Source organism: Streptomyces sp. NBC_00510 (assembly GCA_036013505.1).
Lineage (GTDB): Bacteria > Actinomycetota > Actinomycetes > Streptomycetales > Streptomycetaceae > Actinacidiphila.
This window is the reverse complement of sequence record CP107851.1, coordinates 4,800,001-4,912,414: the sequence shown is the minus strand read 5'-3', so window position 1 is coordinate 4,912,414 and position 112,414 is coordinate 4,800,001. Positions and strand designations below refer to the sequence as shown.

The following is a 112,414-nucleotide window of genomic DNA, read 5'->3' as shown; positions in this document are numbered from 1 at the left end:
TTCGCCTGCGCCATGGCTGGAGTGTATCCACCGGATGGCCCAATCAGACCGGGTGACGGAAGGCCTCCTTGCGGGTGATCCACGGGCCCGCCCCCGCCCCGTCCGTGACGCTCGCCACCGAGGTCGGCGCGGGGGCGGGAACGACGAAGCGCCCGGTCCGAAAGGACCGGGCGCTTCGCTTTTGTCACTCGCAGCGGTAGCGGTGGGATTTGAACCCACGGAGGAGTTGCCCCCTCACACGCTTTCGAGGCGTGCTCCTTAGGCCGCTCGGACACGCTACCGAGAGAGAGCTTAGCGGACGTCCGGGTGTGCTCCGAAATCCTTTGACCGGAAGAAGCGGGTGAGGAGCTCACCGCACTCCTCGGCGAGCACGCCGTGGATCACCTCCGGACGGTGGTTGAGCCGGCGGTCGCGGACGAGGTCCCACAGGGAGCCCGCCGCCCCGGCCTTCTCGTCCGGCGCGCCGTAGACCACGCGTTCGAGGCGGGAGGCGACGACGGCCCCCGCGCACATCGTGCACGGCTCCAGGGTCACGACCAGCGTGCAGCCGGTCAGCCGCCACTCCCCGAGCGCCTTCGCGGCCTCGCGGACGGCGAGCACCTCCGCGTGGGCGGTCGGGTCGCCGACCGCCTCGCGTTCGTTGCGGCCACGGCCGATGACCGTGCCCTGCGGGGACAGCACCACCGCGCCCACCGGCACGTCGCCGGTGCGCGGGGCGAGGCGGGCCTCCTCCAGGGCGAGCCGCATCGGGGGGACCCAGCGGTCGCGCAGCGGGTCGGGCCCGGTCAGCGGACCGCCTCCAGCACGTCGGCGCAGCCCAGCGAGTCGGCGATCTCCCCGAGCGCCTCCCCGGTCAGCGCGCCGTCGCCGCTGAGGGCCAGCAGCTCCTTGTCGCTCATGCCGAAGTCCGCGAGGAGCTCGGCGTCCCCGAGCGGGCCCACGGGGACGTGGACCTCCGTCGGGCCGGGCACCACGTCGTCGTCGAGGTCGTCGGCGTCACCTTCCTCGGTGCCGTCGAGGTCGACGATCTCGTCCAGGTCCTCCGGGTCGCGGCCCAGCAGTTCGTCGGTGAGCAGGATCTCCCCGTACGAGCTGCGCGCCGCGGCGGCGGCGTCGGACACGTAGATCCGCGGGTCCTCCTCCCCGTCGACGCGGACGACGCCGAACCAGGCGTCCTCCTGTTCGATGAAGACCAGGACCGTATCCTCCCCGGCTGAAGCCGCCCGGGCCAAGTCGGTCAGGTCGCCGAGGGTTTCCACATCGTCGAGATCGGTCTCGCGCGCTTCCCAACCGTCCTCGGTGCGCGCGAGCAGTGCGGCGAAGTACACCGTGACTCTCCCACAGGTCTCAGGCCGTCCGGACTTTCGGGCGGGAGTCGAATGATCTGGCGCAGGTCCCCGCCCACACTCGGCATCGTGGCAGAAACCTCGGCTTTGCGAAGGGTCTTCCGCGCTGCGTCGTGAGAGGCCTTCCGGCTTTTTTCCGCGTGGCGGCCTGCGGGGACCCCCTCGGCGCCCGCCAGGTGGGGGCATTGTGCCTACCTGGGGACTACCAGCGGAACGTCCGCATCCGCATCTGCTGGCGCGCGCGTGCCGCGCGCGCCCGGCGTGGCTGGACGCGGTCGCGCAGTTCCTTGGCCTCGTTCAGCTCGCGCAGGAACATGGCGCGCCGCCGTCTGCGTTCGGCGTCGCGATCCTGCTGCGTACGGGCGTCGCCCGTGTCGTCCGCGCCGGCGCCGTCGCTGCCGCGCTCCGCCATGGGGCACCACCCCTAGAGATCCACGTGCCCGGCCGGGACAGCCCGGGCGTAAGGGCACGCATTCCCCCTCCTGGGTGGTTCGAAGCGTGACCGGTCGCACGGACCGGGCGGGCCGGGGGACAGGCCGAACGTTAGAGTCGTGGACATGCGGATCCACGTCGTCGACCACCCCCTGGTGGCGCACAAACTCACCACCCTGCGCGACGAGCGCACCGACTCGCCGACCTTCCGTCGGCTGGCCGACGAGCTGGTCACCCTGCTCGCCTACGAGGCGACCCGTGACGTGCGCACCGAGCAGGCGGACATCAGCACGCCCGTCGCGGACACCACGGGCGTGCGCCTGTCCCACCCGCGTCCGCTGGTCGTGCCGATCCTGCGGGCCGGCCTCGGGATGCTGGAGGGCCTGGTGCGCCTCCTGCCGACCGCGGAGGTCGGCTTCCTCGGCATGATCCGCGACGAGGAGACCCTGGAGGCCAAGACCTACGCCACCCGCATGCCGGAGGACCTGTCCGGGCGGCAGGTGTACGTCCTCGACCCGATGCTGGCCACCGGTGGCACGCTGATCGCCGCGATCGACCTGCTGATCGAGCGGGGCGCCGACGACGTGACGGCCGTGGTGCTGCTCGCCTCCCCGGAGGGCGTCGAGGCGATGGAGCGCGCGCTGGCCGGCAAGCCGGTCACCGTGGTCACCGCGGCGGTCGACGACCACCTCAACGAGCACGGCTACATCGTCCCGGGCCTCGGTGACGCGGGCGACCGCCTCTACGGCACGGCCGGCTGACACCGGTCGTCCCACGACACGCGGAACCGGCCGCCGGGGCCCACGCCCCGGCGGCCGGCCCCGTCGTACGACGGAACCGGAACCGTGCGCCTAACAGGCGCCGGCGCTCGGCGCCGCGCTCGGTCGGGCCAGGGCGGCGAGGGCCTTCTCGACGGCCTTGTCGCCGGAGAGCTTGGTGAAGCCCTTGCCGAGCATGACGTCCACCGTGCCGGTGGGGCGCTTGGAGCCGGCGGCCGCGGGCTTCAGCGTGACCGTGCCCTTGATCTGGGCGCCGACCAGCTTCATCGCGGCCTCGGCCTTGGGGCCGTGGCCGCCGATCAGCAGCGCGGCCACCTGCACCTTGCGGTCGTACTCGGGGTCGGCGTTGCCGAAGGTGCCCACCTTGAAGCCGCGTGCGGCGAACTCGTCGGCGGTGTCCTTGGCCAGGCCGCCCTTGGCGGTGGCGTTGTAGACGTTGACCGTGAGCTCCCCGGGTTCCGGGAAGGCGGTGGGCACCGTCGAGGCCGAGCCCGGTGCGGCCGCCGCCTTGCAGGTGCGTTCCTTGGCGGCGTTCTCCGCCTTGGCCGCGGCGTTCTTCGCGGGTGTGGACTTGCCGCCGAAGACGTCGACCAGTTGGAGCGTGCCCCAGCCGGCCAGGCCGACCACGGCGACGGTCGTCACGACGACCGCCACGATGCGCACCCTGCTCCGGGGGCGGCGCATCCGCGGGTACTGGTTCCCGGTGACCCGGTACTTCCCGCCCATGCCAGGGGGCGTCAGCATGCTCATGTGCGCAGCGTAGTGCGATCGGGCGTCCGGGCCTACTAAACGATCAACCAATCGGGGCCAATGAGGGGCACTTGAACCCGAAAGGGCGAAGGAGTCCCCGGCGGAGGCGGGCCCGCGGAGCGGTCCGGGGATCAGTCCATCTCCAGCACGCGGGCGTGCAGCACCTGGCGCTGCTGCAGCGCCGCGCGCACGGCCCGGTGGAGCCCGTCCTCCAGGTAGAGGTCGCCCTGCCATTTCACGACGTGCGCGAACAGGTCCCCGTAGAAGGTCGAGTCCTCGGCGAGGAGGGTCTCCAGGTCGAGGTTGCCCTTGGTGGTGACCAACTGGTCGAGGCGTACCGGACGTGGGGCGACGTCCGCCCATTCACGGGTGCTTTTCCGGCCGTGGTCGGGGTACGGCCGCCCGCTTCCGATGCGCTTGAAGATCACACGGAAAGCCTACCGGGCAAGGGCGTACGGGCGCAGCAACGGCGCAGGAGTGCGATGGTGGGCAAATACGGTGATAGCGGGAGCAGTGGAGCAGCCCATGACCACGCCGAGCCCGCCCGGCGCCGCCCGGGCCATCGCCGAGGGGTACGCCTTCACGGGGCCGGCCCTCGAACTCGGCGCCCTGCTGTGGGAGGACCGGGTGCTGCCGGAGGCGCCCGTGCGCGTCCCGCTGGCGGTGCTCAACCGGCACGGGCTCGTCGCGGGGGCCACCGGCACCGGCAAGACCAAGACGCTGCAGCTCGTCGCGGAACAACTCTCCGCCCAGGGCGTGCCGGTCTTCCTCGCCGACGTCAAGGGCGACGTCTCCGGCATCTCCTCCCCGGGGGTGCCCGGCGACCGCGTCGCCCGGCGGGCCGCCGAGGTGGGCCAGGAATGGAGCCCGGCCGGCTGCCCCGCCGAGTTCTACGCCCTCGGCGGCATGGGCCGGGGCATCCCGTTGCGGGCCACGGTGACGAGCTTCGGTCCCGTGCTGCTGTCCAAGGTGCTCGGGCTCAACACCACGCAGGAGCAGTCGCTCGGCCTGATCTTCCACTACGCCGACACCAAGGGCCTGGAACTGCTGGACCTGAAGGACCTGCGGGCCGTGGTCACCTTCCTCACCTGCGACGAGGGCAAACCGGAGCTGAAGGGGATCGGCGGGGTCTCGCCGGCGACGGCCGGGGTGATCCTGCGGTCTCTGACGGCCTTCGAGGCACAGGGGGCGGGGGCCTTCTTCGGCGAACCCGAGTTCGACACCGCCGAGCTGCTGCGGACGGACGGCGACGGGCGGGGCGTCGTCTCCGTGCTGGAACTGCCCGCCGTGCAGGACCGGCCGCAGCTGTTCTCCACCTTCCTCATGTGGCTGCTGGCCGACCTCTTCGAGGACCTGCCGGAGGTCGGCGACCTGGACCGGCCCAAGCTGGTCTTCTTCTTCGACGAGGCCCACCTGCTGTTCACCGGGGCCAGCAAGGCGTTCCTGGAGGCCATCACGCAGACCGTGCGGCTGATCCGCTCCAAGGGCGTCGGCATCTTCCTGGTGACCCAGACCCCCAAGGACGTGCCCTCCGAGGTGCTCGGCCAGCTCGGCAACCGGGTGCAGCACGCGCTGCGCGCCTTCACCCCGGAGGACGCCAAGGCGCTCAAGGCGACGGTGCGCACCTTCCCCACCTCCCCGTACGACCTGGAGGAACTGCTCACCGCGCTCGGCACCGGCGAGGCCGTGGTCACCGTCCTCGACGAGGACGGCGCCCCCACCCCGGTCGCCGCGGTGCGGCTGCGGGCGCCGCGGTCGCTGATGGGTCCCGCCGACCCCGCGGCGATGGACGCGGCGATCGGGAACTCGGCGCTGTACGGGCGCTACGCGCAGGCGGTGGACCGGGAGTCGGCGTACGAGCGGCTGGCCGGACGGCGGGCGGCGGCGCCCGTGCGGCCGTCCGCACCGGGTCCTGCCGGGCGCGGGCGCCGGGAGCGGCCGGAGGAGGAGACGGGTGTGGTGGAGCAGGTGATGGGCAGCGGTGTCTTCCAGTCGCTGGCCCGCTCCATCGGCACCCAGATCGGGCGGGAGATCACCCGGTCCCTCTTCGGCACGTCCAAGCGCCGTCGTCGTTAGGGTCAGGACTCCTTCGCGGCCTTCGCCTCCTTGGCGGCCCGCTTCTGCTCCTGCTTGAAGGCCCTCACCTTGTCCAGCGACTCCGGGCCGGTGATGTCGGCGACCGACCGGTGGGAGCCCCGCTCCCCGTAGGCGCCCGCCGCCTCGCGCCACCCCTTCGGCGTCACGCCGAGCTGCTTGCCCAGCAGCGCCAGGAAGATCTGCGCCTTCTGCTTCCCGAAGCCGGGCAGCTCGTTGAGCCTGGTCAGCAGCTCGCGGCCGTCGGACACCTCGCGCCAGATCGCCCCGGCATCGCCGTCGTAGTGCTCCACGAGGTACTGGCACAGCTGCTGGACCCGCTTGGCCATCGACCCCGGGTAGCGGTGGACGGCGGGCTTCTGCGAGAGCAGCTCGGAGAAGGCCTCGGGGTCGTAGGCCGCGATCTCCCCGCAGTCGAGGTCGTCGCGGCCCATGCGCTGCGCGATGCTCCAGGGGCCGGAGAAGGCCCATTCCATGGGGATCTGCTGGTCGAGCAGCATGCCGACCAGGGCCGCCAGCGGACTGCGGGAGAGCAGGGCGTCGGCCTCGGGCTGCTGGGCGAGGTGGAGTGTGGTCGTCATGCACCGATGATCTCGCCTGCCGGGGTTTGCCGCCCGCGGGTCACCCGGACGGCGCAGCGCGGATGGCCGTACCCACCGGCCGGGCGGACCGTGTGGAGTGTCCGGGCAGCGAGTCCGGGCGGCGAGGGACGGGAGCCATCTCATGAGCCAGCAGACACAGCCGGTCACCGGGCGCCCGCACTCGGGCCTGGCGTCGGGCGGTACCACCTTCGCCGGTGTGCTGCTCATCGTCTCCGGTGTCGTGATGATCTTCGAGGGCATCTCGGCCATCGCGCAGGACGACATCTGGGTCCGGCTCGGCGACTACGTCTTCAAGTTCAACCTGACGGCCTGGGGCTGGATCCACCTCGTGCTCGGGGTGCTGGTCATCGTGGTCGGCGCCGCCCTGCTCCAGAACGCCCCCGACTGGGCCCGGATCGCCGGTGTCGCCCTGGCCGCGTTCAACATCGTCGTGAACTTCGCGTGGATGCCGTACACCCCGGTGTGGGCGATCATCGTCATCGCCATCGACGTCTTCGTCATCTGGGCGCTGTGCAGGAGTTGGGGGGAGCACCCGAAGCGGGCCTGACCTCCGCGGACGACGGGGGCGGGCCCGGCGCACGGGCCGGCCCCCGGCCGTTCCCGGGCCGGTCCCGGGGTGTTTTCACCCGTTCGTATGGGTTGTCCGTCATGCCGGATAGCGCCCCCGGCCCCGGGTAGCGCTGAACGAGTGACGCAGCCATTTGAACTGCCCGACTTCTACCTGCCGCACCCGGCGCGACTCAATCCCCACGTGGAGCGGGCTCGGGAGCATTCGCGCAGGTGGGCGCGGGAGATGGGGATGCTCGAAGGCTCGGGCATCTGGGACACCGGAGACCTCGACTCGCACGACTACGCGCTGCTGTGCGCGTACACGCACCCGGACTGCTCCGGACCGGCCCTGTCCCTGGTGACGGACTGGTACGTATGGGTCTTCTTCTTCGACGACCACTTCCTGGAGGCGTTCAAGCGCACGCAGGACCGCGAGGGCGGCAAGGCGTACCTGGACCGGCTGCCCGCCTTCATGCCGATGGACCTGGCGCAGGGCATGCCCGAGCCGCGGAACCCGGTGGAGGCGGGCCTCGCCGACCTGTGGGCGCGCACGGTGCCGGCGATGTCCATGGACTGGCGCAGGCGCTTCGCCGAGAGCACCGAGCACCTGCTCAACGAGTCCCTGTGGGAGCTGTCCAACATCAACGCGGGCCGGGTGCCCAACCCCGTGGAGTACATCGAGATGCGCCGCAAGGTCGGCGGCGCGCCCTGGTCGGCGGGGCTGGTGGAGTACGCCGCCGGGGCCGAGGTGCCGGCCGCCGTCGCCGGGGCGCGGCCGCTGCTCGTGCTGCGCGACGCCTTCTCCGACGGGGTGCACCTGCGCAACGACCTGTTCTCGTACCAGCGCGAGACCGAGGAGGAGGGCGAGCTCAGCAACGGGGTGCTGGTCCTGGAGACCTTCCTCGGCTGCACGACGCAGGAGGCCGCGGAGTCCGTCAACGACCTGCTGACCTCCCGGCTGCAGCAGTTCGAGAACACCGCGCTCACCGAGCTGCCGCCGCTCTTCGCCGAGCACGCGCTCGACCCGGAGCAGTGCGCGCGCGTGCTGGCGTACGTCAAGGGCCTGCAGGACTGGCAGTCCGGCGGCCACGAGTGGCACATGCGTTCCAGCCGCTACATGAACGGCGGCGGGGCCGGGGCCGCGGACGCCGGGTGGTCGCCGTTCGCGCTGCCCGGCGGGCTCGGGCTGTCGGCCGGCACCGTGCGGACCACCGGCCGCGCCGAGGTCGCCCGCGCCCGGGGCTTCACCCATGTGCCGCGGCGCACCGGGCCGACCCCGCTGCCCGACTTCCTCATGCCCTTCCCGGCCACGCTCAGCCCGCACCTGGACGCCGCCCGGCGCCATGTCGTCGACTGGGCGCACCGGATGGGCCTGCTGCTGCCGCAGCCCGGGGTCCCGCACTCCCACGTGTGGGACGAGCACAAGCTGACAGCCTTCGACTTCCCGCTCTGCGCCGCCGGCATCCACCCCGACGCGACCCCCGAGGGGCTGGACCTCACCTCGGGCTGGCTCACCTGGGGCACCTACGCCGACGACTGGTTCCCCGCCGTGTACGGCCGCACCCGCGACCTGGCCGGCGCCCGCGCGGCCAACGAGCGGCTGTCGGCCTTCATGCCGGTCGACGGCTCCGCCGCCCCGGCCCCGGTCAGCGCCCTGGAGCGGAGCCTGGCCGACCTGTGGGCACGGACGGCCGGGCCGATGGAGCCGCAGGCGCGGCGCCGCTTCCGCACGGCCGTCGAGAACATGACCGCCAGTTGGCTGTGGGAACTGGCCAACCAGGCGGAGAACCGCATCCCCGACCCGGTGGACTACCTGGAGATGCGCCGGCACACCTTCGGCTCCGACCTGACGATGAGCCTGTGCCGGCTGGGCCACGGCGAGCGGGTGCCGGAGGAGGTCTACCGCAGCGGGCCGATGCGGTCGCTGGAGAACTCCGCCGCCGACTACGCCTGCCTGATGAACGACGTCTTCTCGTACCAGAAGGAGATCGAGTACGAGGGCGAGATCCACAACGCCCTGCTGGTCGTGCAGAACTTCTTCGACTGCGACGAGCAGGCCTCGCTCGCCGTCGTCCACGACCTGATGACCGGGCGCATGCGGCAGTTCCAGCACGTCGCCGCGGACGAACTCCCGGTCCTGTACGACGACTTCGGGCTCGGCGCGGACGCGCGGGCGGTGCTGGACGGTTATGTGCGCGAGCTGCGGAACTGGCTCGCGGGCATCCTGACCTGGCACCGCGGCTGCCGCCGCTACGACGAGGAGGAACTGCGCCGCCCGGTGGGGGGAGGCCGGCTGCCTACCGGGCCGACCGGACTGGGCACCTCCGCGGCGCGCCTGGCGGTCCTGGTCGCGCGCTGATCGCCGCGGCGGGGGCGGGGGCCCGGCGCTCCCGTCCCCGCCCCCGTCCCGGTGCTGCGCGCGCCGGGCGTCAGTCCATCCAGGCCTGGTACGACATGACGTCGCCGGCCTTCACCCGGTACTCGGGCTGGTCCTGCGTGTACGTCTCCTCGATCCCCAGGACGCGCCCGTCGGCCGGGTCGAGGACGAGCATGCGGCGCAGCCCGCCGGCGTCGTGGACGTAGGCCTGGCCCCGCCTGCCCAGCCGGTCGGTGACGGTACCGGCAGGCCGCAGGCCGGGGGCGGCGGCGAGGAGCTCGTCGACCGCGGCGGTGCCGGAGGGCCCCGGCGTCCAGTCCTGCAGCAGCGAGGCCAGCGCGTCCACCAGTTCCGGGGTGCCGGCGCAGGCGCAGCCGTACACCTGGGACAGGTACGCCCGCAGTTCCTTCGCGGAGTCCGGGGGCTCGGTCCCCGAGCGGCCGTACGGGGGGAGGGTGCCCGGCGGGTACGCGGCGCGGTGCAGCACCTCGCCGTCCGCGACGGTGTGCGGGGAGCCGCCGGAGTCGCTGATCACCGGCTCCCCGGGGTGCCGTGGGTCGGTGGCGACGACCAGTTCGGTGCCGCTGCCGTCGGCGTCCCAGCGGGTGAGGTGCTCCTCGGGCAGGGTGACGGGCGGGCGGGCGCCCGGGCCCGACTCCATGCCCATGCTCCACATCATCACGTGGCTCCCGCGGCGGGTGCCGGTGCCGCCGCCCCGCGCCGCCGCCTCCCGCGCCGCGCCGGCCACGTCGGTCAGCGGGACCTCCCGCGACCCGGCCAGCGGACGCAGCGCCACGGGGGCGGCGACCGCCGGGGTGGTGCCGGCCCCGGAGAGCACGACGACCAGGACGGCCACCACGGTCGCCGCCACCGCCGCCAGGCCCGTGACGAGGCCGCCCACCCGGCGGGCGGTCCGTCGGGGCGCGGGGGCGGGTGCCGCTTCGGGTGCTGCTTCAGGTGCCGGTTCGGAGGCCAGCAGCCGCCGCAGCCCGAGTTCGGCCCGCGCGTCCAGGGGGCGGTCGCGCCAGCGCGGATCGCCGGCAGGCACGGGATCGGCCCGGCGCAGCAGCTCCAGCTCCGGCTCCAGCTCGGTCATGGCCCCTCCTGGGTCACGGTCATCCCCATGCGGTCGATCTGCTCGCGCAGCCTGCGGCGCGCCCGGTGCAGGCGCATGGCGGCCGCGGAGCGCCCGCAGCCGAGGGCCACCGCCAGTTCCCCGACGTCCAGCTCCTCCCAGGCGGTCAGCCGCAGCACCTCCTGGTCGGCCGCCGCGAGCCGCCCCAGTGCCTCGTGCACCCAGGCGCCGGGCGCTTCGGTACCGGGGCTCGGCACGAGGTGCGCGCCGTGCGCCGTCTCGTGGTTCCCGATCCGGTCCAGCAGCCTGCGCCGCCGCCCCTGCCCGCGCACGCTGTTGGCCAGGCAGTTGCGGGCGACGCCGTACAGCCAGGGCAGCGCGTACGAGGGGAGCTCGGCGCGCCGCCGCCAGGCGACGGCGAAGACCTCCGCCACCACTTCCTCCACCTCGTCGTACGCCGCCCGCCCTGCCGTCCGCCGGGCGACGTAGCGGCTGACCGCCCAGTAGTGCTCGCGGTAGGCAGCGGCGAACGCCCGTGACCGCGTCTCGTCCGTGCTCATGACCGCTTGGTGTCCGCCACGGGACCGATCATCACACCCCGCCGCTGTGACGTTCCCCGCGTGACGCCGCGGGCGGGCCCGGACACCTACCGGGCATGAGGCTCACGTTCCCGCGACGCACGGCGTCCGCCGTGGCATGGCTGACCACGACCGACCACAAGGCCATCGGCACGCTCTACCTCGGCACGGCGTTCGCCTTCTTCTGCGGTGGCGGGGTGATGGCCCTGCTGATGCGCGCCGAACTCGCCCGCCCCGGGCTGCAGGTCATGTCGAACGAGCAGTTCAACCAGCTCTTCACGATGCACGGCACCGTGATGCTGCTGATGTTCGCGACCCCGCTGTTCTCCGGTTTCGCGAACTGGATCATGCCGCTGCAGATCGGTGCCCCCGACGTCGCGTTCCCCCGGCTCAACATGCTCGCGTACTGGCTCTACCTCTTCGGCTCGCTGATCGCGGTGGGCGGGTTCCTCACCCCGCAGGGCGCGGCCGACTTCGGCTGGTTCGCCTACTCACCGCTGTCGGGCGCGGTGCACTCGCCGGGCGTGGGCGGCGACCTGTGGATCATGGGGCTGGCGCTGTCCGGCTTCGGGACCATCCTCGGCGCGGTCAACCTGATCACCACGATCATCTGCATGCGCGCCCCGGGCATGACGATGTTCCGGATGCCGATCTTCACCTGGAACGTGCTGCTCACCGGTGTGCTGGTGCTGATGGCCTTCCCGGTGCTGGCCGCGGCGCTGCTCGCGCTGGAGCTGGACCGGACGTTCGGGGCGCACATATTCGACCCGGCGAACGGCGGGGCGCTGCTGTGGCAGCACCTGTTCTGGTTCTTCGGGCACCCCGAGGTCTACATCATCGCGCTGCCCTTCTTCGGGATCGTCAGCGAGGTCATACCGGTCTTCTCGCGCAAGCCGATGTTCGGCCACACCGGCCTGATCGCGGCGACGATCTCGATCGCCGGGCTGTCGGCGACGGTCTGGGCGCACCACATGTACGTCACCGGCGGCGTGCTGCTGCCCTTCTTCTCCTTCATGACGCTGCTCATCGCGGTGCCGACCGGGGTGAAGGTCTTCAACTGGATCGGCACGATGTGGAAGGGCTCGCTCAGCTTCGAGACGCCGATGCTCTGGGCGACCGGCTTCCTCGTCACCTTCGTGTTCGGCGGGCTCACCGGGGTGATCCTGGCGTCCGCGCCGCTGGACTTCCACGTCTCCGACTCCTACTTCGTCGTGGCGCACTTCCACTACGTCGTCTTCGGAACGGTCGTCTTCGCCATGTTCTCCGGGCTGCACTTCTGGTGGCCGAAGTTCACCGGCAAGATGCTCGACGAGCGCCTGGGCAAGATCACCTTCTGGACGCTCTTCGCCGGCTTCCACGGCACCTTCCTCGTCCAGCACTGGCTGGGCACGCAGGGCATGCTGCGGCGCATCCCGGACTACCTGGCCGCCGACGGCTTCACCACGCTGAACACCGTCTCGACGATCAGCTCCTTCCTGCTGGGTCTGTCGATCCTGCCGTTCCTCTACAACGTGTGGCGGACGGCCAAGTACGGCGAGCCGGTCGGGACGGACGACCCGTGGGGCTGGGGCCGTTCGCTGGAGTGGGCGACGAGCTGCCCACCGCCGCGGCACAACTTCCGCTCCCTGCCGCGCATCAGGTCCGAGTCGCCCGCCTTCGACCTGCGCCACGGCGCGACCGGGGTGCCGGGGGCCGTGTCGGGAACGGTATCCAAGCTGCCGGATACGCCACTCCCGGCGACCCCTGCCGACGCCTAGCGTCGGTGCCATGACGACGTACGAGGCCGCCACCGCCACCCGTTCGCGCACCCACACATGGGAGCCGCGCCCCGAGCCCACCCCCGAACTCCTGGCGCTGACCGGGCGCGAGGTCCTGCAGGGCGCGATCGACGGCCGCTTCCCCGAGTCCTCGATCATGAGCACCCTGGGCTTCCGCTTCGTCGAGGTCGGCGACGGGCGCGCGGTCTTCGAGGGCGACCCCGGCGACCACCTGCTCAACCCGATGGGCACGGTGCACGGCGGCTTCCTCGCCACCCTGCTGGACTCGGCGCTCGGCTCGGCCGTGATGAGCCGCCTCCCGGCCGGATCCGCTTACACCACCGTGCAGTTGGGGGTGCACATGATCCGGCCGGTGCTCCCCGGGACGTCCACGCTGCGCTGCGAGGGCGTGGCGCTCCACGTCGGCCGGACGACGGCCACCGCCGAGGCCCGGGTGACCGGTGCGGCCGACGGGAAGCTCTACGCCCACGGCACGACGACCTGCGCGGTGCTGCGCCCCCGCTGACCCCTCAGCCGGCCGCCCGCACCGCGCCCTCGCCGACGGCCAGGGCCAGCGCCATGATGCTGAGCTGCGGGTTCACCTCGGGGCAGCTGGGCAGCGCCGAGGCGTCGGCGATCAGCACCCCGTGCACGCCGCGCAGCCGGCCCGCGGGGTCGGCCGGCGCCACCTCCGGGTCCGCGCCGAGGGCGACGGTGCCCGTGGGGTGGAAGGCCGACAGGTGCAGCTGCCGTGCCGTCACCCCCTCCAGGGCCGCCGTGAACTCCCGTGGCGTACGGGCCCGCGGGGCGGCGGGGACGCCGGTGAGGACCTCCTCGGCCCCGGCGGCGAAGAGCAGGTCGCCCATCGCGCGGACGGCGCGCAGCAGTCGGCGGCCGTCGCGGGGGTCGAGGTCGTAGCGGAGCAGGCCGCCCTCGCGGCCGAGGACGCGTCCGCCGGGCCGGTCCGCGATCATCGCGCCGAACGTGGCCAGCCGTCCGGAGTCCTCCAGTTCCGCGCGCAGTTCCCGGCCGACGCCCGGCAGCACGAACGAGCCCATGCCGGGCGGCGGGGCGGTCGCCTCGACGAGGATGCCGTCCTCGTGCAGCTCCTCCACGCCGACGCTCTGCAGCACCGCCGGTCCGCCGTCCGCGACCGGCTCGGCGAACCGCCCGGCGACGCTGGTGGCGGGGTGCACGGCCAGGTTGCGGCCGGTCCGCGGGTGCCCGCCGAGGCCGGAACGGCGCAGCAGCGGGGGAGTGCGCAGGGCGCCCGCGGCCACCACGACCAGCGGGCTGAGGATCTCCAGTTCGCTGCCGTCCGGCCGCCGTACCGCCACCCCGCAGGCGCGCGGGCCGCCCGGCCGGTCGGGCTCGGTGAGCACCCGCCGCACGTGGGCGCCGGTCACGATCCGGGCCCCGGCCGCGCACGCCTGCGGCAGCACCGACAGCTGGACGCTCTGCTTCGCCCCGGACGGGCAGCCCACCACGCACTGGCACGAGCCCCGGCAGCCGGGGGCGTTGCGCCGCAGGGGCGCCGCGCGCCAGCCGAGGCCGCCCGCGCCGAGCAGGGCGAGGGCGCCGTTGCGGCCCAGCACGTCCTGCGGCTGGCGGGCCACGCGCAGGGTGCGCTCCACCTCGTCCAGGTACGCGCCGAAGGCCACCGGGTCCGCGAGGTCCCCGAGCCCGTACTCCTCACGCCACCGGGCCAGCACACGGTCCGGAGTGCGGTAGCAGGTGCCGGAGTTGACGACCGTCGTGCCGCCGACGGCGCGCCCGGTCGGCACGACCATCGGGGGGTTGCCGAGGGCGACGGTCGCGCCGCCGTCCCGGTACAGCTCGGCGAACCGGTCGAGCGGGGCCCGCCGTCCGAACTCCGCGGTGGTGTGCCGCCGGCCCTCCTCCAGGACGACCACCCGCAGTCCCGCCCGCGCCAGGGTGCGCGCCGCCATCGCCCCGCCGGCGCCCGAGCCGACGACGACGGCGTCCGCGCGGGAGCGGTCCGGCCACTCGCCGGCGGGCACGCAGTCCAGCGGAGGGTCCTGCGGGGCCGGGGGCGCCGCGGCGCGGGGCGGCTGCGCCAGCAGCCGTTCGGTGCCGGCCGCCAGCAGCACCGGCACCTTCACCACGTCGAGCAGGGGCAGCAGCGCGGGCCGCGCGGCAAGGCCCGCCAGCACCCGTTCCCGCTCCCCCGGGCCCAGCCGGTCCAGCCGCCGCCCGGTGCGCGCCGCGGCGTAGGCGTCCACCGCGGCCGCCGCGGCGCGGAAGCCGTGCCGGGTCCGCGCGGGCATCGCCGCCAGCAGGGCGTCCAGCCGGTGCGGCACGCCCGTGGGCCAGTCGCCGTCGCCCGCGTCGGCGAGCAGCGCCGCCACCAGGCCGCGGACGGCGGCGCTCACCGGTCGCCCACTTCGGCGTGGGCGGTGCCCGCGAGCGTCCACTCCGCCTCGGTGCGCCAGCCGCCGCGGCCCCTGTGCTCCAGCACGACGTGGGCGTCGGCGGTCTCGCTGTTGCGGCACACGGCGGGGGAGCCGTCGGGGTCGGCGTAGTCGAGGGCGAGGGTGCGCTCGGCCGGCTGGTCGACCCGTACGGTGATCCGCCGCCCGCCCGCGCGGCCGGTCACCGTCCAGCGCGGCAGGCCGATGTCGGCGGTGAAGCGGCCGAGGCCGGCGCGCCCCAGGGCCGGACGCAGTCCGCCGCGCGGCCAGTCGCGGCCGTCCCTGCGCAGCCGCAGGAACACCAGCGGAGGCAGCCGGTCCAGGCCCGGGCGGGTGGAGACGGCGGCGACGACCTCCAGCACGTCCCCGTCGCCGAGGTCGGCGTGCAGCCAGGCCCAGCGCCGGGCGTTGCCGTGGCCGTAGATGCGGGCCGAGGCCCCGGGCGCGGCCCGCAGGGCGAGTTCGCCCCCGCCGTGGCGGACGGTTCCCGTGTAGCGGGCGCGGGGCGACGGCACGATCTGCGCGGCGGGCAGCAGCGGATGCCGCCACGACCAGCGCGGGAAGGTGTACAGCGGCTGCTCGGTGCCGGCGTCCTCGGTGAGGTCCCAGGTGAGGTCGCCCGCCGTGCCGCGCAGCCGGCCGGGGACGGCCTCGACGCCGTCCGCCGTGAAGCCCTCGGCGCCCGTCGCGGGACGCCAGGGCGACGGGCCGAAGCGGGCGTGCTCCACCGGGCCCTTGCCGTCCGGGGGGAAGACGGCGGCCCAGCCGTGGGCGAAGGCGGGGGATCCGTCGGCGGGGGCGACGAGTTCGTGGTGGAGCCACAGGCCGGTGCCCGTCGCGGGGTCGGTGGCCGTGGTGTACCAGACCTCGGTGCGGCCCGCGGCGCCGTCCCAGCGCGGTGCCCACTGCGCCCGGGGGTCGTCCCGGCGCGGGAAGCGGAAGCTCGCCAGGAACGGCACGAGCGAGGTCGCCGTGCGGAAGCGCAGCGTGCCCGTGCCGGCCGGCTCCGGAGCGCCCCCGGCGGTCAGGGTGAAGGGCAGCGTGGTCATCGAGGCCAGCGGCCGCCGCGGGGTGACGGACTTCCAGCCCTCCAGGAGGCAGTGCTCGCCGTCGAGTGCGAACTCCAGCCGGTAGTGGATGCGCCGCCGGGCCAGCGGCGAGACCTCCAGCGTGCCGGTGGCGGCGGCGTCGGCGCGGCCCGCGATGCGCAGCCGTCCGGTGGCGCGGGCCACGGTCGTGCGGTGCGGCAGCAGCAGGTCGTCGCTGCGCGCCGTCAGCTCCAGCCGCACCGGCCGCTCCCGGTCCTCGCCGCGCAGCCGTACGGTCCCCGTCATGGTCTCGGCGAAGACCGTCCCCCGGGCCGCGCTCACCGGGCCTTCAGTCCCTCGCGCATGATCTCCTCGGTCGCCGTCAGATACGCCTCCGCCGCCGCGCGGGCGGCCGCACCGTCCGCCTCCTCCACCGCGGCGACCACCGGCGCCAGCCGTCCGTACGCCTCCTCCGCGTCCTGGAAGGGGCCGGCGAGGTGACGGCGCATCGGCAGGTAGGCGTTGAAGAGGGTGTTGGTGAGGAGCACGTAGACGCGGTTGCCGGTGGCGCGGGCCAGCGCCCGGTGCACCTCGGCGTCCGCCAGTTGCACCGCGTCCGGATCCCCGGCCGTGCGCACGGCCTCCACCAGGTCCCGCAGCCGGGTCCGCGCGGCGGCGCTCGCCCGGGTCGCCGCCGCGCCGGCGATCAGGGCACCCACCCCGCGCCGCACCTCGAAGATCTCGGAGAGCCAGCGCGCGTCGTGCCGGACGAGCATGGGCAGCAGGTCGGCGCCGCCGAGGCGTTCGTAGTCCCGGACCCGGGTACCGACGCCGTGCCGCGTCTCCAGCAGTCCGGCCTGGACCAGCCGCCCGAAGGCGTGCTTGAGGGTGGTGCGGGTGACGCCGTACCCCTCGGCCAGCGTGCGCTCGGGCGGCAGCAGGCTCCCCGCGGGACGGCGGCCGGTGAGGATCTCCTCGCGGATCCGGTCCTCCAGGACGTCCACGATCGACGTGCGCGGCAGCGCTTCCATCACACCTCCATGGGTCAGTGGATGAGCCACTCAACCAATGACCCGACGCACCGTCAAGACCCGCCCCCGCGAAGGACGTCACCCGCTCGGCCGCGCGCCGCCCGCCGCCCGGTCGCCGCACCGCGGCCGGCGGCTTACGTTCGCGGTGGCGTGCCCCCGCCCCGCCCCGTCCCCACGGCCGAAAGGCACTGACATGACGCACCCGTGCGCCCGTCCGCCCAGGCTCCGCGGCACCGTGCGCAAGGCCGTCGCCACGGTCCTGGCCGCCGCCGCGCTCCCCACGGCCCTGGCGTGCGGCGGGCCCGCGGACACCGCCCGCTCCCCCGAGGGCACCCGGACGGCGAGGTCGGCTCCGGCCTCGCCGCTCGCGCGGGCCGAGGAGGACCGCACGGCGGGCCCGGCCTCCGCCTCCCCGGCGTCCGCGTCCCCCGCGCAGGCCTCCCCCGCGCAGGCCTCCCCCAGCGGGTCACCGGGCGCCGGCGGGAACTTCCCCGCGCTCTCCGGCGACGTCGTCAAGAAGCTCGACGGCGCGATGAAGGACACCCTGACCAGGACCGGCGTGCCCGGCGCGATCGTGGGGCTGTGGGCCGCCGGCAAGGGCTCCTACGTACGCGCCCTCGGCGTGGCAGACACGAAGTCGAGGGCGCGCATGGCGCCCGACCTCAACATGCGGATCGGCAGCGAGACCAAGACCTTCACCGTGACGGCGCTGCTGACCCTCGTCGACCGGAAGAAGGCCGGACTCGACGACCCCGTCTCGCGGTACGTGGACGGCGTGCCCGGCGGCGACGGCATCACCTTGCGGCAGCTCGCCGAGATGCGCAGCGGGCTCTACAACTACACCGACGACCCGAACTTCCAGAAGGCCCTCAAGGCCGACCCCAACCGGGAGTTCGTCCCCGCCGAGCTGCTCGCCTACGCCTTCCAGCACCCCTCGCAGGCCACCGCGGGCTCCCGCTTCCAGTACTCCAACACCAACACCGTCCTGCTGGGCCTGGTGATCGAGAAGGCGAGCGGCATGCCGCTCGGCGACTACCTGCGGCGCGACGTGCTCGGTCCGGCCAAGCTGAAGCACACCGTCTTCCCCGCGGGGCGCGCCTTCCCGAACCCGCACGCCCGCGGCTACACCCGGCAGACCAAGGACGGGAAGGAAGGCGACGCCACCAACTGGGACCCCTCCTGGGCCTGGGCCGCCGGCGCGATGATCTCCGACCAGCAGGACCTGCGGGCCTGGGCCCGCATCGTCGCCGACGGCACCCTGCTCAGCGAGGCCACCCAGGCGCAGCGCACGGCCTTCCTCCCCACCTCGTACCCGGGCATCGGCTACGGCCTCGGCCTCTTCGACAACCACGGCTGGATCGGGCACAACGGATCGCTGCCCGGCTACCAGAGCACCGCCGTGTACCTGCCCGACGCCAAGGCGACCTTGGTCGTGCTGCTCAACACCGACACCGCCGTGGGCGGCAACGAGCCCAGCAGCCTCTTCGCCGAGGCGATGACCAAGATCGTCACCCCGGGCCACGTCTACGCGTTCCCGCCCACCAACGGCACCGGCACCAGCCCGAGCAGCAGCTGAGCGCAGGCCGTTCCGCACGCGCGGAGAGGCGTCAGCCGACCAGGAACGGCGGCCTGCGGTCCCGCCACGGGACGGCCTGCTCCAACTGCGCGGCCACGCCCAGCAGCAGGTCCTCCCGGCCCTGGGCGGCGACGAGCTGCACCCCGACCGGCAGTCCCTCACGGCTCTGGCCGAGCGGCAGGCTCACCGCCGGATGCCCGGAGACGTTGAAGGCCGCCGTGAACGGCCCGTACGCGAACAGCTCGCGCAGCCAGGAACGCACCGTGTGCCGGGGGTCGTCGTGGTCGAGGGTGCCGTGCGGCGCGGGGAGCGCGCCGAGCGTCGGCGTGACGAGCAGGTCGTACGTGGTGAAGAAGCGGCCCGCCGCGCGGGTCACGCGGTGCTGCGCGTCGATCGCCGCCATCAGCCCGAGCGCCGTGCACGCCTCGGTCTCGGCGAGCACCGCCCGCGACACCGCCTCCAGCAGCGAGCGGTCCAGGCGCGGCGCCGCCCGCAGCAGCGCGCCGCCACTGGCGAACGCGCCCAGCACGGTGGCCTCCACGAGGTCGTCCGCGTCCAGGCGCGGTGTGTCCTCGGTGACACGGTGCCCGATCCACTCCAGCACCTTGCCCGCGTCGACGGTGACCGCGGCGACCTGCGGGTCCACGGGCGTGCCCGTCCAGGCGGCGGTGGTCAGGGCGATCCGCAGCCGGCCCGGGTCGGAGCGCACCGCCCGCGCGTACGGCGACGGGGGCGCCGGGAGGGGGTACTTGTCGCCGTACGAGGGCCCGCCCACGGCGTCGAGCAGCACCGCGGCGTCCCGTACCGTCCTGGTCACGGCGAACTCCACCTGGAGCCCGAACGCCGCCTCGCCCGCGAGCGGCCCGCACGGAGTGCGCCCCCGGCTCGGCTTGAGCCCGACCAGGCCGCAGCAGGACGCCGGGATGCGGATCGAACCGCCCGCGTCGTTGGCGTGCGCCACCGGCACCGCCCCCGCGGCGACCAGGGCGGCCGACCCGCCGCTCGACCCACCCACCCCGCGCCCCGGGTCCCAGGGGTTGCGCGTCGGCCCGTAGCGCACCGGCTCGGTGGCGAAGCTCAGGCCGAACTCCGGCGCGGTGCTCTGGCCGAGCGCCACCAGGCCCGCCTCCCGGAAGCGGGTCATCAGATCGTGGTCGGCGTCCGCCACGGCACCCCGCAGGGCCCGGCTGCCGAGGGTGAACGGCACGCCCCGTATGAACGGACCGCCGTCCTTGATCACGAAGGGCACACCGCCGAGCGGCCCGTCCGGCCGGTGCGCGGGGGCAGGGTCGAACAGCGGCAGCGTCAGCGCGTTGAGCTCCGCACCCGCCGCCTCCAGGGCCCTGCGCGCGACGGCCTCGACCTCGCCCGCGCTCACCTCCCCGGTGCGGATCAGCTCCCGCAACCCCGTCGCGTCCCGCTCCGCGTACTCGTGCAGCTCCAGTGTTCCGCCCTCCCGTGCCCCGTCCCCGCGGCCAGCGTGGCACGCGCCGCCGGGCCGTCACCACGGGGTTTCCGCGGGCGAACGGTGCTCGGGCGGACGGGGCGCGCGTGGTGGGGGCGCGTGGGTCGCGCGGTCGCCCGGCGGCCGGGCTTCGTACACGGGCACGGAGCCGGCGGCGCCGCTGCGGAACGGGTCCGGGGTGGGGCATCGCCGTCGCGTTCCTTCGCTCGGGGTGCGCCGGGCGGACGTGCGGGTCAGACGACCTTCCGGCGGACCAGCGCGCCCAGGACCAGCGCGCCGGGGACGAGGGGGAGCCACACCGTGACGATCCGGTAGCCGAGCACGGCCGAGGTGGCCGCGGCGAGGGAGGCGCCCGTGGCGACGAGGGTCACCACGAGGGCCGCGTCGACGGAGCCGACACCGCCGGGGGTGGGCAGCGCGGCCGCCGCGACACTGGCCACGAGGTAGGCGACGGCGACGTGGGCGAAGGGCACCGGGACCCCCAGGGCCATCGTGACCGCGACGAGGCCGGCGGCCTGCAGGGCGGGGAAGGCGAGCGAGCCGCCCCACAGCGCGAGGGCCCGCGACGGCCGGGCGTGCAGCGTCCGCGCGTCCGTGAACGCCGTGGCGAGGAACGTACGCACCACCCGCCGCAGCCGCGGTACGGCGACCAGCACGACCGCCGCGACCGCGCAGACCCCGGCGGCCGCTCCCGCCGTCGGTCCGATGGGTACGGAGATGCCCTCGGGCAGCAGTCCGTCGAGCCGCAGCGCGTGCGGGAACGCGGCGAGCAGCACCGCCAGCAGCGTCCCGCGGCCCACGCACTCGGCCAGGAAGTACAGCGCGATGGCCGCCGCCGACCGGGCGGGCGGCAGCCCGCACGCCCGCATGAAGCGCAGGTTGACCGCGCTCGCCCCGATGCCCGCGGGCAGCAGGTGGTTCGCGGCGCCCGCGGCGAACTGCGTCGCCAGCAGGCGTCCCGCCGGCAGCCGTTCCAGGACCGTGCCCTGCCGCATGAACGACACCGCCACCCAGGCAAGCCCGGTCGCCGCCACGGCGGCCAGCAGCCAGCCCCGGTTGGCGTCGAGCAGCCCGCGGCCCCCGTCGGCGATCAGCTGCCAGTGCCGGACCACCCACCACCCGACCAGCACGATCGGGGCCAGGCAGGCGATCCGGCGCAGGGTCGCGCCGCTCAGGAGGTGTGGAGTCGTCGTGGTGATGATGCCCATGGTCCGGTCGCCCCCGCGCGTCGTGCGCCTGTCCGCAGGTGTTGTCGCCAGGTGTTCTCGCCCCTTCATGCCCTGTCCGCGCGACCTGCGGGTGTCCTGCGGCTGACGTCCGGCCCGTCCCCGGATGGCGGAACGGCGCCGGGCCGGCCGCGGGCCGGGCGCGGCGGGGCGGGGTCAGCCGCGGAAGGCCCGCCGGTAGGCGTGCGGGCTGGTGCCGACGACCCGCTTGAAGCGCTCGCGGAAGGCGGTGGGGGAGCCGAACCCGGCCTGGACGGCGATCCGGTCCACGGAGTGGTCCGTGGTCTCCAGCAGGTACTGGGCCCGGCGGACACGGGCCCGGTGCAGCCACTGCAGCGGGGTGGTGCCGGTCTGCTCGCGGAAGCGGCGGTTGAGGGTGCGGGTGCTCGTCCCGGCGTGCGCGGCGATGTCCTCCAGCGTCAGTTCGCGGTCCGCGTTCTCCTCCAGCCAGCGCAGCAGCGGCTCCATGGTGGCCCCGGCCGGTGCCGGGGGCTGCTCGTGGACGATGAACTGGGCCTGGCCGCCCTCGCGTTCCAGCGGCATGACGGACAGCCGGGCGGCGTCGGCGGCCACGGCGGAACCGTGGTCCTTGCGGATCATGTGCAGGCACAGGTCGAGCGCGGCGGCGGCGCCCGCCGAGGTGAGGAACTGGCCGTTGTCGACGTAGAGCACGTCCGGGTCGACGGTCACCTGCGGGTGGAGCTCCGCCAGTCGCCGCGCGCCCACCCAGTGCGTGGTGATCCGCAGGCCGTCCACCAGCCCGGTGGCGGCGAGCACGAAGGCCCCGGCGCAGACCGAGGCGATCCGGGTGCCGTTCGCGGCGGCCGCCCGCAGCGCCCGCAGCACCTCCCCGGGCACCGGCACCGAGGGGTCGGCCGTGCCCGGCAGGACGATCGTGTCGGCCTCGGCCAGCGCCTCCAGCCCGTACGGGGCGCGCAGCACGAAGGGCCCGGCGTCGACCTCGGGCGAGGGGGCGCAGATCCGGACCCGGTAGGCGGGGCGGCCGTCGGGCAGGCGGGTGCGGGAGAACACCTCGATCGGGGCCGCCAGGTCGAACGGGATGACCTGGTCGAGGGCGAGGACGACCACCGTGTGCATGGCTTCACGGTAGAGGGGCGACGGAATTCCGCCAAGCCAGTGAGCTGGGCCGTAGTCTGCACATGCTGATGAAAGCGCTGGCGGGAATCCGTTGGGAACTGGCAATCCGGCCACTTCTGACGATGCGGTGCCGGGCCTAGCGTCGGGAGCGTCCCGCACCGCTCCCGGAAGGCCGGAGATGCTCGCTCAGTTCGTGTTGTACGACGGGTTCGACCCCCTGGACGTCGTCGCTCCCCTGGAGGTGCTGACCGCCGGTGGCATCCGCGCCGGGCTCGTGTCGGCGGAGGGGCCCCGCGAGGTGCCCTCGGGCCTGGGGCTGCCGTCGCTGCGGGCGACCGCGGCGCTCGACCCCGGCCGCGGCGGCCTGGTGGTCGTACCGGGAGCGGCGGGCCGGATCCCCGCGGCGGACGGCGACGGCGACGGCGACGACTACGACTACGGCAACGGCGACGGCGAGGACGGCGACACGGTCCCGGCCGTCCTCGCCCGGGCCCTGCGCACCGGGCTGCCTCCCTTGCTGCGGACCGCCCTGGAGCGGCCGGACGTCACCGTGGCCACGGTGTGCGGCGGTTCGCTGCTGCTCGCCATGGCGGGCCTGATCGGCGGGCGCCCCGTGACGGGCCACCACCTCGGGACGGCCGGTCTCCGGGCGGCGGGCGCCACCGTCGTGGACGCCCGGGTCGTCGACGACGGGGACCTGGTGAGCGCGGCCGGCGTCACCTCCGGGCTCGACCTCGCCCTCCACCTGCTGGAGCGCGAACGCGGCCCGCGCGTCGCCCACTCCGTGGAACGGCTGTTCGCCCACGAACGCCGGGGCGTGGTGTGGCGCGCCGAGGACTCCGTCTTTGCCGGCCCGGCCGGCCCGGCCGGCGCGTGAGGAGGGGGAGGCGCACATGACCAAGTTCCTGCTCGCCGTCCACGTCCTGGCCGCGATCGTCGCCGTCGGACCCGTCACGGTCGCCGCCAGCATGTTTCCCCCCGCCGTCCGCCGCGCCCCCGACGCGGCGGGGCTGCTGCACCGGATCTGCCGCGTGTACGCCGCCGTCGGCGTGGTCGTCCCGGTCTTCGGCCTCGCCACCGCGTCGAGCATGGGGGTGCTCGGGGACGTGTGGCTGGTCGTCTCCATCGTCCTGACCGCGCTGGCCGCCGCCCTTCTCGCCGGGGTCGTCCTGCCGCGGCAGAGCGCGCTCCTGGCCGGGCTCGCGGACGGGACGGTGCCCGCTCGCGAGGCCGCCCGGCTGGGCATGGCCACGGGGATGTTCAACCTGCTGTGGGCGGCCGTCACCGTGCTGATGATCGTCCGCCCCGGCTCCTCGACGGGAGCGTGACCGTGGCCTCCGCCCCGAGCGGTTCCCCGGCCGGGCCTTACAGGCCCGCGCTCCGCCCGCTGCGCGCGGCCGCCGCAGTCGAACTGCTCTCCCTCGCCGTGCTGCTGGTCAACCTCGCCACCGCGCACTGGAGGCCCGTCTCCTCCCTCATGGGTCCCGTCCACGGCTGCGCCTACCTCCTCACCGTCCTCACCGCCGTGCGCGCCGAAGGCTCGACGACGGCGGTGCGGCTCCTCGCCGCGGTCCCCGGCGTCGGGGGCCTGCTGGCGCTCCGGCGGCTCGTCGACCCCTGACGGCCAGTCACCACCGAGCCCCGGCACGGCGGTTTGCGCACCGCTGCATCGGGCAGGCGATCCCCGTGCTTCGGAAGGGAGGCACGCACGCGCGGGGCGCCCCGGCCGGGCCCCGGAGCGCGGAGCGTGTCCTCCCGTACGGCACGCCCCGCGCGGCGCGGCTCCCGGACCCCGCAGGAAGGCGCAGGACCAGCCATGGCCGCCCGACAGCCCCGTACCAGGCATCCGCACCCGCACCCGCATCCGGGTGCCCGCCCGCGTCCGCATGACGACACCCCGGACACCGCCGAGGCGTTGCGGCGGATCGCGGCGCTCCCGGACGGCCCGGAGAAGGACGCGCTGCGCGAGCAGGTCGTGATCGCCTGGATGCCGATGTCGGAACGGCTCGCACGCCGCTTCCGGCACCGCGGCGAGTCCACCGAGGACCTCCGGCAGGTCGCCGCGCTCGGCCTGGTGAAGGCGGTGCAGCGCTACGACCCCGCACGCGGCAGCGCCTTCGAGAGCTTCGCCGTGCCCACCATCGTCGGCGAGGTGAAACGTCATTTCCGCGACCACCTGTGGGGCGTCCACGTCCCCCGCAGGGTCCAGGAGCTCCGGAGCCGGGTCCGTACCGTCCGCCACGAACTCGTCGGGACGAAGGGGCGCACCCCGACCGTGGCCGAGATCGCCGCGCACGCCCGCATGAGCGAGCAGGACGTGCTGGTCGCCATGGAGGCCCTCGACAGCTTCGCCCCCGCCTCCCTGGACTCCGCCACCCCGGGCTCGGAGGGCCGGACCTTCCTCGACACCCTGGGGGCCGAGGACCCGTGCCTGGACTCCGTCGTGGACCGCGTGGCCGTCGCGCCGCGGCTGCGCGAACTTCCCCCGCGCGAGAGGAAGATCCTCTACCTGCGGTTCTTCCGCGACATGACGCAGACCCAGATCGCCGACCAGCTGGGTCTGTCCCAGATGCACGTCTCCCGGCTGATCAGCCGCACCTGCCGCCGCCTCCGCGAGGAGGTCGAGGCGGCCGAGGACAGGGGGAACACCGGGGACAGCGGGGACAGCGGGAACACCCGCGCGGCCGGCGAGGCCTGACGCGGAACGCCCGGTCAGCCGGACGGACGCATGGCCCGTACGAGGGCGCGCCGGACGTCCGCCGGCAGGGGCCGGCCCCCCGCGCTCGCCACGAGCGCGGCGGCGACGTCGCGGAGCTTGACGTTGCCGTACTGGGAGGCCCGGACGAGGACCGCCCAGGCCACGTCGCCGGGGCAGGGCGTCAGCGCCATCACCATGCCGACGGCCTGGTCGATGACCGACCGGCTGCCCAGCGCGCGACGCAGTTGCTCGTTCTCCGCGCGCAGCCGCCCGATCTCGTTCTCCGCGTCGTCCTCGGGACCGGCCGGCAGGGGGACCATCGTCAGCACCTCCTGAGGTCCGGATGCCCCGAATGTACGGTCCCATACGGGTACGGAAGGTGATGGCCCGGCAGCCGGGGCTCAGGCGCGCGGCGCGATCCCGGACGAGGGCGTGACGAGGGTGTGCACGGGCGCTCCGTCATCCGCGGCGCGGCGTCCGCGAGGCTCCGGTGGACGTGTGCGTCCGGCGCGGGAGGGGCGGCGTGCGGCGTCCGGGGACCGTTGGGCCGCATGGGCGGCGCGGCACGGCGCGCGCGGCGTCGCGGGCCCGGGGGCCGGGACCCGGCTGGTAGCTTCGCCAGCCTCGCGGGTCCGCCGAGTGCCGTGTCCCGCGCGCCTTTCTTCTCGGGGACGGAGGCCTGTGTGACGGGACCGGTGGACGACCAGGACAACGAGCACGGGACCGCGGTCACCCTCGACCGCCGGGGCTTCGTCAAGTCGGCCGCGGCGGCCGCCGTCAGCCCCGCCGTCCTCGGTACCGCCGCCCACGCGGCCCCGCTCGCACCGTCGTTGCCGGCGGCGGTCCCGGCCGCGGCCGCCGCGGTACCGATGGCCGCCCCCGGCGTCGCGGCGGCCGCCGCCCACGGCATGGTCGCCCGTCTGCTGGCCGTCCCCGCGCCGTCCCGCCGTGACGACTGGCTGCGGCAGGCCCTGCAGGTGGCCGTGGAGCTGGAACTCGCCACCATCCCGCCGTACCTGTGCGCCTGGTGGTCGGTGCGGGACCGGTCCGACACGGTGGCCAACCTGATCCGCGGCATCGTCACCGACGAGATGTTCCACATGGGCCTGGCCTGCAACATGCTCGTCGCCGTGGGCGGGCGGCCGCGGATCGCCTCCGTCACCCCCGAGTACCCCGCCCCCCTGCCCGGCGGGGTGCGCAGCAACCTGACGGTGTACCTCTCCGGGCTCACCCGCGCGTACGTGCGGGACGTCCTCATGGCCATCGAGACCCCGGAGTCCCCGCTGCCCGAGCCGTCCGCCGGGCCGCCGACCATCGGCGACTTCTACGACGGGCTCGTCACCGCCTTCCTCGACCACCGCCCCGAGCTCAGCGTCCGCGGTCAGATGGGCCAGCGCATCGGCCCCGACGAACTGCGCCCGATGCGGAACCTGGACGACGTCGTCGCCGCCGTGGAGATCATCAAGGAGCAGGGCGAGGGCAGCTCGACCTCCCCCGAGGCGCCGTCCAGCGAGGCCACCGGGGGCCACCGCGAGGTGGCGCACTACTACGCCTTCGCCGAGATCTACCACGGCCGCACCCTGGAGGAGGCCGACGGCGTGTGGGAGTTCAGCGGGCCGCCCGTCCCCTTCCCGGACGTCCACCCCATGGGTGTGGTCCCCCGGGGCGGCTGGCCCCACCCGCCCCGCGAGGCCGCGACGCTGCTGCGCCGCTTCGACAGCGCCTACGGCGAACTGCTGCGTGACCTGGAGGCCGCCTGGCAGTCCGCGGACCACGGCGCGCTCAACCGCGCGATCAAGACGATGGAGCAGCTGGAGGAGCCCGCCCTCGCCCTCATGGAGATCCCGCTCGGCGACGGGCGCCACACCTACGGCCCCCAGTTCCGCCCGGTCGCTCCGGACGCGGGGCAGCCCCCGTCCGCGGGCAGCGGGTCCCGGGGACGCCGGGCGTGAGCGCGGCGGCGGCGCCTGCCCGGGCCCCCGCCGCTATGCGCCCCGGAACGCGTGGACGAGCTCGATCCGGCCCACGATGTGCCGGTTGAACTCCGGGAGTTCCTCCGCCGGGACCCACAGCTCGAGGATCGTCCGGCCGCCCACCTGGCGCACCGGGTAACGGGCGGCGAACCCGGCCTCGACCTCGAAGCGCGTCACGTAACCGGCGCCGGAGGCGGGGACGTTCCAGTCCCGGGCGATCCGGATCGCGTAGTCCTCGTCGAGCACCGGGTAGAAGATCGGCTGCTCGGGCAGCCGCGGCGGCCACTCCCGCCACCCGGACGCCTCGACCAGGGCCAGCTCCTCCGGCCCGGTGGGGCGCCACAGCGTCATCGTGCCCGTCATCGTCGTCCTCCCCGCTCGGTCCGGCCGTCCACCGTACGGGCCGCGACGGTCCCCGGCCCACCGGATTACGGTCCGGCATAGGATCGAAGACACGGCATCGCGTGCCGGTCACCGGCCGGGTGAGGCATGGAGGTGCCCGTGAGAATGCCTTACGGAGGCATCCCACCGTGTCAGTCGAGTTGAACCACACCATCGTCCACGCCCGGGACAACCGGGAATCCGCCGACTTCCTCGCGCACATCCTCGGCCTGCGGGCCGGCGAGGCATGGGGCCCGTTCGTCCCCTTGCAGCTGAGCAACGGCGTCACCCTCGACTTCGCCGCCGTCCCGGCGGAGACGATCGTCATGCAGCACTACGCCTTCCTCGTCCCCGAGGCCGCGTTCGACGGCGTCCTGAGCAGGATCCAGGAGGCCGGACTCACCTACTGGGCCGATCCGCACGGCAAGCGGCCCGGGGAGATCAACCACAACGACGGCGGCCGCGGCGTCTACTTCATGGACCCGGCCGGGCACGGCATGGAGGTCATCACCCGTCCCTACGGGAGCGGCGGCACCACCGGCGAGAGCTGAGCGGGCGGCGGGGAGGGGTCGCAAGATCCCTCCCCGTCCCGGATCTTGATGGAGCGTCAGGTCACCCGTACCCTGCCGACAGCGCGCCTCGCGCCCGTCGAGGGGAGTGGTCGTCATGGCCGAGGACCCGTCCGGTACACCGTCCGACGACGAGATGCTCCAGGCCCTGGCGCGGCACCTCTCCGGGGACGGCGCCGCCGCCCGCCCCGACTCCTCCGCCGGCGCGGACCTCACCTGGCACTCCCTCCTCGACTGCCGCATCCGCCGCACGACGGAGACCCGCACGGAGACCGCCAGGACCGAGAAGGGCCGCAAGGACCTCTCCGCGCTCCCCACCTACACGCACCTCGAAGGCCACCGGCCCGGCCCGCCCGGGGAGCACGGCACCCTGCGCCGGATCGAGCTCGTGCGCGAGGGATCCGTACGCCACAACACCTGCGAGTGCGGCAACGGCGAATGGGCCTGCAGGCGTTGCGAGGGCCGCGGCCGGCTCCCCTGCGACCCCACCACGGCCTGCCCCGACTGCCGTGGACTGGAGTCCTGCGCCGAGTGCGACGGCACCGGCAGACCGCGGCCGCGTACCAAGGACCGTGCCGGCGACCGCGCCGCGGCGGCGACCGCGTCCCGCACCGTCCCCAGGCGCGTCCGCTGCGCCAAGTGCCGGCGCCCCGACGCCGCGTGCCCCACCTGTGCCGGGCGGGGCCGCACGCAGTGCGCCCAGTGCAAGGGGACGGGACTCGTCGACTGCCCCAAGTGCAAGGGGGGCGGCACCGTCGCGCACGAGGCCTGCGGGGGGAGCGGGGTCGTCACCTCCTGGGTCGGCGGCCTCATCGAGCAGCGCAGCCGCGAGGAACTGGTGCGCCGTCCCCGCAAGCGGCCCCCCTTCCTCGTCCGGCGGCACACCCATCGGTCGGGCCGGTGGCGCAAGGAGGTGCTGACCGGCGACGACCCCCTGCCCGGCGACCTCGACGCCACGCACACCGAGGCACTCGTCCCGCACCTTGCCCCACGCGCCGGCGAGGCCCACCGCCGCGTCGTCCTGCGTCACTTGCCCCTCGCCCGCATCACCCTCCCCACCGACCCCGACCGCGTCTTCTACGCCTTCCCCGGGACCACCGGCATCGAGGTGCTCGGGCTGCCATCCCGCCACCGGGTCACCCGCGGCCTGGCGATCGCGGCGGCCGCGCTGGTCGTGGTCGTGCTGCTGCTGAGCCTCCTCGCGTAGCCGGCCCGGCCGCGCGACGGGAGCCGGGCCTCGCGCCACGGGGTCCGGATCGGGGCGGTGCGCATGACGAGGGCCCCGGCCTCGTCGGAGGCCGGGGCCCTCGTGCCGCCCGGGGGCGGCCGCGAAGTCCGGTGGATCAGTTCATCACGGGCTTCCCGCCGATCTCGCAGGCCTGGCAGGGCGGCCTGCCGCAGGTGCACTGGGTGATCGCCTCGAGCACGCCGCGGTCGTGGTAGAGGCACTCGTCGCGGCAGGTGTGGCGGGGGATGAACCCGGCCTGGATCTCGCCGGGCCAGGGCTCGTGGCCCTCGCGGCAGCGGACGAAGCGCTCCGGGTCGGTCTCGTGCAGCTCGTGCATCGCGGAGCGGGCCTGGTCCTCCAGTTCCCGTACCCGGGTGACCAGGGCCTTGAGCTCGGCGGCGAGGCCCTCGTAGTGCTCTGCGCCGGTCCGCACGTGGGCGGCCCGCAGGGCCATGGCTGCGTTGCCCAGGAACCTGCCGGCGTCCTGGAGGTCGGTGACGTGGTGCATCTGAAGGCCGTTCACGCCACGGACCCACACGGCGTCCATGCTCATTCTCCACCTCTCCGGCGTTCGCCTTGTTCCGTGCGAAGCGTTGTGTGCCGTCCGATGAGCGCGGCGCCATTGCCACTGCATTCACGGAAAAGGCTGATGCATATGAACGCTAAAGCCGCGAGTGGTGTCCGTCCAGGAAAAGTGCAGTGAACCGCCTCACAGCGGTCATACCGCCCGGGTCGGTCGCCCCGCGCCCCGGGCAGGGCGACGCAGCCGGTCCGGTCCGCCCCCGGCGGGCGGGTGCGCGGCGCGCCGGGAAGGCCTCCGGGCGCCCCTCCGCGAGGCCCGGAATGCGGTCGCGCCGGCGATGAGGTATTCCCGGCGAACGGGCCGGGAGAAGGGAAAATGAATGGAATCCGGTGTTTCCGATGGCACCGGAAAGGGAACTCCGGAACTCCCCTCCGGCGCGCTCCGGACGTCTCCCGCCGACCTTGACAACTGTCTTGCCGTGGCGTCTCCTTGATATAGGGATTGTTTCCCCGGCGTGCGCTCAACGGGGTGTGTCGCAGACGTCGAGGTTGACCTGGGTGCGCCGACGACCGGAGGCAACTTCATGGCGACCTATGAATACCTTTGCAGCAACTGCGGGCCTTTCGACGTCAAGCTCGCGATAGGTTCCGCACCCGACGCGTACGACTGCCCCGCCTGCGCGGGCGAGTCCAGGCGCGTGTTCTCCTCGCCCTCCCTCGCCCTCACGCCGCACGGGCTCGCCACCTCCCGCGAACGGGAGGAGAAGTCCCGTGAGATGCCGGACGTCGTGTCCGCCCCACCGCCGCGCGAGCGGCCGGCGCCGCGGCCCCATCCGGCGCTGTCCCGGCTGCCCAAGCCCTAGTCCGAGGGCGGTGATCGGCGCGTCAGAGGTGCTCAGGGGGGCCGACGCCGGAGCGCGGACGCTCCTCCCGCCCAGGCGGGACCAGGAGGCGCGCCGGCGGCAATCCGTCCCCACGCGGACTTAGGAGGTGCGTCCCCGTGGCGAACGTGGGACTGCTCTTCGTCGGTGCGGTGCTGTTCATGAACGGCCTGCTGCTCCTGCAGAAGGTCGACCCCAAGTCGGCGGCGGTGTTCAACCTCTTCGTGGGTGCACTGCAGGTGCTGACCCCGACGTACCTCATCTTCACGGCCGGCGGTGACCAGGACAAGATCCTGGCGGCATCCGGGATTTACCTCTTCGGATTCACCTACCTGTACGTGGGTATCGTCATCCTCGCGAACATCGACAATATCTGCGTCGGCTGGTACTCCCTGTTCGTGGCGATTGTCGCCCTCGGGTACTCGTTCGCCAATTTCCATCTCCTCAAGGACTACCCGTTCGGTGTCATCTGGCTGTACTGGGCGTTCCTGTGGGGTCTGTTCTTCCTGCTGCTCGGTCTCAGGAAAACGCAGCTCGGCACATATGTCGGCTGGGTGACGGCGATCGAGGGCTGGGTCACCGGTGTGATCCCCGCGGCGCTGCTGCTGTCCGGCTACTGGAAGCACACCACGGAGATCGCCATCGCCCTGGGTGTCTTCGGCGTGGTCGTGTTCGCGGCGCTGTGGCCGCTCACCAGGAAGTCACGCGAACAGGCCCGGGCCGCCGCGTCGTCCGGGTCGCCGGGTTAGGCGCCCGCCCGCCCGGCCCGGCGGGCCGGAGGTGTGGGCGCACCGTCCTGACCGGATCAGAAAAAGAGAGGCTGTCATGCCCGAAGTAGTTTTCAGCGTGGACCAGACCAAGTCGATGCGCGATCAGGACACCCCAGGACACAACAGGTGGCACCCTGACATCCCTGTCGCCGCCATGGTGAAGCCCGGAGCCGAGTTCCGGATGGAGTGCCGGGACTGGACCGACTGCCAGGTGGGCAACAACGACTCCGCCAACGACGTCCGCGACATCGACCTCACCATCCCCCACATGCTCAGCGGCCCGATCGGCGTGGAGGGCGCCGAGCCGGGCGACCTGCTCGTCGTCGACATCCTCGACCTCGGCCCCGTACCCCAGCAGAGCGGGGACGCCGCGGGCCAGGGCTGGGGGTACACCGGCATCTTCGCCAAGGCCAACGGCGGAGGCTTCCTGACCGACTACTTCCCCGACGCCTACAAGGCGGTCTGGGACTTCCACGGTCAGCAGGCGGTCTCCCGGCACCTGCCCGGGATCCGCTTCACCGGCATCACCCACCCGGGACTGTTCGGGACCGCCCCCTCCGCCGAGCTGCTGGGCCGGTGGAACGCGCGGGAGAAGGCGCTCATCGACACGGACCCCGAGCGCGTCCCGCCGCTGGCCGTCCCGCCGGACCCCTCCCACGCGCTCGCCGGCACGGCCACCGGGGACCTCGCCACGCGCATCTGCGCGGAGGGCGCCCGCACGGTGCCGGCCCGTGAGAACGGAGGCAACCACGACATCAAGAACTTCACGCGCGGCTCCCGGGTCTTCTACCCGGTGCTCGTGAAGGACGCCAAGCTCTCCGGCGGCGACCTGCACTTCAGTCAGGGCGACGGGGAGATCACCTTCTGTGGCGCCATCGAGATGGGCGGGTTCATCGACTTCCACGTCGACCTGATCAAGGGCGGTATGGAGAAGTACGGCATCTCGACCAACCCGGTGTTCATGCCCGGCAACGTGGAGCCGCGCTACTCGGACTTCCTCACCTTCATCGGGATCTCCGTCGACCACGACACGGACACCAACTACTACCTCGACGCGACGCTCGCCTACCGCCGCGCGTGCCTCAACGCCGTCGAGTACTTCAAGAAGTTCGGCTACAGCGGCGAGCAGGCCTACCTGCTGCTCGGCTCGTCCCCCATAGAGGGACGCATCAGCGGCATCGTCGACATCCCCAACGCGTGCTGCTCCCTGTACGTGCCGACCGCCATGTTCGACTTCGACGTGCGGCCGTCGGCCGCCGGACCGACGCGTGCCGACCGCGGCCGGGCCGCGCTGACCTCCTGACCGCCCCGCGCACCCGGGTCCCGGTCCTCCTCGGGCCGGGACCCGTCCGCGGCCGCACACCGCCGCGGGATCAGGAGCGGTAGAGCGACTGGAGCCTGACCACCTCGCCGTTCGGGTCGAAGCTGACGTCGTAGCCCTGCCACCCGCGCTCCGGGGCGGGCAGGGCCCACCACCGGCTGATGAACTGCGCCTGGGAGTAGGTGTGGGGGATGGAGTCGTCGCCCAGCGGGACCGACAGCAGGACCCGGCCCTCCGGGGCCATGCGCACCGTCGTGTACGGCCCCTTGCCGGGGATGATCTCCCACCCCTCGATCGGTCCCGTGAGGGGTTCCTTGCGGGCGGAGCGCACCGAGAGGTAGGTGCGCCCGTCCTTGATCCACGCGTTGTCGATCTGCACGAACTGCTTGCTGCCGGCCCAGCGCGCCGGAGCCTTCGGCGACGGCGCGTCCGACGGGCCGTCCGATGCCTGGGCCTGGGCGGAGTGCGTGGGGGAGGGCGCGTCGGAGTGCTCCACCGAGGGCGGTGCCGAGAGCGAGGCGGGGGCCGAAGCCGTCGCCGGTGCGGGGGAGGAGGCGGCCGCGTCGGCACGGCCGGAGTCCGTGTCGTCCCCGCCCTCCCCGGAGCAGGCGCCGAGGGCGAGCACGGTGAGGGCGAGGGCGGCGAGCCGGGCGGTGGCGCGGTGGCGCGGGGAAGGCGAGGCGAACACGGTGGGTCCCATCGGATCGGGTGCGGGCGGCGTGCACAGGCTCTACGCACCGGGCCGCCACGCGGGTTACACCGGGAATGTCATGGACCGGTAACAACTCCCCGCCGCGCTAACCGGCCTCGCGCAGGGACGCCACCCGCCCCTCGCCGTCGTAGTCGATCTCGAACATCCACCGCGGTCCGCCGGCCAGCCGGCCGACCAGCCCGCCCAGTTCGCGGTCCGCGGGACGCCCGCCCGACAGCCGGAGCGTCTCGACCGGCGTCGAGCGCGGCAGGGTCAGCGTGTGCACCACGCCCGTGGGCACCGGCGTGCCGCCCGCGACCGCCCGGAGCTGCCGCACGGTGATCCGCACGTCGTCGCCCTGGGCCACCGCGTCGTGGACGTAGCCCAGTTCGCCGGCGTACTCCTCGCCCGGCGCGGGGGCCGGGGGGACGAAGCGGGAGGGCGGCGGCGACGGGGTGACCGCCGCCGGCTCCGGCACCCGGGCGGTCCCGGCCAGCGCGAGGCCGCCGCCCAGCAGCGCGCAGGCGAGCACCGCCACGACGGACGCCCGTACCGTCCGCGCGCGGCGGCGGCGCCTTTCGCCGCGGGCCCGTACCTGGTGCGCGGCCGCCGGTACGGTCCGCCCCCGGCTGGACTCCGCGAGTTCGGTGAGGAGCCTGCCCAGCTCGGTCCCGTCAGCCATGCTTCCCCTCCGGAAGTCGGCCCGCCCCGGGGTCCAGTTCCGTGTGCGCCAGCAGCCGCGCGAGCGTCGCCCGCCCGCGGCTGAGGTGCACCTTGACGGTGCCGACCGGGGAGCCGGTCTCGGCGGCCACCTGCTCCACCGGCAGATCGCACAGATGGTGCAGGACGACGGCCCGCCGCTGCCCCTCCGGCAGCTGCCGCAAGGCCTCGACCAGCACCACGTGGTGCGGTTCCGGCGGCGGCACGACCGGGGGCGGGCCCTGCCGGCGGGCCAGCGTCAGCGCGGTGCGCACGCGTCGCCACCGGCTGACGGCCAGGCGCCACGCCACCGTGCGCACCCAGGCCTCGGGCGCGCCGTGCAGATCGAGTTCGGCCCGGTGCTCCCAGGCCCGGGCGAACGCCTCCTGCACCACGTCCTGCGACTCCGCGAGGTCGCCCGTCATCGCGTACAGCTGGCCGATGAGGCGGCCCACGCTCGCGCCGTAGAAGGCGTCGAACTCACGCTCCCCCATCACGCGCCCCGGAGGGTCCTCCGGCAGTCCCATACCTCATCCCCCGGCCGGACGCCGTGCGCCCCGGCACACACGTGATCAACGCCGCGGGACCATTCTGTTGCCCGGGGCGACCACGCTCAAGCGGCGGCTACGGCGTCGTCGCGGCGGGCGAGGCGCCCGTGGTGTGGCGGTCCACGTTGGCCGTCAGTCGGCGCAGCAGGTCCTGGGCGGTCCCGATCTCCTCCCGGGTCAGCCCCATGGCCTCCCCGATCGCCAGGGGCACGGTGCGGATCCGCTCCCGCAGCGCGGTCCCCTGCGGGGTCAGCGCCACCTCCACCACCCGCTCGTCGTCCGCCCGGCGCTGCCGCTCGAGCAGGCCGTGCGACTCCAGGCGCTTGATCAGCGGCGTGAGCGTCCCGTAGTCCAGGTGCAGGGCGGTCACCAGCTCCTTGACGGACACGGTGCCGTGCTCCCAGAGCACGACCATGACCAGGTACTGGGGGTAGGTCAGGCCGCCCGCCGCGTCCAGCAGGGGCCGGTAGACGCCGGTGACCGCGCGCGAGGCCGCGTACAGCGTGAAGCAGAAGTGGTCGTCCAGCAGCAGCGAGGGCTCCGCGGTGTCGCCGTTCCCGGGTGCGTGGGTGTCGTCGTTCACGATTCCCTCCCCCTCCTTGGTCGTCGGTCGGTTCTCCCGGCGGACATTGTCGCACCTCCCGCGCGGACCAGTAACTCGTGTGCGATTGGCTTGCGCACAAGTTAAGTGGACGCTAGATTTCTCGTCATCGCCCGGAGCGGACGCCCCGGACCGACCGCCTGTCCGGCGCGCCAGCCGGGCGCCGTACGCCAAGGAGCCACCGTGAACCTCAAGACCGTCCTCCGCCCCACCCGCAAGAGCGTCGCCGTCCTGGGCGCCGCCGCAGGCGTCGCGGCCCTCACGCTGACGGCCACGGCCCCGGCCAACGCCGCCAAGGCCGCGCACCACCCGCAGGAGAAGAAGCCCACGGTCGTCCTGGTGCACGGCGCGTTCGCGGACTCCTCCAGCTGGAACGGCGTGGTGTCGCGTCTGAAGCACGCGGGCTATCCGGTCGTGGCCCCGGCCAATCCGCTGCGCGGCCTGGCGAGCGACTCGGCGTACGTGCACGGCTTCCTGAAGAGCGTGCAGGGCCCGGTCGTGCTCGTCGGCCACTCCTACGGCGGCTCGGTGATCACCGAGGCCGCGGCCGACTCCCCCAACGTCAAGGCGCTGGTCTACATAGCCGCCTTCGCCCCGGACAAGGGCGAGACCGTCACGCAGATCTCCGACAGGTTCCCCGGCGGCACCCTTGGCGAGACCCTCAACGCCGTGCCCTTCCCGCTCCCCGGCGGCGGCACCGGCACCGGCACCGACCTGTACATCAAGGCCGACAAGTTCCGCGCCCAGTTCGCCGCCGACGTGCCGAAGTCCGTCGCCGAGCAGATGGCCGCCACCCAGCGCCCCGTGGCCGCGTCGGTCTTCGACGAGAAGGCCGCGGGCGCCGCCTGGCGGACCATCCCGTCCTGGGACCTGGTCACCACCCAGGACAAGAACATCACCCTCGCCGCCCAGCGCTTCATGGCCGAGCGGGCCCACGCCCACACCGTCGAGATCAAGGCCTCCCACGCCGTCTCGGTCTCCCGCCCCGGCGCGGTGACCCGCATCATCGAGCAGGCCGCCCGCTCCACCGTCCGCTGACCCACCCCGCGTACGCCCCGAAGGGCCCCGGCCGGATCCCGGCCGGGGCCCTCGTGCCGCCCGGTGGCGGCGCCGCTCAGCCGCCCAGGACGGGGATCTGCTTCTTCTCCACGGGATGCGCGTCGGCGTACCGCACCAGGTCGAGGAAGCGCCGGTCGCGCACCACCGCCAGCAGTTGCCCCGCGGTGACCGGGGCGGAGGTCTTCGTGTCCTGGTCGGGGTAGACGGCGAGTTCCACGTCGCTGTGGCCGTGGACGAAGCGGACCCGGGTGTACATCGTGTCCGGGGAGCCGTCGACCAGGCGGTACGCCGCCACCTTGACGCCGCCCGGCAGCGTGCCCTGCTCGCAGCTGCCACCCTTGAGGGAGTCGGGGTCCTCGGGGCACGTGGCCCCGTGCCGGGTCGTCCCTGGGGCACCACCGGAGGGCCGTACCGACAGGCTGACGGTGAACACCTTCCCGCCCGCGGTCTCGCCCTGGTAGCGCCACACCGCGAGGTCGACCGGCCGGATCAGGCCGACCGCGTCCGGAAGCAGCTCGTCGAGGAGTACCGCCGCCTGCTGCTGGAACCCCTCCTGACGCTCGCGCTCGGCGGGCGGCAGATCGGCCATGGACTCCTCGGTGTCACTGGTGGGTTCGAGGTGGACCGGCGTCCGGTACGGCGCCGGCTCCTCGGACGTACGCGGCGCGGGCGTGGTGCTCGCGGCGGGACGGACCGTCGTACCCCCGCCGCCGCCCCCGCCCGGCAGCGCCGCCGATCCGAACACCACGGCCCCGACCGCACAGGCGACCCCGGCGGCGACGGCGACCCGGACCCGTGCCCTGCGGCGCCGTCCCTGGACCACCGCCGCGGGCACCAGGTCGTGGGCCGGCGGCAGCTCCGCCACCGCGTGCTCCATGGCCTCCCTCACCAGCAGGGCGCTCCCGTGCTCTTCCTCGGGCATGTTGTCTCCCATGGCGGTCCCTCAGCTTCCCGTGGCGTAGACGTGGGCCTCGCCCAACTGGGCGCGCAACTTGGCCAGGGAGCGTGAGCACTGGCTCTTGACGGTGGACTCGCTGCACTTCAGCAGCGTGGCGACGGACTCGACGCTCTGGTCCTCCCAGTAGCGCAGCACGACCATGGCCCGGGCCCTGGGCGGCAGTCCGGCGAGCGCCGACAACAGCGTCACCCGCAGGTCGGCGTGGTCGGGCGAGGGCCCCGGCCCGGGACGCGAGTGCGCCAGCAGGTCCCGCAGCCGCCGCCTCCGCTCGGCCAGGTACGTACGGGTCAGCACGGTCCTGGCGTACGCCTCGATGTGGTCGGCGGCACTCGCCCGCCGCCAGTGCTGGAACAGCTTGGCCAGCGTGGTCTGCGTCAGGTCCCGGGCTGTGTCCGCGTCCCCGCACAGCAGGTACGCGGTCCGGTACAGCCGTTTCTGACTCGCCCGGGCGAAGGCTTCGAAGCTCTCCGGCGCCCGCGGGCCCGCCGCTCCCGGGCCCCGGCCGTTCTCCGGCATCTGCTCTCCTCTCGGAGCCCCGCACGGGGCCCTGTCCTGTCACCCGTGTTCAGAGCGCCGCCGCCCGCCGGAGGTTGAAAGCGGATTTCACCGCGGCTCCGGTTGCCGCCGGACCTCGGTCACCTGCACGTGCTCCTCCTCCGCAGCCCCGAAGGCTTCGACCGTCACCCCGCTGCTGGTGCCGGTGACCTCCAACGCCACGTGGCGTGCTTCCGGGCATCGAAGCCACTGCGGGCAGGACGCACAACTATCGCTACCCGTGCGGTGTCTAACACCGCGTCCGGTGAGGTCCAGGTTCCTCTCCGGTGAGCCCACCCGGCCCAGCGTGGTACTCACGAGGAGTGTTTCATTGCGCAAGTTCCGCTTGACCGCCGTCGCCTCGGCTTCGTTCCTCCTGCTCGCGGGCGTCGGCACCCTTGCCGCGCCCACCGCCCAGGCCAAAGTGCCCGGCGGAGCGCGCGCCGCTGACCGGAACTGCGACTTCAACGGTGACGGCTACGAGGACGTCCTCCTGGGCGCACCAGGCGCGACCGTCAGCGGCATGAAGGGCGCAGGCTATGTGACCGTCCAGTACGGATCGTCGCGTGGGATCGGGACCGCTCGAAGCAAGGTGTTCAGCCAGTCCACGGCCGGTGTGCCGGGCGCGGCCGAGACGGGCGACGGCTTCGGTACGGCCGTCGCCAGCGGTGACCTCAACGCCGACGGGTACGACGACGCCGCCATCGGCATCCCCCGCGAGGATGTGGGCTCGGCTCCCGACGCAGGCGGTGTCCTCGTTCTGTGGGGCTCCGCGAAGGGGCTCGCCGGTGCGAACAGCATGTGGATGCAGGACAAGCCATACGCAAGGGCCGCCGGCGCCCGGTTCGGATACGTGCTCGCGGCAGGCCGTTTCACCGCCCAGACCCCCGCCGACCAGCTCATCATCCTCGCCGGCAAGACCGGTGTGGGGAGGTACATGTTCCCGTACGTGAGAGGGGCGCAACGGAGCGCAGGCGCGCCCAGGGCCGTCCTGCAGCCGATGCCGGCCGGTGCGGTACGTGCGTCGGATCCGGCCGGGCAGACGCGGCAGGTGGAGCCGAAGTCGGCGACCACCGGCGACTACGACCACAACGGCTTCGCCGACCTGGTGCTCAGCGGCCCCGGCAAGGACGAGGACCCGGGGCAGAGCTGGGCACAGTACTGGCCCGGTGGCGAGACCGAGATGCTGCCCGGGCGCGATCTGCGCGGCGGTCCGGTCGCGGCCACCGGTGACATCAACGGCGACGGCTACGACGACCTGGTCACGGGAGAGCCGTACAGCCCGAACGACGGCGCCGACTCCACGACCGGCGGCCGGATCGGCGTGTACTACGGCAGTGCTGACGGTCCGGTGGGCGTCGGCGGCGTGGGCAAGGACCCGAAGTGGTGGACGCAGAACTCGCCCGGCGTCCCCGGGTCCTCGGAGCGAGGCGACGGCTGGGGCACGGACATCTCGGTCGCCGACACCAACGGCGACGGACGCGCGGACGTGGCCATCGGTGCGGCGGGCGAGGACGTCGGCGCGGTCGTGGACGCGGGCGCGGTGTGGATACTGCGCGGTTCGGCCGCCGGGCTCACGGCGACCGGCGCCAAGTCCTGGAGCCAGAACTCCTCGGGCATCCCCGGCACCGCGGAGAAGGGCGACCGCTGGGGCGGTCAGGTCCGCCTGGCAGACCCGGACCGGGACAAGCGTTCCGGGCTGCTGGCCTCGGCGCCCGGTGAGAACACCGACGACGGTGCGGTGTGGGTGCTCGCCACGGGCTCCGGCGGAGTATCGGCCTCCGGTTCCTGGACGTACGGCGGGGGCTCCCTCGGCGCATCGTCCGTGGACGCCCGGTTCGGCGCCGCCATCGACGAGTAGCACGGGCACGGCGAGCCGGGCGGAGGCGGACAGGCACCGCGGCAGGTCAGCGGCGCACCATCGTCGAGCGTTCGCCCGCGCGCTGTGCACCGTGGTCCGGGATGCCTTGACCCGCGGATGTGTGCGGACCGCGCGAAGGCATCCGGCACGGATCCGGTGGGGCGGCCCGTGACCGACCCCATGCCGAAGGAAGCGGCCCGGAAGATCGCGGCAGCGATCTGGGGCCCGGATGCACCCGCTGTGGACGAAGACCAGGACAACGAGGGCTGAGGAACGTCGAAGGGCCCCACCGCGACCGGTGGGGCCCTTCGACAACGTGCCCGGTGAGGCACTGGCGGAGGATACGAGATTCGAACTCGTGAGGGGTTGCCCCCAACACGCTTTCCAAGCGTGCGCCCTAGGCCTCTAGGCGAATCCTCCGCGGCAAACATTACTAGACCGGAGGGAGTGCTCGCGAACTCGTTCCCGGGTGATCCGATCAGGTAGGGTGGGCGTAGCCCCTCACGTGGCGCTATCTCGCTGAACTCCCCCAGGGCCGGAAGGCAGCAAGGGTAGGTGGGCTCTGGCGGGTGCGTGAGGGGTCTTTTGCTGCCCGCGGGCCTGTGGGAACGCGGCCCGGGGCGGCCGCGGGGCCGCCGGTGTGGGGGCCGTCACACGTGCGGGGCCCGGGTGTCGGCGGGGGCCGATATCGTCGTAGGCGTGTCCCTCGCTCTGTACCGCCGCTATCGTCCCGAGTCCTTCGCCGAGGTCATCGGGCAGGAGCACGTCACGGACCCGCTGCAGCAGGCGCTGCGGAACAACCGGGTCAATCACGCGTACCTGTTCAGCGGGCCGCGCGGCTGCGGCAAGACGACCAGCGCCCGCATCCTGGCGCGTTGTCTGAACTGCGAGAAGGGCCCGACGCCGACGCCGTGCGGGGAGTGCCAGTCGTGCCGCGACCTGGCCCGCAACGGCCCGGGGTCGATCGACGTGATCGAGATCGACGCGGCGTCGCACGGCGGCGTGGACGACGCCCGCGACCTGCGGGAGAAGGCCTTCTTCGGGCCGGCGAGCAGCCGCTACAAGATCTACATCATCGACGAGGCGCACATGGTCACCTCGGCGGGCTTCAACGCCCTGCTGAAGGTGGTCGAGGAGCCCCCGGAGCACCTGAAGTTCATCTTCGCGACCACGGAGCCCGAGAAGGTCATCGGCACCATCAGGTCGCGCACCCACCACTACCCGTTCCGGCTGGTGCCGCCCGGCACGCTGCGCGACTACCTGGCGGAGGTCTGCGAGCGGGAGGCGATCCCGGTCGAGGCCGGGGTGTACCCGCTGGTGGTCCGGTCCGGGGCCGGCTCGGTGCGTGACTCGATGTCCGTGATGGACCAGTTGCTCGCCGGTGCGGGCGAGGCCGGTGTGACGTACGCCATGGCGACCTCGCTGCTCGGCTACACCGACGCCGCGCTGCTGGACGACGTCGTGGACGCCTTCGCCGCCGGGGACGGCGCGGCGGCGTTCGAGGTCGTGGACCGCGTGATCGAGGGCGGGCACGACCCGCGGCGCTTCGTGGCCGACCTGCTGGAGCGGCTGCGGGACCTGGTGATCCTCGCGGCGGTGCCGGACGCGTTGGAGAAGGGGCTGATCGACGCCCCCGCCGACGTCGTGGAGCGGATGCGGGCCCAGGCCGGGGTGTTCGGGGCGGCGGAGCTCAGCCGTGCCGCGGACCTGGTCAACGGCGGGCTCACGGAGATGCGCGGGGCGACCTCGCCGCGTCTGCAGCTGGAGTTGATCTGCGCCCGCGTGCTGCTGCCGGCGGCCTACGACGACGAGCGGTCGCTGCAGGCCCGCCTGGACCGGCTGGAACGCCGCGCCTCCGCCGGTGGTTTCGCGGCCCCCGCGGGCGGCCCGGCGGCCCCGGTCGTGGAGTTCGGCGAGCCGCTCCCGCCCGGCGGGGGCCCCGCCGCGGCGCGCGCGGCGATGGGCGGACCGGCCCGGCCCGCCGAAGCCGCACCCGCTGCCACACCCGCACCGGCACCCACACCGGCCCCGGCTCCGGCGGCCGCCCCCGAGCCCACGCCTCCGCCCGCCGCCCCGCCCGCGCAGCCCCCCGCCGCGCAACGTCCCGGCGCCTGGCCGACCGCGGCCGCCCCCGGCGGCGGGCAGCGTCCCGGCGCCTGGCCCACCGCGGCATCGGCGTCGGCCCCGGCCCCGGCGTCCGCCCCCGCGGCGCCGCCCGCGCAGGCTCCCGCTCCCGCACCGCCCGCGGCGGGCGCGCAGCCCATCGGCGACGCCTCACGCGTCCACCAGATGTGGCCCACCGTCCTCGAGGCGGTCAAGCGGCTGCGCAAGGTGACGTGGATACTGCTCGACCAGAACGCCCGGCTCGTCGGCTTCGACGGCTCGACCCTGCAGATCGGCTTCGACAACCCCGGTGCCCGCGACAGCTTCGCCAACCGCGGTCACGAGGAGGTGCTCAAGCAGGCGATCAGCGAGGCCCTGGGCGTCCAGTGGCGCATCGAGGCGATCGTCAGCCCGGGCGGCGGCCCCGGAGGCGGCGGCCCGGCCCCGGGGGGACCCGGCGGTGGCCCCGGCGGCTCCCGTCCCGCCCCCGCGTCCCCGGCACCGTCCGCGCAGCAGCCGCACCAGCACCAGCAGCCGCAGCAACAACCGCACCAGCAGTCCCAGAGCCCGGCGCCGTCCCCGTCGCCGCCCGCCGCCGCGGCGGCCCGTGCCGCCGTCAACGCGGCGCCTGCGGCGTCCGCGTACCCGCCCGTCACCGACGAGCCCCCGCCCATCGAGTACGACATGCCCGAGGACGACGACCCGGACCTGGACGAGACGGCGCTCAGCGGCCACGACCTCATCGTGCGCGAGCTGGGTGCCACCGTGATCGAGGAGATCGCCAACGAGTAGCCGCGGCGCCCCCGTTCCCCTGTGCGGAACGGTACGGCGGGGGCGGAACGGGCGACGCGCGCCGCTCGTTCCCTCGTACGGGTAGCGCGAGCGGGCCCCCGAGCACGTAGGCTCGCCCTACCCGCACAACCGACGTCGTGAGGCAGGAGCGAGACCGTGATCCCCGGTGGTGGTCAGCCGAACATGCAGCAGCTGCTCAAGCAGGCACAGAAGATGCAGCAGGACCTCGCGGCGGCCCAGCAGGAGCTCGCCGAGACCGAGATCGAGGGTACGGCCGGCGGTGGCCTGGTGAAGGCGACCGTGACCGGAGCCGGTGAGCTGCGGGGTCTGGTCATCGACCCCAAGGCGGTCGATCCTGAGGACACGGAGACGCTGGCCGATCTGGTCGTCGCCGCCGTGCACAACGCGACCGCGAGCGCGCAGGAGCTGCAGCAGAGCAAGCTCGGCCCGCTCGCCCAGGGGCTCGGGGGCATCCCCGGCCTTCCTTTCTAGTTCCAGGCGACGAAGAGGGCACAGCGTGTACGAGGGCGTGGTTCAGGACCTGATCGACGAGCTGGGCAGGCTGCCCGGCGTGGGTCCCAAGAGCGCGCAGCGGATCGCCTTCCACATCCTGCAGGCGGATCCCGCCGACGTCCGGCGGCTCGCGCACGCCCTCAGCGAGGTGAAGGCGAAGGTCCGGTTCTGCGCGGTCTGCGGCAACGTCGCCGAGGCCGACCAGTGCCGGGTCTGCCGTGATCCGCGCCGCGACCCGGCCGTCATCTGCGTGGTCGAGGAACCCAAGGACGTGGTGGCGATCGAGCGGACCCGCGAGTTCCGCGGCCGCTACCACGTGCTCGGCGGCGCGATCAGTCCGATCGAGGGGGTCGGCCCGGACGACCTGCGCATACGGGAGCTGCTGGCGCGGCTCGCGGACGGCAGCGTCACCGAGCTGATCCTGGCCACCGACCCCAACCTCGAGGGGGAGGCGACGGCCACGTATCTCGCACGCATGGTCAAACCGATGGGACTGAAGGTCACCCGTCTCGCGAGCGGCCTGCCGGTCGGCGGCGACTTGGAGTACGCCGACGAGGTCACGCTCGGCCGGGCCTTTGAAGGAAGGCGGCTGCTTGATGTCTGACAACGCCCTGGACCCCGACGACTTCGCCTCCTCGATCTCGGACCAGATCGAGAGCTTCATCCTGTCGGTACGGGAGGTCGCCAAGGGCGACGACCCCGACAGCGCGGTGCCCTACCTGCTGCTGGAGGTCTCCCAGCTGCTGCTGGCCGGGGGCCGCCTCGGGGCGCACGAGGACATCGTCCCGGAGGAGCGCTACGAGCCCGACATCGGCCCGGAGCCCGACGCCGACGAGCTGCGCCAGCGGCTCGCGGTGCTGCTGGAGCCGATCGACGTCTACTCCGAGGTCTTCGACCCCTACGTGCCGCGCAGCACGCCGGTGGCCTGCCGGATCTCCGACGACCTCGCTGACGTGGTGACGGACCTCGCGCACGGCCTGGCGCACTTCCGCGAGGGCCGGGTCAGCGAGGCGCTGTGGTGGTGGCAGTTCTCCTACCTGTCCAACTGGGGGCCGACCGCCTCGGCCTCGCTGCGGGCCCTGCAGTCCCTCGTCGCCCATGTGCGGCTGGACAGCCCGCTGGACGCGCTGGACGGACTGGACACCGACCACGGCGCGGACGACGAGGAGAGGCTCGCCGCCGAGGCCGGCCGGGTCATGGCCGCCGAGATCGCCAAGCCGCTGGGGCTGCGCCCCAGCCGCTGAACCCCCACCGCGCCCGCCCCTGGAGAGGGGCGGGCGCGTGTGCGTGGTCGCGTGTCCGAGGCGGTGACCCGGGGCCGTAGTGACCCGGAGCACGCCGCCCGGTGTGCATAGGTCGGCGTGTCGTTGGGCAGATGGCTCGCAGAGTGGGCCCGGCGTCTCAGCATGTGGTATTGAGGGGTCGGTCCCGGCCTGCTCGTTAGACTGAGCCGAACGCAGTACCGGATTTGAGGAGCGCACGTGGGCCTTGTCGTGCAGAAGTACGGCGGCTCCTCCGTTGCGGATGCCGAGGGCATCAAGCGCGTTGCCAAGCGGATCGTCGATGCCAAGAAGAGCGGCCACCAGGTGGTCGTCGTGGTCTCGGCGATGGGTGACACGACGGACGAGTTGATCGAGCTCGCCGAACAGGTATCTCCGATGCCTACCGGCCGCGAGTTCGACATGCTGCTGACCGCCGGAGAACGGATCTCCATGGCCCTGCTGGCGATGGCGATCAAAAACCTCGGACACGAGGCGCAGTCGTTCACCGGCAGCCAGGCGGGTGTCATCACCGACTCCGTCCACAACAAAGCGCGCATCATCGACGTCACGCCGGGCCGCATCCGCACCGCCCTCGACCAGGGCAACATCGCGATCGTGGCCGGCTTCCAGGGGGTGTCCCAGGACAGCAAGGACATCACGACGCTGGGCCGGGGCGGCTCCGACACCACCGCGGTGGCGCTGGCGGCGGCCCTGGACGCCGGGGTGTGCGAGATCTACACCGACGTCGACGGCGTGTTCACCGCCGACCCGCGCGTGGTGAAGAAGGCGCGGAAGATCGACTGGATCTCCTCCGAGGACATGCTGGAGCTCGCCAGCTCCGGCTCCAAGGTGCTGCTCCATCGCTGCGTGGAGTACGCCCGCCGTTACAACATCCCGATCCACGTCCGGTCGTCGTTCTCCGGCCTCCAGGGCACTTGGGTCAGCAATGAGCCGCGAGAGGACCAGACGGGCATGGAGCACGCGATCATCTCCGGTGTCGCGCACGACACATCCGAGGCCAAGGTGACGGTCGTCGGTGTGCCCGACAAGCCGGGCGAGGCGGCCGTGATCTTCCGGGCGATCGCGGACGCCGAGATCAACATCGACATGGTGGTGCAGAACGTGTCGGCCGCGGCCACCGGCCTGACCGACATCTCCTTCACCCTCCCCAAGGCCGACGGCCCGAGGGCGATCGAGGCCCTGAAGCGCGTCCAGGGCACCATCGGTTTCGAGACGCTCCGCTACGACGACCAGATCGCCAAGATCTCGCTGGTCGGCGCCGGCATGAAGACCAACCCCGGTGTCACGGCGCAGTTCTTCGAGGCGCTGTCCAACGCGGGCGTGAACATCGAGCTGATCTCGACCTCCGAGATCCGCATCTCGGTCGTCACCCGCGCCGACGACGTCAACGAGGCCGTGCGCGCCGTGCACTCCGCGTTCGGCCTGGACAGCGAAACCGACGAAGCGGTCGTCTACGGAGGAACAGGCCGCTGAGCACCCCGATTTCGGTCGGGTGACCCAAATCTCTGGTCTGGACCGCTTGATCGGAAGCCTGTAGGCGCCAGACAATTTCAGCTCCCTGTGTGTCGCAACCGCGCGACGCGCAGGGAGCGTCTTTGTGTCAGCGCACTGCCCTACTGTGCTGCAGGCCGGGCGCGGCGCAACAGCGCCAGCAAAAGGGGCATTGGGGAAGAGTTGGTACGCATGCGCATATGTGCTACACCGTCAAAAACGGTGCCTCGGGCGTACAACCCTGACGGGGGGACGCGTGTCCAACAGGCGTGGCAGAGGCACTCGGCATCGAAGCACCCCTCGTGGGGCGGGGCAGCGCTCCGGCGCGTCCGCACGTCCGGCGGCCGTCGCGCGCGGTCGGCGGCATCCCGGTGATCGCGCCCTGGCCTGTGGTGCAGGCGCCCTCGGACCGCGACCGCGGCGACACTGACGCCGCGATGTCAGTCGGGACCACCGTCGACCACCTCACCGAGACCTACCGGGCCCACTACCGCTCGCTGCTCGGCCTCGCCGCACTCCTGCTGGACGACACCGCCTCCTGCGAGGACGTCGTCCAGGAGGCCTTCATCCGTGTCCACTCGGCCCGCAAGCGGGTCCGCGAACCCGAGAAGACCCTCGCCTACCTCCGGCAGACCGTCGTCAACCTCTCCCGCTCCGCGCTGCGCCGCCGCATCATGGGCATGCGGCTGCTGTCCAAGCCCATGCCCGACATGGCGAGCGCCGAGGAGGGGGCGTACGAGGCGCTGGAGCGCGACGAGCTGAAGGCGGCCCTGCGCAAGCTGCAGCGCCGGCAGCGCGAGGTCCTCGTCATGCGCTACTTCGCCGACATGACCGAAGCCCAAGTAGCCGAGACCCTCGGCATTTCCCTAGGCTCGGTGAAGGCGTACGGCTCGCGTGGTCTCGCGGCGCTCCGCGTCGCGATGGAGGCCCCGGCATGACCAACCCGAACCCACCCGGCGGTATGGAACCCGAGAACGACATCGGCGGCGGCAGCCCCGAGGAGCGGCTGAACCCCGACGAACTGGCGCTGCGCCGGCTCATGCGCGACGCCGTGAGCGACATCCAGCCGGGCCAGGAGGCGCTGGAACACCTGCGCCGCGCGGTCCCCGCCCGGCGGGCGCACCGTCGGCAGTTGCTGGCGGGCAGCGCGGCCGCGTGCCTGCTGGCGCTGGTCGCGGTCCCCGCCGCCCTCCACGCGGCGGACCTCTCCGGATCCGCCAAGACCGGCACCGCCAACGCCTCCAGCGCCCAGGACACCGGTGGCACCGACGGCGACGCGAACGGTCCGGCCGCCGGCGCCGGCACGCCCACCCCGTCCGACGGCGACGGCCGTTCCGACGAGGACCCCACGCGCACCGGCGGCTCCCACGGGCACGTCACCCCCGGGGCCTCGGACTCCGCGGACCCCTCCGACACGCTCGCGGCCAACGCCCCGCTGTGCACCACCGGCGACCTCGGCAACGCCTCCGGCTACGCCGGCGCCGCCGACGGCTCGGGCCGGGTCAACGGCTGGTTCCAGGTGGCGAACACCTCGAAGGGCTCGTGCACCGTCGACGGCGGCGGTTCGGTCAGCGTCTCCTCCACCCAGGGCGCGGCCGACTCCGCCCGCATCAGTGTCGTCGACCACACCCCGAACGACGGCACCACACTGCCCGACTCCCTCGGCACGGCGCTGATCCTCAAGTCCGGGCAGAGCTACCGGGTCGAGTTCACCTGGGTCCCGGCCGCCGGCGGCGACTCGGGCGGCTGCACACCCCCGGCCACGCCGACGCCCACCGCGACCGCCACCAACACCCCGTCCGGCGAGGCGTCCGCGCCCCCGGCGGGCGTGGACGGCCCCGGCCAGGGCGGCCCGGCGGGCAGCATCGTGCTGAGCCACACGCCCGAGGCCGGAGCGCCCGTCGTCATGGCGACGATCGGCGGTGCCTGCGCCGGGACGGTCTACAAGACCGGCGCCATCGCCGCACAGTAGCGGGGGGCGGTTCCCGGGGACGCCCGGGCGCCCCGTACCGTTGACGGCGTGTACCGGTTCCTGCTGTCCCCCCGCTGGCTGGGCGGGCACCTCTTCATGGTGTGCGCCGTGGTCCTCTGCACGTTCATGGGCAGCTGGCAGCTGAGCCGGTTCGAGGCCCGCGTCGACAGCCACCGCGCCGCCCAGGACAAGCCCGCGGCCACCGCCCGGGACGCGGCGCCGCTGGAGCGCCTGCTGCCGCGGGCGACCTCCGCGCTCACCACCGAGACGGCCGGCCGCACAGTACGGGCCACCGGCCGCTACGACACGGCGCACCAGTTCCTCGTGCCCGGCCGCGAGGTCGACGGACGCACCGGCTACTACGTGCTCACCCCGCTGCTGACCGGCGACGGCGCCGCCGCCCTGCCCGTCGTCCGCGGCTGGCTGCCCGGCGACGCGGACCGCGCGTCCGCCGCCGACGTGCCCGCACCGCCCGCCGGGGAGGTCACCGTCACCGGGGCCCTGCAGGCCCCCGAGAGCGCCGACAGCGACGGCGCGATCGGCCGCGGCGGGCTCGCCGAGGGACAGCTGGGGATCATCAGTGCGGCGTCCCTGGTCAACCTCGTCCCGTACCAGGTGTACGGCGCCTGGATCACCCAGACCGAGGCCGTCCGCGCGCCCCTGCGGGCCGTCCCGCCGGTCGCGCCGAGCGGCACCGGCCTGGACCTCAAGGCCTTCCAGAACCTCGGCTACACCGGCGAGTGGTTCGTCTTCGCGGGCTTCGTGGTCTTCATGTGGTTCCGGCTCGTCCGGCGGGAGGCCGAGACCCGGCGCGACGCCGAGCTCGGCCTCACCGGGGAGGAGGGGCCGGCCGCGGCCTCAGCCGCCGAGGTGGCGCCGGACGAAGTCCAGCTCCAGTCGTAGCTGCTTGATCCGCTCGTCGACGACGAGCGAGCCGTGCCCGGCGTCGTAGCGGTAGACCTCGTGCGCCTTGCCCAGGCCCGCCAGCCGCTCGACGTAGTTGTCGATCTGCCGGATCGGGCAGCGCGGGTCGTTGAGGCCCGCCGAGACGTAGACCGGGGCCTTGACCCGCGCCACGTACGTGATCGGCGAGGACGCCTCGTAGCGGTCCGGGACCTCCTCGGGGGACCCGCCGAACAGGGTGCGGTCCAGCGCCTTCAGCGCCTCCATCTCGTCGCCGTACGCCGTCACGTAGTCCGCGACCGGCACCGCCGCCAGGCCCACCGTCCACAGCTCGGGCTGGGTGCCCAGCCCCAGCAGCGTCAGGAAGCCGCCCCAGGAGCCGCCGGACAGCACCAGCCGGGCCGGGTCGGCGAAGCCCGACTCCACCGCCCACGTCCGGACCGCCGCGATGTCCTCCAGCTCGATCAGGCCGACGCGGTGCTTGAGCGCGTCCGTCCACTCCCGGCCGTAGCCCGTGGAACCGCGGTAGTTGACCCGCACCACCGCGTAGCCGTGGTCCAGCCAGGCCGCCGGGCCGGCCGCGAAGGCGTCCGAGTCGTGCCAGGTGGGCCCGCCGTGGATCTCGAACACCGTCGGGTACGGGCCCTCGCCCCGCGCGGGCCGCTGGACGAGCGCGTGCACCGGCCCGCCGGGCCCGTCCACCCACACGTCCTCCACCGGCAGCGAGCCCGGGGCCCGCTCGCCCGGCGCCTCCAGCACCACGGCGCCGGTCGTCGACCGCACCTCGGAGGGCGCCGCCGCCGACGACCACAGGAACTCCACCGTGCCGTCGGGGCGGGCCGTCGCGCCGCTCACCGAGCCCGCCGGGGTGTCCAGCCGGGTCAGCTCCCCGTCCGCCAGCCCGTAGCGGTAGATCTCGCTGCGGGCCCGGTAGGAGTGCACCACCAGCAGCGCGGTGCCGTCCGGGTACCACTCCGCCGCGACGTCACCGGGCAGGTCGATCGCCAGGGCGGTCTCCGTGCCCGCCGCGACGTCCCAGACCATCGGCTCCCAGCGGCCGCGCCGCTGGTGCGCCACCAGCAGCCGGGCGTCGCCGGCCACGGGGGCGAACCCCAGGCACTCCAGGCCCAGTTCCTTCGTGCCGCCCTCGCTGTCGTCCAGCTCCGCGACCGTCGTGCCGTCCGTCGTGACGACCCGCAGCGCCGAGTGCATCGCGTCGCCGTGCTCGGTGTGCTCGACGACGACCAGCGTGCCGTCCTCCGACAGCGCGCCGACCCCGCCCGACTCCTCGTGCCGGTAGATCTCCACCGGCTCCGCCCCGGGACGCACGACGTGGATCGTCGTGCCCTCCTCGTCGGTGGAGCGGCCGACCACCGACAGCCCGCCCCGGCCCAGCGCCAGCCCCGCAGGGTACGAGGGCTCCAGACCGGGCGCGGCCGGCTCGTCCGGGCCGCCCGCGAAGGGCTGCCGCATCCAGACCCCGAACTCGTCCCCGTCGGTGTCCGCGAACCACCACACCCACGCGCCGTCCGGCGTCAGCGTCCCGTCCGACGTGCCGTTCGGCCGGTCGGTGACCTGCCGCTGCGCCCCGGTCGTCCGGTCCCACGCGTACAGCTCGTAGGTACCCGTCGCATTCGACACGAACAGGCTGCGGTGGGGGGCGTCCTCCGCCCACTCCGGCAGTCCGACGCGTGGCGCCCGGAAGCGCTTCTCCCAATCCGGCATACCAGCCATGACGTCGCTCATGCCACCATCAAACCCGATCGCGCCCCGCAGCGGACCGTGGCCGTCGTCACCCGCTGCGATCACACCCCGGAACGACGATCAGCGCCGTCCCCCGCCCCAGGTCCACCCGCGACCGCGGGGGCGCCCCATCGCCCTCCTCGTCGCGCAGCATCAGCGTCGCCCGGCGCTCGTCCAACTCGCTCCGCTTGCCCGGCGAGAAGCTCGCGTGCAGCTGCTCGAAACCGGTCGCGGAGACCTGCCCGCTCCGTCCGCCCCACCGGCCCGCCCGCAGCACCTGGTCGACGAAGGCCACCCCGATCAGCAGGATCACCAGGCCCGGCAGCGTCATGAAGACCACGAACTCGACACCCATGGCCCCACCTTCGCACGGCGGCAGCGCACCGGCGACGGTCCGGGCGGCACCCGGCTACCCTCGCGCCATGACCGACACCCAACAGCCCCTCGTCCCGCCGGACTTCGTCGTCCCGGACCCGCCCGCCACCGACCGCTTCCGCCTGGAACCCCTCGGCCCGCAGCACAACGCCGCCGACCATGCCGCCTGGACGTCCGGCATCGACCACATCCGCGCCACCCCCGGCTTCGAGGGCCGCTCCTGGCCGCCGCCGGACGGGATGAGCCTGGAGGCCAACCTGGAGGACCTGCGCAAGCACGCGGAGGACTTCGAGCGGCGGACCGGCTTCACCTACACCGTCCTGTCCGTCCCCGGCGGCGACGTCATCGGCTGCGTGTACGTCTACGGCTCCCGCACCGAGCCCGGCGTCATCAACGTCCGCTCCTGGGTCAGCGCCCCCCACGCCGCCCTGGACGCCGCACTCCACCGCGTCGTCAGCGACTGGCTGGCCCGCGCCTGGCCCTTCGAGCGCATCGCCTACGCGCCCCGCTGAACCCCTGTCCGGGCACCCCGGAAGTTCACGCGTTCGGCCCACTCGGGCCGCCGCCACGCACGACGTGTGATGGGGTGGTGACGCAGCGGAGTCGCGGGGGGCGCGTCCGAGCGCTCCGCGACACGACCGGACCCTGACCCCCCGGGCCGGCCCGGGCGCCGCGTCCGGCGGTCCCCCCGTCACACGGGCGTACGAGGAAGGCGTGGCGATGATCGCTGTACGGGACACCGACGGGATACCCCGGCGCAGGCTGCGCGGCGCGCTCGCGGTGCTGAGCACCTGCGGGCTCCTGCTGACCGCTGCCTGCGCCACCGCCGGCCCGCTGCAGCCGTCCCCCGACGCCGGCCGGGCGGCCGCGGACCCCGCGGCGGGCGTACCCCCGGAGCTGCGGCGCTACTACGAGCAGCACCTCGACTGGGAAGCCTGCCAGGACGTGCCCGGCTTCCAGTGCGCCACCGTGACGGTGCCCCTGGACTACGCCCGCCCGGAAGCGGGCGACATCACCCTGACCGCCGCCCGCGTGCGGGCCACCGGCGACGCCGGCGCCCGTGTCGGCTCGCTCCAGATCAACCCCGGCGGCCCCGGCGAGTCCGCCGTCGACTACCTGGTCGCCGCCGCCGGCACCTTCTCCCCGGCCACGCGCTCCGCGTACGACCTGGTCGCCGTCGACCCGCGCGGCGTGCAGTACAGCACCCCCGTGGACTGCGCCACCGACAGCCCGGCCACCCCCATGGGCTTCGGCCTGCGGCTGTCCGGTGACGCGGCCGAGATCACCGACTCCTACGAGGCGTTCGAGGAACTCGCCGACGCCTGCGAGGAGCACGCCGGGGAACTGCTGCCCCACCTCGGCACCCCCGACGCGGCACGCGACATGGACGTCGTCCGCGCCCTCCTCGGCGACGAGCGCCTGCACTACCTCGGCTACTCCTACGGCACCTACCTCGGCGCGACCTACGCCGAGCTGTTCCCCTCGCGGGTCGGCCGCATGGTCCTCGACGGCGCCGTCGACCCCGCTATCGACGGCTACCGCGAGAACCTGGACAGCACCGCCGGGTACCAGCTGGCCTGGGACTCCTTCGCCGCCGACTGCGCCGCCCGCCCCGACTGCCCGGTGGGCCACTCCGTCGCGGAGGCCGGCCGCGTCCTCGACGGCCTGCGGGACAAGCTGGACGCCGGCCCGCTGCGCCAGGGCAAGGACATCACCATCACCGGCGAGGACCTCCTCACCGCGGTCATCACGGCCCTGCGCGAGGCCTCCTGGGAGGAACTGCGCACCATGCTGCGCCAGATCCTGGCCGGCGACACCACCGAACTGCAGCAGTTCGCCGGCACGGACGAAGGCGACTCCGGCAACGCCGCGGACGCCCTCCTCGCCGTCGACTGCCTCAGCTCCACCCTCGGCGCCCGCTTCTCCGAGGCCCAGGCCCAGGCCGCACTGCCCGCCTTCCTGCACGCCTCGCCCCAATTCGGCACCTCACTGGCCACGTTCCTGGTGCTGTGCACCCACTGGCCCGTCCCGGCGACCCAGACCCCGCACTCCATCGCCGCCCCCGGCGCCGCCCCCATCCTCGTCGTCGGCACCACCCGCGACCCCGCCACCCCGTACCCCTGGGCCCAGTCCCTCGCCCGTCAACTCGACTCCGGCCACCTCCTCACCTACGACGGCGACGGCCACACCGCCTACCACCGCGGCAGCCCCTGCATCGACGACGCCGTCGACCTCTACCTGACCCACGGCGAACTCCCCGCCCCCGGCACGATCTGCGGCTGACCCGTACGCCGTACGCCGCGCGTCCAGGCCTTGGCCGCGGGCTCGCGTCGGGTCGGACTCGTCCCCGTGGAGGAAGCGATCCCGCTCGGCCGAGGCGATGTGCGCCGGGTGTTCCCGGATCCGGCTGACGCCGAGGCCGTGCAGGAAGCGCTGATCACGGCGGCCTCGGGGCGGCCGGCAGGCGGTGGGGTGGCCATCCCTATTGGTATTGAATGATACGATCGCGATCGTAACAATAGGTGGAGCTGACGCGATGGGTGTGGCCCGTTCCTTCCTCTCGTGCAGCACCGAGAGGACAGGAGCAGTCATGAAGATCGCAGTCGCCGGCGGTACCGGGGTGGCCGGACGTTTCGTGGTGGAGGCCGTGCGGGCCCGCGGACACGAGCCCGTGGTGCTGTCACGCGGACAGGGTGTCGACCTGGTGAGCGGGTCGGGGCTGGACACGGCGCTGACCGGGGCCGACGCGGTGATCGACGTCAGCAACGTGACCACGAACCGCAAGTCGGTGGCCGTCGGCTTCTTCGAGAAGGCGGGACGGAACCTCATCGGTGCGGCCGAGCGTGCCGGGGTCCGGCACCTCGTGACGCCGTCGATCGTGGGGGTCGACCGGGTCGGGCACCCCTACTACACGGGCAAGTTGCGCCAGGAGGAGATCATCCGGGGCGGGCCGGTGCCATGGACCATCATGCGGGCGACGCAGTTCTACGAGTTCGTGGGTCAGGCGCTGAGCGGTGTCCCCGGACCGATCGCGCTGGTGCCGACGGCGCCGGTCCAGCCCATCGCCGTACGGGAAGTGGCCGAGGCCCTCGTCGACCTCGCCCTCGAACCGCCGAAGGGGATGGCCCCCGAGCTCGCGGGCCCGCAGGTCGAGTCCCTGGTCGACCTGGCCCGGCGCCTCATCGCCGCGGGCGGCGCGCGCCGCCGTCCGGTCGTGCCCCTGTACTTCCCCGGCGGGATGCGCAGCGGTGGCCTGTTGCCGACCGGCCCCGGCCCCCGCGGCACCCAGACGTTCGCCGAGTGGCTCAATGCGCAGAGCGCGGCGAAGCCCTCATGACCGACCCCGGCTCCGACCGGGACCGCGAGCGATGGTCAGGCGGATAGTCACATGACACGAGTCAGGGCTCCCGGGAAAATTCCCGGGAGCCCTGATCTGCATCTACGAAGTCGGGGTGGCGGGATTTGAACCCACGGCCTCTTCGTCCCGAACGAAGCGCGCTACCAAGCTGCGCCACACCCCGGTGTTGCGTCGTGGCCTCGGGCCCGGCGCGACGAGGATTACTCTAGCGGACCTCCCGCTGGAGACGAAATCCGGTTTTCGCCGGCGGCTCAGGCGCCCGGCGTCAGGGTGAGCAGGGTGGCCTCGGGCGGGCAGGCGAAGCGGACCGGGGTGTAGCGGTTGGTGCCGCAGCCTGCGGAGACGTGCAGGTAGGAGCGGTGGCCGGTGGCCTCGTGGGTGGACAGGCCCTTGACCCGGTCCGCGTCGATGTCGCAGTTGGTGACGAGGGCGCCGTAGAAGGGGATGCACAGCTGGCCGCCGTGCGTGTGCCCGGCGAGGATCAGCGGGTAGCGGTCGGCCGTGAAGGAGTCGAGCACGCGCAGGTACGGGGCGTGGACGACCGCGAGCGAGAGGTCGGCGTCCGCGTCGGGGCCGCCGGCGATGGCGGCGTAGCGGTCGCGGCGGATGTGGGGGTCGTCGAGGCCCGCGAAGGCGATCTCGATGCCGTCGTCGAGCTTGAGGCGGCCGCGGGTGTTGTTGACCCCGACCCAGCCGGCCACGTCGAAGGCGTCGCGGATCTCCTCCCAGGGGTTGCGGATGACGCCGATGGCGGGGTTGTTCTGGCCGTTGAGGCCGTGCGCGCCCCGGAGGCGCTCGACGAGGTAGCGGGCGGGGTTGCGCGGGGTGGGGCCGTAGTAGTCGTTGGAGCCGAAGACGTACGCCCCGGGGAGGTCGAGCAGCGGCCCGAGGGCGTCCAGCAGCTCGGGGACGCCCTGGGGGTCGGAGAGGTTGTCGCCGGTGTTCACGACGAAGTCGGGGCGGAGCCCGGCCAGCGACTGCAGCCAGCGGCGCTTCTTGTTCTGACCGCGGACCATGTGGATGTCGGAGACCTGCAGGACGCGGATCGGCCGCATCCCGGCCGGCAGCACCGGCACCGCCACCCTGCGCAGCCGGAACGACCGCGCCTCGATTCCGGCCGCGTAGGCCACGCAGGCCGCACCGGCAGCTGTGATGCCCAGGGGTACTCCGTATCGCGCGCGCATGCCCTCCATGGTGGCAGACGGCACGTCAGGGATAAATTTCCGGCCCTCCCGGCGGCGACCTGGCAGACTCGACGCCATGACCACCACGCTCAAGAAGCGTCTGCACGACGACCTCACGGCTGCCATCAAGGGGCGGGACGAACTGACCTCGTCCACCCTCCGTCTCACCCTCACCGCGATCACCAAGGAGGAGGTCGCGGGCAAGGAGGCGCGCGAGCTCTCCGACGACGAGGTGCTGAAGGTGATCGCCCGCGAGGCGAAGAAGCGCCGGGAGGCCGCCGACGCCTTCGAGCAGGGCGGCCGCAAGGAGGCCGCGGAGCGTGAGCTGGCCGAGCGCGAGGTACTGGACGCCTACCTGCCCAAGCAGCTGGACGACGCGGAGCTGGCCGGCATCGTCGCCGCGGCGATCAAGGAGTCGGGGGCCGAAGGGCCGAAGGCGATCGGCGCGGTCATGAAGATCGTGAACCCGAAGGTCGCCGGCCTGGCCGAGGGCGGCCGGGTCGCCGCCGAGGTGCGCAAGCAGCTCGCGGGCGGCTGACGGCGGCCGACGCCACGGACGGCGGCGTGGCCCGCCGGGCCCCCTCCACCGGAACGCCGAAGGGGCGCCGGGACCGATCGGTCCCGGCGCCCCTTCGGCGTCATGTCGCGTCCCGCGGTGGGATCAGCCCGGCCCGGTGCCGCCCGTCTCGGGGGTGCCGGTCCCGGGACCCGTGGTGCCGTTGTTCCCGCCGCTGCGGCCGTTGCCACCGCCGGTGGTGAAGCCGTTGGCCCCGTCGGCGCCGAGGGTGTCGCCGCCGAAGATCCCGCCGAGCAGGCCGTCGTCGCCACCGTTGCCGTTGCCGCCGTTGTCACCGCGGCCGTGGTGGTCGTCATCGTCGTTGCGCGGCTTCTCGGGATCCTTGATGGCGACCGTCGGCAGGCCGGGCGAGACGGTGCCGGCCAGGGCGCCGGACATCGCGTCCTTCCAGATCGGGCCCGGGGTGTCGGCGCCGTAGACCTCGGTGTGGTAGCGGCCGCCGATGGTGATGTTGGTCATCCTGCGCTTGTGGGCCGGGTCGCCGACCCAGACGGCACCCGCCATGTCCGAGGTGTAGCCCACGAACCAGGCGGCGTAGCGGTAGTCCGTCGTACCGGTCTTGCCCGCGCTGTCGCGGTCGCTGAGCCCGGCCTGCTGACCGGTGCCGTCCTCGACCACGCCCTTGAGAAGGGTGTTGATCGTGGAGGCGGTCTGCTCGGACATGGCCCGCTCGCACTCGGTCTTGGGCACCGGCAGCTTCTTGCCGTTCGCGTCGGTGATCGACTCGATGGCGACCGGGGTGCAGTACTCGCCCTTGTTGGCGAAGGTCGCGTAGGCGGCGGCCATCTTCAGCGGCGACATCTCGTTGACGCCGAGGGTGAAGGAGGCGCCGAGGCCCAGCTTGGTCCCGCCGGCGCGCTTGGTGATGCCGAGGGAGTTGACCATCCGGGTCACGTCGCACAGGCCGGCGTCGGCCTCCAGGGAGACGAAGTAGGTGTTGATCGACTTCGCCAGCGCCTCCCGCATCCCGTACGGGCCGACCTCGGACTTGCTCTCGTTGGGCACCTTGTCGTTGCTGGTGTAGCGGTTGCCGTCGCAGTCGGTCACGTCCGGGTACGGCATCTCGTACGGCGAGGGGTAGGACTGGGCCGTCGACATGCCCTTCTCCAGGGCGGCCGCGGCGGTGAAGGGCTTGAACGTCGAACCCGGCTGGTAGCCCGCGCCGCCGCCCATGTTCCGGTCGACGGAGTAGTTGATCTGGGTCTGGTTCTTCTTGAAGCCGTACGGGCGGGACTGGCCCATCCCGACGACTTTGCCCGTGCCGGGCTGGACCAGGGTCACGGCGGTGGCGACGTCGTCGCTCTTGTACACGTGCTGGCTGATCGAGTCCTGGACCGCCCGCTGCGCCTTCGGGTCGAGGGTGGTGCGGACGGTGAGGCCGCCCTGGTCCCAGCGCTTGGTGCGCTCGGCCTTGGTCTTGCCGAAGGCCTTGTCGCTGAGGAAGACCTGGCGGACGTAGTCGCAGAAGAACCCGGCGCCGTTGACGGCGGTGATGCAGCCGTTCTTGGGCTGGCTGATCTTGAGGCCGAGCGGCTTCTTCTTCGCGGCGTCGGCCTCGGCCTGCGTGACGTCCTTCAGGTCGGCCATGCGCTGCAGCACCACGTCGCGGCGCTTCTTGGCCTCCTCCGGGTCGTTCACGGGGTCGTAGCGGCTCGGCGACTGGACGAGGCCGGCCAGCAGCGCGGACTCGGTGAGCGACAGGTCCTTGGCGGACTTGCTGAAGTAGCGCCGGGAGGCGGCCTCGACCCCGTAGGCCTGCTCGCCGAAGAAGGTGATGTTGAGGTAGTTCTCGAGGATCTTCTGCTTCCCCAGCTCCTGCTCGAGCTGGATGGCGTACTTCATCTCTTTGATCTTGCGGCCGATGGTCTGCTGGGTGGCCTGCTGGACCTTGGTGGGGTCGTCGCCGGCCTCCTCGATGAAGACGTTCTTCACGTACTGCTGCGTCAGGGTGGACGCGCCCTCGGAGACACCGCCCTCCTGGGCGTTCTTGTTGAGCGCGCGCAGGATGCCCTTGACGTCGATCGCGCCGTGCTCGTAGAAGCGGGCGTCCTCGATGGCGACGATGGCCTGCTGCATCGGCTTGCTGATCTTGTCGAGCCCCACGACCGTGCGGTCGCGCGAGTAGACGTTCGCGATCAGGTCGCCCTTGACGTCCAGGATCCGGGTGCTCTGCGAGAGCGGCGGGCGCTTCAGCTCGCCCGGCAGGGAGTCGAAGCCGGCCGCGGTGCCCTTGGCGCTCAGTCCGAGCGCCCCCGCCGCGGGGAGCGCGATGCCGGCCAGCACGACGCCGGCGAGGACGCTGACACCCAGGAACTTGGCGGCCTGCTGAGCGGTACTGGTGCCGCCGCTGCTGGTGGGGCGCGATCGCTTGTGACCCATGGGGTGCAGCTTACGTTGCCATTCTTAAGACGTGGGCATGCTTGTTCGCCTACTCTGTAACAGACAGGCGCGAACACTGCGCACACGTCTGTCTTCCATCCTCACTCTTGTGGGTGATGAGAACTGCCCGAATTCCTGTCATATGCCAGCCATATGACCTGGATCTCAGGCCCCGGAAGTGGCGAGCTGACCGTTTTGCGGCAATTCGCCCGTTCTGCCGTCGGCTCACTCCGTCGGGTGATCTGCCGCGTACCCATAGTCCGTTCGGGCCATTCAAGATTGGGCCTGAAAGGGCTGTTGCGCCGTGCCCACCTTCCGTAACGTCCTCAACTGGCAACGGTGAATATGCCGCTTGCCGCCGTGGGGGAGCCTCGATTCGGGAGAGGACGGCGCCAGCATGAGCAGCTGGGTTACGGACTGGAGTACGCAGGCCGCGTGCCGCACGACGGATCCGGATGAACTTTTCGTCCAGGGAGCGGCCCAGAACAGGGCCAAGGCGGTGTGCACCGGCTGCCCGGTACGCACCGAGTGCCTGGCCGACGCCCTGGACAACCGTGTGGAATTCGGCGTCTGGGGCGGGATGACCGAGCGGGAGCGCAGGGCGCTGCTGCGCCGGCGTCCAACGGTCACCTCGTGGCGCAGGCTCCTGGAGACGGCGCGCACGGAGTACGAGCGCAGCACGGGTGTGCTCCCGCTCGACGACGAGGGCTACGACGGGGACTACGACGACTACGCCGCCGTCGGCTGACCCTGCGCGAGACGTTCGCCGATCGCGCGCAGGCCCTCGAGGTCGTGCACGTCGCCGGGCAGGGCCGCGACGTCCACCATGGGCACGTCCGGGTGCACCGAGACGAAACGCTCACGGGTGCGCCGCTCGCGCGCGACCAGCTGCATCCGTTCGGCGTGCAGGCGCAGCAGGCCGGCGGTGAGGCGGTCGGCGTCCAGCGGGTCCGTGGACCGGCGCGCGGCGGCGTCCTGCGCGGGCACGGAAACGGTCGGGGAGCCGGTGGGCGATTCGGGAGAGCTGGTGTCCGCACTGTCCGTACTGGGGGTCCCTTCGCCGCCGTCGGCCGTACGGAGTCCAGCTTTCCCGCCGGGCTGATCCACAATGCCGACGCTTTGAAGATTTTCTGCGGATTCGTCAAACTCCCCGGTCAGCCGGGGAGTTGACGGATATCCGGCGACGGGGTCGGCGTCGGAGGCGTCATCGGCATCCAGGTCGTCCAGGTCGTCCAGTGCTTCCGCCGCCGCCAGCGCCCGCTCCGCCGTGAGCTGCGCCGCCCCGCTGCCGTGCACACGGTTCAGCACCAGCCCGGCGAGCGGCATGTCCTCCGCCGCCAGCCGCTCCACGAAGTACGAGGCCTCCCGCAGCGCGTCCCGCTCCGGCGCGGCCACCACCAGGAACGCCGTCCCGTTCGCCTGGAGCAGCTTGTAGGTGGCGTCCGCACGGGAGCGGAAGCCGCCGAACATCGAGTCCATCGCCGCCACGAAAGTCTGCACGTCGCGCAGCAGGTGCGCGCCCATGACCTTGCTGAGCGTGCCGGTCATCATCGACATCCCGACGTTGAGGAACTTCATGCCGGCCCGCCCGCCGACCTTCGCGGGGGCCATCAGCAGCCGGATGAAGCGCCCGTCCAGGAAGGACCCCAGCCGCTTGGGGGCGTCCAGGAAGTCCAGCGCCGACCGGCTCGGCGGGGTGTCGACGATGATCAGGTCCCACGCGTCGAGCGCGCGCAGCTGGCCCAGCTTCTCCATGGCCATGTACTCCTGCGTGCCGGCGAAGCCCGCGGAGAGCGACTGGTAGAAGGGGTTGTCCAGGATCGCCCGGGCCCGCTCCTGGTCCGTGTGCTGGAGCACGACCTCGTCGAAGGTCCGCTTCATGTCGAGCATCATCGCGTGCAGCTCACCGCCCGCGGACTCGTCGATCCCGGCCACCTTGCGCGGGGTGTTGTCGAGTTCCGTGAGGCCCATGGACTGCGCCAGCCGACGCGCCGGGTCGATGGTCAGCACGACGGCCTTGCGGCCGCGCTCGGCGGCACGGACGCCCAGCGCCGCGGCCGTGGTGGTCTTGCCGACCCCGCCCGAGCCGCAGCAGACGACGATCCGGGTCCTCGGATCGTCGATCAGCGGGTCGATGTCCAATACCGGACTCTCCAGGCTCATGCGACCCCCAGCCCCTGCTTCCGCAGATTTTCAGCCAATCTGTACAACCCGCCGAGATCGACCCCGTCGCCCATCAGCTCCAGCTCGTACGCGGGCAGCCCCAGCGCGGCCAGTTCCTCGCGCTGGGCCCGTTCCAGGGCCACGCGCTCGGCGTGCTCGTGCGCCTGCGCCAGCAGCGGGTCGACGAGCCGCTCCGCGAGGCCGCCGCGCCGCGCGCCGCCCAGCCCGGCCTGGGAGAGCGCCTTGGCGATCGCCGTGCGCTGCCCGTCGCGCGCCGAGGCCACGGCCGCGCCGTCCATCACCACGGGGCGCACCATGTTGATGACCACGGCCCCGGTCGGCAGCCCCGCCTCGCGCAGCTCGGCCACGCCGTCCACGGTCTCCTGGACCGGCATCTCCTCCAGGAGGGTGACCAGGTGCACCGCCGTCTCCGGGGACTTCATCACCCTCATCACGGCCTGCGCCTGATTGTGTATCGGGCCGAACCGGGCCAGGCCGGCGACCTCGTCGTTGACGTTGAGGAAGCGCGTGATCCGCCCCGTCGGCGGCGCGTCCAGCACCACCGCGTCGTACGACCGCCAGCCCGCCCGGTCCTTGCGGCGCACGGCCTCGCAGACCTTGCCGGTCAGCAGGACGTCGCGCAGTCCCGGCGCCACGGTGGTGGCGAAGTCGATCGCGCCCAGCTTCTTCAGGGCCCGGCCGGCCCGGCCGAGCTTGTAGAACATGTCGAGGTAGTCCAGCAGCGCCTGTTCGGCGTCGATGGCCAGGGCGTACACCTCGCCGCCGCCCGGGGCCACGGCGATCTTGCGCTCCTCGTAGGGGAGGGCCTCGGTCTCGAAGAGCTGTGCGATGCCCTGCCGTCCCTCCACCTCCGTCAGCAGTGTCCGTCGACCCTCGGCGGCGAGGGCGAGTGCCAGCGCGGCGGCGACCGTCGTCTTGCCGGTACCGCCCTTGCCCGTCACGATGTGGAGCCTCACACCTGCGAGCCTAACCAGTCGAGGGCGGGGCTACTCGGGGGCGGGGCTGTGCCAGGCATTACAGTCCCCTCATGACGAAGTGGGAATACGCGACCGTGCCGCTGCTGGTGCACGCGACGAAGCAGATCCTGGACACCTGGGGCGAGGACGGCTGGGAGCTCGTCCAGGTCGTGCCGGGCCCGAACAACCCCGAGCAGCTGGTGGCGTACTTCAAGCGGGAGAAGAACGCGTGAGCGCGGTCGAGCAGCGGCTGGCGGAACTGGGGCTGGAGCTCCCCGCGGTGGCCGCCCCGCTCGCCGCGTACGTCCCGGCCGTCCGGTCCGGTGCGTACGTCTTCACCGCGGGCCAGCTGCCGCTCGTCGAGGGCAAGCTGACCTGCACCGGCAAGGTCGGCGCCGAGGTCACCGCGGACGAGGCCAAGCAACTCGCCCGTACCTGCGCGCTCAACGCCCTGGCCGCGGTCCGCTCCGTCGTGGGTGACCTCGACCGCGTCAAGCGCGTCGTGAAGGTCGTCGGCTTCGTCGCCTCCGCCCCCGACTTCACCGGGCAGCCTGCCGTCGTCAACGGCGCGAGCGAGCTGCTCGGCGAGGTCCTCGGCGAGAAGGGCGTGCACGCCCGCAGCGCCGTCGGCGTGGCCGTCCTGCCGCTCGACGCGCCGGTCGAGGTCGAGATCCAGGTCGAGGTCGAGGACTGACGTCCCGCACCCCTCCGGCGGAGCCGTGCCCCGGCCACCGGAGGGGTACCCCGGGCCCGCCCGGCCCGGGCCCTATCGAACATCCCCGCGGAAGCGCATAGCATCCGCCACATGACCACCACGAACGGCCAGTGGTTCCCGGCGAGCTGGCCCGAGCGCATCCGCGCCCTCACCGCGGGCACCCTGGAGCCCGTCGTGCCGCGCCGTGCGGCGACCGTCCTGCTGCTGCGGGACGCCGACGGCGGCCCCGCCGTGCACATGCTGCGGCGCCGGGCCTCGATGGCCTTCGCCGCGGGCGCGTACGCCTATCCCGGTGGCGGTGTGGACCCGCGCGACGAGCGTCCGGTGGCCTGGGCGGGACCCCCGCCGCCGACCTGGGCCGCCCGGCTGGGCGAGGGCCTGGACCCCGCCGCCGCGCAGGCGATCGTGTGCGCGGCCGTGCGCGAGACCTTCGAGGAGTCAGGCGTGCTGCTGGCCGGGCCCGACGAGGGGTCCGTCGTCGCGGACACCACCGGCGAGGACTGGGAGGCCGACCGGCGCGCCCTGGTCTCGCGGGAGCTGTCCTTCGCCGACTTCCTCGCCCGCCGTTCCCTGGTGCTCCGCTCCGACCTGCTCGGCCCGTGGGCCCGCTGGATCACCCCGGAGTTCGAGGAGCGCCGTTACGACACCTGGTTCTTCGTGACCGCGCTCCCGCCCGGCCAGCGCACCCGCGACGTGTCGGGCGAGGCGGACCGCACGGTGTGGCTGCGGCCCGCCGAGGCCGTGGCCGGTTACGACCGCGGCGAGATGACCATGCTGCCGCCGACGATCGCGACGCTGCGGGAGCTGCTGCCGTACGACTCGGCGTCAGCGGCCCTGGCGGGCGCCGCGGACGGGCGCGACCTCACCCCGGTGCTGGCTCGGGCCACGCTGGTGGGCGAGGAGATCGTGCTGACCTGGCCCGGCCACGAGGAGTTCACCAAGCGCATGGGAGCCGCCGAATGACCTCGGCCCTTCAGCCCGGCAAGCCCCGCGCGGAGGTCGGGGGCCGGGCGACCGCCCGCGCGGTGTGCGTGCTCGCGCCGAACCCCTCGCCCATGACGCTGGACGGCACGAACACCTGGCTCGTCTCCGAGCCGGACTCCGAGCTCGCCGTCGTCATCGACCCGGGGCCGCTCGACGAGGGCCACCTGAACAACGTGGTCTCCACCGCGCACTCCCTCGGCAAGCGGATCGCCCTCACCCTGCTCACCCACGGCCACCCCGACCACGCCGAGGGCGCGGGCCGCTTCGCCGAGCTGACGGGGACGGCGGTGCGCGCCCTCGACCCGGCGCTGCGCCTGGGCGACGAGGGCCTGTCCGCGGGCGACGTCGTCACCACCGGAGGTCTGGAACTGCGCGTCGTGCCCACCCCCGGGCACACCGCGGACTCGCTCTCCTTCCACCTGCCCGCCGACCGGGCCGTGCTCACCGGCGACACCGTCCTCGGCCGTGGCACCACGGTCGTCGCCCACCCCGACGGGCGGCTGGGTGACTACCTGGACTCCCTGCGCCGGCTGCAGGCGCTCACGATGCACGACGGCGTCGCCACCGTCCTGCCCGGCCACGGCCCGGTCCTGGCCGACGCCCGGGGCGCGGTCGAGTTCTACCTCGCCCACCGCGCCCACCGCCTCGCCCAGGTCGAGACGGCCGTCGAGCAGGGCCTCGCGACCCCCTCCGAGGTCGTCGCGCACGTCTACGCGGACGTCGACCGCGCCTTGTGGCCGGCCGCCGAGCTGTCGGTGCGGGCGCAGCTGGACTACCTGCTGGAGCACGGGCTGATCTGACGTCCGGTGTGCCCGCCCGGCGCCCCCGCGCCCCGCGGACGCTGCAGGAGACGCCGAAGGGGCGCCCACCTCCGGGTGGGCGCCCCTTCGTACGCGTACGGGCGTCAGCGCGAGCGCTTCGCCAGCCGCTCGACGTCCAGCAGGATGACCGCCCGCGCCTCCAGGCGCAGCCAGCCGCGGCCCGCGAAGTCGGCGAGGGCCTTGTTGACGGTCTCGCGGGAGGCGCCCACCAGCTGGGCGAGCTCCTCCTGCGTGAGGTCGTGGACGACGTGGATGCCCTCCTCGGACTGCACGCCGAAGCGGCGCGACAGGTCCAGCAGCGCCTTGGCGACGCGGCCCGGGACGTCGGAGAAGACCAGGTCGGACATGACGTCGTTGGTGCGGCGCAGGCGCCGGGCGACGGCGCGCAGCAGCGCGGTGGAGACCTCGGGGCGGGCGTTGAGCCACGGCTGCAGGTCGCCGTGGCCGAGGCCGAGGAGCTTGACCTCGGTCAGCGCGGTGGCGGTGGCGGTGCGCGGGCCGGGGTCGAAGAGCGACAGCTCACCGATCAGCTCGCCGGGGCCGACGACGGCGAGCATGTTCTCGCGGCCGTCGGGGGAGGTGCGGTGCAGCTTCACCTTGCCCTCGGTGACGACGTACAGCCGGTCCCCGGGTTCCCCCTCGTGGAACAGCGAGTCGCCACGCGCGAGCGTGACCTCCGTCATGGAGGCGCGCAGTTCAGCGGCCTGCTCATCGTCGAGCGCCGCGAAAAGCGGTGCGCGCCGCAGAACGTCGTCCACGAGCTCTCTCCTTGTCGACATCGCTGGGTCGGTCCCCATCATGCCCGACAGCAAAACAGTGCGATCAATCACAAGTCTGTCTTATGTGCTCGTGTGATTGTGCTCCGGGGGTCCGTTTGGGGGCCGGATCACGGCTCTCCAGGGCGATTGTCGGTGGTGAGGCTTAGGCTGGCCGGGTGTCCGATACGCCAAGTGCGCAGAAGAAACGGCAGGGTGGCGGGGCCGGGAGGGTGACCGCCGCCGCGGATTCCGCTGTGAGCGAACAGCCCGCCCGGGCGACGCCCGGCGGCCGCGCGCGGGCGTCCGGCAAGCCCGAGTCGCGGCTCGCGATGGTCCGCAGGGCCCGGCGGATCAACCGCGAGCTCGCCGAGGTGTACCCGTACGCCCACCCCGAGCTCGACTTCGAGAACCCCTTCCAGTTGCTCGTCGCCACGGTGCTCTCGGCCCAGACGACCGACCTGAGGGTCAACCAGACCACCCCCGCGCTGTTCGCGAAGTACCCGACGCCGGAGGACCTGGCGGCCGCCGACCCGGAGGAGCTGGAGCAGATCCTCCGTCCCACCGGCTTCTTCCGCGCCAAGGCGCGGGCGCTGCTCGGTCTGTCGGCGGCGCTCCGTGACACCTTCGGCGGCGAGGTGCCCGGCCGGCTGGAGGACCTGGTCACGCTGCCCGGCGTGGGCCGCAAGACGGCCAACGTGGTGCTCGGCAACGCCTTCGGCGTCCCCGGCCTCACCGTGGACACCCACTTCCAGCGGCTGGTCCACCGTTTCGGCTGGACCGGCGCGAAGGAGCCGGAGAAGATCGAGCAGGACATCATGGCGATCTTCCCGAAGAGCGAGTGGACGATGCTCTCGCACCGTCTGATCTTCCACGGCCGCCGGATGTGCCACGCCCGCCGCCCCGCCTGCGGCGTCTGCCCGATCGCGCCGCTGTGCCCGTCGTACGGCGAGGGCGAGACGGATCCGGAGAAGGCGAAGAAGCTGCTGAAGTACGAGATGGGCGGTGGCCCGGGGCAGCGGCTCAAGCCGCCGCCGGGATTCCCGGGCACGGCGGCGCCGCCGCTGGAGGTGGAGTGACGCAGGCACGACCCGACATCGAGGACGTCACGGTCGACCGCGAGGGGCTGCCGTCCTGGCTCGGCCCGGTGGTCCGCGCGGTCGACGGCGTACGGCCCGAGCAGCTCAGCCGCTTCCTGCCGCCGCCGAGCGGCGGCCGTCCCTCCGCCGTCCTCATCCTCCTCGGCGCGGGCGCCGAGGGGCCCGAGCTGCTCCTGATGGAGCGGGCGGCCTCCCTGCGCTCGCACGCGGGGCAGCCCTCCTTCCCGGGCGGCGCGCTCGACCCGGAGGACGGCGACCCGGAGGGCGAGGGGCCGCTGCGGGCGGCGCTGCGCGAGGCCTGGGAGGAGACCGGCCTCGACCCGTCGGGGGTGCAGGTCTTCGGGGTGCTTCCGCGGCTCTACATCCCGGTGAGCGATTTCGTCGTGACGCCGGTCCTCGGCTGGTGGCGTACGCCGTCCCCGGTGGGAGCGGTCGACCTGGCCGAGACCGCACGGGTGTTCACCGTCCCCGTGGCGGATCTCACCGATCCCGCCAACCGGGCCATGGTGACGCATCCCAGCGGCTTCCAGGGGCCCGCGTTCCTGGTGCGGGACGCCCTGGTGTGGGGTTTCACCGCGGGCCTGATCGACCGGATCCTCCACCACGCGGGCTGGGAACGACCCTGGGATCGTGCAAAGACGGTCCCGCTGGGTTGATCCTCCATGAGACGGTGTCCCGGTGAATGTGCTGGACATCGTGCTGCTGCTGGCCGCCGTGTGGTTCGCGGTCGTGGGCTACCGCCAGGGATTCATCGTCGGCGTGATGTCGGTGGTCGGATTCCTCGGCGGTGGTCTCGTCGCGGTCTACGTGCTGCCCGCGATCTGGAACGCGGTCACCGACAACGCGCAGCCCGGCACGGTGGCGGTCGTCGCGGCGGTGGTCCTGATCATCGTGTGCGCGTCGGTGGGCCAGGCCTTCACCACGCACCTCGGCAACAAGGTCCGTACGCACGTCAGCTGGTCACCGGCGCGGGCGATCGACGCCATCGGCGGCGCCCTGGTGAACGTCCTGGCGATGCTGTTGGTCGCCTGGCTCATCGGCTCCGCGCTCGCCACGACGACCACGCTGCCCAGCCTCGGCCGTGAGGTCCGCTCCTCCCGGGTGCTGCTGGGGGTGGCGCAGGTCGTGCCGCGCGAGGCCAACAACTGGTTCGCCGACTTCAGTTCGGTGCTCGCGCAGAACGGACTGCCGCAGGTCTTCTCGCCGTTCGGCAACGAGCCGATCACCGCCGTCCCCGCTCCCGACCCGGCGCTCGCCGAGAGCGCGGTCGTCGGCCGTGCGCGGCGCAGCATCGTCAAGGTCGTCGGCACCGCACCGAGCTGCGGCAAGGTGCTGGAGGGCACCGGCTTCGTCTTCGCGCCCCACCGGGTGATGACCAACGCCCACGTCGTCGGCGGCGTCGACAACCCGACCGTGCAGATCGGCGGCGAGGGCCGGGTGTACGACGGCAAGGTCGTGCTCTACGACTGGCAGCGCGACATCGCCGTCATCGACGTACCGTCCCTGGACGCGCCCGCGTTGTCCTTCAGCACCACCGACGCCGGGTCACGGGACGACGCCATCGTCGCCGGCTTCCCGGAGAACGGCGGCTTCGACGTGCGTGCCGCCCGGGTACGCGGCCGCATCCCCGCCTCGGGCCCGGACATCTACCACCGGGGCACCGTCGAGCGCGACGTCTACTCGCTGTACACGCTCGTCCGCCAGGGCAACTCCGGCGGACCGCTGCTCACCCCCGAGGGGCGGGTCTACGGCGTGGTGTTCGCCAAGTCCCTCGACGACGCGGACACCGGCTACGCCCTGACGGCCGACGAGGTCCAGCCGGACGTCCAGGCCGGGCGTACGGCGAACCGGCAGGTCGACACCCAGGGCTGTGCCCTGTAGGGCCTCCGGGGGAGCGGGCCGGTCGGCGAGGGGCCGGGCGGTCAGTCGCTGCGGGTATGCCTCAGCCGGGCGCCCACCCAGCGGGCGCGGCGCCTGAGGATGTGGGGAATGCCGAGGCGGGAGCCTCCGGACCGATGGTCCGGGGCCTGCGTCCCGGTGGTGACCCGCGCTCCGTTGGCGCGGCGGTCGCGTGACACGTCACGGTAGTCGTGCGTCCAGCCCATACCGAGCTGTCTGCCCGGGGTCCATGGTCGGTAACCGCCTGGCGCTCCATCAGTTGGCCTATGCGCCCGGCATTTGGCCGATCGTCATACTGGATTAACGGTCCGGTTCCGGGTCCTTGAGCCAGTTGACCAGCTCGGCCGAGAACACCGCCGGATCCTCCTCGTGGGGGAAGTGCCCCAGCCCGTCGAAGAGCCGCCAGCGGTACGGCGCCTCCACGTACTCCCCGCTGCCCGCGGCGTGCCGGGACCGCATCGCCGGGTCGAGCGAGCCGTGCAGGTGCAGCGTGGGCACCCGCACCGGACGCTTCATGCGGCGGTTGAACTGGAAGCCGTCCACCCGGGCCAGCGAGCGCACCATCCAGCGGTACGGCTCGATCGAGCAGTGCGCCGTCGACGGGATGAGCATCGCCCGGCGGTAGGCGTCGACCGTCCCGTCCTCCGGCAACCGGGGCCCCGACCAGTCCCGCAGCAGCCGTCCCACCAGCGCCGCGTCGTCCGCGACCAGCTGCCGCTCCGGGACGAACGGGCGCTGGAACCCCCACACGTAGCCGCCGGCCGCGCTGTGCCGCAGGTCCGTCAGCATCGCCGAGCGCCAGCGCCGCGGGTGCGGCATGGAGCACACCGCGAGCCGCCGGACGAGCTTGGGCCGCATCGCGGCCGCCGTCCAGGCCAGGTATCCGCCGAGGTCGTGCCCGACCAGCGCGGCGTCCGGCTCGCCGAGCGAGCGGATCACGCCGGTGACGTCGAGCGCCAGGTTCGCGGGGTCGTAGCCGCGCGGTGTGCGGTCGCTGCCGCCCACCCCGCGCAGGTCCATCGCGACCGCGCGGAAGCCCGCGTCGGCCAGCGCGGTCAGCTGGTGCCGCCAGGTCCACCAGAACTGCGGGAAGCCGTGCAGCAGCAGCACCAGGGGGCCGTCGCCGAGCTCGGCGATGTGGAAGCGGGCACCGTTCGCGGCGACGTCCCGGTGGGTCCAGGGCCCGTCGATGCGCACCACCGGGGACCTATCAGCGACCGTCATGCCCCGAGCGTGTCACACCTTGGCCTCCACCGTGGCCTCCGTCGTGCCGGAGGGGGCGCTCCGGGGGTGCGGCTTGACGCCCTGCAGCACCGCCGCGGTCTCCTTCGCCGAGGCGATGCTGCGCTCCGGCTTCTTGATCTTCTTGAACTTCGAGCGCGCCATCAGGCCCAGCAGACCGGCCAGCACCAGGTACGCCGCGCCGACGATGAGGAACGACCAGGCGAGGCCGAGCCCCAGGTTGTGGATGCCGTACGCCGCCGCGAAGCTGAGCACCGGCAGCGAGAAGAGGGCCAGGATGCCGGCGGCGCCCACCGCGCCGCCGCCGATGCCGGCGCGCTTCATGTCCTGCCGCAGCTCGGCCTTGGCGAGGGCGATCTCCTCGTGGACCAGTTCGGACAGGTCCGCCGTCGCCGAGGCGAAGAGATGGCCGAGGCTGCGGCTTCCGTTCGGGCTCACGGTCACCCCCACGTTCACGGGCTCGTCCGCTGGGCTCATCGGGTCCTCCGTCGTCGTCATGGTGCGTCAGTCGTCATACGGGGCATTCGGGTTACCCCCTGATCATGCCGGACTCATCCTCGCCGGTGTCCCCGGAGCGCGCCACTTCCGCGAGCCTGCGGTGCTCGGCGGCCTTCGCCTCGTGGATCGCGGCCATGCGCAGGTGGAACTCGGGGTCCGCCCACTCGTAGACGTCCGGTACGCCGTCCCGGTCCTCGTCGCGCTCCTCGTCCTGGCAGATGCGGCGGTACTTGTCGTTGCGGAGCTTGAGCAGCACCGCGGCGAGCACCGCCGAGGTGAACGAGCCGATCAGGACGGCCGCCTTGACCTCCTCGGTCAGCACCTGGTCGCCCTCGAAGGCCAGCTCGCCGATGAGCAGGGAGACCGTGAAGCCGATCCCGGCGAGCGTGGCGACGGCCAGGACGTCGGCCCAGGCCAGGTCGGGGTTGAGCTCCGCGCGGGTGAAGCGCGCCGCCAGCCATGTGCCGCCGAACACCCCGACCGCCTTGCCGACGACCAGTCCCAGCACCACGCCCAGCGTCTCGGGGCGGCCGAACACCTCGGCGAGCGTGCCGCCGGCGATCGGCACCCCGGCGGAGAAGAGCGCGAAGAGCGGCACCGCGATCCCGGCCGAGAGCGGCCGCACGAGGTGCTCGATCCGCTCTCCTGGGGACTGCTCCTCGCCCTCGCGCCGGTGGCAGCGCAGCATCAGGCCCATCGCGACACCCGCGATCGTGGCGTGCACCCCGCTGGCGTGCATCAGCGCCCAGTTGACCAGGGCGAGCGGCACGTACACGTACCAACCGCGCACCTCGCAGCGCAGCAGCACCCGGAACAGCACGAGCCCGGCGAGGGCCAGGGCCAGCGCGACGAGGTTGATGCCCGAGGTGAAGAAGACCGCGATGACCAGGATCGCGAAGAGGTCGTCGACGACCGCCAGCGTCAGCAGGAACGCGCGCAGTGCGGACGGCAGCGCGGTGCCGAGCACCGCCAGCACCGCCAGGGCGAACGCGATGTCGGTCGCCATCGGCACCGCCCAGCCCTGCAGGGAGCCGCCACCCGTGGCGTTGACCACCGCGTACACGACCGCGGGCACGGCCATGCCGCAGATCGCGGCGACGACGGGGAGCGCCGCCGCCGACGGACGGCGCAGTTCGCCCGTGACCAGTTCCCGTTTGAGTTCGATGCCGGCGACGAAGAAGAAGACCGTCAGCAGTCCGTCCGCGGCCCAGTGCCCCACCGACAGGTCCAGGTGCAGCGCCCCGGGCCCGAAGCTGAAGGCGACGGTGGACCGGTACGAGGCGCTCAGCGGGGTGTTCGCCCAGACCAGCGCGACGACGGCGGCCAGCAGCAGGATCACGCCGCCCACGGTCTCCGTCCGCAGCGCGTCGGCGACGTACTTCCGTTCGGGGAGGGACATCCGGCCCAGGAAGACCGAACGGCGGCGGTTGGTCGCGGTCACGGGGGGTGGACCTCCGGTCGGGCTCGGCATGGCTGATCACCTTGCCGACCAGACTTCCCGGCACGCCCCGATCCACTGTCGCGTTTCTTACGCGCCCGGCAGCTTATCGGGTCGGCGCCGGGGCCTCCGGCGTTTTTCACATTACGGACAATCGCCGGGCGTCGCAGGGGCCCCGCACCCCCGGGGAACGGCGAAGAGGCCCCCGGAGGGGCCTCTTCGGTGCGGTGACGGGGACCGGTCAGTCCTCGCTCGCGGCGCTCGGGAGCTTCGTCTGGATGAGGTCCATGACCGTGGAGTCCGTCAGGGTGGTGACGTCCCCCAGCTCCCGGTTCTCGGCGACGTCGCGCAGCAGACGCCGCATGATCTTGCCGGAACGGGTCTTCGGCAGCTCGGCCACCGTCAGGATCCGCTTCGGCTTGGCGATCGGGCCGAGCGTCTTGGCGACGTGGTCGCGCAGCTCGGCGATCAGCTCGTCGCCGTCCTCCGCCGCGGCGGTGCCGCGCAGGATCACGAAGGCGACGATGGCCTGGCCGGTGGTGGCGTCGGTGGCGCCGACCACGGCCGCCTCGGCGACCTTCGGGTGCGAGACGAGGGCCGACTCGACCTCGGTGGTCGAGATGTTGTGGCCCGAGACGAGCATGACGTCGTCGACCCGGCCGAGCAGCCAGATGTCGCCGTCCTCGTCCTTCTTGGCGCCGTCGCCGGCGAAGTAGCGGCCCTCGAAGCGGGACCAGTAGGTGTCGAGGTAGCGCTGGTCGTCTCCCCAGATGGTGCGGAGCATCGACGGCCACGGCTCGGTGAGGACGAGGTAGCCGCCGGAGCCGTTGGGCACCTCGTTGGCCTCGTCGTCCACGACGGTGGCGGAGATGCCGGGCAGCGCACGCTGCGCGGAGCCGGGCTTGGTCTCCGTCACGCCGGGCAGCGGGGAGATCATCATGGCGCCGGTCTCGGTCTGCCACCAGGTGTCCACGATCGGGCAGCGGCCGCCGCCGATGTGTTCGCGGTACCAGATCCACGCCTCGGGGTTGATCGGTTCGCCGACGCTGCCCAGGACGCGCAGCGAGGACAGGTCGAACTTGGCGGGGATGTCGTCGCCCCACTTCATGAAGGTGCGGATCGCCGTGGGGGCGGTGTAGAGGATCGTGACCCCGTACTTCTGGACGATCTCCCAGAAGCGGCCCTGGTGCGGGGTGTCCGGGGTGCCCTCGTACAGCACCTGGGTGGCGCCGTTGGCCAGCGGGCCGTAGACGATGTACGAGTGGCCGGTGACCCAGCCGACGTCGGCGGTGCACCAGTAGACGTCGGTCTGCGGCTTCAGGTCGAAGACCGCGTGGTGGGTGTAGGCGGCCTGCGTCAGGTAGCCGCCCGAGGTGTGCAGGATGCCCTTGGGCTTACCGGTGGTGCCGGAGGTGTAGAGGATGAAGAGCGGGTGCTCGGCCTCGAAGGCCTCCGGGGTGTGCTCCGCGGACTGCCGCTCGACGATCTCGTGCCACCACACGTCGCGGCCCTCGGTCCAGGCGACCTCCTGGCCGGTGCGGCGCACGACGAGCACCTTCCCCACGTCGGCGGAGCGGGCGACCGCGTCGTCCACGGCGGGCTTCAGCGCGGACGGCTTGCCGCGGCGGTAGCCGCCGTCGGCGGTGATGACCAGCTTGGCGTCGGCGTCGGCGATGCGGGCGGCCAGCGCGTCGGCCGAGAAGCCGCCGAAGACCACCGAGTGCGCGGCGCCGACGCGGGCGCAGGCCAGCATCGCCACGACGGTCTCGGGGATCATGGGCATGTAGATCGCGACCCGGTCGCCGGCCGTCACGCCCAGCTCGGTCAGGGCGTTCGCGGCGCGGCTCACCTCGTCCTTGAGCTCGGCGTAGGTGATGGCCCGGCCGTCACCGGGCTCGCCCTCGAAATGGAGCGCCACCCGGTCGCCGTTGCCGGCCTCGACGTGCCGGTCGACGCAGTTGTAGGCGACGTTCAGGGTGCCGTCGGCGAACCACTTCGCGAACGGCGGGTTGGACCAGTCCAGGGTCTCGGTCGGCTCCTTCGCCCAGGTCAGCCGGCGGGCCTGCGCCGCCCAGAAGCCCAGTCGGTCGTCACCGGCCTGCTGGTAGGCCTCCGCGGTCACATTGGCACCGGCCGCCAGCTCAGCGGGCGGAGCGAACCGGCGCTCCTCCTTCAAAAGGTTGGCCAGGCTCTCGTTGCTCACGCCGTGCTCCTTCGCAGGGTGTCCTTTTGTGTCCCAGGCCATAGCTCACCAGCCGGAGGGGCGGGATGACAAGGGCTCGCGACAAAAATTGGTTTAGACCTGTCGTGGTGGAGCACCCGCACACGGGTCCGGCCCGCCGGCAGGTGCGCGGCGGGCCGGGACGCGCGGGCCGCCCGGTGCGGGCGGCCCGCTCATACGGTGTCGAGCACCTCCGGCCGTACGGCGGCGAACGTGCCGGTCCCGGCGTCGAGGACGTAGGCCTGGGCCTCGGCGACGTGGAAGTACATGCCGTGCAGCTGGAGCGATCCCTCCGCCACCCGGCGGGCGACGCAGGCATGGGCCATCAGGTGGTCCAGCTGCTGCACCACGTTGACGAGGCAGAGCCGTTCGAGGTCGTCGGCCACCGGGCGGTCGGCGAGGGCGACCTCGCCGCGTCCGGGCCGGCCGGTCCGCTCCATCCGGGCGAGGCTCGGGCGGCCGTGCCGGAGCCAGCGGGCCAGCGGGGTCTGCGCCCCCGGCTCGTGGCCCGCCCCGCCCAGCAGCGCCTGCATGGCGCCGCACCCGGAGTGCCCGCACACGGTGATGCTGCCGACCTTCAGCACCTCCACCGCGTACTCGATGGCGGCGCCCACCGAGTCGCAGGAGGCGTCGCCGCCGGGCGGCGGCATCAGGTTGCCCACGTTGCGTACGGTGAACAGGTCACCGGGCCCGCTCGAGGTGATCATGCTGGTGACCAGGCGCGAGTCGGCGCAGGTGAGGAAGAGCTGGGTGGGCCGCTGCCCCTCGCGGGCGAGCCGCGCCAGCTCGTCCCTGACCAGTGGCGCCGTGTTGCGCTGGAAGGCGCTGAGCCCGCCCACCAGCTGCCCGGCGGCACCCGCCTCCGTACCCGGTTTGGTGCAGTGGTGGTTGCGCCACGGCGTCCAGGGGCGGCAGGCGTGCGCGCTCGACGGGACCGTGATCGGCGTCCCCGACCGGCCGGTGAGGGTCGCCCAGCCGCCACGCGCCCGGTGACCCTCGCACCAGTGCTGCAGCGACTCGTACGCCGCGTGGTCCATGAAGGAGCCGTCCAGGGTGATCACGGCGCTGGCGCCGTCCGGCACCTCCGCCAGTGCCCGGGTCAGCCGCGGCACCGCGAGGAAGGTCAACTGCCCGCGTACGTGCACCTGGTGGACGCCGGATTCCTCCGCCACCGTGATCCGGGTGTGCGTCAGCCGGCGCAGCGACAGGAAGACGGCCACGGCGATGCCGGTCAGGACCCCCTCCAGCACGCCGAGCAGCAGCACCGCGCCGAGCGTCGCCGCGTAGACCGGGAACTCCCGGTGCCGCTGCACGTGCTTGATGTGCGCGAAGCTCAGCATCTTCAGCCCGACCACCATGACCAGGGCGGCGAGGGCGGCGAGCGGGATGTGCTCCAGCAGCCCGGCCAGCAGCCCGGCGCACAGCAGCACCCACACCCCGTGCAGCGCCGTGGCCCGGCGCGTCCGTGCGCCCGCGGCCACGTTCGCCGAGCCGCGGATCGCGCCGCCGGCCACCGGCAGTCCGCCGAGCAGGCCCGAGACGACGTTGGACGCGCCCTGCCCGAGCAGCTCACGGTTGAGGCGGGCCGGGACGGTGTCCCCGGGCTTCCCGCGCCCGGAGCGCAGCTTGTCGATCGCCACCGCCGACAGCAGCGACTCCATGCTCGCGACCAGGGTGACGGTCAGGACGGCGGCGGCGATGCCGAGCACCGGCCCGTGCGGCAGCCCGGGGAGGGCCACCGCGTGCCAGGCGGGCAGGTCGACCCGCGGCACCACGATGGGCACGCCGACGGCGGTCGCCGCTGCGATGGCGGCGAGCGGCGCGGGGACCGTGCGCAGCGCCTTGCCGGCCCGCCCGGGCAGGCGCGGCCAGCCGACCAGCACGGTCACCGTCACCGCCGCGATCAGCAGCGCACCCGGATGCGGGGACGACAACTGCTGCGGCAGGGCGGCCAGGTTGGTGAGCGCCGAGCTGTCCGGGTGTGCGCCGAGCACGACATGGAACTGGGCGAGCGCGATGGCGGCGCCGATGCCCGCCAGCATGCCGTGCACGATCGCCGGGCTGACGGCGAGTGCCGCCCGGGCCACCCGCAGGGCGCCCAGGGCGAGTTGGGCGAGCCCGGCCAGCACCGTGATGGCGCACGTCGTGCGCCAGCCGTAGCGCTGGACGAGTTCGGCGGTGACCACCACCAGGCTGGTGGCGGCACCGCTGACCTGGAGCGGCGCACCGCCCATCAGTCCCGCGACGATGCCGCCGACCGCGGCGGCGATCAGCCCCGACTGCAGCGGGGCGCCGGTGGCCAGGGCGATGCCCAGCGACAGCGGGACGGCGATCAGGAAGACGGTGATCGAGGCCGACAGATCGTGCCGCCAGGCGGCGGTCCCGTCGTCGGCGCGGGGCGGTGGCGGTGGCAGGTCCTGCGGTGGGACCTGCGACTGCTGCATCTGTGGTTCGGGCGTGGGCTGCATGTTCCCGTCTCCTCCGGGGCGGCGCGGCTGCGTCCGGCTGGTGCGCGTACGCGGTCGTGGTCACGGCTGGTGCGGCGGGTGCTCTCGGCCTTGAAAGTCACGGAATGTGATTGCTTGATTACTCTCAAGAGTCGGTAAATGGAGAGTAATGCAGACAAAGGGCCCGTGGATGAGGATTCGCCCGAACGGGCGAACGATTACCCGGTGAGGGTGAACCGTTCGCCCAGGACGAAGCCCGGATCGACCTGGGAGGCGAGGTCCGCGCCCGTCCGCGCGTTGCCCCAGCTCTCCGCGTTCTTGAGGTGGAAGTGGACCATCTGGCGGGTGTAGCGCTCCCAGTCCCGCCGCTCGTACGTGGCGTCCACCGCGTCGCGCATCGACCGCAACGCGGCGCGGTTGGACTCCTCCAGCTCCCCGAAGCGCGGCGGGCGGCCCTTCTCCATGGCGCGGACCCAGTCCGAGTGCCGGGCGGTGACCAGCAGGTCGTCGCCCACCTGCGAGCGCAGGAAGTCCACGTCGTCCGGGCCCTGCACCTTGTTGCCGACGACGTGCAGGGCGACCCCGAAGTCCCGGGCGTACTCCTTGTACTGGCGGTAGACCGCCACGCCCTTCCGGGTCGGCTCGGCGACCAGGAAGGTCATGTCGAAGCGGGTGAACATGCCGGAGGCGAAGGAGTCGCTGCCGGCCGTCATGTCGACGACGACGTACTCGCCGCGGCCGTCGACCAGATGGTTGAGGAACAGCTCCACCGCCCCGACCTTCGAGTGGTAGCAGGCCACCCCCAGGTCGGACTCGGCGAAGGGGCCGGTGACCATCAGCCGCGCCTCGCCGCCGTCGAGGGCGACGGGCCGGGCGCAGGCGGCGTAGACCGGGTTGTCCTCGCCGATCCGCAGCAGGCGCGAGCCCTCGCCGGGCGGTGTGGTCTTGATCATCGTCTCGGCGGACGCGATCCGCGGGTTGGCGCCGCGCAGGTACTCCTTGATCTCCGGGAGGTGGGCGCCCATCGCCGGAAGGGCGGCGGCCTCCTCCTCCTCGAGGCCGAGCGCCGGGCCGAGGTGCTGGTTGATGTCGGCGTCGACGGCGACGACGGGGACGCGGGCGGCGGCCAGGTGGCGGATGAAGAGGGAGGACAGCGTGGTCTTGCCGCTGCCGCCCTTTCCGACGAAAGCGATCTTCATGTTCGTTAAGCGTAGTGACGGGACGTGTCTCCCGCGGTTTCCGCCGCGGGAGTTCACCCGTCGGTGGAGATCCGGGTCCCGTCCGGCCCCTCCGTCCGGCACGGCGCGGGGGTGCCGGCCCGCGTGACGATGCCCACTCGCCCACCGGGGCGCCGCCGGGGGTGCGTAGGGTCGTGGCTATGGGTACGACAGCTGATCCGCTCGCCGTCCTCGGTTCGCTCCCCGGTGTCGCCGAGTCGGTGGACTCCGTACGGAAGGCCGTGGACCAGGTCTACGGCCACCGGGTGATGCGCCGCCGCTCCGACGAGGTGTCCTCGGAGGCGGCGCTGCGTGGCGCCCGCGGTTCCGCGGCGCTCGCCGGTGCCGACTGGGCGCTGGAAGAGGTGCGCAGGCGCAGCGACTTCTCCTCCGACGACGAGTCGCGCGCGGTGGGCGCCGCGCTGCGGCTCACCGCCGAGTCCGGCCAGTTGCTCTCCGTCTGGCGGCAGTCGCCGCTGCAGGCGCTGGCAAGGCTGCACCTGGTCGCGGCCGGTGGCACCTCACCGGACGAGACGGTCGGCCGGCCGCGGCAGGCCGGCGAGAAGGTCGAGGAGCCGCTCCTGGACGTCGCCGAGTTCCCGCTGCCCGAACCCGCGGAGGTCGTCGCGCGGCTCGACGGACTCGCCGACCTCCTGCTGTCCGGCAGCGAGGCGCCGGCGCTGGTCGTCGCCGCGGTCGTGCACGGAGAGCTGCTGTGCCTGCGGCCGTTCGGCTCGTACAACGGCATCGTGGCGCGGGCCGCGCAGCGCGTCGTCCTCGTCGGGAGCGGTCTGGACCCCAAGTCCATCTGCCCGGCCGAGGTCGGGCACGCCGAACTCGGGCGCGCGGAGTACCTGAAGGCGCTGCGGGGCTACGTCTCCGGCACGCCCGAGGGCATGGCGGCCTGGATCTCGCACTGCGGGAAGGCCGTGGGCCTGGGCGTACGGGAGAGCGTGGCGGTCTGCGAGGCCCTGCAGCGCGGCGCCGCGTAGGGACCGCCCGGGGCGCGGGCCACGAGGTCCACGCGTACGAGGTCCACGCGCACGAGGTTGCGGCGGCACCGCAGGGTGCCGCCGCTGGCACGACCGTCGGGTTACCAGGCGTGCACGATATTTGCCCATCAGGTCGGGAGCTTTGCCCGTCACCTGGTGCGGCCGGCCCGGTCAGCGGGTCTGCGTCGCGTGGGTTCCCAGCTGTCGTGCTCGGTCCGTGGGGCCTGATTCGACGGGGTTCCTCGCGGAAGTCCGTGGTCACGCGGGCCGTATAACCTTTCTACTGCACCTTCGGGAGAACTGGAACCCCTCGCCGCAGTTCTTTGCATACGGGGTCTGATCAGCAGGATCTCCCCGAAGGGCGCGCACAGGTGCGTATCAGGACAGTGCGGGCCTGCGCCGGCGGGCCGCGTACCAGACGAGTCCCGCCGTGGCGGCGGCCGCGCCGACCGCGGCCAGTGCGAGGACGGGCCCCGAGGGCATCGTCAGCGCGGGCACGCGCTGGTGCAGCCGGACCGGACGGCTGAAGGTGAGCACCGGCCATTCGCGTGACGCCGCCTCCCGGCGCAGCCCGCGGTCGGGGTTGACCGCGTACGGGTGGCCGACCGACTCGAGCATCGGGACGTCGGTCACCGAGTCGCTGTAGGCGTAGGAGCGCTTGAGGTCGTAGCCCTCGACGGCGGCGAGCTCGGTGATGGCCCGCGCCTTGGCCGGTCCGTAGACGTAGTGCTCGATCCGGCCGGTGTAGCAGCCGTCCCGGACCGCCATCCGGGTGGCGATGACGTGGTCGGCGCCGAGCATCCCGCCGATGGGCTCCACGACCTCGGCGCCCGAGGCGCTGACGATGACGACGTCGCGGCCGGCCAGGTGGTGCTCCTCGATGAGGGAGGCGGCCTCGTCGTAGATGATCGGGTCGATGAGGTCGTGGAGGGTCTCGGCCACGATCTCCCGCACCTGCTGCACATTCCAGCCACGGCACATGTCGGAGAGGTACTTTCGCATCCCCTCCATCTGGTCGTGGTCGGCGCCGCCGAGCAGATACACGAACTGGGCGTACGCGGTCCGCAGCACGGCGCGGCGGTTGATGAGGCCGCCTTGGTAGAACGGCCTGCTGAACGCCAAGGTGCTCGACTTGGCGATCACCGTCTTGTCGAGATCGAAGAACGCGGCGGTGCGCGGCGGCAGGTGGTTTTCCACGAGGATGAGCATAGGGACCCACCATTCGGCGTAAGCTCCTGCGCGTGGGTTTGCCTGAGAAGGCCTTCGGGTACACCATGGAAGTCACGGATCGTTCGCGACCGTGCTAACCCGGTCTGGCTCCTCCCCCCCCGAGTCGGACCGTGGGGACGACCCCCGCTCTCCCCCCCGGCGGGGGTCGTCGCATGTCCGGGGGCATATTCAGGCCATGAGTCCGGACGCGCCCGGCATGTGATCGGCCCCCCGCGGCTTCCGCGGGGGGCCGGTCTTTTTCTTCGTCTGGCTACGGTGAGTGACGGATCGCATTCGTTGTGCTGCTCGGGGGAAGCCACTCGCGCGGGTGGTGGAGATATCCACAACGGACTGGTTATCCACCGATTACCACCAAGATCATCAGGTTTCGGCGACTCGCGAGACTCTGGCGGCAAATGCCGCGCCGGAGATGTGTGCGGTGCATGTGCCCGATACCGACGGGACGGGCCGGAGCGAGCGAGGGGGACGCCGAGGTGGCCGAATCATTCAACGGTGAAACAAAAGGAGCGCGTGACGGGCGGGTGCCCGGGCGGGCATCCGCATGGTCGCGCGGAAAGGACGATCCTGGCGGCGGCCCGCTCATCGTCACCGAGGACGGGGCCCTCCTGGACGACCTGCTGCGCCTGTGCGCCGCGGCGGGTGCGGAGCCGGAGGTCGCCTTCGGGGTCCCGCCGGCGCCGGGCAGCTGGGAGGGGGCGCCGCTGGTGCTGGTCGGCGCCGCGGACACCCGCCGCGTGCCCGGCACGGCGCGCCGCCGCCGGGGCGTGCTCCTGGTCGGACGGGATCTGGACGATCCGGACGTGTGGCGCCGCGCCGTGGATGTCGGCGCCGAGCACGTCGCCTTCCTGCCCGACGCCGAGACCTGGCTGGTCGACCGGATCGCCGACGTGGCGGAGGGCGCAGGCGACCCGGCCCTGACGATCGGCGTCGTGGGCGGCCGCGGCGGCGCGGGGGCCAGCACCCTGGCATGTGCGATGGCCGTCACGGCCGCCCGCTCCGGGCGCCGCACGCTGCTCGTCGACGCCGATCCGCTCGGCGGCGGCCTGGACGTACTGCTCGGGGCCGAACGGGTGGGCGGGCTGCGCTGGCCCGACCTCGCCGAGTCGCGGGGCCGGGTCAACAGCGGGGCGCTGGAGGAGTCGCTGCCCCGCACGCACGCCCTGAGCGTCCTCAGCTGGGACCGTGGCGACACCGTCGTCATCCCGCCGCAGGCCATGCGGTCGGTGATGGGCGCCGCCCGGCGGCGCGGCGGGGTGGTGGTCGTCGACCTGCCGCGCCGCATGGACGAGGCGGTGGCCGAGGCGCTCGCCCAGATCGACGTCGGGCTGCTGGTCGTCCCCGCCGAGCTGCGCGCGGTCGCGGCCGCCGGCCGGGTCGCGTCCCGGATGGCCATGGTGCTGCGGGACCTGCGCGTCGTCGCCCGCGGCCCCTTCGGCTCGGGGCTCACCGACGAGGCGCTCGCCGAACTGGTCGGGCTCCCGCTCGCCGGCGAGCTGCCGACGGAGCCCGGCCTGCCCGCCGCCCTGGACGGCGGCGAGGCGCCGGGCGGCAGCGGGCGGGGCCCACTGGCCGTGTTCTGCTCGGCCTTCCTCACGGCGGCGCTGCCCGGCGGGAGCGTGGCCGCATGAGCGCCGACGTCATGACGCCCGCCCTGCTCGACGCCGTGCGGCTGCGGCTGGCCGCCTCCGGTGACGAGCCCACCCCGGCCGGCGTGGCCGCCGCGCTGCGGGCACAGGGCCGGCTGCTGGGCGACACCGAAGTGCTCGACGTGGTGGCCGCGCTGCGCTCGGAGATGGTCGGCGCCGGGCCCCTGGAGGGGCTGCTCGCCGAACCGGACGTCACCGATGTCCTGGTGAACGGGCCGGACGAGGTGTGGGCGGACCGGGGCGCCGGACTGGAGCGCACGGAGGTGCGGTTCGCGGACGCGGCGGCCGTACGCAGGCTCGCCCAGCGGCTCGCCTCCGCGGCCGGGCGACGGCTGGACGACGCCCGGCCCTGGGTCGACGCCCGGCTGCCGGACGGCACCCGGCTGCACGCGGTGCTGCCACCGGTGGTGGTCGGCGCCCCGTGCCTGTCCCTGCGGGTCGTCCGCACCCGGGCCTTCACCCTGGACGAACTGGTGGCCGCGGGCAGCATGGACGGCGGCACGGCCGCCCTCCTGCGGGCGGTGCTGGACGCCCGCCTGTCGTACGTGGTCTCCGGCGGCACGGGCTCCGGCAAGACCACGCTGCTGAGCTGCCTGCTCGGCCTCGTCCCGCCGGGCGAGCGCATCGTCCTCGCCGAGGACTCCGCCGAGCTGCGGCCGCGCCATCCGCATGTCGTCCGGCTGGAGACCCGGCCCGCCAACCAGGAGGGCGCCGGGCTGGTCACCCTGCGGGACCTCGTACGGCAGGCGCTGCGCATGCGGCCGGACCGGCTGGTGGTCGGCGAGGTGCGCGGGCCTGAGGTCCTGGATCTGCTGGGCGCCCTCAACACCGGCCACGAGGGCGGGTGCGGGACGGTCCACGCCAATGCCGCGGGCGATGTGCCCGCCCGGCTGGAGGCTCTGGGCGCAGTTGCGGGCCTGGACCGGGCCGCGCTGCACAGCCAGTTGGCGGCCGCCCTGTCGGTGGTGGTGCATCTGGTGCGGGACCGCTCGGGGCGGCGCCGGGTCGCCGAGATCCACGTCCTGGAGCGCGGGCCGGACGGGATCGTCGGCACGGTGCCGGCCCTGTGCGGTGGCGAACGCGGCCCGGGATGGGACCGGTTGGCCGCGCTCTGCGCAAGGGGGCGGTCATGAGCGCCGCGGTGCTCCTCGCCACCCTGTGCGCGGGCACCGCCGCCTGGGTGGCATGCGCGGGGGATGAAGTCCTGCGTAGGGCAAGGACGTTGCTCAGTGGCGTCTCTGGGGCCCGCGGGGTGGCCGGTGGGCTCCTGGGGCCGGGCGGCCTCGAAACCCGCCTCAGCGGGCTGCTGGAGCCGTTCCGGGTGCGGTACGGCTGGCGCCTCGGCCGCGAAGTGCTGTTCCTGCCGGGCGGGTTGGTCGCGGGGCTGGCCGCCCGGTCGGTGCTGCCGGTCCTGCTCGGGGCGGCCGCGGTGCCGCTCGCCGGGCGGTGGCTGCGCGGGCGGGAGCGGCGCGCCGAAGCGGAACGGCGGGCCCTGGCGGTGGGCGCGCTGTGCGCGGCGGTCGCCGGCGATCTGCGGGCAGGACTGGCACCGCCCGCCGCGCTGGCCGGTGCGCTGGGCCGCGAGGGCTGGCCGGAGCACCCCGGCCTGTCGGACGCGGCGCTGCCGTTGCTGGCGGCCGCCCGTTTCGGCGGTGACGTGCCCGCGGCGTTGCGGTCGGCCGCCCGGCTGGAGGGCGCCGAGGGGCTCTCCGGTGTCGCCGCCTGCTGGCAGGTGGCGGTGGACGGCGGCGCGGGGCTCGCCGACGGCCTGGACCGGATCGCGGCCGCCCTGCGTGCCGAACGCGACCAGCGGGAGGACCTGAGGGCCCAACTGGCGGCACCCCGCTCCACCGTCGCGCTGCTGGCCCTGCTGCCCGTCTTCGGGCTGGTCCTGGGCACCGGGCTGGGCGCCGATCCGCTGGGCATCTTGCTGCGCACACCCGCGGGGCTGGGCTGCCTGGCCGCCGGCGGGCTTCTGGAGTGGGCCGGGCTCGCCTGGACCGCGCGCATCGTCCGGACCGCGGAGGGAGGGTCATGAGCGGCGACGCCGTCCACAGGCTGGGGATCGTCGTGGCCGTCGCCGCCACCGCCCTATGCGTCGCGGGCGCCCTCGCCGCCACCCGGAGGGAGCGCGCCGCGCGGCGCAGGCTGCGGCTGCTCATGGGCACAGCGCCACCGGCCCGGCGCGGCCGCAGATGGCCGGGCACGGCCTCCGCCCGGGAATGGGCGCCGGTCGCCGGGGTCGCCCTGGGTGCGTTCGCCCTGGTCGGCGGAGTCCCCGGCGCGGCGGCCGGGCTCGGCGCCGCGTACGCGCTGCGCCGACGGCAGCGGCGGCCCCGGCCCGCCGGGCCCGCGGACCAGGCCCGGGCCGCGCGGCAGCTGCCGCTGGCGGCCGATCTGATGGCCGCCTGTGTCGCGGCCGGAGCCGGGCCCCGCGAGGCAGCCGAGGCCGTCGGGCCGTCCCTGGGAGGGCCGCTCGGCGAGGCGCTCACCCGCGCCGCCGCCGAGCTCCGCCTGGGCGGCGACCCCGCGCAGTGCTGGGGCCGGCTGGACCGGCTCGGCTGCCGGGAGCTCGCCCGGTGCATGGAGCGCGCCACCACGACGGGAGTGCCGCCGGTCGAGGAGATCGCGCGGCTCGCCGCCGGCTGCCGCGCCGAGCACGCCCGTTTCGGCGCGGCGCGGGCCCGCCGCGCCGGAGTGCTGATCACCGCCCCGCTGGGGCTGTGCTTCCTGCCGGCCTTCCTCCTCGTGGGGGTCGCGCCGGTGGTGATGGGGCTGGCGGGGGCGATCCTCGCCGGCACGACGATCTGAAGGGGGATCCCATGCGAGTCATGCGTTGTCTGAGGAAGCTGAGCCGCCGGTGCCGAACCGGCGAGGGCGGGATGACCACGGCCGAGTACGCCGTGGGCACGCTGGCTGCCTGCGGTTTCGCGGCCGTGCTCTACAAGGTGGTCACCTCGGGCGTGGTCAGCTCCGCGCTCAGCGGGCTCATCAAGCGGGCCCTCGATGTGGCGTTCTGAGCGCCGCCGTGACGCCGGCTACGTCACGGCGGAGGCGGCGGTGGTCATCCCGTCGCTGGTGTTCCTCACGGCGCTGCTGCTGTGGGGGCTGGCCGCGGCGGCCGCGCAGATCCGCTGCGTCGACGCCGCACGGGCCGGAGCCCGTGCGGCGGCCCGCGAGGAGCCGGACGGCGCGGTGCTGCGGGCGGCCCGCACGGCGGCTCCCGCCGGGGCCGCCGTCTCGGTCCGCCGGGGCGGCGACCTGGTCCGGGTCACGGTCGAGGCCCGTTCCCTGTCCCTCACCCTCCACGGTGAGGCGGTCGCCGCCGTGGAGGGAACGGGGGAGGAGCCGTGAGCCGCCGGCGAGGGGGCGACCGGGGCTCCGCGACGGTCTGGACGGCCCTGCTGGGAGCGCTGCTGGCGATGGCCGCCTGCGCCGTGCTGACCTTCGGCGCCGCCGTCGCGGCACGGCATCGCGCGGGGGCCGCCGCGGACCTCGCGGCGCTCGCCGCCGCAGACCACGCACTGCGGGGCGGCGTGGAGGCCTGCGCCGTGGCCGGACGGGTGGCCGCCGCCCAGCACGCCCGGCTGGTCCGCTGTGCCGTCAGCGGTGAGATCGCCGACGTCACGGCCGCGGTCGGGCCCGCCCGGGTCCGCTCCCGGGCAGGGCCTCAGGACTCCGGATCCGGGGCGGGCGCGGGTACGGCGGGGGCGGGCTCCGACGGGCCCTCCGTCGCGAGGAGCACGTCGAGCAGGCGTACCGCGGCCTGCTTGTCCAGCGGGTCGTTGCCGTTGCCGCACTTGGGCGACTGCACGCAGGAGGGGCAGCCGAACTCGCACTCGCAGGAGGCGATCGCCTCGCGGGTGGCGGTGAGCCAGCCGCGGGCGGTGCGGAAGGCCCGCTCCGCGAAGCCGGCGCCACCGGGATGGCCGTCGTACACGAAGACGGTCGGCAGCCCGGTGTCCTGGTGGAGCGGCACGGAGACCCCGCCGATGTCCCAGCGGTCGCAGGTGGCGAAGAGCGGGAGGAGGCCGATGGAGGCGTGCTCGGCGGCGTGGAGGGCGCCGGGCAGTTCCTCGGGGTGGATGCGCGCCGCGTCGAGCTGATCGTCGGTGACCGTCCACCACACGGCACGGGTGCGCAGGGTGCGGGGCGGCAGGTCCAGCTTGGTCTCGCCCATCACCTCGTTGGTGATCAGCCGTCGACGGAGGAAGGAGACGACCTGATGGGTGACCTCGACGGAGCCGAAGTGGAGGCGGGCCTCGCCCCACTCCTCCACCAGGTCCTCGTCGAGCACGGAGATCGCCGTGGTGTCGCGGGCCATCGTCGAGTACGGCGGGTCGGCCTGCTCCACCAGCGCGACGGAGTCCTCCAGGTCCAGGTGCCGGACGAGATAGGTGCGGCCCTGGTGCAGGTGGACCGCGCCCTCGTGGACGGTGGTGTGCGCGGCGCCCGCGTCGACGGTGCCGAGCAGGCGCCCGGTCCCGGCTTCGACGACCTGGACGGGCTTGCCGCCCTCGCCGCGGATGTCGGTGAGGTCGGCGGCCCGCTCCCGCCGCGTCCAGTACCACCCGCCGGTGCGGCGCCGCAGCAGTCCGCGGCGCTCCAGCTGGGGCAGCAGCGCGGCGGTCTCGGGCCCGAAGAGCTCCAGGTCCTCCTCGCCCAGCGGCAGCTCGGCCGCGGCGGCGCACAGGTGCGGGGCGAGGACGTACGGGTTGTCCGGGTCCAGCACGGTCGACTCGACCGGGCGGCGGAAGAGCGCGTCCGGGTGGTGCACGAGGTAGGTGTCCAGCGGGTCGTCGCGGGCGATCAGCACCGCCAGCGCCCCCTGGCCCGAGCGTCCCGCACGGCCCGCCTGCTGCCACAGGGAGGCCCTCGTGCCCGGGTACCCGGCCAGGAGCACGGCGTCGAGCCCGGAGACGTCCACACCCAGCTCCAGGGCCGTCGTGGAGGCCAGTCCGAGGAGCCGCCCGGTGTGCAGGTCCCGTTCGATGGCCCGGCGCTCCTGGGGCAGGTAGCCGCCCCGGTAGGCGGCGACCCGGCGGGTCAGCCGGCGGTCGATCTCGGCGAGGCGTTCCTGGGCGATGACGGCGATCAGCTCGGCGGCCCGCCGGGAGCGCACGAAGGCGACCGTGCGGGTGCCGTCGAGCACCAGGTCCGTCAGCAGGTCGGCGGCCTCGGCGGTGGCCGTGCGGCGCACCGGGGCGCCGTGCTCCCCGCTCAGCTCGGTGAGCGGGGGCTCCCACAGGGCGAAGGCGACCTCGCCGCGCGGCGAGGCGTCCTCGGTGACCTCGGCGACGGGCACGCCCGTCAGCCGGGTGGCCGTGGCGCCGGGGTCGGCGGCGGTCGCGGAGGCGAGGAGGAAGACGGGATCCGCCCCGTAGCGGGCGCAGACACGCCGCAGCCTGCGTATGACCTGGGCGACGTGCGAGCCGAAGACGCCCCGGTAGGTGTGGCACTCGTCGATCACGACGTAGCGCAGCTGCCGGAGGAAGGAGGACCACCGGGAATGGCCCGGGAGGACACCCAGATGGAGCATGTCGGGGTTGGTGAGCACGTAGGTCGCGTACTGGCGGACCCACTCGCGCTCCTCGAAGGGCGTGTCGCCGTCGTAGACCGCCGCGCGCACCGCCTTGCCCAGCGGGGCGGCGAGTTCGGCCACGGCACGCCGCTGGTCGGCCGCCAGGGCCTTGGTGGGCGCCAGGTAGAGCGCGGTGGCGCCCCGGCCGTTCGGCGCCTCGGAGCCCTCCACGAGGGCGCTGAGGACCGGCACGAGGTACGCCAGGGACTTGCCGGAGGCCGTTCCCGTGGCGACCACCGCGGAGGTGCCGGCGAGGGCGTGGGCGGCCACCTGTGCCTGGTGCTCCCACGGCCGCTCGATGCCGGACGCGCGGACCGCGTCGATCACCTCCGGGCGGATCTGATCAGGCCAATCGGCATGGCGACCCGCCCGTGGGGGCAAGTGCTCCGTATGGGTGATGCGCGCGGCCCTGCCCGCCCCCGTGGCAAGCCGCTCCAGGAGGGCGACGGGGGAGGTGCGGCCGTGCGCCGACTGCGGAAGATGATCCTGAGCCATCGGCACTCAGTGTGTCACTGGCATGACGGACAATCGCCGTAAGGCGTCGTGCATGCCCGCTGGTAAGTGATTGAATGCCATCGCGGCTGCCGATCCATGGGGGGCGACCGCTCGATGCAAGGTGCTGGAGGATCCGTGGACCTGTCCCTGTCGACTCGAACCGTCGGCGACCGTACGGTCGTCGAGGTCGGCGGCGAGATTGATGTGTACACCGCACCCAAGCTGCGCGAGCAGCTGGTGGAACTCGTGAACGACGGTAGCTACCACCTGGTCGTGGACATGGAAGGCGTGGACTTCCTGGACTCGACGGGGCTGGGCGTGCTGGTCGGCGGGCTCAAGCGGGTTCGCGCGCATGAAGGCTCGCTGCGCCTGGTGTGCAACCAGGAGCGCATTCTCAAGATTTTCCGTATCACCGGCCTGACCAAGGTGTTCCCCATCCACACCTCGGTCGACGAGGCCGTCGCGGCGACCGACTGACGTCGGCGCCGGACCGAGGGGCTCCGGGCGACGCCGACGCCCGGGCCCCTGTGTTGCCCGCCCACAGGCACGAGGGGGAGGCCATGCCCACCGTAGAACTGCTCTTCAGCGCACTGCCGGAGCACGTCCGCACCGCACGACTGGTGGCGGCTGCGGTAGCCCGCAGGGCAGGGGTGGACGAGGCCGTCCTCGACGAGGTCCGGCTCGCCGTCGGTGAGGCATGCAGCCGGGCCGTCGGGCTGTACCGCAGCAGTGGTGCGGACCGTCCGGTGCGGGTGGTGCTGACCGAGGAGGAGAAGAAGTTCTCCATCGAGGTCGGCGACAAGTCCCCCGAGGCGGACGAACGCCCCGCCGACGCCGCCAGTGTGCCCTCGGCGCGTGGTGACAGCCCCGCCGAGCAATCCGAGCCGCTTCCCGACGGCTCACCCTCCTCGTCCGACTCCTCCGAGGCGGAGGACGAGGGCCAGATGGGTCTGGCCGTCATCAGCGGCCTCGTCGACGACGTCGAGGTCTTCTCGGGAGAGTACGGCGATGTCATCCGGATGAGCTGGCCGCTGAACCCGGCCGCGCTCTCCTAGCCGCCCAGCCCCCCTTCACGCACTCCTGCCGAGCTGCCTGCGCGCTTCTGCCGCAGGTCAGCTCGGCGTGTGCGGATTCACCCGGTGGTTGATCCACTTACACGGTGACTGTTCACCTTTTCCGGTGATATCTGCGGGCGATCTCCTTTGCTATATCCCCGGCCGCGGCGAATTTCGTTTCCTGCGCCCTGTTTTGATCTAGTTCGGCTCCCTACAATCCGTCCATCTTTGCTCAGCTCACAAGCCTGAGCGTCGTGGCTGCTAAGTCGCCGGAGCCGCGCGCCCACGTGCCAAACGTCAAGGAGGACGAATGGCGGGGCCACTTACCCCTCACCTGCAGGACATCGCCCAACCGCTTGCCGCATCACCCGTACTGACCGACGGCAACCGCAATCTCGTGCTCGTCATCGTGGTGGTGGCACTGGCCGCCCTGGTGCTCGCCGTGGTGCTGGTACGTCAAGTGCTCAGTGCCGACGAGGGCACCGACAGCATGAAGAAGATCGCGGCTGCCGTGCAGGAAGGTGCAAACGCCTACCTCGCACGGCAGTTCCGCACTCTGGGAGTTTTCGCGGTCGTCGCGTTCTTCCTGCTCATGCTGCTGCCCGCGGACACCACGGCGCAGCGCATCGGCCGAAGCGTGTTCTTCCTGGTGGGCGCCGGCTTCTCGGCGGTCACCGGCTACATCGGCATGTGGCTGGCGGTGCGCAGCAACGTCCGCGTGGCCGCAGCCGCACGAGCCGCGACCCCGGCGCCGGGTGAGCCCTCGGCGGACCTGACGACCGTCTCGCACCACGCGATGAAGATCGCCTTCCGCACCGGCGGCGTGGTCGGCATGTTCACCGTGGGCCTGGGGCTGCTGGGCGCCTCCGTCGTCGTGCTGGTCTACAAGGCCGACGCGCCCAAGGTGCTGGAGGGCTTCGGCTTCGGCGCCGCGCTGCTCGCCATGTTCATGCGTGTCGGCGGCGGCATCTTCACCAAGGCCGCGGACGTCGGCGCCGACCTGGTCGGCAAGGTCGAGCAGGGCATCCCGGAGGACGACCCGCGCAACGCCGCCACCATCGCGGACAACGTCGGCGACAACGTCGGCGACTGCGCCGGCATGGCCGCCGACCTGTTCGAGTCGTACGCCGTCACCCTGGTGGCCGCGCTCATCCTCGGCAAGGTCGCCTTCGGCGACTCCGGCCTGGCCTTCCCGCTGCTGATCCCGGCGATCGGCGTGCTCACCGCCATGGTCGGCATCTTCGCGGTGGCCCCCCGCCGCAAGGACCGCAGCGGCATGACCGCCATCAACCGCGGCTTCTTCATCTCCGCGGTGATCTCGCTGGCGATGGTGGCCGTCGCGGCGTTCGCGTACCTGCCCTCGACGTACGCGGAGCTGGCCAACGTGCCCGGCGACATCGCCTCGCACGGCGGTGACCCGCGCATCCTCGCGCTGGTCGCGGTCGCCATCGGCATCGTGCTGGCGGCGCTCATCCAGCAGCTCACCGGCTACTTCACCGAGACCAGCCGGCGCCCGGTGCGGGACATCGGCAAGACGTCGCTGACCGGGCCCGCCACCGTCATCCTGTCCGGCATCTCCGTCGGCCTGGAGTCCGCGGTGTACTCGGCCGTCCTCATCGGCCTCTCGGTGTACGGCGCCTTCCTGCTGGGCGGTGCCTCGATCTGGCTCGCCCTGTTCGCGGTGGCGCTGGCCGGCACCGGTCTGCTCACCACCGTCGGCGTGATCGTGGCCATGGACACCTTCGGCCCGGTCTCCGACAACGCCCAGGGCATCGCCGAGATGTCCGGCGACGTCCACGGCGAGGGCGCCCAGGTGCTCACCGACCTCGACGCGGTCGGCAACACCACCAAGGCGATCACCAAGGGCATCGCCATCGCGACCGCCGTGCTCGCGGCGACCGCGCTGTTCGGGTCCTTCAAGGAGGCCGTCGACACCGCGGTGCGGGAGGCGAACATCTCCGCCGCCGACCTCAGGTGGCTGGACCTGGACATCTCCCAGCCGAACAACCTGTTCGGCCTGCTGCTCGGCGCGGCCGTCGTCTTCCTCTTCTCCGGACTGGCCATCAACGCCGTGTCCCGGTCGGCGGGTGCGGTGGTCTTCGAGGTGCGCCGGCAGTTCCGCGAGCACCCCGGGATCATGGACTACACCGAGAAGCCCGAGTACGGGCGCGTCGTGGACATCTGCACCAAGGACGCGCTGCGCGAACTGGCCACCCCCGGTCTGCTCGCCGTACTCGCCCCCATCGCCGTCGGCTTCTCCCTCGGCATCGGAGCGCTGGGCTCCTACCTCGCCGGAGCCATCGGCGCGGGCACGCTCATGGCGGTCTTCCTCGCCAACTCCGGCGGTGCCTGGGACAACGCCAAGAAGCTCGTCGAGGACGGCCACCACGGCGGCAAGGGCAGCGAGGCCCACGCCGCGACCGTCATCGGCGACACCGTGGGCGACCCGTTCAAGGACACCGCGGGCCCGGCCATCAACCCGCTGCTGAAGGTCATGAACCTGGTGGCGCTGCTGGTCGCCCCGGCGGTGGTCCAGTTCTCCTATGGCGACCAGGCCAACCTCGGCGTGCGGATCGGCGTCGCCGCGGTGTCCCTGGTGGTCATCGTGGGTGCCGTCTACATCTCCAAGCGTCGCGGCATCGCGGTCGGGGACGACGAGGGCGCCGACGCCGGCCACGACGACACCGAGACCACGAAGCGATCAGCCGACCCGAATGCGACGGCCACGGTCTGACGTAGTGTGAGCTCATCTTGATACGGCGGCGGGCGTCATCCTCCGGGGTGGCGCCCGCCGCGTGCGGGCACGTCAGATGCATCACCCTCTTCTTGGTTCATAAGGGGCAATAGTGGGCGCATCGAGTGGAAGCGATGTGGCCCGCGGACAGGAGCCGTGTAGGTTCCGGGGCCGTGAACACCAAACTCGCGGCTGCGCTGTCCGTCACGGCTGTGATCCTCGCGACGGGGTCGCTGTCGGGATGCGGCGACGGCGGTAACGAAAAGCTCGACGCCTGGGCGAAGACGGTCTGCGACCAGGCCTCCGCCCAGGTCAAGAAGATCAACGACGCGAACACCCACATCAGCAACACCCCGAGCAACGCCAAGCCGCAGGACGTCCGGAGTGCCGACTCCACGGCGTTCGGGCAGATCTCGGAGGCCTACAAGGCGCTCGCCGGGATCGTCGGCAAGGCCGGCGACCCGCCGGTCGACGACGGCACGAAGCTCAAGCAGGACGCGGTCAACGACCTCAATTCGCTGTCCACCGCCTACGCGAACCTGCGCAAGCAGGTCGACGCGCTGCCCGTCTCCGACCAGGCGAAGTTCGCCGACGGGCTGAAGGGCGTCTCCGACAACCTGGCCAAGGTGAGCAAGAGCGGCGAGCAGGCGCTCGACACGCTGCGCCAGGGCGAGGTCGGCCAGGCCATGGCGAAGCAGCCCGGCTGCCAGGACTCCGGCCCGAAGCCCTCGAAGTCCTGACCGTCCGAGGGCGGGTGGGGCCCGCCGGGCGCCCCGTCGCGGGTGACAATGGCAGCGTGAGTACGCAGCCGCCCCCGCAGCCCCTGCCCGCCCCCGACCGCGCCGACCGCCTCCGCGACGCGCTGCGCGCCGCGGCCTTCACGGCCGACGGCTGTCTCGACCTGCTCGGGGCGACCGCCTACGCCGCGCTCTCGCGGGCGGAGACCGTACCCGCCCTGCGTGCCACCCGCGGCGGCAGCCCTCTGGAGAGCCTGGTGCGGCTCTTCCTGCTGCAGCAGCCGGTCCCGTACGCCCGGCTGCGCGACGTGCTGCCCCTCGACGCGGCCCTCGAGGACGGCTGGCTCGTCCGGGACGGCGACGAGGTGCGCGCCACGGTGGACGTCCGCCCCTACGGGGGCGACGGCGGCGAGGACTGGTACATCGTGTCCGACCTCGGCTGCGCGGTGGGCGGCGCCAACGGCATCCGTACGACGCCCGGCGTGGACCGCGCGGACCTGGTGCTCGGCGTCGGCGGCGCGTCGACCACGCTCGCCGGGATCACCGTCCGCACGCCCGTGGCCCGGGCGCTGGACCTCGGCACCGGTTCCGGCATCCAGGCGCTGCACGCCTCCCGGCACGCCACCCGGGTCACCGCGACCGACCTCAACCCCCGCGCCCTGCACTTCACGCGGCTCACCCTCGCCCTGTCGGGCGCGCCCGAGCCGGACGTCCGGCAGGGCAGCCTCTTCGAGCCGGTCGGCGACGAGCGCTACGACCTGATCGTGTCCAACCCGCCGTTCGTCATCTCCCCGGGCAGCCGCTTCACCTACCGCGACGGCGGCATGGCCGGCGACGACCTGTGCCGGACCGTCGTCCGGCAGGCCGCCGACCACCTCACCGAGGGCGGGCACCTCCAATTGCTCGCCAACTGGGAGCACACCGAGGGCGAGGACTGGCGGGACCGCGTCTCCGCCTGGGTGCCCGCCGGCTGCGACGCGTGGATCGTGCAGCGCGAGGTGCAGGACGTCACGCAGTACGCGGAGCTGTGGCTGCGCGACGGCGGTGACCACCTGGCGGGGCCCGAGGCGTACGCCGCCCGCTACGACGCGTGGCTGGACGCCTTCGAACAGCGCAAGACCAAGGCCGTGGGCTTCGGCTGGATCACCGTGCGCAGGACCGGCTCGGACCGTCACGCCGTCACCGCCGAGGAGTGGCCGCACCCCGTCGAGCAGCCGCTCGGGCCGCACATCGCGGCCTGGTTCGGCCGCCAGGACTTCCTGCGCGCCCACGACGACGCGGCGCTGCTCGACGAGCGCTTCAGGCTGGCGGACGAGGTGGTGCAGGAGCAGGTGGGACTGCCCGGCGCCGAGGACCCGGAGCACGTCGTCCTGCGGGCGAACCGCGGCATGCGGCGCGCGACGAGGGTGGACACGGTCGGCGCGGGCTTCGCGGGCGTCTGCGACGGGACGCTGACGGCCGGTCGGATCCTGGACGCCATCGCCCAGTTGCTGGGCGAGGACCCGGTGGTGCTGCGGGACCGTACGCCGGAGGCGATCCGGCTGCTGGTGGAGCAGGGCTTCATCGAGCCGGTGTGAGCGGGAGCGCGGCGGCCCGCCTCCGCAGCGGAGAGCGGAGGCGGGCCGTCGGGGTGCGTCGCGGGGATCAGCCCTGCAGGACGCGGCCCTTGGAGTCCGTGCGGTCCTTGCTGGTGAAGAAGAGGATCGCGTCGATCAGGGCCCAGAAGCCGAGGCCGCCGCAGGTCAGGAGCTGGGCGATGGCCATGCCGGTGTGGCCGGTGTAGAAGCGCCCGATGCCCAGGCCGCCCAGGAAGAGCTGCAGAAGACCAGCGGTGATCTTCGACTTGTCGGACAGCGGACGGCCGGCCGCGTCGTAGCCGTGCGGGGCGTCAGTGGTGGGCGTGGCCATGAAGGTCGCTCCTTGCGCAAATGGGGACGATCAGGCAGGAGCGCACGTTTCCTCAGGATCCGGCCCCCCGCCTCGGATGGCCACATACTTACATCAGAAAATTGACATCCGTCCCGATGATGAACAGCCGTCACGGAACCGTGATCACCGCGTTGTCAAACCGCGTTGCGTACGACGGCCCAGGCCACGGCGATCCCCAGGACCGCCAGTTGCGCACGGCGTCCGAGCGTGGGGCGGTAGGAACGGCCGCGCAGCCCCTCCGTCACCCACCGCGCGTACAGATAGAGGGGAAAGGGGCTCGCCAGGAGCAGCAGCGCGTTGTCGTGGAAGGCGGCCGACAGGTCGCCGTGCATCAGGTCGTAGACCATGCGGGTCGCGCCGCAGGCGGGACAGAGCAGCCCCGTCAGGAAGTTGAAGGGGCATCGGGGCAGCCAGTGCCCCTCCTGGTGCGGGTCGGTGCCCCACAGGTAGGCGGCGCCCGCCGCGCCCGCGACGAGCGACGCCACGGGGGCCGTGGCCGGTCGTCCGGCCACGGCCCTGAGGCGGTTCCAGGTCAGGGAGGTCATCGTCCTCAGCTGCGCAGGATCCGGCCCTGCGAGTCGGTGCGGTCGTTGCTCGTCAGGAAGAGGATGCCGTCGATCAGCGCCCAGATGCCGAAGCCGCCGCAGGTGAGGAGCTGCGCGACGCCGATGCCGATGTCGCCCACGTAGAAGCGCCCGATGCCCAGGCCGCCCACCAGCAGCTGCAGCACGCCGGCCACGACCTTGGACTTGTCCGACAGCGGGCGGCCGTACATGTCGTAGCCGTACGGGGCGTTGGGGTCGCCGGTGTAGGCGCCCTGCGGGTATCCCTGCTGGGGGTAACCCTGCTGCGGGTAGCCGTAGCCGGGCTGCTGGCCGTAGCCGCCGGGGCCGGCCGGGGGCTGCTGCGGGTAGCCGTAACCATCCGGCTCGGGCTGGCCGTACGGGTTGTTCGGGTCGGACATCGTGGGACTCCCCCTGAGAGAACGTTCGGTGTATCCGGACATCTTGTCAGGCGAGTCAAGGCGGTCAGGGGCGAGGAGGGCGGCCAGGGGGAAGGGGGGACGGCGAGCGGGGAGGGGCCGCGGCCGGGCCCGGTGGAACCGGGCGGGAGCGAAAGGATCCGGCCACGCCCTTTCGGGCGGAGTTCACCGTGGGTTCTTCCGGTTGTCGCCCCGGCGTGCCACTCTCCGTGGCTGCGGGGGCGTCGGTCGTGGAGCACGAGAGGGACCTGGGGGACATGTACATGGAAACCGCGCCAGGGATCTTCGCCGGGACGGTGTTCGCGGTATTCGGGGCAGCCCTCCTGGCCTGGACCGTCACCCGGTCGCTGCGGCACCTGCCGGTGGTCCAGGGAGGGGGCCCGGCGTCCGCCGCCGTGGCAGGTTTCTTCGGGGTTGTTTCGCTTCTTGTCGGGGTCTGGCTGTTCCTGATCCTCTGACCTGGGCAAATCGGACATGGACGGCAGTCCGTGCGGCAGACAGGACGCTTGTCGGGTTACCGTTCGAGTGGCGTTGCGGACTTTTCCCGTTTGACACGGGACCGGGATGTACGGTCACACTCCGCAGCGAGACCACCTTCGACCCGGAGAGAAGAGCGAAGTTGTCCCCGACCCGCGAGACCGCACAGGGCAGCGGCCGCCGACTCGTGATCGTCGAGTCGCCTGCCAAGGCGAAGACGATCAAGGGCTACCTCGGCCCCGGCTATGTCGTCGAGGCCAGCGTCGGGCACATCCGCGACCTCCCGAACGGGGCCGCCGAAGTGCCGGCGGAGTACAAGGGCCAGCCGTGGGCGCGGCTCGGCGTCAACGTCGACAGCGAGTTCCAGCCGATCTACGTCGTCAACGCGGACAAGAAGGCCCAGGTCAAGAAGCTGAAGGACCTGCTCAAGGAGTCCGACGAGCTCCTGCTCGCCACCGATGAGGACCGCGAGGGCGAGGCCATCGCCTGGCACCTGCAGGAGGTCCTCAAGCCCAAGGTCCCGGTCCGCCGGATGGTCTTCCACGAGATCACCAAGGACGCCATCCAGGAAGCCGTCCGCAACCCGCGCGAGCTGAACCAGCCCCTCGTCGACGCCCAGGAGACCCGCCGCATCCTCGACCGCCTCTACGGCTACGAGGTCTCGCCGGTCCTGTGGAAGAAGGTCATGCCGCGCCTGTCGGCCGGCCGTGTCCAGTCCGTCGCCACCCGGCTCGTCGTCCAGCGCGAGCGCGAGCGCATCGCCTTCCGCTCCGCCGAGTACTGGGACCTGTCCGGGACCTTCGCCACCGGCCGGGCCGGTGACGCCACCGACCCGGGCACCTTCGGCGCCAAGCTCAGCGCGGTCGACGGCAAGCGCGTCGCGCAGGGTCGTGACTTCGGCGCGAACGGCCGGCTCAAGGACGGTGCCAACGTCCTCCACCTGGACGAGGCCGCCGCCCGCGCGCTCGCCGCCGCCCTGGAGGGCGCCGCCTTCTCCGTCCGCTCGGTCGAGTCCAAGCCGTACCGCCGCTCGCCGTACGCGCCCTTCCGCACCACGACCCTGCAGCAGGAGGCCAGCCGCAAGCTCGGCTTCGGCGCCAAGGCCACCATGCAGGTCGCCCAGAAGCTGTACGAGAACGGCTTCATCACCTACATGCGTACGGACTCCACCACGCTGTCGGAGACCGCGATCACCGCCGCCCGGGCCCAGGTCACCCAGCTCTACGGCGCCGACTACCTGCCGGACAAGCCCCGCGTCTACGCGGGCAAGGTCAAGAACGCCCAGGAGGCGCACGAGGCGATCCGCCCCTCGGGTGATCGTTTCCGCACCCCGGCCGAGACCGGCCTGACCGGCGACCAGTACCGCCTGTACGAGCTGATCTGGATGCGCACCGTCGCCTCCCAGATGAAGGACGCGGTCGGTCAGTCCGTCACCGTCAAGGTCGGCGGTCGCGCGGCCGACGGCCGGGACGCCGAGTTCTCCGCCTCCGGCAAGATCATCACCTTCCACGGCTTCATGAAGGCCTACGTCGAGGGCGCCGACGACCCCAACGCCGAGCTCGACAGCAGCGAGCGCCGGCTGCCCGCCGTCACCGAGGGCGACGCCCTCACCGCGCGGGACGTCACCGCCGACGGCCACGCCACCAAGCCGCCCGCCCGCTACACCGAGGCCTCGCTGGTCAAGGAGCTGGAAGAGCGCGAGATCGGACGTCCGTCGACGTACGCCTCGATCATCGGCACCATCCTCGACCGCGGCTACGTCTTCAAGAAGGGCACGGCCCTGGTGCCGTCCTTCCTCTCCTTCGCCGTCGTCGGCCTGCTGGAGAAGCACTTCGGCCGGCTCGTCGACTACGACTTCACCGCGCGGATGGAGGACGACCTCGACCGCATCGCCCGCGGTGAGGCCCAGGCGGTGCCGTGGCTGCGCCGCTTCTACTTCGGCGAGGGCGACACCCCCGTCGGCGGTGCCGCGGACGCGGGCAACGGCGACGGCGACCACCTCGGCGGCCTGAAGGAACTCGTCGAGGACCTCGGCGCCATCGACGCCCGCGAGGTCTCCTCGTTCCCCGTGGGCAACGGCATCGTGCTGCGCGTCGGCCGCTACGGCCCGTACGTGGAGAAGGCCGCCGAGACCGAGGGCGAGACCGGGCAGCGCGCCGACGTCCCCGACGACATGCCGCCGGACGAGCTGACCGTCGAGCTCGCCGAGGAGCTGCTGGCCAAGCCCAGCGGCGACTTCGAGCTGGGCGCCGACCCGGAGACCGGCCGCCAGATCGTGGCCAAGGACGGCCGCTACGGCCCGTACGTCACCGAGATCCTGCCCGAGGGCACCCCGAAGACCGGCAAGAACGCGGTCAAGCCGCGCACCGCCTCCCTCTTCAAGTCGATGTCCCTCGACACGGTGACGCTGGAGGACGCGCTCAAGCTGATGTCGCTGCCGCGCGTCGTCGGCGCCGACGCCGAGGGCGTCGAGATCACCGCCCAGAACGGCCGCTACGGCCCGTACCTGAAGAAGGGCACCGACTCGCGCTCCCTGGAGACCGAGGACCAGCTCTTCACGATCACCCTCGACCAGGCCCTGGCGATCTACGCCCAGCCGAAGGTGCGCGGCCGCGCCGCGGCCAAGCCCCCGCTGAAGGAACTGGGCACCGACCCGGTCAGCGAGCGCCCCGTCGTCGTCAAGGACGGCCGCTTCGGTCCGTACGTCACCGACGGCGAGACCAACGCCACACTGCGCCGTGACGACGACGTCGAGACGATCACGCCCGAGCGCGGCTACGAGCTGCTCGCCGAGAAGCGGGCCAAGGCCCCCGCCAAGAAGACGGCGAAGAAGACGGCGGCCAAGAAGGCCCCGGCCAAGAAGGCGACCGCGACCAAGACGGCGGCGAAGAAGACGGCCGCCAAGACCACCGCGGCGAAGAAGACCGCGGCGGCCAAGACGACCGCCAAGAAGACCGTCGCCAAGGCCACGACCACGGCGAAGAAGGCCGCTTCCGCGGCCGCCGAGCCCGCCGAGTAGTTCCCGCGGGGGCCGCACGGCAGGTGCGGTCCCGGCAGGCGCCCTCCGGGACGGCACCGTGTCCCGATAGGCTGGCGGAATGACGCGATCCGAGCAGCCAACGGACACGTTCGCCGACGAACTCGAGGCCGACTCGCGGCAACGCGCCGTGGGTGCCCTGCTGAAGATCCCTCCCCTGCGCAAGCTGTGGGGCGCTCAGCTGACCGGCACCGTCGGCGACCGGCTCGCCCTGCTGGTCCTGGTCGTCCTGACGGCGCAGGCCGCCGTCGGCGCCCAGGCCTTCGGCGGGGGGTACCGCGGCGCGGCCTTCGCGGTCGCGGCCGTCTTGGGCGCGCGCGTCCTCGCCGCCCTGCTCTTCGGGGCCGTGCTGCTCGGCCCGCTGGGCTCCCTCACCGGGCCCGGCGGCGTGCTGGACCGCCGGTGGACGATGATCGGCTCCGACGTCGTACGCCTCGCGCTGCTGATCGTCGCCCCGCTGTGGATCGACTGGGTGCCGGCCGACGCCGTCGCCTGGCTGCTGGTCACCGTCTTCGTCACCGGGGTGGCCGAGCGGCTGTGGACCGTGGCCAAGGACGGCGCCGCCCCCGGGCTGCTGCCCCCGCCCGCGCCGGGCGCAGGAACGGTACGTCCGCTGCCCGACCGCCTCGACGCGCTGCGCCGCCTCGACCAGCGCACCGGCTTCGTCGCCTTCCCGATCGCCGCCGCGGGCCTCGTCGTCGTGACGCTCGTCGGCAACCTGATCGGCCTCGGCGTCGACTGGTTCGGCCTGCACCAGGCCGCGCTCGCCTCCTACGTCGCCGCCGGGCTGTTCGCCGCCTCCGGCGCCGTCCTCTACCTGCTGGAACTGCCGGGCGACCAGGCGCCCCCGCTCCGCTCCCCGCTGCAGGGCCTGCGCAGCAACGACCGCGGGCGCACCGGCGCCGTACCGCTGCTCGTGCTCGGCACCACCACCGTCGCCGGCGCCATCGCCGCCGCCGTGGCGCTCGCCGTGCTGCACGCCGCCGACCTCGGCGGGGGCCCGGTCGGCTACGGGCTCCTGGTGCTGGCGCTCACCGCGGGCCCCGTGCTCGGCATCCGGATCGCCCCGCACACCTTCCCGGGACTGTCCCGGCGCCGCCTGCTCGCCATCGCCATCGCCGTCACCGGTCTGGCCCTGCTGCTGACCGGCATCGTGCCCGACCCGACGACGGTGCTGCTGCTGGCGCTGCTCGCCGGCACCGCGGCCGGGATCACCGCCAACACCGGGCACGTCCTCATCGACCAGGAGACCGAGGAGTCCCGCAGGGCCCGCGCCACCGACCACCTGCACGCGGTCACGCACCTGCTCATGGCGGTCGGCGCCGTCGGCGCCCCCCTGCTGGCCGGGGGCATCGGCCCGCACCGCGTCGTCAACGGGCACTTCACCTTCGACCACGGCGGCGCCGCCTACGCCCTCATGCTGATCGGCGCCCTGCTGCTGCCCGTCGCCGCGCTCGTCCTCGGCAAGACCGACGACCGCCAGGGCGTGCCCCTGCGCCGCGACCTGCGCGAGGCGCTGCGCGGCGGCGACCCCGAGCAGGCGCCCGCCCCCACCGGCTTCTTCATCGCCGTCGAGGGCGGCGACGGGGCCGGCAAGTCCACCCAGGTCGAGGCCCTCGCCGAGTGGATCCGCGGCAAGGGCCACGAGGTCGTCGTCACCCGCGAGCCGGGCGCCACGGCGGTCGGCAAGCGGCTCCGCTCGATCCTGCTCGACGTCTCCAGCGGCGGGCTCTCCCACCGCGCCGAGGCCCTGCTGTACGCCGCCGACCGCGCCGAGCACGTCGACACCGTCGTACGCCCCGCGCTGGAGCGCGGCGCGGTCGTCATCTCCGACCGCTACATCGACTCCTCCGTCGCCTACCAGGGCGCCGGGCGCGACCTCGCGCCGACCGAGATCGCCCGCATCTCGCGCTGGGCGACGGACGGTCTCGTCCCGCACCTGACCGTCCTGCTCGACGTCACCCCCGAGGCCGCCCGCGAGCGCTTCACCGAGGCGCCCGACCGGCTCGAGTCCGAGCCCGCGGAGTTCCACGACCGCGTGCGCTCCGGCTTCCTCACGCTCGCCGCGGCCGACCCCGCGCGCTACCTGGTCGTCGACGCGGCCCAGGAGCCGGAGGCCGTCACGACGGTGATACGGCACCGTCTCGACGAGATCCTCCCCCTGTCGGAGAAGGAGGTCGAGGCCCGCGAGGAGGCCCGCCGCCAGGCCGAGGAGGACGCCCGCAGGCGCGCCGAGGAGGAGGCGGCCTGCAAGGCAGAGGAGGAGCGGCTCGAACGCGAGCGCCAGGCCCAGCTGGAGAAGCTCCGCGCGGAGGAGGAGGAACGCCGCCGCCTCGCCGAGGAGGCCGCCCGCCTCGCGGCCGAGGAGGCCGCCGCGGAGGAGGCCCGGCGCCGTGCCGAGGAGACCCGCAGGCAGGCGGAGGAGGAGCGCGCCCGCCGCGAGGCCGAGGAGCGCGTCCGCCGCGAGGAACAGGAACGGCTGCGCCGCCAGGCCGAGGAGGAGGCCCGTCTCCGCGCCGAGGCCGAGGAACGCCGCCTGGAGCGCCAGCGCAAGGCCGAGGAGGCCCTGATGCGGGCCGAGCAGGCCCGCGTCGAGGCGGAGGACACGACGAGGACCGTGGAGACCCCGCGGCCGCCGACCCCCTCGACCGGGGCGGCCGGGGACGCGGAGACCGCCGTGCTGCGCGCGGTGCCCGTCGACGACGCGACGGCGGTCCTGCCGCCGGTCAAGCCGGCCTTCCCGGACTTCACGAAGACCGCCGAGACGCCGCGGCCGCCGCGGCCCGCGACGCCCACCGACGCGGAGGAGACGGCCGTTCTGCCCGCGGTCACCCCCGGCGCGGCGGACGACACGGCCGTCCTGCCGCCCGTCCCCTCCGCCGACCGTGTGCCGCCCGGCATCTTCCGGCCCGAGGCGCCGGCCGCGGCGCCGCGTGACCCGGAGAACGAGCGCACGCGCGAGATGCCGTCCGTCCCCGCGGAGGGGCGCCGCCCCCGCCCCCGCCCCTCGTGGGCCGAGGAGACCCCCCTCGACGACCTCCCCTCCCTCGCGGACGAGCTCCTCGGCCCGCGCGACGAGGACGACGACCGGGACTAGCCCCTCCGGGGGCACCGTTCCGCATGCGGTGCCCCTTGCGGCCGTTTGTTGTGTGCGGGTTGTTCGCGCCTGCGGGCGGCTGCGCCGGGCTGCCCGGTGGGTGTGTGCGGGTTTGTTTGCGCCTGCGGCGGGCTGTCCCCCGCCCGCCCTCCCGATTGCCCGGCGCGGTTGGTGCGGGCCTCGCGCGGTGGGTGGTGGGCCGGGGGCGGGGCCTCCGGGGCTGGGCATTCCGGACCGCATATTTATGTGCATGACGGGCGGCACTTGTTGTGCCGCCCGTGCCGCACAACAAATACACGTCAGCGTCCAGAACGCCCACCCTCCCCCAGCCTTCGGCCGGGGGTGCCCCCAACTCCCCCGCCCCCTCCCTATCGTGCGGCGACCAACGGCCGGTGAGGGCTCAGAGAGCGGTCCGGGGTTGCCGCAGGTGCCTACTCACCCCCCACCGGCCGTCATGCGCCCCGACAACGGGAGGGGATGTGGCGGGGTGCGCCGATGGGGGTCCCCCCGGCCGAAGGCTGGGGGAGGGAGGGCGGGTGGGGGATGCCCGCCGCAGGCGCAACGCACCCGCACACGAACGACGGGCCGCACTCCGAACCCCGGTCCGCGAAGCGCAACGCACCCGCACAGGGAAACGGCTTCGCCTCGCAGAGCCCGCACCGTAAGAATGGCCCCGTGCGGTACCTGATCCTCGGCGCCACGGAGGCGCGCAGCCCCACCGGCGCGCCCGTGCCCCTGGGCAGCGGCAAGCGGCTGCGGGCCCTGCTCGCCGCACTCGCGCTGCACGCCCCGCACGCGGTGTCCACGGACGCCCTGATCGCCGAGGTGTGGGGTGGCGAGGGCGACGAGCCGCCCCAGGACGCCTCCGGCGCACTGCAGGCGCTCGTGTCGAGGCTGCGCCGCGCCCTCGGGTCCCAGGACAACACGATCGCCTCGGGCCCCGCCGGCTACCGCCTGGTCACGGCCACCCCGGACGACGTCGACCTGCACCTCTTCGAGCGCCTGGTACGCGAAGGCAGTGCCGCCCTCGACGCCGGTGACCCCGACGCCGCCGCGGAGACCTTGGAGGCCGCGCTCGCGCTGTGGCGCGGTCCCGCGCTGGCGGACCTGCCCGACCGGGGTTCCGCCGCCGCCCGGGCGGAGGACCTGCGGCTGACCGCGACGTACCGCCGCATCGAGGCGTGCCTGGCGCTCGGCCGCGGCGGCGAACTGCTGCCGCAGTTGCGTGGGCTGGTCGCCGAGCACCCGCTGCACGAGCCGTTCCGGGCGCAGTTGATACGGGCGCTGCATGCGACGGGTCGCTCCGCCGACGCCCTGGCGGCGTACGAGGACACCCGCCTGGCCCTCGCCGATCGCCTCGGCACCGACCCGGGCGTCGAACTCAAGTCCCTGCACGCCCAGTTGCTCGCCGCCGAACCGCAACCGCCGACCCCGACAGCCGCCCCTACCGGCCCGCCCAGCACGGGAAACCTGCGGGCCCGCCTCACCAGCTTCGTCGGCCGCGAGGCCGAACTGGACGTGCTGCGCGCGAGCCTGACCGACGGCAGGCACCGCCTGGTGACGCTGACCGGCCCCGGGGGTTCCGGCAAGACGCGGCTGTCGCAGGAGGCCGCGGCCGCGGTGGCCGGGGCCTCCGCGTACCCGGACGGGGTGTGGCTGGCGGAGTTCGCCCCGCTGGACCGCCCCGCCGCCGTGCCGGACGCCGTGCTGAGCGCGATCGGACGCCGTGACACGGCCGTGCTGGCCGCCGCCCGCGAGGTGCGCAGCGCGGGCCAGGAGGCCGACCCGGCAGCCCGGCTCCTGGAGCACTGCGCGCAGCGCCGCATGCTGCTGGTGCTCGACAACTGCGAGCACGTCATCGACGCCGCGGCCGCCCTCACCGACCAGTTGCTCGCCGCCTGCCCCGGTGTGACCGTGCTCGCCACGAGCCGCGAGCCGCTGGGTCTGCAGGGCGAGACGGTGCGCCCGGTCGAGCCGCTGCCGTTGCCGACCGCGCACCGGCTGTTCGTGGAGCGGGCGGCGGCCGTGCGCCCCGGGTTCGACGCGGACCACGACCACGCGGCGGCGGTGGACGAGATCTGCCGCCGCCTGGACGGGCTGCCGCTGGCCATCGAGCTGGCCGCCGCGCGGCTGCGGGTGCTCACCCCGCGCCAGATCGCGGCCCGCCTCGACGACCGCTTCCGGCTGCTGACCGGCGGCAGCCGCACCGCGCTGCCCCGCCAGCAGACGCTGCGCGCGGTCGTCGACTGGAGCTGGGACCTGCTCGACGAGGCGGAACGCACGACGCTGCGCCGGCTGAGCGTCTTCGCCGGCGGCTGCACGCTGCAGGCGGCGGAGGCCGTGTGCGGGGAGGAGGCGCTGGAGCTGGTCGGCCAGCTCGTGGACAAGTCCCTGATCGTGGTCGACCACGGCACGGAGGAGGTGCGCTACCGGCTGCTGGAGACGATCCACGAGTACGCCGCCGAGCGCGCAGCCGGTGATCCCGCCGACCGGGCGGAGGCGGCCCGCCGGCACACCGCGTACTTCGCGGACTTCGCCCGCACCGCAGACTCCGGCCTGCGCGCCCCCGAGCAGTTGGTCTGGGCGGCCCGTGTGGAGGCGGACCTGGACAACGTACGAGCCGTGCTGCGCCGGACGATCGACGCGGGGGACGAGGCCGAGGGGATCGAACTGGCCCTGGCCATGGGCTGGTTCTGGTGGCTGCGCAACTTCCGCGACGAAGCGCGGGAGTGGCTCGCCCGGCTCATCGGGCTCGCCGAACTCCCCGACGATCCCGGCGCCCCGGGCTTCTGGCCGCGCATGAACCTGCGGCTGCTCCACCTCTTCGTGGTCAGCGACACCATGCCCCGCGAGGAGATGCAGAGCCAGGAGATGCTGGCGCTGGCCTCGCGGATCGTCGAGGTGTACAGCGTGCCGGGCCCGCACTCGGCGCGCTTCCCCGGCATGCTGTGGCCGTTCTGCGACTACGTCGTGGGCCGCCACGAGGCGATCCGGGAGCACGCGGACACGATGGTGGCCACCTGCCGCGCGTACGGCGGCACATGGGAACTGGCGGCGGCACTGATGTTCCGTACGCACATCACGATCGACCTCCCCGGCGGGCTCCCCCGGGCCGACGCGGACTGGCCGGAGCTGCTGGAACTCAGCGAACGGCTCGGCGACCGCTGGATGCGCGCCCAGGTCTGCGAGGCGGGGGCCGAGATGGCGCTGGCGTACGGCGACTACGCGGCGGCGCGGGCGGACCTGGAGGAGGCCCTGCGGCTCGGCGGTGAACTGGGCGCGCACGTGGAGGGCATCTTCGTCCGTTCCCGCATGGGTGAGGTGGCCCACCGGGAGGGCGACGACGCCCGCGCCGAGAAGCTGCTGCGCCAGGCCGCCGAGGAGGCCGAGCAGTACGGGGTGTGGGACGCCCGCGCCTACATCCGTGCGCTGCTGGCGACGATCGTGCTGCGCCGGGGCGAGCTCCGGGAGGCCCGGGAGCTGGTCGACCTCGCGCACGGCGAGGGCCGTATGGGCACGCCCCCACCGGACTTCGAGCTGCTCGTGGCGAGCCTGTCGGCCCGGGTGGCCGCCGCCGAGGGCGACACGGCGGGTGCCCTGGCCGGGCTCGCGGAGGCACTGCGCGCGGGACTCGACGGCTTCTGCGCCGAACCGCGTCTGGCGGCGGTGGCCGAGTACGCCGCCGAGGTGCTGGTGACCCTCGGCGATCCCGTACGGGCCGCCGGGCTGCACGGTGCGGCCGACGGCCTGCGCGCGGGCCTGCCGCGCCCCGTCCCGGAGGAGGAGGTGGTGCGCGCGGCGGGGGCGGCGGCCCGCGCGGCCCTGGGGGACGGGCCGTACGAGCGGGCCCGCACCGCGGGCCACGGGCTGGGCGGCGAGGGCGCCTACGCGCTGCTGGCCGAGGCGATCGCCTAGGGGAATGGCCGGGGACGGGCTCTTCGTTGCAGGCTTGAGGATTCAACTGACTGTTTCGGTGACGGAGAGAGCATGAAGGTCGAGATCTACAGCGACATCGCCTGTCCCTGGTGCTACGTCGGCAAGCGCCGCTTCGAGCGGGCGCTGGCCGCCTTCCCGCAGGCCGACCAGGTCGAGGTGGTCTACCGCCCCTTCCAGCTCGCCCCCGACAAGTCGGACACCCCCGAGCCCCACCGCGCCTACCTCGACGAGCGCTACGGCCCGCAGTCCGCGGCGATGGACGCCCGGGTGGCGGAGCTCGGCCGTGCCGAGGGCCTGGCCTTCGACTTCGACCGCGCCATCGAGAACAACACCCTGCTCGCCCACCGCCTGCTCTGGCACGCCCTGAACGCGTACGGCGCCAGGGAGCAGGCCGCGCTCAAGGACCGGCTGCTCGTGGCGCACTTCGCCGAGGGCGCCGACGTCGGCGACCGCGACACCCTGGCCGCCCTCGCCGCCGAGGCCGGGCTGGACCGCGACCGCGCGGCCGCCTTCCTCGGCTCCGACGAGGGCCTCGCGGAGGTGCTCGCCGAGATCGACGACGCCCGCAGCATCGGTGTGAACGCCGTCCCGACCTTCGTCTTCGAGGGCAAGTGGGCCGTCCAGGGCGGCCAGGAGACCTCGACCTTCCTGCGTGTGCTGGAGCAGGTCGCCCAGGAGACCGGCGCCGTACCCGCCGCCCCAGCGGCGGACGCCTGCGCCGACGGCGCGTGCGAGGTCCCCGCCGGCTGAACCGGCGGGGACCGGCGGCACGCCTCAGTCGCAGGTGATCCGCGACACCGCCCAGTCCGCGACGTTCACCAGGTGGAACCTGCGCGTCGGCTCGACCGTCAGCCGGATGCCGGCGTTGCCGGCGATCGGCACGTGCACCGGCACCCCCAGGTCACCGCCGCGCAGCACCTCGGAGCGCCACAGCCGCCCGTGGTCGCCGTAGACCGAGAAGCGCGCCGCGCCGAAGCCCAGTGCGACGTCGTCGATGCCGACGACGGCGTCGAAGGCGGTGCAGGAGCGGTTGAGGTCGATGGTGACGGTGGACGGCGCGCCGACCGTGACGCCGTCGGGGTAGCGCGTGCCGTCGATGCCGAGGCCCCAGCGCTGCCAGACCCAGTCGCCGAGGCGGATCGTGGGCCGGTCCGACCGGCCGAGGACGCCGTGCTCGAGCGCGCTCAGCCGGTAGACCGCCGGCTCGGGCGCCTGGGTCGGCGTCGGTGTGGGCGTGGGCGTGGGCGTGGGCTCGGGGGTACGGCTGGGGGACGGCGCCGGCGGCTCGCTGGGTGTGGGCGCCGGCTCCTCGGCGGGGCGCGCCGGAGGCGTCGGGGTCGGGGTGACGGCCCGCACGGGAGCCCGGACGGACGGCGTCGGGCTCGGCGCCGGGGAGCGCCGTGACGGCGAAGGGGTCGGTGTGGGGGCCGGCGCCGGGACGACCGGCGCGGCCGAGGGCTTGCTCTCCGCCTGCGGCGGGGGTGTGCTGTCGTTCCCGGTCAGGGCGATCGCCACCACGGCACCGGCCGCCGCGAGCGCCAGCCCCGCGGCAACGGTGATCTTCACCGGTGCGGCGGCCCCTTCGGCGGCCGCCGCACCACCGGCACCCGCCGCCGCGCCACCGCCCGAAGCGCCGCCCGACGCTGCGGCGGCCGCGCCGGCACCGGCCACCGCACCGCCCGCGGCGATGCCCGCCGCCTTCGCCGCGTACGCCGCGCCGAACCAGCCGACGACCGCGACCGGCAGCAGCCCCTTGAGCGCCGCGTTCACGTCCGCCAGCTCCGCCGCCGCAAGGCGGCACTTGGCGCATTCCTCCAGGTGCTTGCGCAGCTCCCGGTCGGCCCGTATCCGCAGACCGCCGCGGGCGTGCGCGCCGAGCCGGTCCGCGTAGCGGGCACAGGCCCCCTCGGCGGTCAGCGAGGACGAGACGTGCGCCTGCAAATAGGCCTGGCGCAGTCCCTCGCGGGCGCGGTGCGCGAGGACGGCCGTCGCGTTGGCCGTCAGGCCGAGCAACGGAGCGACCTTGCTGGGTGACTCCTCCTCGACCGCGGTGTGCCACAGCACCGCCTGCCAGCGCTCGGGGAGCGTACGGAAGGCCTGGATGGCCAGCGACCGTTCGGCCTCGTGCATGGCGCGCACGTCCGCACCCAGCTCCTGGGCGCCCTCGCCCGCCGCGGCACCGGCCGACGTGACCGCGAACACGGCGAAGTCGTCGACCAGTTGCTCCCGTTTGGCGGTGCTGCCCCACGACGCGGCCACCCGCCGCACCGTGGTGAGCAGGTAGGCCCGCACCGCGGCGTCCGGGCCGCTGCCGCCGCGGATCGCCTGCAGCGTGCGGGCGAAGACCTCGCCGGTCAGGTCCTCCGCGGTGTGCCGGTCACGGCAGCAGCCCCGTGCGTAGCGCCGCACGGCCGCCACGTGCCGCCGGTACAGCTCCTCGTACGCGCTGTCGTCGCCGCCGCGCACACGGGCGACCAGGTCGGCGTCGGACAACTGCGCCCCGGGGGTGTCCGCGGCCTCGGGGAGGCGCTCCGCGAGCGGATCCCGCTGCCCGGGTACGCGGCCGGACGGCGGGTCCCCACCGGAGTCCGCCCCCGCCTCCGCGGGCGGACCGGACTCCCCGTTTCCTTCATCCACGGGCGTAAGAGTGGCACACCCGTACCGTCCGACGAGCTGTCAAGCACCAGAACCACCCGTCCGGGGAGTTTCACCCCCCGGACGCGGGTCATCACCTGAACGGGCCAGCCTCACGCTCCCGGCCGGGACCGCAGCCCCTCCAGCAGGATGTCCAGCAACCGGCCCGAGGCGGCTGCCTGTTGGGCGGGGTCCGGCAGTGACGGCGCCGAGGTGGCGATGACCAGCAGCACATCGGCCACCGACACGTCCGCGCGCAGTTCACCGGCCGCCCGCGCCCGCTCCACCAGCTGCCCGACGACGTCCAGCAGCGTGGCGACACCGGTGCCCGAGGCGACGTCCTCCCCCGCCCCGCGCTGCTGCGGCACGCGCGCCCCGTCCGAGGCGCCGGCCGGCTGCACGTGGAGCACCTGCGGCGGCAGCAGCCGCCCGGCGCCGGAGGCCACCGACGTCCGCAGGAAGCGGGACAGTGCCGACCAGGCCTCCTCCTCCTGGCCCAGGGCCGCGCGCGCCTGCTCCGTCAGGCGTGCCGTCTCCTCCTCGGCTATGCGCCGCACCAGCACGTCCTTGCTGGGGAAGCGCCGGTAGACGGTGCCGACGCCCACCCGGGCCCGCCGTGCCACGTCCTCCATCGGCGCGCCGTACCCCAGCTCGCCGAAGACCTCGCGGGCGGCGCGCAGGACGTGCTCGAGGTTGCGCTGCGCGTCCACGCGCAGCGGCGACGTACGACTCCCGCCGACACTCCGTACGACCGTGTCCGGATGACCGCTGACGGTCGCGGTCATCGCCCATTGAGGGTCCTGGATATGCATATGTGTATCCCCCGGTTAATCGCGTCTCCCCCCGGAGACTCCCCACCCCATGATCGCCGGGAGACGGCGGACGACGCCGCACGGGCACCCCGGCCGGATACGAACATAGTTGAGCCCCGGTCAAGAATGAAGGGGGAGTCCACCCACGATCGGAGTACCGGGGTCGCCGATTCTCCGTTCCGGCACTTCACACCGGTCGGGAACCCGCCCGTGACCTGCCGGAGAACAGGATTCGGCCATTCATTGCCGTACGCCCTGTGGACAAACCCCGATGGCCCATTGCCTCATGGGACGATGGCAGCACTCAAGGGGCCGTCCGGTGCGGCAGAAGAATCCGGGATCCCACGCATCCTGGTCGTCGGCGGCGGTTATGTGGGCATGTACACCGCTTTGCGGCTGCAGCGCAGGCTGAAGGCCGACGAAGCGGAAATCGTCGTGGTCGAACCGCAGCCTTATATGACCTATCAGCCCTTCCTGCCCGAGGCGGCGGCCGGCTCCATCTCGCCGCGCCACGTCGTGGTGCCCCTGCGCCGGGTCCTGGACCGCTGCACGCTGGTCATCGGCGAGGCTCGGCGCATCGACCACGGCAAACGGGTCGCCACCCTCACCACCCTCGCCACCGAGGAGGAGGGCTCCGCCGCGCTGGAGCTGCCGTACGACCACCTGGTGCTGGCACCCGGCTCGGTCTCCCGCACCCTGCCGATCCCCGGCCTCGCCGAGCACGGCATCGGCTTCAAGACCGTCGAGGAGGCCATCGGGCTGCGCAACCACGTCCTGGAGCAGCTCGACATCGCCTCCTCCACCCGGGACGTCGAGGTCCGCGAGGCCGCCCTGACCTTCGTCTTCGTCGGCGCCGGCTACGCCGGCGTGGAGGCCCTCGGCGAGCTGGAGGACATGGCCCGCTACGCGGTGCGCTACTACCACAACGTCGAGGCCGACGACCTGAGGTGGATCCTGGTGGAGGCCACCGACCGCATCCTCCCCGAGGTCGGCGAGGAGATGGGCCGGTACGCCGTCCGCGAGCTGCGCGGCCGCAACATCGACATCCGCCTGAACACCCGGCTGGAGTCCTGCGAGAACCGCATCGCCGCCCTCGACGACGGTTCCCGCCTCCCCACCCGCACCCTGGTGTGGACGGCCGGGGTCAAGCCGCACCCCGTGCTCTCCCGCACCGACCTGCCGCTCAACGGGCGTGGCCGGATCAAGTGCACCGCGGCCCTGCGGATCGCCGGCACCGAGGGCGCCTGGGCCGCGGGCGACGCCGCCGCCGTCCCGGACGTCACCTCCGACGACCCCGAGGCGCTCTGCGCGCCCAACGCCCAGCACGCCCTGCGTCAGGCCCGCGTCCTGGCCGACAACATCGTCGCGACCCTGCGCGGCGAGCCCCTGACCGACTACCGTCACGAGTACGCGGGCTCGGTCGCCTCACTCGGCCTCCACAAGGGCGTGGCACAGGTCTACGGGCGCAAACTCAAGGGCTACCCCGCCTGGTTCATGCACCGCGCGTACCACCTCAGCCGGATGCCCACCTTCAACCGCAAGGCGCGCATCCTGGCCGAATGGGTCCTGTCCGGGCTCTTCAAACGGGAGATCGTCTCGCTCGGCTCGCTGGAGAACCCCCGCGCCGAGTTCGAGCTCGCCGCGGAGACCGGCCGCAAGCCCGACGCGCCCTGACCGCCAGTGCGGATGCGGTGGCCGATTCCCCCGGAGCGGTGGGTCGGCCACACTGGACCCGTGACCAAGCGTGCGCCAGCACCTGCAAAGAGTGACAAATACGAGGAATCGGACGTTTGAACCTCACGCGTTGGAGCGCCCGGCTCCCCGGAACACAACGACGCAATGCCCAGGCGGCGGCCGCCGGTGCCGAACCCCCGTCCGGCGGAGCGGTCCCCGCGGCGCGCGGCGAAGCCGCCGAGCACCCCGACACGCCGGCGCACACCCTCGACGCGCTCCCCGTACGCGAGGTGCTGGGCCGGCTGCCCGCCCTCATCGCGGTCACGCACGGACCCACGCACCACCTCGGGTACGTCAACGAGGCCTGGACCGAGGTCTTCGGCCCCCGCACCGCAGGGGAGCCCGCCCGCGAGTCCCTCCCCGAGCTCGCCGAGCTCGGTCTGCTCCCCCTGATGGACCAGGTCTTCCGCAGCGGCAAGCCCCGCACCGTCAAGGCCCGCAAGGTCGCCACCACCACCCGGCAGGGCTACTTCACCCTCACCTGCAGCCCCGTCCCGGTGAAGGACGGCGGCGACACCGGCGGCGTCCTGGTCTTCGCCACCGACGTCACCGACCAGGTCCAGGCCGCCGAACGCCTCCGCGAGAGCGAGCGCCGCCTGCACGCGACCGCCGTCACCCTCCAGCGCAGCCTGCTCCCCCAGGAGCTCGAACAGCCCGACGACCTGCGCGTCGCCGCCACCTACCAGCCCGGCGGCACCGACGCCGCCGTCGGAGGCGACTGGTACGACGTCATCACCCTCGGCGCCGGCCGCACCGCCCTCGTCATCGGCGACGTCATGGGCCGCGGCGTGCGCGCCGCCGCCGTCATGGGGCAGCTGCGCACCGCCGTCCGCGCCTACGCCCGCCTCGACCTGCCCCCGCACGAGGTCATCCAGCTCCTCGACGGCCTCGCCGCCGAGATCGACGCCACCCAGATCGCCACCTGCGTCTACGCCGTCCACGACCCCAGCGAGGGACGGCTGTCGTACGCCTCCGCCGGCCACCTGCCGATCGTCGTCCGCGACGCCGACGGAACCGTCCGCCGCGCCGACGAACCCACCGGCCCGCCGCTGGGCACCGGCGGCTGGGTCCACACCTCCGGCTCCGTCCCCCTCGGGCCCGGTGCCACGGCCGTGCTCTACACCGACGGCCTCATCGAGCGCCGCGGCGAGGACATCGACGAGGGCGTCTCCGCCCTGATGAACGCCCTCGCCGGCGCCACCGGCAGCCCCCAGGTCATCTGCGACCGCCTGCTGCGCGCCCTCGGGGTCACCTCCGAGCACGCCGACGACGTCGCCGTGCTCGTCATGCAGTACCCGCAGCACGAGGGCAACGACTCCGAACTGTTCCGCAACGCCTCCCTGGAACTGCTGGGCGGCATCGAGGCGGCCCCCCGTGCCCGCGCCTTCGCCCAGGGCGTGCTGACCTCGTGGCGCTTCCCCGTCGAACTCGTCGACCTCGGCGTCCTCGCCGCCAGCGAACTGGTCGCCAACTCGCTCCAGCACGGCGTCCCGCCCATGCGGCTACGGCTGCGGCGCACCGACCGGCGCCTGATCATCGAGGTCACCGACGGCGACGACCACCTGCCGCGCCGCCGCCGCGCCGAACCGGCCGACGAAGCCGGCCGGGGCATCTCCATCATCGCCACCATCGCCTCCGCCTGGGGATCCCGGCGGACCCCCGGCGGCGGCAAGGCGGTGTGGTGCGAGTTCGCGCTCCCCAACTGAGGGAGGATCACGCCGCCAGCACGGGCTCGCGCAGCGGCGCGTCCTGCCCGACCGTGAGACGCCGGCCCAGCCGCACCGAGAGCACGCTGACCGCCAGCGAGCACGCGACCAGCATCACGATGTACTCGGCGTACATCCCGCCGCCCGCCATGAGCCCGCCGACCGCCGGCCCCACGGCCAGCGCCAACTGCTTCACCAGCGCGAACGCCGAGTTGTACTGGCCGACCATCCGCTCCGGCGCCATGTCCGCCACCAGCGGCGCGACCGTCGGCGACAGCATCGCCTCGCCGAGCCCGAACAGCGCGTACGTGCCGATCAGCATGGCCGTCGCGATCCCGTGCGCGGAGCCCGTGAGCCCCGCGAGTCCGGCGACCACCCACGCCAGGGCCCACAGCAGACCGACCGCCGCGATCACCCGGCTGCGTCGCCGCCGCTCCACCGGGCGCAGGACGAGGAACTGCGCCACCACGATCGCCGCGGTGTTCGCCGCGAGGGCGACGCCCAACGTCGCCGGCGACACCTTGGTCACCTCGACCGCGTACGCCGACAACCCCGACTCGAACTGCCCGTAGCAGGCGAAGAACAGCACGCCGCCCAGCACGCACAGCTGCACCATCGCCCGGTCGGCGAACAGAGCCCGCCAACCGCCGGCCGTCTTGTCCGTCGGCGCCGCCTCCATGCGCGCCGCCTTGGGCAGTCGCACGGAGGCCGCGACGACACCGAGGACCACGAACATCGCGGCCTCGATCGAGAACAGCAGCGTGAAGGAGCCCGGCCGCGAGGTGTCGACCAGCAGCCCGCCCAGCAGGCCGCCGACACCCAGCCCGAGGTTGTTCAGGAAGAACTGCGTCGCGAAGGCCCGCGACCGCGTCTTCGGCGTGGAGCACCACACGATGAGCGTGGCCAGCGCCGGCTGCATCACGGCGATGCCCGCGCCCATCACCGCGGACGCGGCGATCAC

105 protein-coding genes, 3 tRNA genes, 1 other RNA gene and 1 pseudogene (2 of these 110 running past the window's edge) are annotated in these 112,414 nt (G+C 73.4%); 61 read left to right on the top strand and 49 right to left on the bottom strand.

The annotated features are described in order from the left end of the window. The 5 genes from OG937_22090 to OG937_22070 all read right to left on the bottom strand — a co-directional run. Positions 1-14, bottom strand: the 5' portion of a protein-coding gene (locus OG937_22090; protein ID WUD74188.1) for a hypothetical protein. It extends 151 nt beyond the left edge of the window; only the first 14 of its 165 coding nucleotides appear in the window; the start codon lies at positions 12-14; its stop codon lies off the left edge, out of view. Positions 15-194: 180 nt separating this feature from the next. Next, positions 195-281: transfer RNA gene (locus OG937_22085), tRNA-Ser, on the bottom strand. Between the two features lie 10 nt (positions 282-291). Further along, positions 292-747 (bottom strand): tRNA adenosine(34) deaminase TadA, encoded by a 456-nt coding sequence (gene tadA, locus OG937_22080; GenBank protein WUD74187.1) that lies wholly within the window; start codon positions 745-747, stop codon positions 292-294. Between the two features lie 38 nt (positions 748-785). Next, complete coding sequence (locus tag OG937_22075) at positions 786-1,328, bottom strand: tRNA adenosine deaminase-associated protein (GenBank protein ID WUD74186.1); 543 nt, start codon at positions 1,326-1,328, stop codon at positions 786-788. Positions 1,329-1,548: 220 nt separating this feature from the next. Further along, a complete protein-coding gene (locus OG937_22070; GenBank protein ID WUD74185.1) occupies positions 1,549-1,758 on the bottom strand; it encodes a hypothetical protein in 210 nt (69 codons plus the stop codon). A 145-nt stretch (positions 1,759-1,903) separates the two neighbouring features. Between OG937_22070 and upp the strand changes: the two genes are divergently transcribed. Then, positions 1,904-2,539 (top strand): uracil phosphoribosyltransferase, encoded by a 636-nt coding sequence (gene upp, locus OG937_22065; GenBank protein ID WUD74184.1) that lies wholly within the window; start codon positions 1,904-1,906, stop codon positions 2,537-2,539. Between the two features lie 90 nt (positions 2,540-2,629). Here upp and OG937_22060 read toward each other — a convergent pair whose 3' ends face one another. Both OG937_22060 and OG937_22055 read right to left on the bottom strand, forming a co-directional pair. Further along, positions 2,630-3,307, bottom strand: coding sequence for a LytR C-terminal domain-containing protein (locus OG937_22060; protein ID WUD74183.1), 678 nt, complete (start codon positions 3,305-3,307; stop codon positions 2,630-2,632). Positions 3,308-3,438: 131 nt separating this feature from the next. Beyond that, the gene (locus tag OG937_22055) at positions 3,439-3,735 is read right to left on the bottom strand and encodes a type II toxin-antitoxin system VapB family antitoxin (protein WUD74182.1); all 297 of its coding nucleotides are present in this window, start codon (positions 3,733-3,735) and stop codon (positions 3,439-3,441) included. A gap of 97 nt (positions 3,736-3,832) precedes the next feature. Here OG937_22055 and OG937_22050 point away from each other — a divergent pair, with 97 nt between their 5' ends. Continuing rightward, positions 3,833-5,383 (top strand): DUF853 domain-containing protein, encoded by a 1,551-nt coding sequence (locus OG937_22050; GenBank protein ID WUD74181.1) that lies wholly within the window; start codon positions 3,833-3,835, stop codon positions 5,381-5,383. Between the two features lie 2 nt (positions 5,384-5,385). Here the strand turns inward: OG937_22050 and OG937_22045 are convergent, their stop codons facing one another. Continuing rightward, on the bottom strand, positions 5,386-5,982 hold the full coding sequence (locus OG937_22045; protein WUD74180.1) for a Fe-S cluster assembly protein HesB: 597 nt from the start codon (positions 5,980-5,982) through the stop codon (positions 5,386-5,388). Positions 5,983-6,124: 142 nt separating this feature from the next. Between OG937_22045 and OG937_22040 the strand changes: the two genes are divergently transcribed. Continuing rightward, on the top strand, positions 6,125-6,550 hold the full coding sequence (locus tag OG937_22040) for a hypothetical protein (protein WUD74179.1): 426 nt from the start codon (positions 6,125-6,127) through the stop codon (positions 6,548-6,550). Positions 6,551-6,691: 141 nt separating this feature from the next. Further along, entirely contained in the window at positions 6,692-8,911 is a 2,220-nt protein-coding gene (locus OG937_22035) for a family 2 encapsulin nanocompartment cargo protein terpene cyclase (GenBank protein WUD74178.1), read from the top strand. 70 nt (positions 8,912-8,981) lie between these two features. On the opposite strand, the gene OG937_22030 is transcribed toward OG937_22035, so the two are convergent. Both OG937_22030 and OG937_22025 read right to left on the bottom strand, forming a co-directional pair. After that, a complete protein-coding gene (locus OG937_22030) occupies positions 8,982-10,016 on the bottom strand; it encodes a CU044_5270 family protein (GenBank protein WUD78841.1) in 1,035 nt (344 codons plus the stop codon). A 5-nt stretch (positions 10,017-10,021) separates the two neighbouring features. Beyond that, entirely contained in the window at positions 10,022-10,564 is a 543-nt protein-coding gene (locus OG937_22025) for a sigma-70 family RNA polymerase sigma factor (protein WUD74177.1), read from the bottom strand. Between the two features lie 95 nt (positions 10,565-10,659). Between OG937_22025 and ctaD the strand changes: the two genes are divergently transcribed. Both ctaD and OG937_22015 read left to right on the top strand, forming a co-directional pair. After that, on the top strand, positions 10,660-12,339 hold the full coding sequence (gene ctaD / locus OG937_22020; protein ID WUD74176.1) for a cytochrome c oxidase subunit I: 1,680 nt from the start codon (positions 10,660-10,662) through the stop codon (positions 12,337-12,339). Between the two features lie 10 nt (positions 12,340-12,349). Continuing rightward, on the top strand, positions 12,350-12,865 hold the full coding sequence (locus OG937_22015; GenBank protein WUD74175.1) for a PaaI family thioesterase: 516 nt from the start codon (positions 12,350-12,352) through the stop codon (positions 12,863-12,865). Positions 12,866-12,869: 4 nt separating this feature from the next. Here OG937_22015 and OG937_22010 read toward each other — a convergent pair whose 3' ends face one another. The 3 genes from OG937_22010 to OG937_22000 are packed head-to-tail and all read right to left on the bottom strand — an operon-like array spanning position 12,870 to position 16,830. Continuing rightward, positions 12,870-14,732 (bottom strand): GMC family oxidoreductase, encoded by a 1,863-nt coding sequence (locus OG937_22010; GenBank protein ID WUD74174.1) that lies wholly within the window; start codon positions 14,730-14,732, stop codon positions 12,870-12,872. After that, the gene (locus OG937_22005) at positions 14,729-16,141 is read right to left on the bottom strand and encodes a hypothetical protein (protein WUD74173.1); all 1,413 of its coding nucleotides are present in this window, start codon (positions 16,139-16,141) and stop codon (positions 14,729-14,731) included. Before OG937_22005 ends, OG937_22010 begins: the two co-directional genes overlap by 4 nt. Next, positions 16,138-16,830 carry a GntR family transcriptional regulator gene (locus OG937_22000; GenBank protein ID WUD74172.1) on the bottom strand — a complete coding sequence of 231 codons (693 nt, stop codon included), beginning with the start codon at positions 16,828-16,830 and terminating at the stop codon, positions 16,138-16,140. Before OG937_22000 ends, OG937_22005 begins: the two co-directional genes overlap by 4 nt. Positions 16,831-17,023: 193 nt before the next feature. Between OG937_22000 and OG937_21995 the strand changes: the two genes are divergently transcribed. Then, positions 17,024-18,406 (top strand): beta-lactamase family protein, encoded by a 1,383-nt coding sequence (locus OG937_21995; protein ID WUD74171.1) that lies wholly within the window; start codon positions 17,024-17,026, stop codon positions 18,404-18,406. A 31-nt stretch (positions 18,407-18,437) separates the two neighbouring features. Here OG937_21995 and OG937_21990 read toward each other — a convergent pair whose 3' ends face one another. The 3 genes from OG937_21990 to OG937_21980 form a co-directional block, all read right to left on the bottom strand. Then, a complete protein-coding gene (locus tag OG937_21990) occupies positions 18,438-19,811 on the bottom strand; it encodes an amidase family protein (GenBank protein ID WUD74170.1) in 1,374 nt (457 codons plus the stop codon). 293 nt (positions 19,812-20,104) lie between these two features. Then, on the bottom strand, positions 20,105-21,079 hold the full coding sequence (locus OG937_21985) for a flippase-like domain-containing protein (GenBank protein ID WUD74169.1): 975 nt from the start codon (positions 21,077-21,079) through the stop codon (positions 20,105-20,107). A gap of 174 nt (positions 21,080-21,253) precedes the next feature. Beyond that, positions 21,254-22,195: a helix-turn-helix domain-containing protein gene (locus OG937_21980; GenBank protein ID WUD74168.1), complete on the bottom strand. Its 942-nt coding sequence runs from the start codon at positions 22,193-22,195 to the stop codon at positions 21,254-21,256. A gap of 178 nt (positions 22,196-22,373) precedes the next feature. Between OG937_21980 and OG937_21975 the strand changes: the two genes are divergently transcribed. The 4 genes from OG937_21975 (at position 22,374) to OG937_21960 (ending at position 24,893) form a co-directional block, all read left to right on the top strand. After that, complete coding sequence (locus OG937_21975; protein ID WUD74167.1) at positions 22,374-23,072, top strand: DJ-1/PfpI family protein; 699 nt, start codon at positions 22,374-22,376, stop codon at positions 23,070-23,072. A gap of 16 nt (positions 23,073-23,088) precedes the next feature. Further along, positions 23,089-23,523 carry a hypothetical protein gene (locus OG937_21970; GenBank protein WUD74166.1) on the top strand — a complete coding sequence of 145 codons (435 nt, stop codon included), beginning with the start codon at positions 23,089-23,091 and terminating at the stop codon, positions 23,521-23,523. Between the two features lie 2 nt (positions 23,524-23,525). Beyond that, complete coding sequence (locus OG937_21965; GenBank protein ID WUD74165.1) at positions 23,526-23,816, top strand: DUF3817 domain-containing protein; 291 nt, start codon at positions 23,526-23,528, stop codon at positions 23,814-23,816. Between the two features lie 195 nt (positions 23,817-24,011). Continuing rightward, positions 24,012-24,893 (top strand): SigB/SigF/SigG family RNA polymerase sigma factor, encoded by an 882-nt coding sequence (locus tag OG937_21960; GenBank protein ID WUD74164.1) that lies wholly within the window; start codon positions 24,012-24,014, stop codon positions 24,891-24,893. Positions 24,894-24,907: 14 nt separating this feature from the next. Here OG937_21960 and OG937_21955 read toward each other — a convergent pair whose 3' ends face one another. After that, a complete protein-coding gene (locus OG937_21955; GenBank protein WUD74163.1) occupies positions 24,908-25,213 on the bottom strand; it encodes an ANTAR domain-containing protein in 306 nt (101 codons plus the stop codon). Positions 25,214-25,762: 549 nt separating this feature from the next. On the opposite strand from OG937_21955, the gene OG937_21950 reads away from it, so the two are divergent. Continuing rightward, the gene (locus OG937_21950) at positions 25,763-26,845 is read left to right on the top strand and encodes a ferritin-like protein (GenBank protein WUD78840.1); all 1,083 of its coding nucleotides are present in this window, start codon (positions 25,763-25,765) and stop codon (positions 26,843-26,845) included. Between the two features lie 33 nt (positions 26,846-26,878). Here the strand turns inward: OG937_21950 and OG937_21945 are convergent, their stop codons facing one another. Beyond that, positions 26,879-27,229, bottom strand: a complete 351-nt coding sequence (locus tag OG937_21945) for a hypothetical protein (protein WUD74162.1) — start codon at positions 27,227-27,229, stop codon at positions 26,879-26,881. A 167-nt stretch (positions 27,230-27,396) separates the two neighbouring features. Between OG937_21945 and OG937_21940 the strand changes: the two genes are divergently transcribed. Both OG937_21940 and OG937_21935 read left to right on the top strand, forming a co-directional pair. Then, positions 27,397-27,798, top strand: coding sequence for a VOC family protein (locus tag OG937_21940; protein WUD74161.1), 402 nt, complete (start codon positions 27,397-27,399; stop codon positions 27,796-27,798). Positions 27,799-27,913: 115 nt separating this feature from the next. Further along, positions 27,914-29,023, top strand: a complete 1,110-nt coding sequence (locus OG937_21935; GenBank protein WUD74160.1) for a hypothetical protein — start codon at positions 27,914-27,916, stop codon at positions 29,021-29,023. A 136-nt stretch (positions 29,024-29,159) separates the two neighbouring features. On the opposite strand, the gene OG937_21930 is transcribed toward OG937_21935, so the two are convergent. Beyond that, on the bottom strand, positions 29,160-29,597 hold the full coding sequence (locus tag OG937_21930; protein WUD74159.1) for a hypothetical protein: 438 nt from the start codon (positions 29,595-29,597) through the stop codon (positions 29,160-29,162). A 553-nt stretch (positions 29,598-30,150) separates the two neighbouring features. On the opposite strand from OG937_21930, the gene OG937_21925 reads away from it, so the two are divergent. The 3 genes from OG937_21925 (at position 30,151) to OG937_21915 (ending at position 32,520) form a co-directional block, all read left to right on the top strand. Next, the gene (locus tag OG937_21925) at positions 30,151-30,429 is read left to right on the top strand and encodes a hypothetical protein (GenBank protein ID WUD74158.1); all 279 of its coding nucleotides are present in this window, start codon (positions 30,151-30,153) and stop codon (positions 30,427-30,429) included. Between the two features lie 137 nt (positions 30,430-30,566). Next, positions 30,567-31,196 carry an AmiS/UreI family transporter gene (locus OG937_21920; protein WUD74157.1) on the top strand — a complete coding sequence of 210 codons (630 nt, stop codon included), beginning with the start codon at positions 30,567-30,569 and terminating at the stop codon, positions 31,194-31,196. A gap of 76 nt (positions 31,197-31,272) precedes the next feature. Then, the gene (locus tag OG937_21915) at positions 31,273-32,520 is read left to right on the top strand and encodes an acetamidase/formamidase family protein (protein ID WUD74156.1); all 1,248 of its coding nucleotides are present in this window, start codon (positions 31,273-31,275) and stop codon (positions 32,518-32,520) included. A gap of 70 nt (positions 32,521-32,590) precedes the next feature. On the opposite strand, the gene OG937_21910 is transcribed toward OG937_21915, so the two are convergent. From OG937_21910 to OG937_21895, 4 genes are all read right to left on the bottom strand, one after another. Continuing rightward, positions 32,591-33,238 (bottom strand): hypothetical protein, encoded by a 648-nt coding sequence (locus OG937_21910; GenBank protein ID WUD74155.1) that lies wholly within the window; start codon positions 33,236-33,238, stop codon positions 32,591-32,593. 97 nt (positions 33,239-33,335) lie between these two features. Continuing rightward, positions 33,336-33,911 carry a hypothetical protein gene (locus OG937_21905; protein WUD74154.1) on the bottom strand — a complete coding sequence of 192 codons (576 nt, stop codon included), beginning with the start codon at positions 33,909-33,911 and terminating at the stop codon, positions 33,336-33,338. After that, positions 33,904-34,422, bottom strand: a complete 519-nt coding sequence (locus OG937_21900; GenBank protein ID WUD78839.1) for a SigE family RNA polymerase sigma factor — start codon at positions 34,420-34,422, stop codon at positions 33,904-33,906. Before OG937_21900 ends, OG937_21905 begins: the two co-directional genes overlap by 8 nt. A 130-nt stretch (positions 34,423-34,552) precedes the next feature. Further along, positions 34,553-35,059 carry a MarR family transcriptional regulator gene (locus tag OG937_21895; GenBank protein WUD74153.1) on the bottom strand — a complete coding sequence of 169 codons (507 nt, stop codon included), beginning with the start codon at positions 35,057-35,059 and terminating at the stop codon, positions 34,553-34,555. 201 nt (positions 35,060-35,260) lie between these two features. Here OG937_21895 and OG937_21890 point away from each other — a divergent pair, with 201 nt between their 5' ends. Beyond that, the gene (locus OG937_21890) at positions 35,261-36,115 is read left to right on the top strand and encodes an alpha/beta hydrolase (GenBank protein ID WUD74152.1); all 855 of its coding nucleotides are present in this window, start codon (positions 35,261-35,263) and stop codon (positions 36,113-36,115) included. Between the two features lie 76 nt (positions 36,116-36,191). On the opposite strand, the gene OG937_21885 is transcribed toward OG937_21890, so the two are convergent. Then, on the bottom strand, positions 36,192-37,058 hold the full coding sequence (locus tag OG937_21885; GenBank protein WUD74151.1) for a hypothetical protein: 867 nt from the start codon (positions 37,056-37,058) through the stop codon (positions 36,192-36,194). Positions 37,059-37,079: 21 nt separating this feature from the next. Beyond that, entirely contained in the window at positions 37,080-37,610 is a 531-nt protein-coding gene (locus tag OG937_21880; protein ID WUD74150.1) for a SigE family RNA polymerase sigma factor, read from the bottom strand. 349 nt (positions 37,611-37,959) lie between these two features. Between OG937_21880 and OG937_21875 the strand changes: the two genes are divergently transcribed. After that, positions 37,960-39,489: an FG-GAP repeat protein gene (locus OG937_21875; GenBank protein WUD74149.1), complete on the top strand. Its 1,530-nt coding sequence runs from the start codon at positions 37,960-37,962 to the stop codon at positions 39,487-39,489. Positions 39,490-39,821: 332 nt separating this feature from the next. Here the strand turns inward: OG937_21875 and OG937_21870 are convergent. After that, positions 39,822-39,909, bottom strand: a tRNA-Ser gene (locus tag OG937_21870). A gap of 72 nt (positions 39,910-39,981) precedes the next feature. On the opposite strand from OG937_21870, the gene ffs reads away from it, so the two are divergent. The 9 genes from ffs (at position 39,982) to OG937_21825 (ending at position 48,546) form a co-directional block, all read left to right on the top strand. After that, an RNA gene (gene ffs / locus OG937_21865) (signal recognition particle sRNA small type) lies at positions 39,982-40,078 on the top strand. 110 nt (positions 40,079-40,188) lie between these two features. After that, on the top strand, positions 40,189-42,384 hold the full coding sequence (locus OG937_21860; protein ID WUD74148.1) for a DNA polymerase III subunit gamma and tau: 2,196 nt from the start codon (positions 40,189-40,191) through the stop codon (positions 42,382-42,384). A 156-nt stretch (positions 42,385-42,540) separates the two neighbouring features. Further along, positions 42,541-42,876 carry a YbaB/EbfC family nucleoid-associated protein gene (locus OG937_21855; protein ID WUD74147.1) on the top strand — a complete coding sequence of 112 codons (336 nt, stop codon included), beginning with the start codon at positions 42,541-42,543 and terminating at the stop codon, positions 42,874-42,876. A 25-nt stretch (positions 42,877-42,901) separates the two neighbouring features. Then, positions 42,902-43,501, top strand: coding sequence for a recombination mediator RecR (gene recR / locus OG937_21850; protein ID WUD74146.1), 600 nt, complete (start codon positions 42,902-42,904; stop codon positions 43,499-43,501). Then, positions 43,494-44,141 (top strand): DUF5063 domain-containing protein, encoded by a 648-nt coding sequence (locus tag OG937_21845; GenBank protein WUD74145.1) that lies wholly within the window; start codon positions 43,494-43,496, stop codon positions 44,139-44,141. Before recR ends, OG937_21845 begins: the two co-directional genes overlap by 8 nt. 237 nt (positions 44,142-44,378) lie before the next feature. Beyond that, on the top strand, positions 44,379-45,653 hold the full coding sequence (locus OG937_21840; protein WUD74144.1) for an aspartate kinase: 1,275 nt from the start codon (positions 44,379-44,381) through the stop codon (positions 45,651-45,653). A gap of 320 nt (positions 45,654-45,973) precedes the next feature. After that, entirely contained in the window at positions 45,974-46,609 is a 636-nt protein-coding gene (locus OG937_21835) for a SigE family RNA polymerase sigma factor (GenBank protein WUD78838.1), read from the top strand. Then, positions 46,606-47,643, top strand: a complete 1,038-nt coding sequence (locus tag OG937_21830; protein WUD74143.1) for a hypothetical protein — start codon at positions 46,606-46,608, stop codon at positions 47,641-47,643. The genes OG937_21835 and OG937_21830 overlap by 4 nt, the downstream gene beginning before the upstream one ends. 48 nt (positions 47,644-47,691) lie before the next feature. Further along, complete coding sequence (locus OG937_21825) at positions 47,692-48,546, top strand: SURF1 family protein (protein ID WUD74142.1); 855 nt, start codon at positions 47,692-47,694, stop codon at positions 48,544-48,546. Here the strand turns inward: OG937_21825 and OG937_21820 are convergent. Further along, positions 48,502-50,292: a prolyl oligopeptidase family serine peptidase gene (locus OG937_21820; GenBank protein ID WUD74141.1), complete on the bottom strand. Its 1,791-nt coding sequence runs from the start codon at positions 50,290-50,292 to the stop codon at positions 48,502-48,504. The two genes, OG937_21825 and OG937_21820, sit on opposite strands and share 45 nt — an antisense overlap. Before the next feature lie 46 nt (positions 50,293-50,338). Next, positions 50,339-50,644, bottom strand: coding sequence for a DUF6191 domain-containing protein (locus OG937_21815; GenBank protein WUD74140.1), 306 nt, complete (start codon positions 50,642-50,644; stop codon positions 50,339-50,341). A gap of 67 nt (positions 50,645-50,711) precedes the next feature. On the opposite strand from OG937_21815, the gene OG937_21810 reads away from it, so the two are divergent. From OG937_21810 to OG937_21795, 4 genes are all read left to right on the top strand, one after another. Beyond that, on the top strand, positions 50,712-51,176 hold the full coding sequence (locus tag OG937_21810) for an N-acetyltransferase (protein ID WUD74139.1): 465 nt from the start codon (positions 50,712-50,714) through the stop codon (positions 51,174-51,176). A gap of 208 nt (positions 51,177-51,384) precedes the next feature. Next, positions 51,385-52,947, top strand: coding sequence for an alpha/beta hydrolase (locus OG937_21805; protein ID WUD74138.1), 1,563 nt, complete (start codon positions 51,385-51,387; stop codon positions 52,945-52,947). Positions 52,948-53,013: 66 nt separating this feature from the next. After that, the gene (locus OG937_21800) at positions 53,014-53,163 is read left to right on the top strand and encodes a hypothetical protein (protein ID WUD74137.1); all 150 of its coding nucleotides are present in this window, start codon (positions 53,014-53,016) and stop codon (positions 53,161-53,163) included. A 91-nt stretch (positions 53,164-53,254) separates the two neighbouring features. Further along, a complete protein-coding gene (locus OG937_21795; GenBank protein ID WUD74136.1) occupies positions 53,255-54,001 on the top strand; it encodes an NAD(P)H-binding protein in 747 nt (248 codons plus the stop codon). A 110-nt stretch (positions 54,002-54,111) separates the two neighbouring features. On the opposite strand, the gene OG937_21790 is transcribed toward OG937_21795, so the two are convergent. Beyond that, a tRNA-Pro gene (locus OG937_21790) sits at positions 54,112-54,185 on the bottom strand. An 88-nt stretch (positions 54,186-54,273) separates the two neighbouring features. Then, on the bottom strand, positions 54,274-55,206 hold the full coding sequence (locus tag OG937_21785; protein WUD74135.1) for a metallophosphoesterase: 933 nt from the start codon (positions 55,204-55,206) through the stop codon (positions 54,274-54,276). Positions 55,207-55,282: 76 nt separating this feature from the next. Between OG937_21785 and OG937_21780 the strand changes: the two genes are divergently transcribed. Next, positions 55,283-55,744 (top strand): GatB/YqeY domain-containing protein, encoded by a 462-nt coding sequence (locus OG937_21780; protein ID WUD74134.1) that lies wholly within the window; start codon positions 55,283-55,285, stop codon positions 55,742-55,744. A gap of 123 nt (positions 55,745-55,867) precedes the next feature. On the opposite strand, the gene OG937_21775 is transcribed toward OG937_21780, so the two are convergent. Further along, on the bottom strand, positions 55,868-58,162 hold the full coding sequence (locus OG937_21775) for a penicillin-binding protein (protein ID WUD74133.1): 2,295 nt from the start codon (positions 58,160-58,162) through the stop codon (positions 55,868-55,870). Positions 58,163-58,559: 397 nt separating this feature from the next. Here OG937_21775 and OG937_21770 point away from each other — a divergent pair, with 397 nt between their 5' ends. Next, positions 58,560-58,910 (top strand): WhiB family transcriptional regulator, encoded by a 351-nt coding sequence (locus OG937_21770; protein WUD74132.1) that lies wholly within the window; start codon positions 58,560-58,562, stop codon positions 58,908-58,910. Here OG937_21770 and OG937_21765 read toward each other — a convergent pair. Together OG937_21765 and OG937_21760 are read right to left on the bottom strand one after the other, a co-directional pair. Next, positions 58,892-60,325: an ArsA family ATPase gene (locus OG937_21765; GenBank protein ID WUD74131.1), complete on the bottom strand. Its 1,434-nt coding sequence runs from the start codon at positions 60,323-60,325 to the stop codon at positions 58,892-58,894. The genes OG937_21770 and OG937_21765 overlap by 19 nt on opposite strands. Beyond that, complete coding sequence (locus OG937_21760; GenBank protein ID WUD74130.1) at positions 60,322-61,302, bottom strand: ATPase; 981 nt, start codon at positions 61,300-61,302, stop codon at positions 60,322-60,324. The genes OG937_21765 and OG937_21760 overlap by 4 nt, the downstream gene beginning before the upstream one ends. Before the next feature lie 71 nt (positions 61,303-61,373). On the opposite strand from OG937_21760, the gene OG937_21755 reads away from it, so the two are divergent. The 4 genes from OG937_21755 to OG937_21740 all read left to right on the top strand — a co-directional run bounded on the left by OG937_21755 (position 61,374) and on the right by OG937_21740 (position 63,801). Then, positions 61,374-61,535, top strand: a complete 162-nt coding sequence (locus tag OG937_21755; protein WUD74129.1) for a DUF4177 domain-containing protein — start codon at positions 61,374-61,376, stop codon at positions 61,533-61,535. Continuing rightward, positions 61,532-61,996 carry a RidA family protein gene (locus OG937_21750; GenBank protein ID WUD74128.1) on the top strand — a complete coding sequence of 155 codons (465 nt, stop codon included), beginning with the start codon at positions 61,532-61,534 and terminating at the stop codon, positions 61,994-61,996. Before OG937_21755 ends, OG937_21750 begins: the two co-directional genes overlap by 4 nt. Positions 61,997-62,107: 111 nt before the next feature. Continuing rightward, on the top strand, positions 62,108-62,980 hold the full coding sequence (locus OG937_21745; protein WUD74127.1) for an NUDIX hydrolase: 873 nt from the start codon (positions 62,108-62,110) through the stop codon (positions 62,978-62,980). Then, entirely contained in the window at positions 62,977-63,801 is an 825-nt protein-coding gene (locus tag OG937_21740) for an MBL fold metallo-hydrolase (GenBank protein ID WUD74126.1), read from the top strand. The genes OG937_21745 and OG937_21740 overlap by 4 nt, the downstream gene beginning before the upstream one ends. Positions 63,802-63,905: 104 nt before the next feature. Here the strand turns inward: OG937_21740 and OG937_21735 are convergent, their stop codons facing one another. After that, positions 63,906-64,580, bottom strand: a complete 675-nt coding sequence (locus OG937_21735) for a Crp/Fnr family transcriptional regulator (GenBank protein ID WUD74125.1) — start codon at positions 64,578-64,580, stop codon at positions 63,906-63,908. 254 nt (positions 64,581-64,834) lie between these two features. Between OG937_21735 and nth the strand changes: the two genes are divergently transcribed. Genes nth through OG937_21720 form a run of 3 tightly spaced genes read left to right on the top strand, consistent with a single transcriptional unit; the run spans position 64,835 to position 67,558 of the window. Beyond that, positions 64,835-65,656: an endonuclease III gene (nth, locus tag OG937_21730; GenBank protein ID WUD74124.1), complete on the top strand. Its 822-nt coding sequence runs from the start codon at positions 64,835-64,837 to the stop codon at positions 65,654-65,656. Continuing rightward, positions 65,653-66,333 (top strand): CoA pyrophosphatase, encoded by a 681-nt coding sequence (locus tag OG937_21725; GenBank protein ID WUD74123.1) that lies wholly within the window; start codon positions 65,653-65,655, stop codon positions 66,331-66,333. Before nth ends, OG937_21725 begins: the two co-directional genes overlap by 4 nt. A gap of 22 nt (positions 66,334-66,355) precedes the next feature. Further along, on the top strand, positions 66,356-67,558 hold the full coding sequence (locus tag OG937_21720; protein ID WUD74122.1) for a MarP family serine protease: 1,203 nt from the start codon (positions 66,356-66,358) through the stop codon (positions 67,556-67,558). Positions 67,559-67,599: 41 nt separating this feature from the next. On the opposite strand, the gene OG937_21715 is transcribed toward OG937_21720, so the two are convergent. The 7 genes from OG937_21715 to OG937_21685 form a co-directional block, all read right to left on the bottom strand. Continuing rightward, positions 67,600-67,782, bottom strand: coding sequence for a hypothetical protein (locus OG937_21715; GenBank protein WUD74121.1), 183 nt, complete (start codon positions 67,780-67,782; stop codon positions 67,600-67,602). 94 nt (positions 67,783-67,876) lie between these two features. Next, positions 67,877-68,800 carry an alpha/beta hydrolase gene (locus OG937_21710; protein ID WUD74120.1) on the bottom strand — a complete coding sequence of 308 codons (924 nt, stop codon included), beginning with the start codon at positions 68,798-68,800 and terminating at the stop codon, positions 67,877-67,879. A 12-nt stretch (positions 68,801-68,812) separates the two neighbouring features. Beyond that, a complete protein-coding gene (locus OG937_21705; protein WUD74119.1) occupies positions 68,813-69,295 on the bottom strand; it encodes a phage holin family protein in 483 nt (160 codons plus the stop codon). A gap of 52 nt (positions 69,296-69,347) precedes the next feature. Further along, positions 69,348-70,715: a Na+/H+ antiporter NhaA gene (gene nhaA, locus OG937_21700; protein ID WUD78837.1), complete on the bottom strand. Its 1,368-nt coding sequence runs from the start codon at positions 70,713-70,715 to the stop codon at positions 69,348-69,350. Positions 70,716-70,995: 280 nt separating this feature from the next. Further along, entirely contained in the window at positions 70,996-72,999 is a 2,004-nt protein-coding gene (gene acs, locus OG937_21695; GenBank protein ID WUD74118.1) for an acetate--CoA ligase, read from the bottom strand. A gap of 149 nt (positions 73,000-73,148) precedes the next feature. Continuing rightward, positions 73,149-75,443, bottom strand: coding sequence for a SulP family inorganic anion transporter (locus OG937_21690; GenBank protein WUD74117.1), 2,295 nt, complete (start codon positions 75,441-75,443; stop codon positions 73,149-73,151). Positions 75,444-75,640: 197 nt separating this feature from the next. After that, positions 75,641-76,621, bottom strand: a complete 981-nt coding sequence (locus OG937_21685; GenBank protein WUD74116.1) for an ATP-binding protein — start codon at positions 76,619-76,621, stop codon at positions 75,641-75,643. Between the two features lie 179 nt (positions 76,622-76,800). Here OG937_21685 and OG937_21680 point away from each other — a divergent pair, with 179 nt between their 5' ends. Then, positions 76,801-77,631 carry a Fic family protein gene (locus OG937_21680; protein ID WUD74115.1) on the top strand — a complete coding sequence of 277 codons (831 nt, stop codon included), beginning with the start codon at positions 76,801-76,803 and terminating at the stop codon, positions 77,629-77,631. Between the two features lie 378 nt (positions 77,632-78,009). Here OG937_21680 and OG937_21675 read toward each other — a convergent pair whose 3' ends face one another. After that, the gene (locus OG937_21675; GenBank protein ID WUD74114.1) at positions 78,010-78,840 is read right to left on the bottom strand and encodes an HAD-IB family hydrolase; all 831 of its coding nucleotides are present in this window, start codon (positions 78,838-78,840) and stop codon (positions 78,010-78,012) included. Between the two features lie 542 nt (positions 78,841-79,382). On the opposite strand from OG937_21675, the gene OG937_21670 reads away from it, so the two are divergent. The 7 genes and pseudogenes from OG937_21670 to OG937_21640 all read left to right on the top strand — a co-directional run bounded on the left by OG937_21670 (position 79,383) and on the right by OG937_21640 (position 84,178). Continuing rightward, positions 79,383-80,489 carry a CpaE-like family protein gene (locus tag OG937_21670; GenBank protein WUD74113.1) on the top strand — a complete coding sequence of 369 codons (1,107 nt, stop codon included), beginning with the start codon at positions 79,383-79,385 and terminating at the stop codon, positions 80,487-80,489. Continuing rightward, positions 80,486-81,640 carry a TadA family conjugal transfer-associated ATPase gene (locus OG937_21665; protein WUD74112.1) on the top strand — a complete coding sequence of 385 codons (1,155 nt, stop codon included), beginning with the start codon at positions 80,486-80,488 and terminating at the stop codon, positions 81,638-81,640. Before OG937_21670 ends, OG937_21665 begins: the two co-directional genes overlap by 4 nt. Next, positions 81,637-82,545, top strand: a complete 909-nt coding sequence (locus OG937_21660) for a type II secretion system F family protein (GenBank protein ID WUD74111.1) — start codon at positions 81,637-81,639, stop codon at positions 82,543-82,545. Before OG937_21665 ends, OG937_21660 begins: the two co-directional genes overlap by 4 nt. Beyond that, positions 82,542-83,318, top strand: coding sequence for a type II secretion system F family protein (locus OG937_21655; GenBank protein WUD74110.1), 777 nt, complete (start codon positions 82,542-82,544; stop codon positions 83,316-83,318). Before OG937_21660 ends, OG937_21655 begins: the two co-directional genes overlap by 4 nt. 71 nt (positions 83,319-83,389) lie before the next feature. Next, the gene (locus OG937_21650) at positions 83,390-83,527 is read left to right on the top strand and encodes a DUF4244 domain-containing protein (protein WUD74109.1); all 138 of its coding nucleotides are present in this window, start codon (positions 83,390-83,392) and stop codon (positions 83,525-83,527) included. Next, the gene (locus OG937_21645; protein WUD74108.1) at positions 83,514-83,861 is read left to right on the top strand and encodes a hypothetical protein; all 348 of its coding nucleotides are present in this window, start codon (positions 83,514-83,516) and stop codon (positions 83,859-83,861) included. The genes OG937_21650 and OG937_21645 overlap by 14 nt, the downstream gene beginning before the upstream one ends. Positions 83,862-83,908: 47 nt before the next feature. After that, a pseudogene (locus OG937_21640) lies at positions 83,909-84,178 on the top strand (hypothetical protein). Here the strand turns inward: OG937_21640 and OG937_21635 are convergent. After that, positions 84,178-86,583 (bottom strand): DEAD/DEAH box helicase, encoded by a 2,406-nt coding sequence (locus tag OG937_21635; GenBank protein ID WUD74107.1) that lies wholly within the window; start codon positions 86,581-86,583, stop codon positions 84,178-84,180. The pseudogene OG937_21640 and the gene OG937_21635 sit on opposite strands and share 1 nt — an antisense overlap. A gap of 135 nt (positions 86,584-86,718) precedes the next feature. On the opposite strand from OG937_21635, the gene bldG reads away from it, so the two are divergent. From bldG to OG937_21610, 5 genes are all read left to right on the top strand, one after another. Continuing rightward, the gene (gene bldG / locus OG937_21630; GenBank protein ID WUD74106.1) at positions 86,719-87,060 is read left to right on the top strand and encodes an anti-sigma factor antagonist BldG; all 342 of its coding nucleotides are present in this window, start codon (positions 86,719-86,721) and stop codon (positions 87,058-87,060) included. A gap of 83 nt (positions 87,061-87,143) precedes the next feature. Then, entirely contained in the window at positions 87,144-87,638 is a 495-nt protein-coding gene (locus tag OG937_21625; protein ID WUD74105.1) for an ATP-binding protein, read from the top strand. Between the two features lie 310 nt (positions 87,639-87,948). Further along, on the top strand, positions 87,949-90,372 hold the full coding sequence (locus OG937_21620; protein ID WUD74104.1) for a sodium-translocating pyrophosphatase: 2,424 nt from the start codon (positions 87,949-87,951) through the stop codon (positions 90,370-90,372). Positions 90,373-90,545: 173 nt separating this feature from the next. Next, positions 90,546-91,112 carry a small secreted protein gene (locus OG937_21615; protein WUD74103.1) on the top strand — a complete coding sequence of 189 codons (567 nt, stop codon included), beginning with the start codon at positions 90,546-90,548 and terminating at the stop codon, positions 91,110-91,112. 56 nt (positions 91,113-91,168) lie between these two features. Next, positions 91,169-92,686 carry a class I SAM-dependent methyltransferase gene (locus tag OG937_21610; GenBank protein WUD74102.1) on the top strand — a complete coding sequence of 506 codons (1,518 nt, stop codon included), beginning with the start codon at positions 91,169-91,171 and terminating at the stop codon, positions 92,684-92,686. Between the two features lie 67 nt (positions 92,687-92,753). On the opposite strand, the gene OG937_21605 is transcribed toward OG937_21610, so the two are convergent. The 3 genes from OG937_21605 to OG937_21595 all read right to left on the bottom strand — a co-directional run bounded on the left by OG937_21605 (position 92,754) and on the right by OG937_21595 (position 94,002). Beyond that, positions 92,754-93,017 carry a TM2 domain-containing protein gene (locus tag OG937_21605; protein WUD74101.1) on the bottom strand — a complete coding sequence of 88 codons (264 nt, stop codon included), beginning with the start codon at positions 93,015-93,017 and terminating at the stop codon, positions 92,754-92,756. A gap of 155 nt (positions 93,018-93,172) precedes the next feature. Further along, positions 93,173-93,583, bottom strand: a complete 411-nt coding sequence (locus tag OG937_21600; GenBank protein ID WUD74100.1) for a DUF2752 domain-containing protein — start codon at positions 93,581-93,583, stop codon at positions 93,173-93,175. Positions 93,584-93,588: 5 nt separating this feature from the next. Further along, the gene (locus OG937_21595; protein ID WUD74099.1) at positions 93,589-94,002 is read right to left on the bottom strand and encodes a TM2 domain-containing protein; all 414 of its coding nucleotides are present in this window, start codon (positions 94,000-94,002) and stop codon (positions 93,589-93,591) included. 281 nt (positions 94,003-94,283) lie between these two features. Here OG937_21595 and OG937_21590 point away from each other — a divergent pair, with 281 nt between their 5' ends. The 5 genes from OG937_21590 to OG937_21570 all read left to right on the top strand — a co-directional run bounded on the left by OG937_21590 (position 94,284) and on the right by OG937_21570 (position 105,317). Continuing rightward, a complete protein-coding gene (locus tag OG937_21590; protein WUD78836.1) occupies positions 94,284-94,478 on the top strand; it encodes a hypothetical protein in 195 nt (64 codons plus the stop codon). 161 nt (positions 94,479-94,639) lie between these two features. Beyond that, positions 94,640-97,516, top strand: coding sequence for a type I DNA topoisomerase (topA, locus tag OG937_21585; protein ID WUD74098.1), 2,877 nt, complete (start codon positions 94,640-94,642; stop codon positions 97,514-97,516). Positions 97,517-97,595: 79 nt separating this feature from the next. Next, positions 97,596-100,631, top strand: coding sequence for a dTMP kinase (gene tmk, locus OG937_21580; protein ID WUD74097.1), 3,036 nt, complete (start codon positions 97,596-97,598; stop codon positions 100,629-100,631). Positions 100,632-101,306: 675 nt separating this feature from the next. Further along, entirely contained in the window at positions 101,307-104,546 is a 3,240-nt protein-coding gene (locus OG937_21575) for an AAA family ATPase (protein ID WUD74096.1), read from the top strand. Between the two features lie 72 nt (positions 104,547-104,618). Next, positions 104,619-105,317 (top strand): DsbA family oxidoreductase, encoded by a 699-nt coding sequence (locus OG937_21570; protein WUD74095.1) that lies wholly within the window; start codon positions 104,619-104,621, stop codon positions 105,315-105,317. A gap of 24 nt (positions 105,318-105,341) precedes the next feature. Here the strand turns inward: OG937_21570 and OG937_21565 are convergent, their stop codons facing one another. Both OG937_21565 and OG937_21560 read right to left on the bottom strand, forming a co-directional pair. Beyond that, the gene (locus tag OG937_21565; GenBank protein ID WUD74094.1) at positions 105,342-107,204 is read right to left on the bottom strand and encodes a sigma-70 family RNA polymerase sigma factor; all 1,863 of its coding nucleotides are present in this window, start codon (positions 107,202-107,204) and stop codon (positions 105,342-105,344) included. A 110-nt stretch (positions 107,205-107,314) separates the two neighbouring features. Further along, positions 107,315-108,013: a TetR/AcrR family transcriptional regulator gene (locus OG937_21560; GenBank protein WUD74093.1), complete on the bottom strand. Its 699-nt coding sequence runs from the start codon at positions 108,011-108,013 to the stop codon at positions 107,315-107,317. A gap of 294 nt (positions 108,014-108,307) precedes the next feature. Here OG937_21560 and OG937_21555 point away from each other — a divergent pair, with 294 nt between their 5' ends. Together OG937_21555 and OG937_21550 are read left to right on the top strand one after the other, a co-directional pair. Continuing rightward, the gene (locus OG937_21555; GenBank protein WUD74092.1) at positions 108,308-109,687 is read left to right on the top strand and encodes an NAD(P)/FAD-dependent oxidoreductase; all 1,380 of its coding nucleotides are present in this window, start codon (positions 108,308-108,310) and stop codon (positions 109,685-109,687) included. Between the two features lie 116 nt (positions 109,688-109,803). After that, complete coding sequence (locus tag OG937_21550; protein WUD74091.1) at positions 109,804-111,453, top strand: SpoIIE family protein phosphatase; 1,650 nt, start codon at positions 109,804-109,806, stop codon at positions 111,451-111,453. A gap of 7 nt (positions 111,454-111,460) precedes the next feature. Here the strand turns inward: OG937_21550 and OG937_21545 are convergent, their stop codons facing one another. Continuing rightward, positions 111,461-112,414: the 3' portion of an MFS transporter gene (locus tag OG937_21545; protein ID WUD74090.1), read on the bottom strand. 294 nt of this gene lie beyond the right edge of the window; only the last 954 of its 1,248 coding nucleotides appear in the window; the start codon falls outside the window, past its right edge; it ends in the stop codon at positions 111,461-111,463.

What these genes read in the sequence shown, in the direction of transcription:
- OG937_21910 (WUD74155.1), bottom strand. Translation starts at nt 33,238, where the DNA reads ATGGGACCCACCGTGTTCGCCTCGCCTTCCCCGCGCCACCGCGCCACC.
- OG937_21690 (WUD74117.1), bottom strand. Translation starts at nt 75,443, where the DNA reads ATGCAGCCCACGCCCGAACCACAGATGCAGCAGTCGCAGGTCCCACCG.
- OG937_21605 (WUD74101.1), bottom strand. Translation starts at nt 93,017, where the DNA reads ATGGCCACGCCCACCACTGACGCCCCGCACGGCTACGACGCGGCCGGC.
- OG937_21595 (WUD74099.1), bottom strand. Translation starts at nt 94,002, where the DNA reads ATGTCCGACCCGAACAACCCGTACGGCCAGCCCGAGCCGGATGGTTAC.
- ctaD (WUD74176.1), top strand. Translation starts at nt 10,660, where the DNA reads ATGAGGCTCACGTTCCCGCGACGCACGGCGTCCGCCGTGGCATGGCTG.
- OG937_22040 (WUD74179.1), top strand. Translation starts at nt 6,125, where the DNA reads ATGAGCCAGCAGACACAGCCGGTCACCGGGCGCCCGCACTCGGGCCTG.
- OG937_21960 (WUD74164.1), top strand. Translation starts at nt 24,012, where the DNA reads ATGGCCGCCCGACAGCCCCGTACCAGGCATCCGCACCCGCACCCGCAT.
- OG937_21710 (WUD74120.1), bottom strand. Translation starts at nt 68,800, where the DNA reads ATGACGGTCGCTGATAGGTCCCCGGTGGTGCGCATCGACGGGCCCTGG.
- OG937_21915 (WUD74156.1), top strand. Translation starts at nt 31,273, where the DNA reads ATGCCCGAAGTAGTTTTCAGCGTGGACCAGACCAAGTCGATGCGCGAT.
- OG937_21820 (WUD74141.1), bottom strand. Translation starts at nt 50,292, where the DNA reads ATGAGCGACGTCATGGCTGGTATGCCGGATTGGGAGAAGCGCTTCCGG.
- upp (WUD74184.1), top strand. Translation starts at nt 1,904, where the DNA reads ATGCGGATCCACGTCGTCGACCACCCCCTGGTGGCGCACAAACTCACC.
- OG937_22070 (WUD74185.1), bottom strand. Translation starts at nt 1,758, where the DNA reads ATGGCGGAGCGCGGCAGCGACGGCGCCGGCGCGGACGACACGGGCGAC.
- OG937_21715 (WUD74121.1), bottom strand. Translation starts at nt 67,782, where the DNA reads ATGGGCTGGACGCACGACTACCGTGACGTGTCACGCGACCGCCGCGCC.
- OG937_21680 (WUD74115.1), top strand. Translation starts at nt 76,801, where the DNA reads ATGGGTACGACAGCTGATCCGCTCGCCGTCCTCGGTTCGCTCCCCGGT.
- tadA (WUD74187.1), bottom strand. Translation starts at nt 747, where the DNA reads ATGCGGCTCGCCCTGGAGGAGGCCCGCCTCGCCCCGCGCACCGGCGAC.
- acs (WUD74118.1), bottom strand. Translation starts at nt 72,999, where the DNA reads ATGGCCTGGGACACAAAAGGACACCCTGCGAAGGAGCACGGCGTGAGC.
- OG937_21775 (WUD74133.1), bottom strand. Translation starts at nt 58,162, where the DNA reads ATGGGTCACAAGCGATCGCGCCCCACCAGCAGCGGCGGCACCAGTACC.
- OG937_21780 (WUD74134.1), top strand. Translation starts at nt 55,283, where the DNA reads ATGACCACCACGCTCAAGAAGCGTCTGCACGACGACCTCACGGCTGCC.
- OG937_21635 (WUD74107.1), bottom strand. Translation starts at nt 86,583, where the DNA reads ATGGCTCAGGATCATCTTCCGCAGTCGGCGCACGGCCGCACCTCCCCC.
- tmk (WUD74097.1), top strand. Translation starts at nt 97,596, where the DNA reads ATGACGCGATCCGAGCAGCCAACGGACACGTTCGCCGACGAACTCGAG.
- OG937_21880 (WUD74150.1), bottom strand. Translation starts at nt 37,610, where the DNA reads ATGCCGGAGAACGGCCGGGGCCCGGGAGCGGCGGGCCCGCGGGCGCCG.
- OG937_21645 (WUD74108.1), top strand. Translation starts at nt 83,514, where the DNA reads ATGTGGCGTTCTGAGCGCCGCCGTGACGCCGGCTACGTCACGGCGGAG.
- OG937_21995 (WUD74171.1), top strand. Translation starts at nt 17,024, where the DNA reads ATGACGCACCCGTGCGCCCGTCCGCCCAGGCTCCGCGGCACCGTGCGC.
- OG937_21805 (WUD74138.1), top strand. Translation starts at nt 51,385, where the DNA reads ATGATCGCTGTACGGGACACCGACGGGATACCCCGGCGCAGGCTGCGC.
- OG937_21570 (WUD74095.1), top strand. Translation starts at nt 104,619, where the DNA reads ATGAAGGTCGAGATCTACAGCGACATCGCCTGTCCCTGGTGCTACGTC.
- OG937_21810 (WUD74139.1), top strand. Translation starts at nt 50,712, where the DNA reads ATGACCGACACCCAACAGCCCCTCGTCCCGCCGGACTTCGTCGTCCCG.
- OG937_21985 (WUD74169.1), bottom strand. Translation starts at nt 21,079, where the DNA reads ATGGGCATCATCACCACGACGACTCCACACCTCCTGAGCGGCGCGACC.
- OG937_21555 (WUD74092.1), top strand. Translation starts at nt 108,308, where the DNA reads ATGGCAGCACTCAAGGGGCCGTCCGGTGCGGCAGAAGAATCCGGGATC.
- OG937_21885 (WUD74151.1), bottom strand. Translation starts at nt 37,058, where the DNA reads ATGCCCGAGGAAGAGCACGGGAGCGCCCTGCTGGTGAGGGAGGCCATG.
- OG937_21655 (WUD74110.1), top strand. Translation starts at nt 82,542, where the DNA reads ATGAGCGGCGACGCCGTCCACAGGCTGGGGATCGTCGTGGCCGTCGCC.
- OG937_21945 (WUD74162.1), bottom strand. Translation starts at nt 27,229, where the DNA reads ATGACGGGCACGATGACGCTGTGGCGCCCCACCGGGCCGGAGGAGCTG.
- OG937_21845 (WUD74145.1), top strand. Translation starts at nt 43,494, where the DNA reads ATGTCTGACAACGCCCTGGACCCCGACGACTTCGCCTCCTCGATCTCG.
- OG937_21660 (WUD74111.1), top strand. Translation starts at nt 81,637, where the DNA reads ATGAGCGCCGCGGTGCTCCTCGCCACCCTGTGCGCGGGCACCGCCGCC.
- OG937_22050 (WUD74181.1), top strand. Translation starts at nt 3,833, where the DNA reads ATGACCACGCCGAGCCCGCCCGGCGCCGCCCGGGCCATCGCCGAGGGG.
- OG937_21975 (WUD74167.1), top strand. Translation starts at nt 22,374, where the DNA reads ATGCTCGCTCAGTTCGTGTTGTACGACGGGTTCGACCCCCTGGACGTC.
- OG937_21795 (WUD74136.1), top strand. Translation starts at nt 53,255, where the DNA reads ATGAAGATCGCAGTCGCCGGCGGTACCGGGGTGGCCGGACGTTTCGTG.
- OG937_21590 (WUD78836.1), top strand. Translation starts at nt 94,284, where the DNA reads ATGGAAACCGCGCCAGGGATCTTCGCCGGGACGGTGTTCGCGGTATTC.
- OG937_21665 (WUD74112.1), top strand. Translation starts at nt 80,486, where the DNA reads ATGAGCGCCGACGTCATGACGCCCGCCCTGCTCGACGCCGTGCGGCTG.
- OG937_21955 (WUD74163.1), bottom strand. Translation starts at nt 25,213, where the DNA reads ATGGTCCCCCTGCCGGCCGGTCCCGAGGACGACGCGGAGAACGAGATC.
- OG937_22045 (WUD74180.1), bottom strand. Translation starts at nt 5,982, where the DNA reads ATGACGACCACACTCCACCTCGCCCAGCAGCCCGAGGCCGACGCCCTG.
- OG937_22000 (WUD74172.1), bottom strand. Translation starts at nt 16,830, where the DNA reads ATGGAAGCGCTGCCGCGCACGTCGATCGTGGACGTCCTGGAGGACCGG.
- OG937_21935 (WUD74160.1), top strand. Translation starts at nt 27,914, where the DNA reads ATGGCCGAGGACCCGTCCGGTACACCGTCCGACGACGAGATGCTCCAG.
- OG937_22015 (WUD74175.1), top strand. Translation starts at nt 12,350, where the DNA reads ATGACGACGTACGAGGCCGCCACCGCCACCCGTTCGCGCACCCACACA.
- OG937_21650 (WUD74109.1), top strand. Translation starts at nt 83,390, where the DNA reads ATGACCACGGCCGAGTACGCCGTGGGCACGCTGGCTGCCTGCGGTTTC.
- OG937_21830 (WUD74143.1), top strand. Translation starts at nt 46,606, where the DNA reads ATGACCAACCCGAACCCACCCGGCGGTATGGAACCCGAGAACGACATC.
- OG937_21705 (WUD74119.1), bottom strand. Translation starts at nt 69,295, where the DNA reads ATGAGCCCAGCGGACGAGCCCGTGAACGTGGGGGTGACCGTGAGCCCG.
- OG937_21950 (WUD78840.1), top strand. Translation starts at nt 25,763, where the DNA reads ATGGCCGCCCCCGGCGTCGCGGCGGCCGCCGCCCACGGCATGGTCGCC.
- OG937_21600 (WUD74100.1), bottom strand. Translation starts at nt 93,583, where the DNA reads ATGACCTCCCTGACCTGGAACCGCCTCAGGGCCGTGGCCGGACGACCG.
- OG937_21900 (WUD78839.1), bottom strand. Translation starts at nt 34,422, where the DNA reads ATGGGGGAGCGTGAGTTCGACGCCTTCTACGGCGCGAGCGTGGGCCGC.
- OG937_21745 (WUD74127.1), top strand. Translation starts at nt 62,108, where the DNA reads ATGACCACCACGAACGGCCAGTGGTTCCCGGCGAGCTGGCCCGAGCGC.
- OG937_21765 (WUD74131.1), bottom strand. Translation starts at nt 60,325, where the DNA reads ATGAGCCTGGAGAGTCCGGTATTGGACATCGACCCGCTGATCGACGAT.
- nhaA (WUD78837.1), bottom strand. Translation starts at nt 70,715, where the DNA reads ATGTCCCTCCCCGAACGGAAGTACGTCGCCGACGCGCTGCGGACGGAG.
- OG937_21905 (WUD74154.1), bottom strand. Translation starts at nt 33,911, where the DNA reads ATGGCTGACGGGACCGAGCTGGGCAGGCTCCTCACCGAACTCGCGGAG.
- OG937_21970 (WUD74166.1), top strand. Translation starts at nt 23,089, where the DNA reads ATGACCAAGTTCCTGCTCGCCGTCCACGTCCTGGCCGCGATCGTCGCC.
- OG937_21675 (WUD74114.1), bottom strand. Translation starts at nt 78,840, where the DNA reads ATGCTCATCCTCGTGGAAAACCACCTGCCGCCGCGCACCGCCGCGTTC.
- OG937_21620 (WUD74104.1), top strand. Translation starts at nt 87,949, where the DNA reads ATGGCGGGGCCACTTACCCCTCACCTGCAGGACATCGCCCAACCGCTT.
- OG937_22025 (WUD74177.1), bottom strand. Translation starts at nt 10,564, where the DNA reads ATGAGCACGGACGAGACGCGGTCACGGGCGTTCGCCGCTGCCTACCGC.
- OG937_21755 (WUD74129.1), top strand. Translation starts at nt 61,374, where the DNA reads ATGACGAAGTGGGAATACGCGACCGTGCCGCTGCTGGTGCACGCGACG.
- OG937_21560 (WUD74093.1), bottom strand. Translation starts at nt 108,013, where the DNA reads ATGCATATCCAGGACCCTCAATGGGCGATGACCGCGACCGTCAGCGGT.
- OG937_21685 (WUD74116.1), bottom strand. Translation starts at nt 76,621, where the DNA reads ATGAAGATCGCTTTCGTCGGAAAGGGCGGCAGCGGCAAGACCACGCTG.
- OG937_21770 (WUD74132.1), top strand. Translation starts at nt 58,560, where the DNA reads ATGAGCAGCTGGGTTACGGACTGGAGTACGCAGGCCGCGTGCCGCACG.
- OG937_21925 (WUD74158.1), top strand. Translation starts at nt 30,151, where the DNA reads ATGGCGACCTATGAATACCTTTGCAGCAACTGCGGGCCTTTCGACGTC.
- OG937_21815 (WUD74140.1), bottom strand. Translation starts at nt 50,644, where the DNA reads ATGGGTGTCGAGTTCGTGGTCTTCATGACGCTGCCGGGCCTGGTGATC.
- OG937_21625 (WUD74105.1), top strand. Translation starts at nt 87,144, where the DNA reads ATGCCCACCGTAGAACTGCTCTTCAGCGCACTGCCGGAGCACGTCCGC.
- OG937_21930 (WUD74159.1), bottom strand. Translation starts at nt 29,597, where the DNA reads ATGAGCATGGACGCCGTGTGGGTCCGTGGCGTGAACGGCCTTCAGATG.
- OG937_21980 (WUD74168.1), bottom strand. Translation starts at nt 22,195, where the DNA reads ATGCACACGGTGGTCGTCCTCGCCCTCGACCAGGTCATCCCGTTCGAC.
- OG937_22060 (WUD74183.1), bottom strand. Translation starts at nt 3,307, where the DNA reads ATGAGCATGCTGACGCCCCCTGGCATGGGCGGGAAGTACCGGGTCACC.
- OG937_21785 (WUD74135.1), bottom strand. Translation starts at nt 55,206, where the DNA reads ATGCGCGCGCGATACGGAGTACCCCTGGGCATCACAGCTGCCGGTGCG.
- OG937_21740 (WUD74126.1), top strand. Translation starts at nt 62,977, where the DNA reads ATGACCTCGGCCCTTCAGCCCGGCAAGCCCCGCGCGGAGGTCGGGGGC.